Source organism: Aeromonas sp. QDB17, assembly GCF_027705305.1.
Classification (GTDB): Bacteria; Pseudomonadota; Gammaproteobacteria; order Enterobacterales; family Aeromonadaceae; genus Aeromonas; species Aeromonas caviae.
On record NZ_JAPDBP010000011.1, the window covers coordinates 1 to 114997 of the forward strand.

Sequence of the window (114997 nt, forward strand, 5' to 3'; positions counted from 1 at the left end):
CCGAGCGGCCAAAGGGATCAGACTGTAAATCTGACGGCTCTGCCTTCGAAGGTTCGAATCCTTCTCCCTCCACCATCCTTCAGACAACCCGGCCTCGCGCCGGGTTTTCGCTTTTCTGGATAGAATCCATATGGCGCTGTCAGATCTGACAATTGCCCTCCCCGCACTTTTTAGAAACAGTGGAGCCTCATGTCGCAAGGAGTGCACACAGATGTTTGAAATCTGGGATGAAACGGGTCGCGAGCACGGGCTGACACTGCCCGAGCTGCAACTGCGGCTGCGGGATTACCAGGGAGACGTGATGGTGCGCTACCTCAACCGCCTCGGCCTGCCGAGCACCCTCTTCCTGACCATCCGCCAGGGATGTGCCTATCAGCGCTTCAAGGCGGGTTCCCCCATGCTCGACTGGTCCTGGCTTGCCCAGGCCATGCACGCAGCCCCCCTGGCTGGCGCCGAACCTGCACAGGGCCATGCTCTTCCCTGACCCCCTCTCATCCTGCCCACACCCAAACAGGGCCCATTATCAGACTCTTCCTACAGCCTCCCTTTAGACCCTCCCTGTATGATGCGTAACCATGTTCCCGTCAGGTGAGAACCATGTTTGCGTTCAAAGAAGAGTATCCCGTGAGTGCCATGGTCAGCATGGCGGATATCGTCGTCCCCTTTTATCAGCCCATCATCGGCCAGGATCGTCAGGTCAAGGGGTATGAGGTGCTGGCCAGGCTTTGGGATGCCGGCAGCCAGGGCTATCAGGGCATCGATTTTGCCGCCCTCGGCGAAGATGACGCTCTGCACCTGGATATCGTCATGCTCAGGGCCATCATGCGCGATCTGCCCGTGCTCGCCCAAAAAGGCCCCTATGCACTCTCCATCAACCTCAATCCGGCGCTCTCCAGCCCCACCTACCGCAATCTGCTGTTGCTGGTGCTGCTCCAGGCCCGCAAGCTGGGGATCGACATCTGGTTCGAGGTGCTGGAGCACGTCAGGATCAAACACCAGCACAGGGAGATGATCGAGGTGTTGCGGGCCCATGGCGCCCACATCGCCTGTGACGACTTCGGCTCCCTGGCGTGCAATTTCCAGCGCCTGATGATGCTCCCCTACGAGATCGTGAAGCTGGATCGTTCCCTGCTGCTTCAGGCAGCGCGAAGTAGCCACGCCCTCAACATGCTGACGGGTCTGGTGAAATACCTGCAACGACTCGGCATGGCCGTGGTGTGCGAGGGGGTGGAGACCCAGGCCCATATCGAGGTGGCGAACCGGCTGGGCTGCGACTACCAGCAGGGCTACGCCTACGCCATTCCCTCCCCTCTCTCCCGCTGGGCCTGAGCCGGGCGCTTGCGTGTCACGGGGGAAACCCGGGCACCTTTCCCATGAAATTCGGCAGGGTGCTGCCATTTTCCTGCCAAAGATGGCAGGCTGTCCCGGCCACACTGACGCCGAGGCCCGCCATGGTTCGCTTTGCCACCTTCAATCTCGCCTTCGATCGCACTGCACCCGGCATGCTGGGGGAAGAGCTCGCCCTGACCCGCACCGAGCAGGATGCCCTGCTGGCCCGCCTCGCCGACGGCACCTTGAGCGGCGCCGAGAAGACCAAGGCCCTCGACGTGCAGCAGATCCGCAACATTGCCGAAATCATCCAGCGCACCCGGCCGGACGTGTTGCTGCTGAGCGAATTCGACAATGACGGCAAGGGCGCCGACACCACGGACCTCAAAGCCTTCAACGACAACTACCTGGCCCACGCCCAGCACGACGAGGTGACCGCCATCAGCTACCCGGTGCTGCAGAACTTCGCCACCAACACCGGCCTGATGAGCGGCCATGACCTCAACCTGGACGGCAAGATCAACAACGGGCCGGACGACGCCTGGGGCTTTGGCAACTACCACGGCCAGTACGCCTTCGCCGTGATGTCCCAGTACCCCATAGATACCAAGCAGATCCGCACCTTCCAAAAATTCAAGTGGAAGGAGATGCCGGGCGAAGCGAACCCCGTCATCGACGACTGCAACAATGCCAAGGCGCCGATCCCGGCCAGCCGCCAGTGTGGCGATGCCTGGTATGACGACGCCGCCTGGCAGGCCTTCCCGCTCTCGTCCAAGAACCACGCCGATGTGCCGGTGCGCATCAAGCACGGTAACAAGGAGGAGGTGGTCCACTTCCTCATCTCCCACCCGACTCCGCCCATTTTCGGCAACGCGGCGCGCCACAACGTCAAGCACAACCGGGCCGAAGTCGCCTTCTGGCAGGACTATGTAGAGACCGCCAGCTACATGGTGGATGACGCCGGCAAGGCCGGTGGCCTGCCCGCGGGTGCCAAGTTCGTCATCGCCGGCGATCTCAACGCCGATCCCCAGATTGGCGATGGGGATCTCACCGCCATTCAGGATCTGCACAACCATGTGCTGGTCAATCAGGCCGTCACCAACGGCGCCCTGATCCCGGTCAGCCAGGGCGGCCCCGAGTGCCTCGCCAGCCAGCCGGAACAGTGCAAACGCAACAACAACCGCCCCACCCCGGAGCGCATCACCAGCAGCAGCGGCCTGCAGCTTGACCACGTGCTGCCCTCCGCCAACCTGAACGCGGTCGCCTCCGGCGTGTTCTGGCCGGCCAGCTTCGAGCCGGGCTACCACCTGGTGTATGACGCCAAGCTCGGCATCGCCAAGGGAGTCAGCTCGGATCACCGCCTGGTGTGGGTCGACTTCAAACTGTGACAGTGACGCAGAGCAGATAAGCAACGGGGCCCGCAGGCCCCGTTTTCATTGGGTCGTCATACCAGCTTCTCCACCCGGGCCGGCAGCCCCTGGCGGGCCGAGGAGCCGATGGCCCAGTCCACCAGGGGGTAGCGGCCATGGCGGCTGGGATCCAGCACCGCCAGATCGTTGAGGTTGACCCCGGCTCCGCGCAGCGGATTGGCAACCACTTTCTGGCCGTCTATCCAGTGTTCCCGCGCCCCCAGCTCCTTGTGGCCGAAGCCGTGTTCGATGGCGATGGCATCGGCCTGCACCCCGGCCACGCACTCGGCCACCCCGATCACGCTGCCATCCGGGGTGCTGACCCGCACCCTGTCCCCGCTCTCGATGCCCAGCTGCGCCGCCGTCTGCACATTGAGCCGCACCCGGTTGCTGGGGTTCACCTGGCGCAGGCGATCCGAGCCGATGCTCATGGAGCTCATGGTGTGGGACTTGTAGCTGGTGAGCAGCAGCGGCCACTGGGCCGGCTTGAACGCCTCATTGAGCGGCGTGCCGTCCGCCAGCTGGGGACGGAAGAAGCGCGGGGTACCACTCAGGAACTGCCCGCTCTGGCTGTGGCGGCGGCTGCCCACCTCGGGGTTCCACACCATCAGCGGCTTGGGCCAGCGCTTGCTTGGCTGACCCGCTGCATCGCGCCCCTTGGCCGCCGGCTCGAAGCGCCCGCCACGGGCGAAGAGATAGGCGGCGCGGCCCGCCTCCTCCGCACTCAGGGTGGCATTCAGCACCGGCAGGATCCGCTCCACCCCGGACCAGGCGAGATCCTCAGGATCTATGGCAGGCACCGGCTCGCCGAGATAGGCGACGTTGGCCGCCCCGTAGAGGGAGAAGTCCGCCGCCTTATGCAGGGCATGCAACTTGCCGTCCGCCCCTTTGAGCGCCCCCTCGCCAAAACCCGGCAGCCCCAGCCGTTTGGCCACCGCGATAAAAAAGGACTCCATACAGACCGGATCTCCCTCGGCGGTCTTGGCGACACGGGGCTCCACGATAGGCCAGCGGCCGGTGGAGACCTTGGTCATCACCCCGTGCCAGGCGGTGGCCCAGCCCCAGGACTCATAGGTCAGGGTATCTGGCACCAGGTAGTCCGACAGCGCCGACGACTCGTTGATGAAGCTGTCGATGCTGACCACAAGGGGCAGCACGGCAGGGTCCTTGAGCTCTTCGCCTATGGCCTTGCTGAGCCCGGCCTGGCCGTAGAGGGGGTTGCCCATGTGGTTGATCCAGGCCTTGAGCCGGTAGGGGTAACCGTTCACCGCCGCAGTCAGGTGTTCGCCAAGCAAAGGGCCCGAGATCGGGAACCAGGGCTCTTGCGCTGGATAGGGGTTCTGGCCCGCCTCGCGCTTGCGCCGATATTCAGAGGTCTTCTCGTAGGGGAACTTGGAGCGCGACAGGAAGACCCCGGCGGGTTTGACCATGCCGGGGAAACTCGCCAGATCGTAGCGCGGCCCCGCCCCGAAGGGATCGAACTTGCCGCCGCTCGCCACGGCGCCGCCCCGGGCGTTCAAGTTCCCAATCATGACGTTGAGCATCATGATGGCCCAGGCCGAGTAGAAGCCGTTGGCGCTCATGGTGCCGCCGTGGGAGACCACTGCAGCCCGGGTGCCGTGGCTGGTGAACTCCCACGCCAGCGCCTCGATATCACTCACCGGCACGGCGCACTCGGCGCTGTATTGCGCGAGAGAGTGCTCGCGGCACGCCTCGGCCAGCAGCTGGAAGCTGCTCTTCACCATCAGTTCCCCCTTGGGGCCCTGAATACGGCGATCCACCCAGAGGTTGGCCCGCTCACACTGGCCGGCGGGTCTCGGCTCGCCGCTGCTCGCCTCCTCTACCAGCATGGCGTCCCCCTCTCCATAGGCTTCCCCCTCAAAAGGCAAACCAAGATCGCTGGCCCGCAGCATCTGGCCAAAGCGCGGATGCCCCTCGTTGCAGACAACCAGATGGCTGGCGTTGCAAAAACCGCGATAGCCGGCTCGCTCGGCGGCAGCGGCATGGGGTGCCGTCAGGAAGGGCTCGGCGTAGCGTTGGTTGTCGATGATCCAGCGCAGCATGGCCATGGCCAGGGCGGAATCAGTGGCAGGGCGGATGGGCAGCCAGCGGTTGGCGGGGGCGGAGGGCATGTTCACCGTGTTGGGCAGGCTGGGGGCCACCACCACGTAGGAGAACGGCTTGCCCGGTCGCGCCCGGTTTGCCGCCAGCTGGCGGGACTGACGCTTGAAGGGGTTGCCCGATTGCTGGGGCGAGGTGCCCATGAACAGCAGGAAGTCGCTCTCGTCCCAGTCCGGCTTGAGGTGGGCGTTCTTCTCCAGATCGTCCAGCAGGGCGCCCGCCCCGACCCGGAACGACAGGCCGCAATAAGCACCGTGGTTGGCGAAGTTGCGGGTGCCGAAGCTGTTGAAGGTGAAGCGCTTGATGAAGTGATCCCGCCCCTCGTCCGAGGCGTTGCTCACCAGCAGCTGGTTGGCCCTGGGGCCGTACTCCGGGTTGGCCGGGTCGAGCGGCTCGACGAGGTTGCGGATGGCCCGCAGCCCCTCAACCTGGCCCTCGCCAAACAGATTCCCCCCCTCCACCACCTCGGCCACCAGCTGCTCGAAGGGGATGCTCTGCCAGCGACCGCTGCCACGGGGCCCCACCCGCTTGAGACAACGGGTGACCCGCTGCGGGCTGTCGAGCTGATCCAGCATGGCATTGCCCCGGGCGCAGGCGGTGGAGCGCCCGTCCAGCCCCCCTTCCTGGTAGCCACTGGTGGCGAGCAGCGCCTGCTTGACCGGGGTCTTGAAGTCGATGTGATGGCGGGCGGAGAGGGGGTGATAGGGGTTGCCCAGGATCCGCACTATCTGGTCGCGCTCGTTGTCGATGCGGGCCCGCACTCCGCACAGGGTCCAGCAGCCGAGGCACATGGTGTTGGCAACCCGCTGGGCCGGGTTGGGATGCAGCTCCCCTCGCTCGTCAACCCGGTACTCCACGGCCAGCGAGTTGCCATGGATGGGATCCCGGGTCGGCTGGCCCGAGCTGCCGGTGGCGAGGCCGCTCGCCACCTGCTTGAGGGTGTCGCTGTAACCGGCGACGAACAATCCGGTGCCGCCGGCGATGGCGGCGCCCTTGAGAAACTTGCGTTTGCTGTGATCCATCAGAGTGCCTCGCGTGCAAAAGTTGTGGATGCCTTGATGGCAGAGGAAGCAGAGGGGTGCACCAGCTCCGAGAGGGCCACCAGCAGGGCCAGCAGCAGACCGAAGGTGCCGAGAATGCCGAGCACACCGGCCGGGCCCCAGGCGATTTCATAGAGGTAGACGCCGGCCCCGTATTTGGGTGCGAGCTGCCCCTGGATCAGCACCAGCCAGCGCAGGCCCCACACCAGGTGCAGCCCCAGCAGCGCCAGCCCCCAGAGTGCCAGGCGGGCAGAGAGCCTTGGCCGCAGCAGCATCAGCAGGCCGGCCAGCCCCAGGGTCAGCAACAGCCAGTGGGCTGCCAGCCGCCAGCTCGGGTCGAGCCGATAGAGGGCCGCGGCCTCTGCCGCCGAGGCACCGCCAAACAGGGCCCAGCCCAGCAGGGAGAGCGCCAGCAGGCTCAAGGTCCAGCCGCTCTGGCGCAGCAGGGTCGACTCGGTCTGGGCACGCCAGCCCGCCAGCAAGCGATTGAGCAGCAGCAGGGCACTCTGGGCCCCCAGCACGGCGCTCAGGGTCAACAGCCAGGGCAACCAGGGGGTATGCCAGAGCGGGCGCGCCGCCACCGCCATGGTCTCGAGCCCGGTGTAGAGGGCGATGCTGAGCCCGCTCACGGCTGCCAGCAGGGAGAGGGGCCGCAGCCAAACGTGCCCCGACCAGCTTCCCAGACAGAGCAGCCGAGCAAGGCGGGCTAGCTTGTCCCCTTCTGCACCGCGCCGGGCCAGGGCTGGCCTTAGCAGCAGCCAGCCGAGCAGCATGGAGAGCAGGCTGAACAGCGGCAGCAGATAGGCGCCATACCACATGACGGAGCCAAAGCGCGCCTGGGCGTAGAAATGCCAGGCCCGGGCCGGCTGGTGCAGATCCGCGGTCAGGGCGATGGGGGCCACCAGGCCGGCCGCCACCATCAGCACCGCCGCCAGGGTCTGCAGCCGCGGGTCCGGCGCTTTGCGCCACAGCTCAAAGGCGCCGAGCCAGAGGGCCCCGTAGGCGAGGCCGATGAGGAAGAAATATTGCACCGCCCAGGGCAGCCAGGTGATGGGCTGAGCCGGGGCCAGCAGTTCGTTAATGACCATGGGCTATCTCCTTGCCATCGTCGGTGAGCAGGGTGCGCAGGGCCGGGTTGCCGTCGACCTTGCTGACGAAGGCCTCGTCCATACCGAGATAAAAGACCCGCGGCTGGGTATTGGCCTCGGGCTTGAGCACCTTGAGCACCGGCTCGTGTTGGCGCAGCAAGCGGCTTATCCGGCTCTTGGGATCGTTCAAATCCCCTATGATGCGCGCCTCGCCGACACAGCTCTCGACGCAGGCGGGCAAGAGCCCCGCCTCCAGCCGATGGGCACAGAAGGTGCACTTGTCGGCGGTGTTGGTCTCGTGGTTGATGAAGCGGGCATCATAGGGGCAGGCCTGCACGCAGTAGCCGCAGCCGACGCACCAGTCGTTGTTGACCACGACGATGCCGTCGTCGCGCTGGAAGGTGGCGCCGGTGGGGCAGACATCGATGCAGGCGGGCTCGGCGCAGTGGTTGCACAGCCTCGGCAGCATCAAGAGGGAGGCGGGAGCCTCGAGGGCGGCCACGTCGCTCACCTCGTACTGGCTCACCGTGGTGCGAAACTGGCCGAGGGGGGGCTGGTTTTCGATGGTGCAGGCCACGGTGCAGGCCTGGCAGCCGACGCAGCGGCGCAGGTCGATCAGCATGCCGTAACGCTTGCGCCCGTCCCCCCGGCTGATGGCCGCCCGCCCGTTGCGGGGAGCGGGAACGGACTGCGCCTGAACCTGGGTGACGGGGATCAGGGCCGCCCCTGCGGTGAGGGCGGCGATCCCGGATAACAATCGGCGCTTGCTGGGCTCCATGGCGTCTTTCCTTCTGCTGAGCTGGCTTGAAAGGGGTTGGGCCGATTGTCCTCAACGCAGGAAGTCGCCTCTATTGTGGTTTTCCACATACCGGGAGCCGGGTTGATCCAGCGCAATAAAAAATGCCCCAGCCCTGCTGAACTGTGACCGGGGCGGCGTTTGCCGCTCCTCCCGGCCCCGTTCGCGTGCAAGCGCACGTCCCGGTGATAGACTGCCCCTTTGCACCGAGAGGAGAGCCCCCTGCACGCCCCAGTTCCCTTGCCCCTGCTCAGCCTGCTGCTCTGGCTCGCCCTGTCAGCCCTGCCGCTGCGGGTGCAGGCCGCCCCGACCCCCTCTTCGCCAGCGCCGGCCCGACAGGAATCCGCCCCATCCCAGGCCACGCCGGGGCAGACCATGGCCGAGCCGATACGCATCGGCGTGCTGGCCACCCGCGGCCCGGCCCTGGCCAGAGCCCAGTGGCAACCGCTGCTGCGCTGGCTGGCACAGCGCGTGCCCGACCATCGCTTCGTGCTGCATCCGCTGGGGCTCGATGAACTGGCCGAGGCCGTCGCCCGCGAGCACCTCGATTTCGTCATCACCAACCCGGGCCAGTCGGTGAGTCTGGCGCGCCAGTATCCGCTGGCCTGGCTCGCCACCCTCAAGAGTCCGGCCGGGGGGGACAACCTCGCCATCGGCGCCGCCCTGGTGGTGCCTGCCCAGACCCCCTACCGACACTGGCGTGACCTCGAGGGGCAAGCGGTCGCCGCCGTCTCGGAGAACGCCTTCGGCGGCTACCTCGCCTATCGCTTCGAGGCGGGCGAACAGGGGGTTCGGCTGGAGCACTTCTTCTCCACCGTGCAGTTCACCGGCTTTCCGCTGGACCGGCTCATCGAGCGGCTGGCGGCTGGCGAGGTGGCCGCCGCCATCGTGCCGGTGTGTCAGCTGGAGCGCATGGAACGGGAAGGCAAGGTCGCCAGGGGGGCGTTTCGGGTGCTGGACGATCAGGCGCCGGCCGACTTTGGTTGCCAGAGCTCGACCCGGCTCTACCCCAACTGGTCCTTCGCCAAGACAGAGCGGGCCTCCCCCGCGCTGGCGCTGGCGGTGACCCGCGCGCTGTACGATCTGCCCGCTGATAGCGAGGCGGCCATCGCCGCCGATTCGGCGGGCTGGACCGTGCCCACCAGCGAGCTTGCCATCGACCGCCTGCTCAAGGCGTTGGATCGCCACCCGCTGCAGGGCCCCTGGTGGCAAGCGGCCTGGCACTGGCTGCGCCAGCATCAGCAGTGGGGCTGGGGTGCTTTGGTGCTGGTACTGCTGCTGGGAGGCCACCACCTGCTGCTGCAATACCTGTTCAGCCGCAGCCAGCGCCGGCTGCTCAAAGCCCGCCACCAGCTCGAACAGAAGGGACGCCAGCTGGCACAGGCCAGACGGCTCGCCGAACTGGGCGAGCTGGGCGCCAACGTGGCCCACGAGATCAATCAGCCCCTCAGTGCCATCGCCAACTACAGCCAGGGAGCCTTGTTGCGACTGGACAAATTGGCACAGGATCCGGCCCAGTCTGCCGCCCAGGCCTCCCTGCGTCAGGCCCTGGAGCAGATAGGGCGCCAGGTCCAGCGCATCACCCAGACCGTCAACCGGCTCAGAGCCAGGCTGCAAAAGCGCCCTCCCCGCTTCGCGCCTTGCGACCTGCCCACCCTGGTGGCGGAGTTGCACCCCCTGCTGGAGCAGATGCTGGCGCCCCTCGACGTCGCCTTCACCCTGCACTGGCGAGGCCAGCCACGCCCGTTACCTCTGGACGGCACCGGGATGGAACAGCTGCTGGTCAACCTCATCAAGAATGGCGCCGAGAGTGCGGCGCAGAGTGTAGCGAAGAGTGCAGCGAAGAGTGCGGTGAAGAAGGCGCGCCCCGCTGTTCACTCCCCTGCTCACCCCACTACGCATACACCGGCACAGGCGCCTGCCCGGGTCGAGCTGCTGATCGCCTTCGAGGCGCAGACCCTGCTGCTGGAGATCCGCGACAACGGCGTCGGCCTGAGGGTCCCCGCCACCGAACTGCAGCAGGCGTTTTACAGCGACAAGCCGGACGGCATGGGGCTGGGGCTCGCCATCTGCCGGGAGGTGGTCGAGAGCCATCGCGGCCAGTTCAGCCTGGAGAGCCTAAGCCCCCACGGCTGCCTGGCCCGGGTCATCCTGCCCGTGCCGCCACCCGAGGATCACACCTCAGCCACCCCCACCCACCAGCCAACACCGAGGAGCTGAGATGACGTCCCCCTCCCGCCCCCCGCTCTATCTGGTCGACGACGACGAGGCCGTGCTCGACTCCCTGCGCTTCATGCTGGAGAGCTGCGACGAGCGGCAGCTGCTCAGCTTTGCCGATGGCGAGCGCTTTCTGGCCGAGGTCGACCTGCACCAGCCCGCCTGCCTCATTCTCGACTGCCGCATGCCGGGGCTCTCTGGCCCCGAGGTCCAGCAGCGGCTGAAGGCGGCCCAGAGCCCCATCGCCATCCTGTTTCTCACCGGCCACGGCGAGGTGCCCCTGGCGGTGGAATCCCTCAAGCTGGGGGCGGTGGATTTCTTGCAAAAGCCGGTGCAGCTGGCCCCCCTGCTCGCCGCCATCGAGCGGGCCGAGCAGGCGACGCTGAGTGCGGCCACCCGCCTCGCCCAGCTGGCCGCCTTTGAGCGCCTCACCCCGCGCGAACGCCAGTTGTTGCAGCTCATCGCCCGGGGCCACAAGAACCAGCAGATAGCGCAGGATCTCTGCATTTCGGTGCGCACCGTCGAGGTGTGCCGCGCCAGCCTGATGAAACGCCTGGCGGTGAACTCCCTCGCCGAGATGCTGCTGCGCTACGCGCAGGTGAACGAACCCCCCTGAGTGGCCTGCAACCGTACAAAACGGGCCGAGATCACACATTTGGCGCTTCGATGGCGGTAGAGTGCCCTCTTCTCTTCACCAGGATCGCCCGGGTCCTGCGCCTTGTTTCGAGGACACATCATGGAACTGCTTCTGCTCAGCAACGGTAAAACCACAGAACACCCCGGCCTGCTCGGCTGGGCCCGCGACCGGGTGCAAACCCTGCTCGCTCGCAACCAGGTCAAGCGCATCCTGCTCATCCCCTACGCGGTGATCCGCAGCGACTGGGATGCCCGCGCCCGGGAGCTCACCGAGAGTCTGGGGGTGGACGCCATCAGCATCCATCACTTCGACGATCCGGTGGATGCCATCAACCGGGCCGACGCCATCTTCATCAGCGGCGGCAATACCTGGCTCCTGAACCAGCGGCTGCACGAGTATGGTCTGGTGGTCCCCATCCAGCGTGCGGTGCGCGAGCGGGGCGTGCCCTATGTGGGCTGGAGCGCCGGCTGCAACGTGGCCACCCCCAGCATCCGCACCACCAACGACATGCCGGTGTGCAGCGCCGTCGTGCTGCCTGCGCTGGGGCTCTTCCCCGTGCAGATCAACCCCCACTATCTGGACGCCAGCATCAGCGGCCACATGGGGGAGACCCGGGACGAGCGTCTGGCCGAGTTCTGCGCCATCAACCCGAGCGAATCCGTGGTGGCCCTGCGCGAGGCGAGCCTGTTGCAGATCGGCGGCGATCACATCGAGTACTGGAGTGCCCGGGGCGAGACCTTCAAGATCTTCAAGCACGGCGAACCCATCCGGGAATACGGGGACGCTGCGCCTCTGGCAGCGCTCACCCCCTTCACGCCGGCACGCTGATCCTGCCAAACGACAGAGGGATGGCCTGCGCCATCCCTCTTTCTTTGTTGCTCGCCCCTTCGTAATTCACTCCAGAATGGCCATCTCCTCCCGAGAGCCGCTGCGCCCGGGAGCCCTCAGCAACACCACCAGCGGCACGGCGCACAGGCTGACCCACATCATCAGGCGAAAATCCTGCAGGTAGGCGAGCAGGCTGGCCTGCCGGGTCACCTCGCCGTTGATCATGGCCAGCCCCTTCGGCGTCATCAGCTCCGCCATGCCCCCGCCCTGATGCAGGTTGACATTGAACGGGGTGATGTAGGCGGCGAACGCCTCGTGGTTCATCTGGGATCGCTGGGCCAGATAGGTGATCACCACCGAGATGCCGATGCTGCTGCCGATGTTGCGCACCAGGCTGAACAGCGCCGTCCCCTCGTTGCGATAGCGCGGCGCCAGGGTCGCAAAGGTGATGGTGGAGAGTGGCACGAAGATGAAGCCGAGCCCCAGCCCCTGGATGATGCCGGTGCGCACTATGTCCCAGCTGCCGATGTCCGTGTTGAACAGGGTCATCTCCCACATGGAGAAGCTGGTGAGCAGCAGCCCTGACAGGATGAGGTAACGGGCGTCCACCCGGCCCGACAGCCTGCCCACCAGCATCATGGCAACCATGGTGCCCACCCCGCGCGGGGCGAGCAGGTAACCCACGTCGATCACCGGGTAACCCATCAGCCCCTGCATGAAGGGAGGCAGCAGCGTCATGGTCGCCAGCAAGATGATGCCGACGATGAAGATGAAGAGCAGACCGACGCTGAAGTTGCGATCCCGGAACAGGGCCGGTTCTATGTAGGGGTGCGGGTGGGTGAAGATATGCACCACGAAGAGGTAGAACGCCATCACCATCAGGGCGGTCTCGATGACGATCTCCCGGCTGGCGAACCAGTTCTGGGACTCTCCCCTGTCCAGCGCCATCTGCAACGCCCCGATGCCGAGACTCAGCAGGCCGAACCCCAGCAGATCGAAGCGGCGGCTGGCATCGATCTTCGTCTCCTCGATGAAGGCGGCAAGTCCGAACCAGGCCAGCAGGCCGAACGGCAGGTTGATGTAGAAGACCCAGCGCCAGTTGTAGTACTCGGTGAGCCAGCCCCCCAGCGACGGCCCCAGAATGGGGCCCACCATGACCCCTATCCCCCAGAGCGCCATGGCGGAGCCGTGCTTCTCTGGCGGATAGGTGTCCAGCAGCACCGCCTGTGAGAGGGGCACCAGGCTGGCCCCGAAGATCCCCTGAAGCAGGCGGAACAGCACTATCTGATCCAGGCTCTGGGCCGCGCCACACAGCATGGAGGCAACGGTAAAGCCCGCCACCGACCACATGAACAGCCTTTTGCGGCCAATTCTTGCCGAGATGAAACCGGTCAGCGGCATGAAGATGGCGGCCGCGACTATGTAGGAGGTCAGCACCCAGGAGATCTGATCCTGGGTGGCGCCCATGGCCCCCTGCATATGGGGCAGGGCGACGTTGGCGATGGTGGTGTCCAGCGCCTGCATGATGGTGGCCAACATCACCGACAGGGTGATGAAGCCACGTCGGGAGCTCTGATCCACCCCCTGATGGCTTTGCGTCGTCATATTAACCTCAGAATGACCAGCCCAGCAGGCTGCGTTTGTGGCCGGTGTCTATCTTGGTGATGGCGCTCAGGCCAGCGCGCAGAGTAGGCCCGGAGGCCATTTCGTCCAGCTTGATGCGCACCGCGACTCGCTGGGCGATCTTGACCCAGTTGCCGGTGGCATTCTGGGCCGGGATCACCGAAAACTCGGAGCCGGTGGCCGGGCTCAGGCTCTCCACCACCCCGTGCCAATGGGCATTCGGGTAGGTGTCCAGGCTGATCTCCACCTCCTGCCCCGGCTGAACATGGGTCAGCTCGGTTTCGGTGAAGTTCGCCTCTATCCAGGGGCTGTCGGTCTCTACCAGCATCATGGCGGTCATGCCGACGATGCTGTACTGGCCCGGCTTGGGCAGCTGGCTGGCGATGCCGTTGGCGGGGGCGTAGATCTTGGTGCGGGCGAGATCCAGCTTGGCCTTGGCGAGCTCGGCGGCGGCCTCCTGATAGGCGGGCTGCTGCTCCACCGGCAGGTTGACGTCGCCGTTCAGGGAGGCCTCTATCTTCTTGAGCCCCTCCTCCAGCGCCACCTGTTGCTGGGCGGTCTGTATGGTGAGCTGACGGGCATCGTCATAGTTGGCGGTGGAGGTGAAGTGTTTGGCCACCAGATCCGCCTGGCGATGCTCCTCCTTCAGGGCATAGGCATGGCGGGTGCGTGCCACGGCGATCTCCGCCTGCTGGCCGCGATAACTGGTCTGCAGCGCCACCAGATCGGTGCGCACCTTGGCGAGCTCCGCCTCGGCCTTGGTTACCGCCACCTGGAAGGTCTCGGGATCCAGCTCGAACATCAGCTGACCGGCCTTGACCTGCTCGTTCTCATTCACATAGACCTTGGCCACCCGGCCCAGCACCTCGGTACTGATGGGCACCTTGTCCGCCTTCACATAGGCGTTGTCGGTCTCGACATAACGGCCACCCAGCATGTAGATGGCACCTATGCCGAGCAGGGCCAGGGCCGGTACCACCACCAGCAGAAGCAGACGGGTCCGGCGGCGGTTCGTCACCGGCGTTTGGGGAGGGGAAGATTCGGCATTCATAGAAACACTCCACATTCAATGCTGATAAAGATGAGATCAATACTTCGATAGATTGTCGCGCAGGGTCTTGAGGGCGTCGCAGAGGGCGCGGGTGCCCGCCTCCCCCAGCTCACCGATGGCGTGCTGATGCACCACAGCGGAGGCCTGCTTGATCTTCTCGAGATAGGGTTCCGCCCCCTCGGTCAGGAACAGCTGATGGGCACGCCTGTCGTTGGGGTCGTTGCGCCGCTCCACCAGACCGTTGTCGGCCATCTGATCGAGCTGGCGCGCCAGCGTGATGGGCTGGATGTCCAGCCGCTCGGCGAGATCCACCTGGCGTATGCCCTCGCTGCGTGCAATGTGCACCAGAGCCCTGGCCTGGGCCAGGGTGAGGCAGCTTCCCTCCAGCTGCTGCTGGAACTGGCGGCGCATCAGGCGCTGGACGTCGCCGATGAGAAAGCCAAGGGTGTCCGGTTGTTTGTTCATGATATGCAACCCATATAGTAAGCTTTACTTATTATATGCAAAGCGTACCCATGTGCAAGCTGGCCCCGGCCGCCGTTTGGGTTCATGCTGGGTGCCACCACCTCAACGGCAGGAGACACGTCATGGATATCAGGATGGAGCGGGACAGCCTGGGGGAGATAGCCGTCCCGGCGGACAGGCTCTGGGGGGCCCAGACCCAGCGCTCCCTGCATCACTTCAACATCTCGGGGGAGCGCCAGCCCATGGAGATCATCCATGCCCTGGCCCGCATCAAGTCCGCCTGCGCCCGGGTCAACCACGCCCTGGGGCTGCTCCCCGCCCGCAAGGCCCAGGCCATCATGGCCGCTGCCGACGAGATCCTGCGCGGCCTGCACGACGCCGAGTTTCCCCTGATGGTGTGGCAGACCGGCTCCGGCACCCAGACCAACATGAACCTCAACGAGGTGCTGGCAAACCGGGCCAGCGAACTGCTCGGCGGCCCCCGGGGGGAAGCGCGGCTGGTGCATCCCAACGACGAGGTAAACAAGAGCCAGTCCAGCAACGATGTCTTCCCGAGCGCCATGAACCTGGCGGCGGTCACCGCCATCACGCAGCGGTCGCTGCCGGCCCTCGCTGCCCTGAAGCAGACCCTGGCAGGCAAGGCCGCCGCCTTCGACCACATCGTCAAGATTGGCCGCACCCATTTGCAGGATGCCACTCCCCTCACCCTGGGCCAGGAGATCTCCGGCTGGGTCGCCCAGCTCGAACAGGGGGAGCGCCATCTACGGGCCGCCCTGCCCCATCTGTGCGAGCTGGCGCTCGGCGGCACCGCCGTGGGCACCGGCCTCAACTGCCCTCCCGGCTTTGCCGAGGCGGTGGCCAGAACCCTGGCCGAGCAGACCGGCCTGCCGCTGGTGAGCGCCCCCAACAAGTTCGAGGCCCTGGCGGCGAGTGACGCCCAGGTTCACGCCCACGGTGCCCTCAAGACGCTGGCAGCCTCCCTCATGAAGATCGCCAACGACGTGCGCTGGCTGGCGAGCGGCCCCCGCAGCGGGCTGGGGGAGCTGCTCATCCCCGAGAACGAGCCTGGATCCTCCATCATGCCCGGCAAGGTCAACCCGACCCAGAGCGAGGCCCTCACCATGCTCTGCGCCCAGGTGATGGGCAACGATGTGGCCATCAACATCGGCGGTGCCAGCGGCAACTTCGAGCTCAACGTGTTCAGGCCGATGATCGCCTACAACGTCCTGCAGAGCGTGCGGCTGCTGGCGGAAGGCATGCAGAGCTTCCACGACCACTGCGCCGTCGGCATCACCCCGAACCAGGCCAGGATCGACGATCTGCTCTCTCGCTCCCTGATGCTGGTGACGGCCCTCAACCCCCATATCGGCTATGACAAGGCGGCCGAGATCGCCAAACGGGCGCACCATCAGGGGCTGAGTCTGCGGGAGGCGGCCATTGCCTCGGGCCACCTCAGCGCGGAGCAATTCGATGCCTGGGTGATCCCCGCTGACATGGTGGGTCGCACGCCATAAGGCAGCGCACGGTAATCCCATGGGGTATACCACCGCAGGTGGCAGGCGCAGCAAATAGGGACAGTGATGAACAAGAAAGATGAAAAGGGCGCCATGGCGCCCTTTTCATTGCGGATCTGCCGTCAGGTCTTGCTCTGGCAGTTGAACATCCAGTGGGTGCCGAACTTGTCCACCAGGGATCCGAAATAGTCACCCCAGAACATCTCCGCCAGCGGCATCTCCACCTTGCCTCCCTCGGCCAGGGCCGCGAACAGGCGATCGGTCTCGCCCCGGCTGTCCGGCTCCAGGTTGAGGTAGCTGTTGTTGCCCTGTACCAGGGTGAACCCCATGCTGGCCGGAGCATCCGTGCCCATCAGCACGTGGCCCCCAAGGATGGGCAGGGCCACATGCATCACCAGCTCCCCGTCTTCCTCCGACAAAGGGGGCTGGCCCGGGCAACCCGGGGACTCCTTGAACCTGTGGATGGGGCCGCTGAAGTCACCGCCGAACACTTCGCGATAGAAGAGGAAGGCAGCCTCCGTCTCCCGGGCAAAATTGAGATAGGTACTGACACGCGCCATGGGTTTCTCCTTGTCACCGATAGCTGGCCCCTGTGGCCAGCTAACAGCATAGAAGAGCACGGGGCACCGTCAGGTGGCGATCCGGTCCCCCTCCCCGCATGGGGAGCCGTGATCACCGCCCCGCCTCGGTCTAACCCCCAAAAGTGCAACCACATTTACAAGAGGTTGCACCTCACATCATTATTCATAAGATGCATTGCCAACCCATTAATAATGCTGTGAAAAGCGGACAAGCGGCGGGCTTGAAAAGATCCTGATGGAGACCGGATTCATTTAACAATTCAACAATGTAACCAATACATTAAAATTTCTTGCTTGAAGGTTGCACCTGGTTGCACCATCATCGGCGAAATTTAACCGTCCGGTAATATTGTTACCTTCTAGACACAGGAAGTCCCATGGCCACTACCACCCTCGGCGTCAAACTCGATGAAGCGACCCGCGACCGCCTCAAACAGGCTGCGCAGACCCTGGATCGCACTCCCCACTGGCTGATCAAGCAAGCCATCTTCACCTATCTGGAGCAACTGGATCGCGGTCTGACCCCGCCCGAGCACTCCGGGCTGGCTGCCGCCGCCGGGGAAGAGGCCGTCGAAACCCTGACCGAGCAGGGCATCCAGGTCTTCCTCGAGTTTGCCGAGAGCATTCTGCCCCAGTCCGTGCTGCGGGCCGCCATCACGGGGGCTTATCGCCGCCCCGAGACCGAAGCCGTCCCCATGCTGCTGGAGCAGGCCCGTCTGCCCAAGGAGAAGGCTGACGCGACCCAGAAGCTGGCCATGGGCATCGCCGAGAAGCTGCGCAACCAGAAGAGCGCCAGCGGCCGTCAGGGCCTGGTGCAGGGGCTGCTTCAGGAGTTCTCCCTCTCCTCCCAGGAAGGTGTGGCCCTGATGTGCCTGGCGGAGGCGCTGCTGCGCATCCCCGACAAGGCGACCCGGGATGCCCTCATCCGCGACAAGATAAGCGGCGGCAACTGGAGCCAGCACCTGGGCCAGAGCACCTCATTGTTCGTCAACGCGGCCTCCTGGGGTCTGCTCATCACCGGCAAGCTGGTGGCCACCCACAACGAGGCGGGCATGAACAGCTCCCTCAAGGGACTCATCGGCAAGGGGGGTGAGCCGCTCATCCGCAAGGGCGTCGACATGGCGATGCGCCTGATGGGTGAACAGTTCGTCACCGGCGAGACCATCGCCGAGGCGCTGGCGAACGCTGGCGGCATGGAGAGCAAAGGGTTCCGCTACTCCTACGACATGCTGGGGGAAGCGGCCCTGACCGAGGAGGACGCCAAACGCTATCTGGCCTCCTACGAGCAGGCCATCCACGCCATCGGCAAGGCCTCCCACGGTCGCGGCATCTACGAGGGGCCGGGTATCTCCATCAAGCTCTCCGCCCTGCATCCGCGCTACAGCCGCGCCCAGTACGATCGCGTCATGGAGGAGCTCTACCCCACCTTGCTGGGCCTGACCCAGCTCGCCAGGCAGTATGACATCGGCATCAACATCGACGCCGAGGAGGCCGATCGCCTGGAGATCTCCCTCGATCTGCTGGAGAAGCTCTGCTTCGATCCGTCCCTCGCCGACTGGAACGGCATCGGTTTCGTCATCCAGGCCTACCAGAAGCGCTGCCCCTATGTGATCGACTACGTCATCGATCTCGCCAAGCGCAGCCGTCACCGCCTGATGATCCGTCTGGTGAAGGGCGCCTACTGGGACAGCGAGATCAAGCGCGCCCAGCAGGAAGGGCTGGAAGGCTACCCGGTCTATACCCGCAAGCCCTACACGGACGTCTCCTACCTCGCCTGCGCCCGCAAGCTGCTGGCGGTGCCCGAGGCCATCTATCCCCAGTTCGCCACCCACAACGCCCACTCCCTGTCTGCCATCTATCAGCTGGCGGGTCAGAACTACTACCCGGGTCAGTACGAGTTCCAGTGCCTGCACGGCATGGGTGAACCGCTCTACGAACAGGTGGTCGGCAAGGTGGCCGACGGCAAGCTGGGTCGCCCCTGCCGCATCTATGCACCGGTAGGCAGCCACGAGACCCTGCTCGCCTACCTGGTGCGCCGCCTGCTGGAGAACGGGGCCAACACCTCATTCGTCAACCGCATCGCGGACAACAACATCTCCCTCTCGGATCTGGTGCAGGATCCGGTGCAGCAGATCGAGCAGATGGCCGCCCGTGAAGGGACCCTGGGTCTGCCCCATCCGCGCATCCCCCTGCCCCGGGATCTCTACGGCGAGGCGCGCCCGAACTCCGCAGGTCTGGATCTCGCGAACGAGCACCGCCTGGGGTCCCTCTCCGCCGCCCTGCTCGCCAGCACCAACACCGCCTATCAGGCCGTGCCCATGCTGGGTTGCGACACCGAGGCGCCGCCCCAGTTCCAGCCCGTGCTCAACCCGGCGGATCACCGCGATGTCGTCGGTCAGGTGAGCGAAGCCACGGTAGCGCTGGTGGACAAGGCGCTCGCCTGCTCCCTCACGAGCGGCCAGATCTGGCAGTCCACCCCGCCAGCCGAGCGGGCCGCCGTGCTGGACAGGGCCGCCGACCTGATGGAATCCGAACTGCAACCCCTGATGGGCCTGCTGGTTCGCGAATCCGGCAAGACCTTCGCCAACGCCATCGCCGAGGTGCGCGAAGCGGTGGACTTCCTGCGCTACTACGCCGCCCAGGCGCGCAACCACTTCGCCAACGACACCCACAGACCGCTCGGCCCCGTGGTCTGCATCAGCCCCTGGAACTTCCCGCTGGCCATCTTCAGCGGCCAGGTGTGCGCGGCCCTGGCCGCCGGCAATACGGTGCTGGCCAAGCCTGCCGAGCAGACCCCCCTCATCGCAGCACAAGCGGTGCGCATCCTGCTGGAAGCGGGGGTTCCCGCCGGTGCGGTGCAACTGCTGCCGGGCCGTGGTGAGACCGTGGGCGCGGCGCTCATCGCGGACGAACGGGTGCGCGGCGTCATGTTCACCGGCTCCACCGAGGTTGCGGGCATCATCTCCCGCAACCTGGCCGGTCGCCTCGACGCCCAGGGCCGCACCATTCCCCTCATCGCCGAGACCGGCGGCCAGAACGCCATGATCGTCGACTCTTCCGCCTTGACCGAACAGGTGGTGATGGATGTCATCTCCTCGGCGTTCGACAGCGCCGGTCAGCGCTGCTCCGCCCTGCGAGTGCTGTGCGTGCAGGATGACGTGGCGGATCGGGTGATCCGGATGCTCAAGGGCGCCATGGCCGAGTACAAGGTCGGCAGCCCCGAGCACCTCTCCACCGACATCGGCCCCGTCATCGACGCCGAGGCCAAGGCCAACATCGAGCGCCACATCAAGGCCATGGGCGACAAGGGGCGCAAGGTGCACCAGATCGCTCGCACCCAGGGGGATGCCTGCAGCCGCGGCACCTTCGTGCTGCCGACCCTGATCGAGCTCGACAGCCTGGACGAACTGGGACGCGAAGTGTTCGGCCCTGTGCTGCACCTGGTCCGCTACCCGCGCACCCGGCTCGGGGAGTTGCTCGAGCAGATCAACGGCAGCGGCTACGGCCTGACCCTGGGTGTTCATACCCGCATCGACGAGACCATCGCCCAGGTGGTGAACGTGGCCAAGGTGGGCAACCTCTACGTCAACCGCAACATCGTGGGCGCCGTGGTCGGGGTGCAACCCTTCGGTGGGGAAGGGCTTTCCGGCACCGGTCCCAAGGCCGGTGGCCCGCTCTACATGTATCGCCTGCTCGGCGCCCGTCCCCAGGAGGCGGTGGCCAACCAGCTGCACCAGGAGTCCGGTGCCCTGCATGCCGAGGCGAGAGCCCCCCTCGTGGCCCTGCGCGACTGGGCGAGCAAGCAGGATCCGGCCCTCGCCGCCCTGTGCGATCACTACGCCGCGCTCTCCCAGAGCGGCCGTACCCAGCTGCTGACCGGCCCCACCGGCGAGCGTAACAGCTACAGCCTGCTTCCCCGGGAACGGGTGCTCTGTCTTGCCCAGGAGAAGGCCGACCTGCTGGCCCAGCTGGCCGCCTGTCTGGCGGTCGGCAGCAAGGTGCTGCTGCCGGACGATGCCCAGACACGCTCCCTGCTCTCTTCCCTGCCGACCGAGGTGCAGGATCCCATCGCGCTGGTGGCGGACTGGGCCACGGGAGAGACGGACTTCGATGCCCTGCTGCACCACGGCGACTCGGATCAGTTGCGGGAGGTGAGCAAGCTCGCCGCCGCGCGCCAGGCAGCCCGTAACGGCGCCATCATCGGTGTGCACGGCCTGCATCGCGGCGAGACCGACATCCCGCTGGAGCGCCTGCTCATCGAGCACGCCCTCTCGGTCAACACCGCCGCCGCCGGTGGCAACGCCAGCCTGATGACCATAGGCTAAGCGCCACATAGTGACGGAGACTCAAGCCCCGCCGATGCGGGGCTTGTTCTTTCGTCTATGGGACACGCCCATGAAAAAGGCCGCCCTTGTCGGGGCGGCCTTTTTGTTCTCCCCTCTCCCCTCGCGGGAGAAGGGTTGGGGATGAGGGGCGACTCGCCTACACGTACTCCATAAAGACGCGGGAGGTGAGTTTGGTAATGAGCTCATAGGGAATGGTGCCGATCTGGTCGGCCACCCGCTCTACCGGCAGCCCCTCACCCCAGAGCACCGCCTCGTCGCCGGCCTTGTCGGTGGCGTCGGGGCCGAGATCCACCGTGGTCATGTCCATGGAGACGCGACCCACCAGGGGCACGATGCGGCCATTGACCAGCACTGGCGTACCGTTGGGGGCCATGCGCGGATAACCGTCGCCATAGCCGATGGCAATCACCCCGAGCCGGGTATCGCGATCCGACACCCAGTTGGCGCCATAACCCACCGGCTCGCCCGCCTTGTGATCCCGCACCGCGATCAGTTGTGTCTTGAGGGTCATCACCGGCTGCAGGTCGTAATCGGCCGCCACCGTATTAGGGAAGGGGGAGACGCCGTAGAGGATGACGCCGGGGCGGATCCAATCGCAGTGGGAATCCGGCCAGGCCAGGATGCCCGCCGAGTTGGCCATGGCCCGCTCGCCCTTGAGCGGCGTAGTCAGCTGGCTGAACAGGTCGATCTGCTCGCGGGTAGTGGGCTGTTCCAGCTCATCGGAGCGGCTGAAGTGGGTCATGACGTTGAACGGCTGCACCACGTTCTTGCACTTGCCGAGGCGCTCGATAAAGGCGGGCATCTCCTCGGCCCGTACCCCGAGGCGGTGCATGCCGGTATCGAGCTTGAGCCAGGCCACCACGGGAGAGGGCAAGTCCGCCTGCTCCAACGCTTCGAGCTGCTCCCAGGTGTGCACCGCGGTCTGCAGGTTGTTGGCCGCCAGCACCGGCAGGTCGGCGGCGCTGAAGAAGCCCTCCAGCAGCACGATGGGCTTGACCACGGCGCAGGAGCGCAGCATCAGCGCCTCTTCGATGCGGGCCACCGCGTAGGCGTCCGCATCCACCAGGGTGCGGGCGACCGGCAGCAGGCCGTGACCGTAGGCGTTGGCCTTGACCACGGCAATGATCTTGCATTGGGGGGCGTGGCGTTTGACCACAGCGAGGTTGTGGCGCAGGGCCGCTGTATTGATCTGGGCGATAGCCGCTTTCATCTGTTTTCCCTTACGAGGGCATGATAATCAGGCACCGGGTGGTGTCAGCCCTCAAATCTCATCGTCTAAGGCCGGACCGGCAGAATTGTCGAACCGGGAAAACTGTTTATGGATGCCGGGAGCAGGCTCCCGACTTAGTAGTCATCGTCAAACGCCGGGCCCGCGTAGTTGTCAAAACGCGAGAACTGACCCTGGAAGGTGAGCCGCACTCGTCCTATCGGGCCGTTACGCTGCTTGCCGATGATGATCTCGGCGATCCCCTTGTCGGGGCTGTCGTCGTGATAGACCTCGTCGCGGTAGATGAACATGATCAAGTCCGCATCCTGCTCGATGGAGCCGGATTCCCGCAGATCCGAGTTGACCGGGCGCTTGTCAGCCCGCTGTTCCAGGCTTCGGTTGAGCTGGGAGAGCGCCACCACGGGGCACTGCAACTCTTTCGCCAGCGCCTTGAGGGAGCGGGAGATTTCACCGATTTCCAGAGTACGGTTGTCAGACAGGGCCGGCACCCGCATCAGTTGCAGGTAGTCCACCATGATCATGCTGATGCCGCCGTTGTCCCGCGCCACCCGACGGGCGCGCGAGCGCACTTCGGTCGGGGTGAGGCCGGAGGAGTCGTCGATGTACATCTTCCCCTTCTCCAGCAACAGCCCCATGGTGGAGGAGAGCCGCGCCCAATCCTCGTCGTCGAGCTGGCCGGTCCGCACCTTGGTCTGGTCGATGCGCCCCACCGAGGCGAGCATACGCATGATGATCTGCTCGGAGGGCATCTCGAGGGAGAAGATCAGCACCGGCTTGTCGGCGGTGAGGGCCGCGTGCTCGCACAGGTTCATGGCAAAGGTGGTCTTGCCCATGGAAGGACGGGCGGCGACGATGACCAGATCCGAACGCTGCAGGCCGGCGGTCATCTTGTCCAGATCGTTGTAGCCGGACGATACGCCGGTCACCCCGTTGTGGGGGGTCTTGAACAGCTCTTCAATCTTGTCGACGGTCTGCTCGAGGATGAGCTTGAGCGGCTGGGGGCCCTCGTTGGCGCTGGTGCGCTGTTCGGCGATCTGGAATACCTTGCTCTCGGCCAAGTCCAGCAGATCGTTGGAGGTACGCCCCTGGGGCTCGTAGCCCGCTTCGACTATCTCGTTGGCGACCGAGATCATCTCCCGCACTACCGCCCGCTCACGCACGATCTCGGCGTAGGCACTGATGTTGGCGGCACTCGGGGTGTTCTTGGCGATCTCCACCAGATAGGCGAAGCCACCGGCCTCTTCCAGTTGCTCGGAGCGCTCGAGCTCCTCCTGCAGAGTGATGAGGTCGATGGGGTTGCCCGCGTTGGAGAGGCGGGTCATGGCCTGGAAGATCAGGCGGTGCGGGCGGCTGTAGAAATCCTTGTCGATCACCCGTTCGGCGACCCGATCCCAGGCCTCGTTGTCCAGCATCAGGCCGCCCAGTACGGACTGTTCGGCCTCAAAAGAGTGGGGAGGTACTTTCAGCTGTTGTGTCTTGGCGTCTTTTTTCGCCGTCACTTGCTCTGCCATACACATAAAAACCGCAGCGGGAAGGGGACGGGAATTTTACAAAAGAAACCCCGCCATCGCGAGTGCTAATACGTCCCGTCATCGCATCCGGCGACAAGACGGGACCCAGGCCTCGTCAGCGTCATCCACTTGTGCGCCGCAGACCTGCCTCACAGTACGAGAAAGGGCCAGACCAGGGTCTGATCCTTCGTTCTTGCTCTTTGTTTGTTGCGCAGCCTGCGCACCGAGCGACTCGGCCGTCTGTGTTTCATGGGCGCCTCCCCTGTCGGACGACTCAATCTGTTCATGAATAATTCATGCCATCCGTGATAATCATACCCGCAAGCTGCAACACAAAAAGGGACTGGCAGCCTGCCATGCGCCTCGCTGAGCTTGCACAAGCAGAGCATGCCCCCACCTACATGAGAGTGAAAGAGTCAAAATGAAAAAGATGCTGACCCTGTTTGCCCTGATCCTGGCCATTGGCCTTGGGGCACCCATCGCCGAGGCCAAGAAACTTGGTGGCGGCAAATCCTTTGGCAAGAGCTACAAGACGGCCCCGGCCCAACCTGCGGCCAAGCCGGTCGACACCAAGAACCCGACAGTGGGCGCCCAGGCACCCAAGAAAGGCGGCATGATGGGCGGCCTGCTGGGTGGTCTGCTGGCCGGCGGCCTGTTTGCCTACCTGCTGGGCAGCGGCGCCTTCGAAGGTCTGCAAGGGATGGACTTCCTGCTGATCGCCCTGCTGGCACTGGGCGGTGTCTTCCTGTTCCGAGCCCTGCGCAGGAACAAGGCGGCAGCGGCCCAGCCACAGACAGCCTATGCGGGCTATCAACCGCCCCAGAGCGCGGCCCCCCAGCAGTTCGAGCAGAGCCACAGCGCCCCGCAGGCCACCGGTTTTGCCGACAGCGACGTGCCCTTCCGTCTGCCCCCGGGCTTTGACATGAACGGCTTCCTGGCCGGTGCCCGCGATCACTACCGCACCCTGCAAGAGGCCTGGAACAAGAACGACCTGGAGAAGATCCGCGAGTACGTGAGCCCCGAGCTGTTCGAGCACCTCAAGGCCGAACGCGCCGAGCTCTCCGGTGAGCAGCACACCGAGGTGATGTACGTGGACACCCAGCTGGTCCGTGCCGACTACGGCAGCGACTGGGCCCAGGTGAGCGTGCGCTTCAGCGGCCGCTACATGGACCGTCAGGAGCAGGTCGAGGAGGATATCAAGGAGGTGTGGCACCTCGAGCGTGATCTCGCCAAGGACAATGCCCCCTGGCATATCGTCGGCATCGAGCAGCTCTAAGGTTCAACCGACCCATTTCATCAAGGCGACCTCAGGGTCGCCTTTTTATTGCCATCAGATCGTGTCATGCCCTATTTCGAGGCAGCTCCCGTGGCCGGATATATTTCCCGAGAGACACTGCTGATGACATTGAAAATAAAAAGAGAGGCAGCCATGGCTGCCTCTCTTTTTTATTGGCTCGGGGTGCAGGGATTATTTGCAACCCTCTACCGAGGTGGAGTTGATATAGCTGACCTCGCCTGCCGGCTGATAATCGGCGACCTGAATGGTCTTCTTCGCCGCGATATAATCCTTCAGCACACCGGCATCCACCAGACCGGCATTGATGGTGTCGATCTTCGGATAACCGTCACCACCGGCCGCGCTGAAGCTCGGGATGGAGAAGCTGTAGGTTGCCGCCGGATCGAAGGCCTTGCCGCCGATGGTGGCGATGTCCACGCTCTTGGCCTGGCAATCTACCGTCATCTTGATGCCGCCGAACTGGGCATAGCCACCGGTATTGGCGGTCTTGGTCGCGACCTGACCCAGGTAGGTCAGCAGTTCGTTGCCGCTCATGGTCGCCTTGTTGACGGTGTTGCCGAACGGATGCACGGTCAGCACGTCACGGTAGCTGATGTCCCCTGCCGCGATGGAGGCACGCACCCCGCCGGAGTTGACGATGCCAAAGTCGGTGCTCAGCTTCTCGGCGGTCGCGGTGGTGATGAGACGACCCAGGTTGGTCTGCTTGTTGCGGACGTTGGCGCGTTCACCGTCCAGTACGCCATCGGTGGCACCGATGACCACACCCAGCTCCTGCTGTCCCTTCTCCTGATAGGTGAGCAGGGTGTTGTAGAGCTCGGGATCCTTGACGATCTCTTCCTGAATGAAATCACCGTCCGCATTCTTCAGGTTGACCGGGATCAGATCGTACTGGGTCAGGGTCAGCTTGCCATTCTGATAGTCAAACTGGGCACGACCCACATACTTGCCCCATTCGTGAGCCTGCATGATCCAGGTGCCGTTCTGCTGATCCGGCTGGCAGTCGTCGCCCGGCTTGAAGTCGGCGTACTTGTCCGGGGTGCCCGGCTCCATGCAGACCGGGTTCTGGGAGTGACCACCGATGATGGCGTCCAGGGTGCCTGCCGGCAGCGCACGGGCCATCTCCACGTCACCCGGTGCGTTGCTGCCGTGCTGACCATTCTCGTAATGGCCCATGTGGGTGATGGCAAGAACCAGGTTCGCCTCTTTGTTGTCGCGGATCTGCTTGCCGAGATTGGCGGCTTCCGTGGTCGGATCGCGGAACTCCAGGGTCTGGACGTTGTTGGGATCCACCAGCTGGGCGGTGTCCTCTGTGGTCAGACCCAGCACGGCGACCTTGAGGCCGCTCTCCAGCTTGAACACCTTGTAGGGATCGAAGTAGCGCTTGCCGCTCGTCTTGTCATAGATGTTGGCGGAGATCATCGGGAACTGGGCCCACTGACGCTGTTTCTCGAGGATGGTCAGGGGGTTGTCGAACTCGTGGTTGCCCACCGCCATGGCATCGTAACGGATGCTGTTCATGGCCATGAAGTCCGGCTCTGCATCCTGCAGATCCGACTCTGGCACCCCGGTGTTGACGTCACCGCCGGAGAGCACCAGCACTTCGCTGCCCGCCGCTTTCGCCTCGGCACGCAGCCGCTCGACCAGGGTCTTCTGGGCCGCCATGCCATATTCGCCCTTGTCGTTGTGCCAGAAACGACCGTGGGTATCATTGGTATGCAAAATGGTCAGCTTGCAGACATTTTCGGTGCAGGGGGCGACGCTGTCGTTGCTTGAGGTATTGCAGCCGCTCAATGCGGCAAGCACTGCCAGTGCGATACTTCCTTTGACAAATTTATAATTCATTTCCATATCACCTTGTTATTTTGTTATTGGACGACCCTATCCAGGATCGGGCGGTAATATAACAAACAACATGTGACGGTTTTTCATCGGCGACTCACAAATTCCGCCAAATGTGATCATCCACGCAACCTGTTTCCCCTATTTGGAACAGAGGCCCCCCACTCACAGAGCAATTTCCCCCATGATGGCAGCCCGCCGGTAACGGTTATGGCATACTGCCCGCCAATCAATGCCAAGGAGTGCCTGGAATGGCCAAGTACGACAAAATTTCCCCCGAAACCCAGCAGGAGGCGATGAAGATCGCCCGTGCCAACCAGAAGCCGGGGCAGACCAAGGAGCAAACCCAGCTCATCGCCCAGGGGATCCAGAAGGGCATAGACGAATACAAGAAACAGATGAAAGCGAAGGCCCGCGAAGCCAGCCGCCAGAAGAAACTGCAAGCCAAAGCCAGGCACTCTTCCCAAGAGACACGGGAAGAGGAGAGCGAAGCCGAGGTCATCGAGCTCACCCGCCAGCACCCGCTGCCCTGGATCCTGCTGGTGCTGAGCTGGCTGGTATTTGCCGTGCTCTGGTTCTGGTTCCGCTGATCCTGCCCAGGCAAACCTTTGCCCTGCGATCCGCTTCACAGCCCGGGCGCGGGGGACTGGTCATTCCCCACCCGGACTGCCTACACTCTGCCCCCCTTGTCAGGAGACACTCATCATGAATCCGGCCCCGCTCTATCTGCTGGCTCCCCTCGCCCTCTTCCTCGTGACCCTGGTGCTCTATCGCATCTCGCCACTGCGGGCGGTTGCCGCCGGCCATGCCCGCTGGTTTATCCTGCCCGCCTTCACTCTCTTTATCCTGCTCATCGTCATCAATGGCGCTGCGGATCCCGCCCTGCGAAGCCCTGCTTTCCACTGGCTGATGCCGGGGTTCGGCTTTGCCCTGAGCCTGTTCCCTGCCCTGCCCAAGGCATTGGTACCGCGCCTGGCTATCAAGGAGGGAGCCTTTGCTGCCCTGGGTCTGATGCTGATGAGCCTTGCCATGGTCTACTGATCGGCAAGCGCTGGCGTCACGATGGCACCAGCCCCCCCTTCTTGTACAAAGAATGGCCTTCAGGCATCTTGGTGGGCGGATAACCGGCATGGAGGCCAGATGAACAATCCGCCCGATTTCATGGCACTGTGGGATTATCAGGATCCCGTTGCCAGCGCCCAGCGTTTTCAAGCACTGCTGCCCGAGGCGCGTGCCACCAACCTGCAATGGGAGCTGGAGCTCCTCACCCAGATAGCCCGCACCCATTCACTGCAACGCAAGTTTGCACAGGCGCACCAGCTGCTCGACGAGATAGAACCCCGCCTCACCGAGGCGACTCCACGGGCCCGCCTGCGCGCCTTGCTGGAGCGTGGCCGCACCTTCAACTCCGCCGGTGACATGGCCAGCGCCAGAGCCCTGTTTGAACAGGCCTGGCAACTGGGAGAGCAGTACGAAGAGCACTATCTGGCCATCGATGCGGCCCACATGGTGGCCATCGCCGCCCCCCTGGAGGAGCAAAGCCACTGGCACCAGCTGGCGATGACCCTGGCCGAGCGCAGTCACGACAAGCGGACGCGAGGCTGGCTCGCCACCCTCTACAACAATCAGGGCTGGACCCTGTTCGAGCTGGGTCGCCTCGACGAGGCCATCGCCTGTCAGCAAAAGTGCCTGGCCTGGCACGAGCAGCACAACAACCAGGGCAAAGCCTTTATCGCCCGCTGGAGTCTGGCGCGCCTGAGCCGGGCCCAGGATCGCCATGAACAGGCCATGGCCGAACTGGCGCAGTTGCGCGACGACATGGCCGCCGCAGGCACCCCCGAGGATGGCTATGTGTTCGAGGAGCTGGGAGAGAATGCACTCGTGCTCAATGATCCCGCGGCGACCGAGTACTTTGCCCGCGCCTGGTTTCTGCTGTCACAGGATGGCTGGTTCACCGCCAACGAGGCAGAACGACTGGCCAGGCTCAAGCTGCTCGCCAAACTCTGATAAGCGTGCGGGGCGGCCAATTGGCCGCCCCGCACATCAGCATGTCTGCCCGGGAGCAGAGGTGACGGCTCAGGCCGGACTCGCCTCTTCCCAGCCCTGCTTCTTGCGATAAATCGTGGAGGGGCTTATTTCCAGCAGGGCCGCCGCCTTGGGGATGTTGCCGTCACAACTGGCGATGGCCTGTTCGATGGCCTCCTTTTCCACCTGCCAGAGCGGACGGACCTGCCTGCGAACGACCACGGATTCTGACTGGGGATCCGCGATCCCGACCGCAGGCTCCGGGGCCAGGGTACGCCCCCCGTTGAGGGGAGGTGGCAGGATATCCGGGCTCACCAGCTCGCCATCGTTGAGCACCACTATGTTGCGCACCACGTTTTGCAGCTCGCGCACGTTGCCGGGCCAGGGGTAGTCGAGCAGCACCTGCACTGCGTCCGCATCAAAATCCCTGAACCGCTTGTTCTCCTCACCGGCATAACGCAGCAGCAACTCCCGGGCCAGCAGCAGGATGTCCTCTCCCCGCTCCCTCAGGGGGGGCAGCGCCAGCGGGATCACGTGCAGGCGGTAGTAAAGGTCTTCACGAAACCGTCCGGCCTTGACCTCCACCAGGGGATCCCGGTTGGTGGCGCAAACAAAGCGCACATCCACCGTCTCCAGCTTGCCGCTGCCGACCCGCTGCAAGGTGCCGGTCTGGATGAAACGCAGCAGCTTGCTCTGCAGGTCGAGATCCATCTCGCAGATCTCGTCGAGGAAGAGGGTGCCGCCGTCCGCCAGACTGGCCGCCCCCTTGCGATCCCCCTGGGCACCGGTAAACGACCCCTTCACGTGGCCGAAGATCTCGCTCTCCATCAGGTCATGGGGAATGGCGGCGCAGTTGAGGGCGATGAAGGGCTGATCCCGACGCGGGCTGCACTGGTGGATGGCCTCTGCGCACACCTCCTTGCCGGTGCCGCTCTCGCCGGTGATGAAGACGGTTGCCTTGCTCGGCGCCGCGCTCTCGATGATGCGATAGACCGCCTGCATCGCCATGGAGGCGCCAATGAAACCGGCAAAGGAGCTGCGCTCGAAGTTTTCCCGATACTGGGCCACCAGCGAGCTGAGCTGCTGGTGCTTCAGGGCATTGCGCGCCGTGGCGCACAGGCGCTTGCCATCGAACGGCTTGGTGAGAAAATCGAAGGCCCCGAACCGCATCGCCTCCACCGCCACATCCACCGAGCCGTGAGCGGTGATCACCACCACGGAGCAGGGCAGCTGCCGCTCAGTGATCTGCTGCAAGATGTCCATGCCGGACATGTCGGGCAACTCCAGGTCGAGCAGCACCACGGGGGGCGGGCTTGCCAGCAATTGTGCCAAAGCCTGCTGGCCACAATCTGCCAGCTGCACCTCGTAGCCATCCTGGGCCAGATACTGCTCATAGACGACCGCCAGACTGCGGGTATCTTCCACCAACAGGACACGGGGTTTGCTTTCAGCCACGAGATCCATCCTTGCGCTTGATTTTGTTGTCTATTCTGGGGGCTAGCCGCCACACACTCAAGACGGCCTCATCGCTTTATCCGGGGGATTGCGACAATACACAAGCAAAAACGGCTCCCTGGGGAGCCGTTTTTATGGTGCTTTGAGCTTATTTCTTGGCGTTGTCGCCATCGGCAGCCGGTTTTTCGATGGCCAGCAGCTCTACGTCAAATACCAGCACGGCGTTGGCCGGGATGGAACCTGCACCGTGCTCGCCATAGGCCAGCTTGGACGGCAGGAAGAACTTGAACTTGGAGCCGACCGGCATCAGTTGCACCCCTTCGGTCCAGCCCGGGATCACCTGGTTGAGCGGGAAGGTAGCCGGCTCGCCGCGATCGACGGAGCTGTCAAACTTGGTGCCATCAGTCAGGGTACCGGTGTAGTGTACCTTGACGATGTCGGTGGCCTTCGGCTTGGCGCCGTCACCCATCTTCTCGACCTGATATTGCAGGCCGGACTCGGTGCTCTTCACGCCCTCTTTCTTGGCGTTGGCAGCCAGGAACTCTTCACCCTTCTTCAGGTTTTCCACGGCATCCTTGTCGGCCTTCGCCTTGGTCAGCTCGTTGATCTTGGCGTCGTATTCCTGCAGAACCTTCTGGATCTCCTCGTCGGTCATCTTGGCTTCTTTGCCCAGACCGTCGGTGACACCCTTCAGGATCACGGTGTTGTCCAGCTTGATGCCGAGCTCCTGCTGGCGCTCCAGGGTATTGGCGATATAACGACCCATGGAGAGGCCGATCGCATAGCCGGATTGCTCTTCAAAGCTCTTGGCCTCAGCCTTGGGGGCCTCTGCCGGCTTGCTGGCTTCTGCCTTGACCTCTGCGGTGTTGGTCGCAGCAGGTTTCTCATCTTTTTGGCAAGCAGTCAGACCGACGGCAACCGCCGCAGCCAACAGGGACACCTTCAGAAAATTGTTCATCAGTTTCTCCAAAACTCTAAATACCGCTCTCGGTTCCTTCGTGAAATGAGAGGTTTATCGTGATAAGCGCCTTATACTAACGCCGTGATCGCAGGTAACGAAAGCATGAGACAGGAAAAATGATCAAAAGTGCCATTTATCTCATCGGTATTTGCCTGATGCTGACGGGGTGCGAACAACGCTCACTTCCCAGCCAGCAGATCCGCCTCACCAACCAGGGTCTGCTGAGCGCGGATCTCGCCAGTTCCGGCAAGCTCGCGCTCGTCTCCAGCCTGAGTCAGGGCACTGTGGTGTGGGATCTGGAACAGGGCAAGGAGCGCTGGCGCTGGCGCCAGAGCGACGACCAGGAAGAGTTCGTCACCCTGACCCGCTTCTCCCCCGATGACAGCCATGCCATCACCGCCACCCAGCACACCTTCGCCATCTGGCGCTTGCAGGATGGCCGCTCTCAGGGCTACTACTCCCTGCCAGAATCCCCCCTGCGCGATGCGGCGATCTCGGCGGATGGCCGCCAGGTGCTCATCGGCCGTGAAGACGGCAAGGCGGAAGTGGTCGACACCCAGACCGGACGCCGGCTGCAATTCCTCGGCCACACCGAACAGGTCAACACGGTGGATCTCTCCCCCAATGGTCGCTATGCCCTCACCGGCGGCAACGATTACAGCGCCTATCTGTGGGACACCCGCACGGGCCAGGTGGTGTGGCGCTTCAACCACGCCGGGCGAGTGGTGATGGCGAGACTGGATCCGTCCGGACGCTTCGCCTTCACCGCAGACAGTCGCCAGGCCAGCATCTGGGATCTCAAAACCGGCAAGGAGCACAGCCGGTTGCAATACGATCACCGCTTTGAGGTCTACACCAGCGCCCGCTTCGCCAACGGCGGCAACTGGCTCATCACCGGCGCCCCCTCCCGCCAGCTCACTCTGTGGCAGGTGAGTGACGGCCAGCCGTTGCAGAGCTGGCGCGTCTCGCCCCATCCCAAGGTGAAACCGCCGAGCGCTGTGGTCTATGGCGTGGCTTTGCGCGACAATGACCACCTCGTCAGTGCCAGCTCCAGTGGCCTGGCTGAAATCTGGACTATCAAGTAAGGACCAAAAGGCCCATGAGTCAGCAACTAAACGAACGCCTCGAAACCCTGGAAAGCCGCCTCGCCTTTGCCGAATACACGGTGGAGCAGCTCAACGACGAGGTCACCACCCAGGGTCGCGAGCTGGACCGGCTCAAACACCAGATCCATCTACTGGTGGATAAATTGCAGAGCGTACAGCCGAGCCAGATCGCCAGCATGGCCGAAGAGACGCCGCCACCGCACTACTGATGAGTGCCAGCCATAAAAAAACCCGCGCCATGCGCGGGTTTTTTTATCATCGGCCAGGCCGTGATCAGTGCTGATGGCCCTTGCCACCACAACCGCCACCACCGCAGCAACCATCGTGACCGTGATCGTCGCCGTGATCGTGTGCATGGCTGTGACCATGGCCGCCACAGCAGCCACCGTGGTCATGATCGTGATCATGGCCGTGATCATGGTCATGACCATGATCGTGACCGCAGCCACCGGCGCCGTGCACATGGCCATGGGCCAGCTCTTCGGCGGTCGCGGCACGTACGTCCTTGATCTCGACCTTGAAGCCCAGGGTCACGCCAGCCAGGGGATGATTGCCGTCCACCTTGATGAACTCCTCGGACACCTCGATGACGGTCACCGGGCGGTGGCCGTCGTCGGTCTCGGCCACAAAAGTATCCCCTTCAGACACTTCCATACCGTCGAACAGCTCGCCGGGCACTTCCTGCACCAGATTCTCGTCGTACTCGCCATAGGCCTGGTTCGGCGTCAGGGTGACGTCGAACGCCTCGCCCACGCTGCGACCTTCCAGCTCGGCTTCGAGGCCGGAGACCAGGTAACGGGTACCGTGCAGATACACCAGCGGCTCTTTACCGACAGTGGTGTCGATGACTTCACCGTGTTCGTCGGTGACCGTGTATTCCAGCGTAACCACGCTCAGGGGAGCTACTTTCATGTCAGGGATCCTGCGGATAGAAAAAAACGGGCTCAGAATACCTCAAAAAGGCAGACAAGCATATGGTCGGCCCGGCTTCAGTGTGATGAAAAAGTCATCAACAGCGACCAGCCTGACCGGCGTACCATCACCTTGAGGCATGGCACTCACTCGGGACGAAACACCCCTATCACCTGCTCCGCCTCGCGCGTCGCCTTGTCCACCTGCTCCTGGGTCTGCACCTGGGTATCCCCGCACTCGACACAGGTCACCTTCTCGACTCCATGCTCCATATACAGCATCATGGTGTCCATCTTGCCGCACGCCGGGCAAACTGCCCCGGCAATGAAGCGTTTTTTACGTCTGGTTTCCATTTTTGTTACCTCCAGGCAGCATCATATCAGGGTTTTTACATGCATCACGCCATCGAATATCAGCATTTTTCCACTTCCACCCTTCAGGTCGGCCCCCGCAAGCGCTCCCCCATGGGCCAATTGCTGCGCGTCACCCAGGGGGTGGCGCTGCTGAAATTGGGTGCCCATGAGCTGCTGCTGACACCTGGCAGCCACTTCTGGCTCTGTGCCGATGCCCTCGCCGCCTTCACCCCTCTGGCTGGCTGCCAGCATGATCTGCTGGCCTGCTCCGTGCGGGTGCCCCAGCCCGCCCAGGCTGGCTGGTTGCAGGCAAGCCCGTTGATGGACGCACTGCTGGACAGCCTGGCGGCCTGGTCACGCCCCCGCGACTGGCAAGGCCCCTATGGGCAGCGGCTGCAGGTGGTGGGGGATGAGTTGCACGGCTGCACCATCGCGTCCCTGGGGGATCAGGCACTGCAAGACGCCTGGCAAGCCCTGGCCAGAGCACAGCCGGATAGCGTGGCAGCCTGGCAGACCCTGCTGGGCACTCGCGGTCTCGAGGGTCCGGACGCCCGGGCACTGCAGGATCAGTGGCAACTGTTGCAGGGGATTCGCCTGCTGCGAAGCGGCAGTACGCCGTCACAGGTGGTGAGCAGGCTGGGTTATCGGGATGAAAGCGCGCTGGCCGAGGCTCATCTGCAATGGCTCGGGGCGCCCCTCTCCCCTCAGCCGTCCGCGACCCGATAAGAGAGGCATAAAAGGATGGCAAAAGAAATCCAGTTTTGCGGCTCACCGCCGCTAACAACAAAGGAGCCATTCATGTCACCATCCTTTATGCTGAACACCCGATTGACCGTCACCGACTAGATCAACAGGACATCCGCCATGACGAGCAAGGCCAACCAATCCCAGGGCATGTTGCTGTTCCACCTCTCTGCCAGACAATCCTTCGCCATCGGTACCCTCAAGGTGAAGGAGATCGTGCCCTACACCCAGCTCACCGCCCTGCCACAATCCCATCCCACCGTGCTCGGGGCCGCCAGCATGCGCGGCACCACCATCCCGGTGATCGACATGGCCATGGCCGTGGGCTACCGCCCCATCACCCGGGAGGAGATGCCCCACTGCTTCATCATCATCACCGATTGCCGCCGCACCCTGGTGGGCTTTCTGGTGCGGGGCATCGACAAGATCACCGAGTGCAACTGGCGTGACATCGAGCCGCCCCCTCCCTCCTTGGGACAGAACGTCTTCGTCACCGGCGTGACCCGGGTGGGAGATCAGCTGATCCAGTTGCTGGATGTGGAGCTCATCCTGTCACGGGTCTATCCGGACGATCCCAGCCATCTCTACCCCGTGCTGACCGACGTGCAGCGCGAGCGGCTCAAGCCGATGCGGATCCTGCTGGTGGACGACTCCTCCGTTGCCCGTCGCCAGCTCATGGCGGCGCTCGATTACATCAACATCCCCTACGAGGTCTGCACCAACGGACGCGACGCCCTCACCCTGATGCAGAGCCGGGTCTCCCAGGGCACGCGGATAGACATCCTGGTGAGCGATATCGAGATGCCGGGGCTGGATGGTTACGAGCTGGCCTTCGAGGTGCAGAGCGATGCCAAGCTGGCGGGAGCCTACATCATCCTGCACACCTCCCTCTCCAGCGAGATCAGCGTGGAGCGGGCACATCAGGTCGGCGCCCACGAGGCGCTCACCAAGTTTGAAGCCAACGAACTGATCCAGGCCATGCTGCGCGGCGCCGAGCACCACGATCGTCTGCTGGCCTGATGTCGCGGCGAGCCAAGGGCTCGCCGCCCCTTTTCCTCCCTGCTCTTCCGAGTCGTTGCATGTTGACAGAAAGCCACTTCCACGCCCCCTGGTGGGCCCGCAACCCCCATCTGCAAACCATTTTGCCCAAGTGGCTGCGCCGCTCGCCTGCCCGCTTCATCCAGGAGCGCTTCGAACTCCCGGACGGCGATTTCGTCGATCTGGCCTGGAGCGGCGAACCCGGCCAGGATGAACAACCCCTGGTGGTGGTATTCCACGGACTGGAGGGGAGCATTCACTCCCACTATGCCAAGGGGCTCTTTGCCCACCTGCAGCGGCAAGGGAACGAGGCGGTGCTGATGCACTTTCGGGGGTGCAGTGGCGAGCCGAACCGGCTGCTGCAGGCCTATCACTCCGGCGCCATCGAGGACGCCCAGGCGGTGATTGCCGAGCTGGGGCGACGTTTTCCTGGCCGCCCCCTGGTCGCCATCGGCTATTCCCTGGGGGGCAACATGCTGGTCAATCTGCTGGCGCGGGCCTGCCCGGCACCATTGAAGGCGGCGGTGGTAGTGTCGGCCCCGCTGCAACTGGCAAGCTGTGCCGATCGGGTCAATCAGGGCTTCTCACGGGTCTATCAGAACTACCTGCTGCGCACCATGCGAACCAACCTGCAAAGCAAGATCCGGCGCCAGAGCGCAGCACGGGCGCGCTGGCAGCCGGCCCAGATCACCCGCATCGCCACACTGAGGGAGTTCGACGAGCTGGTGACGGCACCGCTCCATGGTTTCGAAAGCGCCGATCACTACTACCAGACCTGCTCCGGCCTGGGCCTGCTGGCCCGCATTCCCATCCCGACCCTCATCATTCACGCCGCCGACGATCCCTTCATGACCGATGCCGTCATTCCGGCGGCAGAGCAGCTCTCCCCTCTGGTGCGCTACGAGCTGAGCCGCCAGGGCGGCCACGTGGGCTTCCTGCACGGCTCTCCCTGGCGCCCCCGCTTCTGGCTGGATGAGCGCATCAGCCAGTGGTTGCGGGAGCAGACTCAGGGTGCGAGCCGATAACCGTTGCGCCCCTCCTCCTTGGCCTGATAGAGGGCGCCATCAACCCGCTCGAGCAACATGACGAGGCTCTCCCCGGTTCGCCACTGGGCTATCCCCTGGCTCAGGGTGAGGTGGGGGGAAACGTCGGAATCCTCATGGGGCAGAGCCCTGGCCGCCAGAGTGGCGCGAATGCGCTCCGCCACCTCCTGGCCACCGGCCAGCGTCGTCTCCTGCAGCAACACCACGAACTCCTCTCCCCCGTAGCGCGCCACCAGATCGCCGGGCTCCCGCACACTCTCCTCCAGGCACTCGGCCACTAGGATCAGGCACTCATCCCCCGCCTGATGACCATAGCGATCGTTGTAGCGCTTGAAGAAATCCACATCGAGCAGGATCACGGTGAGCGGTACATCCTGGGTGGTGCCTTGCGCAATGGCACGCTTGCACGCCTGATCGAAGTGGCGACGGTTGGCTATGCCGGTCAGGGGATCCCGGTTGGCCATGGCATTCATCTTGTTTGCCAGCATCAGGTTGTCGTGTTCCCTTGACACCGCAAGCTCGAACCAGCCGTTGAGCATGCGCCGCCCCGTCTCCAGCACCACCAGCAAGACCCCGACCACGATGGTGTTGACCAGAACAAAGGGCTCAGGACTCCAGGAGGCTCTCACCAACAAGAACAGCAGGGGGACAGAAACCAGTGCGTAAAACAGCCGCACATCGCAATACGCGGCGACGAGACCGGTCAGCAGCAACAGACTGACCATGTTGAAAATGAAACTGAAGCCCCCCTTCAAGTCGACGATCGAGATGGTGTAACCCACCATGGCCCAGGCCAGCCCCCAGGCCAGGGCACAGACGCACAGGGACACCAGCCAGATGGCATGGGATTGACGGGAGAGCCAGCCCCACCCGAGCGGCAGCAGCAGGCCAACACCTATCATGGCAAAGAGCTGCCATTTGTATGACCAGGGCAGGTTGCCGACCAGTACCAGGTGTGCATCCCGATAGATGTAGAAGCGGGTCAGCAGAAATACGAGGGCGATGAGATTGATGACCCAGTACCAGCGCAAACCGGCGCTCAGGGCGCGACGGCGGGCATCGAACAGGTGCTGTTCGAATTGACTGGAGGGTCGGCGTGCGTCAATGGATTGCATGGCAACCCTCGTGCAAAACGAGACAAATCCCTTGCGCTTGCCGACCAGACACCGACAATATCCGCAACCCACTGAGTGAAGATGAAATCATGATTATCCCCTGGCAAGAACTGGAGCCGGACACCCTCACCAACCTGCTCGAACACTTTGTGCTGCAAGAAGGCACCGAATACGGTGAACAGGATGTCAGCCTGACCGACAAGGTCGAAGCAGTCAGGCAACAATTGCTACAAGGTAGCGCCGTGCTTGTCTACAGCGAGCTGCACGAAAGTGTCAATGTCGTCCCAAAGACTCATTTAAGCAAGTCACCCACTGACGACTTCCCCCAAGCGTAACGCGGTCACGGCTTATCGGGCGGCTCACCCCGCCCTCCCCCTATCCAACTCGCATCATCAGGCCGCATGACCAGTTCGCCACCCAGCAGCACCTATTCCAACGTACCCAGAGCACAGGGCAGCCCTTGTTCACCGCTATTGCCGGGAAGCGTGGGGGCAGCGGGAGGATGACGGCGCACTTGACCGCACTTTGGGCCACCCCTTATAACGGAACTCCCAAGGAAGAGAGAATTCTATGTCCGCCAAGCATCCCATCATCGCGGTCACCGGTTCGTCCGGTGCCGGTACTTCCACCTCCACCAACGCCTTTCGCTCCATGTTCCACCAGCTTGGATACAAGGCGGCCGTGGTCGAGGGGGACAGTTTTCACCGCTACACCAGGCCCGAGATGGACGTGGCTATCCGCAAGGCCCGGGAGCAGGGGCGGCATATCAGCTACTTCGGCCCGGAGGCCAACGATTTCGGTCTGCTGGAGTCTTTTTTCCAGGAGTATGGCCAGAGCGGCACAGGCCAGTACCGGCGCTATCTGCACAGCTTCGACGAGGCAGTGCCTTTCAACCAGATGCCTGGCACCTTCACCCCCTGGCAGGATCTGCCCGGCGAGACGGATCTGCTGTTCTACGAAGGACTGCATGGCGGCGTGGTCACGGGGGTGCACAACGTGGCGCGGCACGTGGACTTTCTCATCGGCGTGGTGCCCATCGTCAATCTGGAGTGGATCCAGAAGCTCATTCGCGACACCTCGGAACGCGGCCACTCCCGCGAGGCGGTGACCGACTCCATCGTGCGTTCCATGGACGACTACATCAACTTCATCACGCCGCAGTTCTCCCGCACCCACATCAACTTCCAGCGGGTGCCGACCGTCGATACTTCCAACCCCTTCAGCGCCAAGGTGATACCCAGCCTGGACGAGAGTATGCTGGTGATCAGGTTTCGGGGCATCAAGCAGGTGGACTTCCCCTACCTGCTGTCGATGATAGACGGCGCCTTCATGTCCAGGATGAACACCATCGTCGTGCCGGGTGGCAAGATGGGCTTCGCAATGGAACTGATCCTGCGCCCCCTGATCCAGCAACTGATCGAAACGGGCAAGATCACCTGAGCCAAGGAGCTTAACGATGCGCGCTGCACTTCTCTCATTCATGCTGGCAACCCTGCTGGGGGGTTGCAGCTCCGGCCCCGCCGCACCCACGGTCGAAACGGGCACCATGGTGGTTCGCCCGGCGGAGCATTGGACCTACGGGGCGACACCACGCTATGCGCTGGCCGAACAATTCCAGTATGCGGGCAACAGCGCCGCCCCCTGGCTCGAGCCGATACAGCAGGCCGTCATCCGGCAACTGGACGGCAAAGGCTGGCGCAGCGTTCCCCTGGATGAGGCCGACGTCTGGGTCGCCATCGGGGTAGCTGGCAGCCAGGACATGAGCGATGGCGAGATCTTCTCCCGCCTCGGCATGACACCGGGCCTGAACACCGCCGCCAATGCCCGCAAGGGGACCCTGGCCGTCGTGCTGCTCGACGGGCATAGCCAGAAAGCGGTGTGGAGCAGCGCCATCCAGCTCGCCAGCGACGTACCCGTCGCAGAGGAGGCTCGTGGCCAGCTTAGCCAGCAACTGGCCGTCCAGTTGCTGGGCTCGCTACCGTCAGAGTGATGTCTCTTTCAACAAAAACGGCCTGCTTCACGCAGGCCGTTTTCCATGCACGCCGTGACGGCATCAGGGTCACTTCAACTCGCAGGTCAGCTGGGTCACACCGCTCTTGACCAGGGTGGCCTGCTTGTCCTGACGGGAGAAGGTAGTCACCCCATCGGAATAGCTGGCAGTCTCTTTGGGCGACTCGATGCGCCCCAGCTTGTGATAGACACCGGCATAAGGGAACTGCACCATGTCGGCCTGGGCATCATAGGTGATGGCCAGCAACTCTTCCCCGCACTGATACTGGCTGTATTGATACTGGGTCGGCTGCGGCATGCTGCAGGCGGCCAGACCGAACAGGGGAAGCAACATCATCATTTTTTTCATCGCACTTTCCTTATGTCATGGCGTTATCGACGGGACAAACTATAGCGGTCAACCCTCAAGAATTTGATAACTATGGGTAATTTCTACCGCTTTTTCCAACATCAGGGAAACTGAACAATATTTTTCCATGGACAGATCCACCGCACGGGCGACCTGCTTCTCCGCCAGACTCTTGCCGGTCACCACGAACTTGAGGTGGATCTGCTCAAATACCCGGGGAACGGTATCGGCGCGGGTCCCTTCCAGTTCGACATGGCAGGCGGTCACGGATTGACGGGCCTTCTCCAGGATGGAGACCACATCGATGGAGCTGCAACCGCCGACAGCCAGCAGGATCATCTCCATCGGGCTGGCACCTTCACCCGGGTTGGCGCCATCCAGGGTCACCTGATGACCGGACTCGCTCTCTCCCACAAACTTCATGCCTTCCACCCAGCTGACCTTGGCTTTCATCTCTCACTTTCCTCTCAATGACGACGGTTCTAACGCCCATAGCATACCTCAAGCCGGGGTCGAGTGGCACATGCGCCAGGATCTTGCCCGTTCCCGACGATAAAGCCCCGTTTTGCGGCGACAAGCCTCTCCTGCGAAACGGACGACGACCCAAAGGGAAATAGATCGAAATCAACATCCGACCTCCTCTTCTTGCCTAGAATGCCCCGGACGACGCAGCAGATGGCGGCTCACCGGTGGACGGCAAAACCCCAAAGCCTTGTCAGCACAGGCAAAGGCTCTTATTCTACTGCGACCAAAGAGTAAGGAATGGCAAGCTTGGCAACTTGCCTGGACGCACAGTCCATAAAAATGACACTACAGAGGAAGTCTCATGATCATTGGCAAACCGCAAAGCGATCCCACCCTTGAGTGGTTCTTGTCGCATTGCCACATTCATAAGTATCCCGCCAAGAGCACCCTGATCCACGCCGGTGAAAAAGCGGAAACCCTCTACTACATCGTCAAGGGCACCGTCGCCGTCCTGATCAAGGATGACGAAGGCAAGGAGATGATCCTCTCCTACCTGAATCAGGGGGATTTCCTGGGCGAGATGGGGATGTTCGAAGAGAACGAGAATCCGGAGCGTTCCGCCTGGGTACGTGCCAAAGGCGCCTGCGAAGTCGCCGAGATCTCCTACAAGAAGTTCCGCCAGCTGATCCAGGTCAACCCGGACATCCTGATGCGTCTATCCGGTCAAATGGCCAAACGCCTGCAGCACACCAGCCAGAAGGTCGGCAACCTCGCCTTCCTGGACGTGACCGGCCGCATTGCCCAGACCCTGCTCAACCTGGCCAAACAGCCGGATGCCATGACCCATCCGGATGGCATGCAGATCAAGATCACCCGCCAGGAGATCGGCCAGATCGTCGGCTGCTCCCGTGAAACCGTCGGCCGCATCCTCAAGATGCTGGAAGAGCAGGAGCTCATCTCCGCCCACGGCAAGACCATAGTGGTGTTTGGTACCCGATGACCGGGTTCCGCCGACGGCGCCCGCACAGCGCCGTTGGATAAAAAGGCTGCCCATGGCAGCCTTTTCCGATCCTCTCCCCTATAATCCCGAACGCCCCGCCGTCATGGCCTTCGCCAAGAGAACTCCTATGCACCTTCAATGCCCCCTTTGCCGCAGCCCCCTGCACCTTCATGCCGCCTCCCGCGGGGTCTATTGCGACAACAAGCACCACTTCGATCCCGCACCGGAAGGCTATCTGGACCTCATCCCCGGCAAGAAGAACCCCAAGGACAGCGACAGCCGGGCCCTGCTGCGCGCCAAGCGCCGCTTCCTGGAACAAGGCCACCAACTGCCTCTGGTGGACGCCATGGCGAACCTGCTCGCTCCTCTTGGCGAGCGCGAGCTTGTCCACCTCGGCTGTGGCGAGGGGTACTACTGCCGTGCCCTGGCTGAGCGGCTGCCCGGCTGGCAGGTCGGCGGTTTCGATCTGGCCAAGAATGCCATCTTCGCCGCCAACAAGGCGCAACCGGAAGGCCAGTTCGTCATCGGCGACCCGGCGCGCGCCCCGCTGCTGCCTGGCACGGCCCAGGTGCTGCTGGTCAACGACCTCAAGGTCAAGACGGAACTCCTGGTCAGCTGGCTGGCGCCGGGCGGCTATCTGCTGCACGTGCAACCCGGCCCTCGCCATCAGTGGCAATTGCGCGTCAGCCTCAATCCGGTGAGCATGGAACATCCTCTGAGCTGGCCCGCCTTCACCGGGCTCGTCAGTGTTGCCCAGCAACGCGCCCAGTTCAGTACGGCGCTGGATCAGGGCCTTCGCGAGCACATTCTGGAGACCAGTCGCCTCGGCTGGCGTGCTAGCGGCGAGCAGCGCCACGCCTTCACCCATCAGGGGCCGGACGCCCTCGAGCAGGATCTGCTGCTCAGCCTGTGGCAAAAGCCGCTGTGAACCGGTGAGATACCATGAAAAAAGGCCCTGACGGGCCTTTTTGACAAAGCGAGTGCGCCTTTCCCCTGACAGGGAAGAGGCACCCGACCACGCAGCAAGACAAAAATGGGGCCCTCGGCCCCATTTTTCATCACGGCAGATCAGTTGCAGCTCGCCGCGCCCTGATCGACCCAGACGGCGGCCTTGCCGGGCTCATCGCCCTTGGTCCAGTACTGGGCCTTCCACTTGCGGCCGTTGTGGCTGGTGACATCACCGCCGTTGTAGACCACTCCGGCATCCCAACCCAGTTGCACCTGGCTCACCAGTTTCCACTGATCGGCGGTGCGGCTCGGCTCGTTGCCCTGGGTCCAATACTTGGCCTGCCACACCAGTTGCTTGTGGCTCACCTTGTTATCGGTGTTGTAGACGGTGCCTGCACTCCAGGCTGGCCAGTTGACCGCATCCGGATCTGTAGTCTCGCAGCCGCCCCCCCCGCTGGTCGGCTTGACGGTCAGGCGGGTAGCGGCCGTGGCATCCAGCGCCCCGTCGGTGACCACCAGGGTCAGATCGTATGCCGTGTCACTGGTCACGCTCGGGCCTGTGACCACCAGGGTCGCGCTGTCCAGACCGGTGGCGCTGAGCCCGGCTGGCACTGTCCACTGATAGCTCAGTACATCGCCATTGGGATCGGAGGCGGTGGCTTTGATGCTCACCTGCTTGCCGGCCTCGACGGTCGCACTGGCCGGTACGCTGACCACGGGGGGCAGGTTCGGCTGCGGCGCCTTGTTGGTGACCACCACCTGATCCTTGGCAGAGAGCCCCTGATCGTCGGTCACGGTCAGCTCGAACACCAGATTGATGTCGCTGCTGACGGCATCCAGTACCACGCGAGCCTTGGCCTGGGTAGCATCCAGCAGACTGGCCTGAGGCCCGGAGACCTGTTTCCAGCTGTAAGTCAGCGCCCCGTTTTCAGGATCGTGGGAGGCGCTGCCGTTGAGGATCACCTCGGCCGGGCCGGTGGCGCTCAGATCGCTGCCGGCATTGGCAACCGGCGGCTTGTTGACCGGCGGCAGCGTACCCTCGCCGTGGCCCAGCCCCTCGTGCATGGCGTTGAGGATGTCGCCGTTGTCCGCATCAATTTCCCAGGCGAACAGACCACCGAGCTGGTTCGCCAACACATACTGCCCCTTGGCCTTGACCGAGCGGTCGTTGTCGAAGGTAATGAGGTCACCACTGCTGGCCTTGAAGACATAGGGGGCCTCGGCCGACTCGTCATAGCCCTGCTCCCAGCCTGCGCCCATGCGGTTGTTGACGATGTCGCGGTAATCCACCACGCCATTTTCCCAGGTACCGCTCACCGGTCCGGTGGCGGTGCCGGTGAAGGGGTTGCCGGCTTGGTAGTTCTTCACTCCGGTCCAACCACGGCCATACATGGCCGCCCCCACCACAATCTTGCCCGGTGTCACCCCCTGATCCAGCAGCGCCTTGACGCCCTTGTCGGTGGTGTACTTGGTGGCGGGGTCCCAACTCGCCGCATAGAGGTTAGTCTGATGCCCTAAGTTCTGTAGATCGAAGGCCCCCTTGAAGTCGTAGCTCATCAGGAAGATGTGATCCATATACTGCTGGGCTGCCTGATAATCCACATCTTCGATCTTGTCACCCCCTGCACCTATCGCAGAGGTGAGCTCATACTGGCGGCCGGTCTCGGCTTCCAGTTCATCGAGCATGGCCCGCAGCTCCTTCATCAGCACCACATAGGTAGCGCCATCATTCGGGCCACCCAGGTTGGGGTTGGCACCCTGTCCGCCCGGGTATTCCCAGTCGATGTCCACGCCATCGAAGAATTTCCAGGTCTGCAGGAACTCTTTGACCGAGGCGACGAAGGTATCGCGCTTGGTCTTGTCACCCAGGAAATAGAAGGGATCGGAGAGGGTCCATCCACCGACAGAGGGCAGGATCTTGAGGTCAGGATGGGCCTGCTTGAGAGCCATCAGGTTGCCGAAGTTGCCCTTGTAGGGCTCATCCCAGGCGCTGAGGTTGCCCTGAGGCGATTGGACCGCCGCCCAGGGATCATGGATGGAGACCTTGAAGTCTTCGCGGCCGGCACAGGATCGCTGCAACGCCTCAAAGCTGCCGGCGATCTCTTTCAGGCTGTCGTTGATACCGTCGCCACCGCAGATGGGGGTAAAGCCGTAAAGGATATGGGTCAGGTTCTGGGCCGGGATCTTGTCCACGGTAAATTTGCGGCCATAGACACCCCACTCCACGTAGTAGGCCCCCACCACCTTGCCGGATTTGTTGGCGTAGGGCTTGTTGTTCTCCTGGAGAGGTGCATTGAGCGGTGCCAGGTGGCTGCCATCGGTATCGGCGACCATCAGCTCCTTCTTGTCGGAAAGGGTACAACCGTCGGCGTTGCACAGGGCCACCTGCATCTGGTACCGCCCCCCCTTGGAGACCTTGAAGTTGGCGGTACCCGCGGCGGAAGCCGGACCTGACCACACCTCCTTGCCGTCGAGCAGTACCTTGGCCGTCTGGCCAGCATTCCCATTATCAAGACGCCAAGTCACACTGACAGGAGCGCCATCCTTGTGGACGGTCACCAGCTTGTTGTAGGCCGTGGATTGATGATCCACTTCAACAATGGCGAACTTGGTAGGTCCCGATTCTATAGAAGGTTTACCCGGGGCTGCAGCAAAGGCGGAGGTAGTGCATAGCCCTCCGACCATAAGCGCCAGCAGGGAAAGTTTTGGACTTATCATAAATGGACTTCCTTATTTCGTTATTGGAATTAACAACGAAAAAGGCAACGCAACCTGTCAGGTAACGCAGACAACATCGCAACCATGGCTTGGCCCATGGACGATACAACCTGTGGTGGCCCCGCTATCCTAGGTACGCAGACCCTTAGACCGGAAGCTTTGCGTCCCGGACTTTCATCCGGTTTGCCTTTTTGCACAACTTGATTTGCGACAAAAATAATCGCCGAATGACTATAGAGGAGAGTCGCCCGGGTGCCACCTGCCAAAAGTGACACCCAACAAGACTCAATTATCACCAACCTCGGCAAATGGCAACGAAATAGGCGCCATCATCGGCGATCATGGCGCCTGGATGGCATCAAAAAAATGTTCAGCCAATGCTGGATTCTGTGAGACCAGTCACTGAACCGGCATCAGCAGGCTGTTCATCAGGGCGCGCAGCTTGAGAGGTTTGACCGGTTTGCTCACGTAGCCAAAGCCGTGCTCACGGATCTGTGCCTGCAACTCGCTCTTGCGATCCGCACTGATGATGATGCCGCCGATACCGTTGCCGTGGGCCAGCCTGATCATGTGCAGCGCCTGCAACCCGGTCTTGCCGTCATCCAGGTGATAGTCCGACAGCACCAGCGCAGGCAGGAAGCCGCCGCCGATGATCTCCTCCGCCTGCTCCAGGCTCTGGGCACAGCGCACCTCGCAGCCCCAGCGTCTCAGCAGCGAGGCCATGGCGATGAGGATATCCTCCTCGTTGTCGATGCAGAGGATCCTGACCCCTTCCAGCTGACTGTCTCGCAGGGCCGGGGTCGTCACCTGGCTGGGGATGACGGGCCGGGTCGCGAGGTTCAGGGTGATGGCAAAGACGGACCCCGCTCCGGGCCAGCTGCGCAGGGAGAGCTGATGACCCAGCACCAGCGAGATGCCGCGGGCGATGGCGAGCCCGAGGCCAAGCCCCTGCTCCCTGGCGGTGCGGGAGTGATCGAGGCGGGAAAACTCGTCGAAGATCGCCTCCTGCTTGCCCTCCGGGATGCCGGGGCCGTTGTCCCACACCTCGATGCGCACCTTATCCCCCATGCGGCGACAGCCGAGCAGCACCCGACCGCAGGGGTTGTAGCGAAATGCGTTGGTGAGGAAGTTCTGCAACACCCGCCGCAGCAAGCGCACATCGCTGTAGACTGCAAGGCGGCTCTCCACCACGGAGAACTGGATCCCACCGGCCTGGGCCAGCACGCCGAATTCCGCCTTGAGATTGTCCAGCACATCGCTCAGGGCGAAATCGAGCTTCTTCGCCTTGAACTTGCCCGCCTCGAGGCGCGAGATGTCCAGCAGATCCGTGATGAGATCCTCGGTCGCCCCCAGGGCGTCGTCGATGTGGCGAGCGATACGGGCCGGTTCGTCCTCCGGGGGCAGCATCTCCAGCAAGGAGGAGGTAAAGAGCTTGGCCGCGTTCAGCGGCTGGGTCAGGTCGTGGCTCACCGCCGCAAGGAACCGGCTCTTGGACTGGTTGGCCCGCTCCACCTGCTGGTTTACCAGCAGCAGTTGGCGGTTGAGTTCGGAGAGCTCGTGGGTGCGCTCGGCCACCCGCGCCTCCAGGTGCTCGTTCGCTTCCCGCAGCACCCGCTCCGCCGCCCTGAACGGGGTGATATCGGTGAAGGTCATGACAAAGCCCCCCGCAGGCATGGGGTTGCCCTGCATCTCGATGACCCGGCCATCGGGACGCTCCCGCGCCGAGACATGGGGGCTGCCACGCTTCATGAAGGCAACCCGCCGCGCTACCTGGGCCTCGATGTCTCCCTGGCCGCACAACCCCTGTCCGGCGTTGTAGCGGATGATCTCCTCGATGGAACGGCCCACCTGAATGAGACCGGGGGGATAGGAGAACAGCTCGATGTAGCGTCGGTTCCAGGCCACCAGCCTGAGCTCCCTGTCCACCACGGAGATCCCCTGCCCCATGTGTTCGATTGCCCCCTGCAACAGGCCGCGGTTGAAGCGGAACATGTCGGAGGCCTCGTCCACTATGGTGGCGATCTCCTCGAGCTGCATGTTGCGTCCCTGCAGGGCAGAGGCCAGCACCAGGCGGGCGGACGAGGTACCGAATACCCCCGCCAGCAGTCGCTCCGTATGGGCGATGAGCTCGGCGGAGGCCTGCATCTGGGGCGCCAGGGTGCCTCCCCGCTCGCCGGCGAAGCGACCGAAGGCCCGCTTGACGCGGCTGGAACCGACGAAGCGGGCCGCCAGCATCTCCAGCTCCTTCACCGAGACCCGCGCATGATAAAGCGCCGAGGTGTCCCGGCTCGTCTTGCCGACGAAGTTGGCTGCCTGCAGCCGCTCGCTCACCGCCGCCCGTGACAGCAGGGAGCCCGCCACATAGCCGGCGAGGTTGAGCAGAAGACTCAGGAAGAGGCACCAGGCCCCCAGACTCAGATCCCGCACCGCCGGCCAGTCTGGGGGCGCCAGCAGGGCTTCGAGGGGGGAGCCTGCCAGCAGTCCGCTCTCCGCCAGCAGGGTCACGAACCAGAGGCTGACCCCGAGGGCGAGCCCGAGATAGACGCCCTTGCGATTGCCATGACGCCAGTACAGGCCGAGCAGCAGGGCCGGTGCGAACTGGGCCACGGCCCCAAACGAAAGATAACCGATGCGCGACAGACTGGTGAGATCCCCGAGCCAGAGATAGAGCGCCCAGGCCGCCAGCAAAATCAGCAAGATGGCGCCCCGACGCACCTGCAGCAGCAACCGCATCAGGCGCTCGTCCCGCCCCTGTTGCCAGACCCGGCGCAGCAGGACCGGCAACACCAGATCGTTGCTCACCATGATGGCCAGGGCGATGGTGCAGACGATCACCATGCCGGTGGCCGCCGAGGTACCGCCGAGAAATGCCAGCATCGCCATGCCGTCGAATCCGAGGGACATGGGGAGGCTTATCACATAGGTGTCCGAGGCCATGTCTGCCCCGACCCACTGCTTGCCTGCCAGCGCCAGCGGCCAGATGAAGAGCCCCATCAGGAAGAGATAGAGGGGGAAGATCCAGCGGGCCCAGTGCAGATCCTGCCCTTGGTTGTTCTCCACCACGGTCACGTGAAACTGGCGCGGCAGGCAGATGACGGCACACATGGCGATCAGGGTGTAGATGGCGAGCTCCAGCAGACTGCCCGGCGTCACCGCCACCACCGCATCGAGGAAGTCGCCCGCCACCACGGTACGCGCCTCGCTCGGTCTGGCGATGATGAGCCAGAGCGCAAAGCCCCCCACCGCCATGAAGGCGAGCAGCTTGACCACGGACTCGAAGGCGATGGCCACCACCATGCCCCTGTGGTGCTCGGTGGCATCCAGGTTGCGGGTGCCGAATAGAATGCTGAACAGGGCCAGCAGCAGGGTGACCCCCAGCGCCAGCTCCGCCATGTTGCTGGTGGGACTGACCCCCGTGCTGTTGGCCATCAGCAGATCGAGCCCGGTGACGATCGCCTTGAGCTGTAGCACCAGATAGGGAAGTATCCCCATGACGGCGATGAGGCTGATCACCATGGCCAGGCGCTGGGACTTGCCATAACGGGCGGCAATGAAATCGGCGATGGAGGTGATGTGCTCGCGCTTGGCCACCAGGATGAGGCGGGCCAGCAGGCGCCAGCCAAACAGAAACACCAGCATGGGGCCCAGGTAGATGGGCACCGGCGACCAGGGGGATTCGCTGGCCTGGCCCACGGTGCCGAAGAAGGTCCAGGAGGTGCAATAGACCGCCAGCGACAGGCTGTAGAGCAGAGGCTGCCCCTTGGGGCGACGGCGCTTGTTCTTGTCCGCCACATAGGCGATGAGGAACAGCAAGCCCAGATAGGCGAGCGACAACCCGATCAGCAGCCATCCTTGGTGCATCTCTCTACTTCCCTTGTCCAGATAAGTCGGAGGCCTGCCGCGCCAGAGACCGGCAGACCTGTGTCATCGGCCCTGTTCAGGGCTCTCTTCACGCAGCCGCAACACGAAGACCGGCAGCACTACCAGCACCATGATAAAGAAGATGCCGCCTCCCAGCGGCTCGAACAGCACGCCGCAGATCGCCATCAGGGCCGCCACCGTCATGCCAAGGCCCATGGCCGCATAGAGCGCCTGGGTGGGGATCTGCTGCTCCGCGGGCAACTGGCGGGTCATGAAGCGGATGGCGCCGAGGTGACTGACGCAGAAGGTGACCCCGTGCAGCAGCTGGCCGAGCACCAGCACCGCCAGGTCGGTAGAACTGCCGAGCAGCACCCAGCGCACCACGCAGCCAAGGGCCCCTACCAGAAACAGGGTCTGGGCGCCGAAGCGCTGGAGGAAGCGCTTGTCCGCGGCGAACATGGCGATCTCCGCCACCACTCCCAGAGCCCAGAGATACCCGATCAGGGTGCCGCTGTAGCCGGCGCTCTTCCAGTAGATGGCGCTGAAACCGTAGTAGGCCGCGTGGCTCCCCTGCAGCAGGGCGGTGATGAGCAGGAAGCGGCGCACCGGGGCCGACCTGAGCGTGACGAGCAGCGAGGCCTTGGCCCGCTCCCCTTGTAGCTCCTGGGGGGCGGGTCGCAGCGGCAGCAGGCTGAGCCCCAGCATGATCAGCAACCCGGCCACCATGGTGTGCAGCACCCAGTCGCTGCCAAAGTTGCCCACCAGGGCCCCCACCAGGGTGGAGGCGACGATAAAGGCAAAGGAGCCGCACAGCCGCACCTTGCCGTAGTCGAGGTGGGTCTGAACCACCATGCGGGTGGCAAGCGCCTCTCCCATGGGCATCAGGGTCGGGTAGATGAAGTTGGCCGCGAGGGTCAGCACCACCAGCCACCAGAGGCTGTGGCCCAGATAGAAACCGAGGAAGGCCAGCAGACTCAGCAGACAGAGCAGCCGGGTGACGGGCAGCAACTGGCCGGCCCCCTTGACTCGCCCCATCACCATCAGGTTGCCGGCAAAGCGGATGGCCATGCCCACCCCCAGCAACAGCCCTATCTGTTCAGTACTCACCCCGATGCCTTCCAGCCAGAGCGACCAGAACGGCAGGTAGGCGCCATAAACGAAGTAGAAGGCGCCAAAAAACAGGGCTAACCAGGAGAACGCGGGCATAGAGGCTCGGGCTGCATGACAAGGGGCACAAATGATAACCGATTTCGGGACGGGGATCCCCAGGCGGCATGACAGATAAAAACCATAAATATCAATAAAGTTGAACCTTTGTCACATCCCCCTGTCTATTGGGTAACACCGCTTCCTGATGAGTGTTGCAATCCTTCCACCCGCCCCTGGCGGGTTTCTTTTTTGCAGACGCCGACCTTCATGACAAAAGGGGCCCGAGGGCCCCTTTTCCTTCATGCTGGTCGACGACCATCAGAACACGTACTTGACCCGTGCACTGAGGTTGCGGCCAGGCTCGGTCTGCTTGCTGGTATCCGCGGTGGCGGCAAGGCCGGTGATGCTTTCGTAGCTCACGTACTCCTTGTCAAACAGGTTGAACACCCCCACGTTGAGCTGCAGGTCCTGCACCGGCTTGAACTGGGCATAGAGATCCACCACGCCCCAGCCTGCGCTCTTGATGTTGTCGTTGCCTCGCGCATCCTTGCCCACCTTGTCCATGTCGTCGGCAAAGCGCAATGCGGTGTTGATGTTCCAGTTCGGCTGCTCCAGACGCACCCCGACGCTGCCGTTCAGGGGGCTCAGGCTGTTGATGTAGTTGCCCTCGCCATCCTTGCCCTCGATGTAGGCCAGGTTGCCCCAGACGTTGACCAGCTCGTTCAACCAGTAGTCCGCCTTGGCCTCGGCCCCCTTGGTGGTCGCCTTGTCCAGGTTCTGGTACTGATAGAGGGCGGTACGGCCTTCGGTGCCCACGGCCGTCAGCTCGATGAAGTCGTCGAACTTGTTGTAGAAGGTGGCCACTTCATAGCTGAACCCGCCACGGCTGCCGCGCACCCCCAGATCGATGCCGTCGCTGCTCTCTGGCTTGAGGTTCGGGTTGGGCTCGATGCGATAGCCATACGCCTGGTGGTTCAGGGTGGAGAAGGCGTTGTCATACATGGGCGCCTTGAAGCCGTGGCTGTACTGGGCGAACAGGTTCGCCGCCTCGTGCGCCTTGAATACCAGCCCCAGCTTGGGAGAGAACTCCCCTTCGGAGATCTTCTTCATGTTCTCGCCGGTGTAGGCGGGATCCTCGTCCGGGGTCATCTTGTAGTAGTCGTAACGCACGCCCGGGGTCAGCACCCAACGCTCGCCGAACTTGATCTCGTCAAAGGCCCAGAGCGCACTGCGCTCGCTGGTGGTGGAGGGGAAGCTCAGCTCGTTGTAGCCGACGAAGTCACCCGGAACGGTCGGCCCCTTGAAGCGGGTGCGCTCGTTGTCGGTATGCTCGTATTCCAGGCCCCAGGCCAGACGCTGGCTGGCGAGCGCCTTGTTGAACTTCACCTGGGCGCCCAGGCTCTCCTGCTCGAAACCGTTGTGATCCAGGGAGTTCTTGGTCACATAGGGGTTGCCCGGCATGACCGGATACTTGGACGAAGCGTACTGATCCAGGGTCTGCTTGGCGCGGCTGTAGTAGATCTTGCTGTCCACGCGATCCGCCCAGGGGGCGTTCAGGGCGAGGCCATGATCCAGTACCAGGGAGAGGTTGTCGGTCTCCTTGTCGGTAATGGGCTGGTTGAAGACGGAGCCCGCCTTGGTCAGATCGATGGCATCCGGATCCTGCCCCTCGGTGAAGTAATCCACCGTCAGTTTCAGGAACTGATCATCGGAGAGATTCCACTTGCTCTTGAACAGCACGGCCTGGCTGACGATGTCGAACTCGTTCTTGTCGCCGTCATAATTCTGGGTGACACCGCCATCGCGCCAGGTGTAGCGCAGCAGGTTCTCGACTTCCCCGGTGCGCAGCGCCCCCGTAATGCCGGCCATTCTCTGGTGGCTGCTGGAGGCATAACCCGTGGTCGCATCCAGATAGCTGTCGCGGCCCTTGAGGAAGTCGCCAGCATCCTTGGTGGTGATGGCAATGACGCCTCCCAGAGCATCGGAACCGTAAGCAGCGGAGGCCGGCCCTTTGGCCACTTCCACCTGCTTGATCATGTCGGTGTCGAAGTAGGTCTGACCCACGCCGCCATTCTTGTAGGCATCGTTCTGGCGCACACCGTCCTGCACCACCTTGACCCGGTTTTCGCTCATGCCGCGAATGGTGAAGGTCTGGGCATCTCCTGCGCCTCCCTGCACGCTCACCCCGGGCTCATAGCGGAACAGATCGGCGACGTTGCTGACGACCTGCTCTTCAATCTGCTCCGAGGTAATGACAGCGATGGGACCGGAAACATCTTCCAGCTTCTGTTCCATCCGTGAGCCGCTGACGACCATGACTTCATCGGCTTTCTTGTCTGCGGCGAAAGCGGGGGAGATCAGCCCGGCCGCCACGGCGAGGGCTATCAGGGAGGGGGTGTTGTTGTGCGCCACTGCAAAGTCCTTATTGAGAATTATTATCAAGCGGAAGGCATATTACCCCGCCAGAGACAAAGATCAATAATAAAGTGAATCATTCTCATTTCACTTTATCGTCATTCCCCCTTACACTGGCGCCACTTTTTCGCTCGCCATGCCGCCATCCCATGGTGCAGCCTTTTCCCATCCCCTGTTTCGTGAGTGAGTAACCATGATCCGACGACTCCCCCTGCTCGCCCTGCCCCTGCTGCTGGTCGCCTGTGCCACCACGCCGCAGAACACCCCACCCGAGACCCTCTATGACGCACGGCTCGATACGGCCCAGGGGCAGGCGTTGACCTTCGAGCAGGCGGTGGCCCGGGTGGCGGATGCCGACATCGTGCTGGTGGGGGAGCTTCACACTCACCCGGCCATCCATCTGTTGCAGGCACGTCTGCTGGCAGGGCTTGACGAGATATCACAAGCCGATGGCCGGGCCCTGGTGCTCTCCATGGAGCAGTTCAGCCGCGCCGAACAGCCGGTGCTGGATGCCTACCTGGCCGGACGCATCGGCGAATCGGCCCTCATTCGAGATGGCCATGCCTGGCCCAACTACCAGAGTGATTACCGCCCCCTGGTGGAGTTCGCCAAGGCGCAACACCTGCCAGTGATCGCCGCCAATGCCCCCAAACCCCTGGTGAGCTGCGTCGGTCAGGAGGGACCGGCCTGGCTCGACAAACTGCCAGCCAATCGCCGCAGCCAGCTTGCCCGCGAGCTGACTCTGGGGGATGACGGCTACCGCCAGAAGTTCATGGCTTCCATGCACCATGGGGATGCGGACGGCAACGCCCGTCGCTTCGCCGCCCAGACCAGCTGGGACGACACCATGGCCGAAAGCATGGTGGATTATCTGGGCAAGCATCCCGGCAGGCGCATCATGCATATCGCAGGCAACTTTCACGTGGAGGGGGGGCTCGGGATCGCCAGTCGCATCGCCAGCCGCAATCCGGCACTCAAGGTGGCACTCATCGTGCCGCAAACCGGTGACGAGACAGCTCCCGGGAGAGACGCAGACGTCAGGGTCCACATCGCTCCCCTGCCGGAACGCTGGCTAAATGCAAAGGAAATGAAGCAAGATATGGGCGCACTGCATCAATCCCGAAGCCGTGACTGCAGCCAATGGTTGCAACCCTCAAAATAGCCCAAGGATTTCATATGGATGTGTTACTCGTCATCGACATGCAACAGGGGTTGTTCGATAACCCCCGCCATCAGGATGCCCAGGTCATCGCCAACATCAATCGTCTGGCCGATCGCGTGCGGGGCCAACACGGACGGGTCATCTATGTGCAACACGACGAACCGGGTTCCGAGCTGGAACCTGGCAGTGCGGGCTGGCAACTGCACGCCGATCTGGCCCCGTCTCCCCACGACAGCCGGGTGCGCAAGACCGCCTGTGACAGCTTCCTCGACACCGAGCTCGGCTTCCTGCTGGCAGAGCAGTCGGTAGACAGACTGCTCATCTGCGGCTGTGCCACCGACTTTTGCGTCGATACCACGTTGCGCAGCGCCGCCGCCAGGGGCTTTGACGCCTTTGCGGTGACCGACGCCCATACCACGGCGGACAGGCCGCACCTGAGTGCGGAGCAGATCATCCAGCACCACCACTTCATGTGGCGGCATCTGAGCCTGCCTCAAGGCAGAAGCGTGACCCTGCTCACGACGGATGAGCTGCTGGCCACCATTCAACCCGAGCGGGCGTGTTAAGCTGCCCGTCCTGATGTGAACACCCGATTGGAGTCTTGTGTGCGTCTACTCTCTGCCGTTGCCCTCACGCTGCTGTTACCGGCGCTCACCGCCTGCTCCGGCTTGCCGGGGGCAGCACCCGATGGCCCGGCCCCCCTGTTCCACACCCATATCAGCGACGACGGGAGCAAGCGCTTCACCTTCGAGGCCGCCCCTCTCGACGTCCTGCCCACCCGGTTGCAGGAGGGAGATGACAACCGGCTGAGCCGCCGCGACAAGAGCCTGCTGGAACGCCGGGAAGCCCTGCAGGACGAGCAGCTCACCCAGATGCTGGCCACGCGCAAGTATTGCCGAAGCGGCTATATCGTCCTCAGCCAGACCTCCTGGAAGATCCGCGGAGAATGCAACGAGAGCGCCAGCCAGGCCGATCGCGATGCCTTCCCCAACCAGGCAGGCTGGCAGGAGTAACCCGGGACATAACAACAAAACGGGCAGCCCAGGCTGCCCGTTTTCTCATCTCGCTAACTGTCCCCTCAAACGGGTTCATCCGCCGGGCTGGTCAGCTCGGCGCCATTGTCGATGCGTTTGTGCCCTTCCACCAGGTGAACGAAGTCCACCAGCTCGTCGCCGGAGACACGGAACGCCTGACCGAATCCCTTGACGAACAGTCCCTGCTCGGGCTTGAGCCGAAACAGCACGAAGTCCTTGAGGTTGGAGAGCCCTTTGACGATCTCGCCGAAGCGCCCTTCCAGCGCCGCAACGGCCTTCTCCCAGCGTGCGTCGTCGCGCGCCACCACCTCGGCGACCGCATCGAAGGTCAGACGCTTGCGGGCAAACAGCTCGCGGGCACCGGTTTCGTCCTCGATCAGCATCAGCGATACCTTGGGCACCTGTTGCAGGTTGCGGGCGTGGCGAGCTATCTCGGAGATGAGCACATAGTATCCATCTTCCTGCAGCACGAAGGGGGCATAGCTGGCATTGGGGTTGCCTTCGCCATCCACAGTGGCGAGCTGCAGGGTACGGCAACCGTCGCGGAACTCGCGGATCTCCGGTTGCAGGCGGTTTTGCAGGCGCTCCTGACGTTCACTCATGCTTTCACTTCCTCTTGATACTGACGGCGCAGGGCCATGAAACGCTCCACCTGCTCAGGCAGCAGTTGACGCTGCTCGTCCCGGCCCAGGTAGATCTTGAAAATGCAGCGGCCACTGTGGCCGAAGAACTGGAAGGAGTGCCCCTCCTTGCCCATGAAGAGCTTGCTGACCAGGGCGATGCCTGCCACGTTGTCGAGCTTGAGGTGGCCGTGCAGCTCCCCGTCCCGCCCCATCAGGTTGTAGTAGCCGCGCGCGTTCTTGCCCTTGGGGAAGGGAGCCTTCACCTCGAAGATAGAGCCATCGGATTCGACGATGGTGGTCACCTGACCCCAGCTGGCCAGGTCCGCCAGCAGGGCTTCGGCCTCCCCGGCCGGCACTTGCGTCATCAGGGCGGCAGGCAGATGGCGTACCACCTCCCATTCGCTGACGGCCAGCTCGGTGGCGAGGGTGGACGGGTGGGCGCTCGGGTCTTGCTCCAGCAGCGCGTGAATGCGTTGTGCAATGCTCATCGGTTCTCCCTGGATGATCTGGCGATGGTGCTCGGTGTCGCGGCGGATACTGTAATAAAGCGCCCCAAGTAACGCAATTGATAATCGCTTTCATTCTCAGTGCATTTTGATGGACGACTTGATATTCTCGGCGGCAACCCTATTTCATTCACCCTTCGGAGGTTCGCATGGGCCGTCGTTTTGCCCTCGCATTCAGCCTGCTCGGCTGTGCCCTTTCCCTCTCTTCCCCATCCGTCATGGCGGGGGAGCGTATCGTCAGCATAGGCCCGGCCACCACGGAACTCATCCTGGCGCTGGGGGGCGAGCAGAGCCTGGTCGCTACCGATGTCAGCAGTCCGGAGCCCAGAGGCGTGCCCAAGGTCGGCTATCACCGTGCCCTCGCCGCCGAAGGGATCCTGAGCCTCTCTCCGACCCTGGTGGTCGGCAGCGACGAGATGGGCCCGAACAGCACGCTTGATCAGTTGCGCCGTGCCAACGTCAAGGTCGAGGTCATGGCCACAGCCCCTACGCTGGCCAACCTCAACGAGCGCATCGATACCCTGGCCCATCTCCTGGGTGACCAGGCGGCAGGGAGCAAGCTCAAGGAGGAAATTGCCGCCCAAAGCGACACCCTGGCGGCGCAGGCGAAGCAGAACAAGCCCCTCAAGGTCGCCTTCCTGCTGCTGCACAAGGGTCAGCCCACCAGCATCGCTGGCGGCAACACCACCGCCAGCGCCCTCGTCACCCTGGCGGGCGGCGTCAATCCGGTGGCTGGGCTCCACGACTACAAGCCCGTTTCCACCGAATCCCTCATCGAGCTGCAACCTGATCTGGTGCTGGTGAGCGGCCGCGACTGGCAGCAGTATCAGGATCCCGACGCCGTCCTGAGCCAGGTGCCCGCCCTGTCAGCCACCCCGGCAGGCAAGAACAAGGCCATCCACGCCATCGACGGGCATGCCCTGCAAGGGGGGCTCAGCCTTCGTTCCCTGCAACAGGCGAACCAGATCGCCCAGTGGATCAAGCAGGGTTCCTGATGCGCCTGCCACTGCCCTGGCTGCTCGCCCTGACCGGCTGCGCGCTGGCGTTGCTGCTGGTCGGGTCCCTCGCGACCGGCCCCATGTCCCTCTCCCTTGGCGAGAGCCTGCGCGCCCTGTTTGCCGGACCACAGAGCGGGATTGAGGCTCACAAATTATTGATCGTGCAGGAGATCCGTCTGCCACGAACCCTGCTCTGCATCGCCGTGGGGGGCATTCTCGGCCTCTGCGGCGCCGTGATGCAGGGACTGTTTCGCAACCCCCTGGCAGACCCCGGCATCATAGGGGTGTCGGGGGGGGCGGCACTCGGCGCGGCCCTGGCCATCGTGTTGCTCGCCCCGTTGGGCTCGCACCTGCAGAGCCTGCTCGGCCTGGGGTTGCTGCCCCTGCTCGCCTTTCTCGGCGGAGCCCTCACCACCACCCTCGTCTATCTGCTGGGTACCCGGGAAGGGGGCACCTCGGTCACCGTGATGCTGCTGGCCGGGGTGGCCATCACGGCGCTCTCCGGCGCCGTCATCGGACTGCTCACCTATCTCGCGGACGATCAGATGCTGCGCAACCTGAGCCTGTGGCAGATGGGCTCCCTGGCGGCAGGCAAGCCGGTCGATGTGACGCTGGCGCTGCTGACCCTGGCCGCCCTGCTGCTGTTGTTCATGCGCGATGCCAATCCCCTCAACGCCCTGCTGCTGGGAGAGGGAGAGGCCCGGCATCTGGGGGTGAACGTGCAGACGCTGAAGCGTCGCCTCATCCTGCTCACCGCTGCCGGTGTCGGCGTGGCGGTGGCGGTGGCCGGCATGATCGGCTTTGTCGGCCTGGTGGTTCCCCATCTGGTACGGCTGCTGGCCGGACCCAACCATGTCCGCCTGTTGCCGCTGTCTGCCCTGCTGGGGGCTGGCCTGCTGCTGGGGGCCGACATGCTGGCGCGTACCCTGCTCGCACCGGCCGAGCTGCCGGTCGGCATCATCACCGCCCTGCTGGGGGCCCCCTTCTTCATCTGGCTCTTGGTCAAGAGCCGCCGAACCCTGTAACAGGAGATCGCCACCTTGCCCGGATCCCCCTCCCCCCTGCTCAGTTGCCGGGGCCTTCGCCTCAGTCGTGGCAACCGACTTATCCTGGACAGCCTGGATCTCGACCTGCATGCCGGCAGCCTGACCGCCCTGCTCGGCCCCAACGGGGCGGGCAAAAGCTCACTGCTCAAGTGCCTGACCGGCGAGCTGGAACATGAAGGGGAGATCCACCTGTTCGGCCAGACCCGCAGGGGGTGGGCCGACAACGCTCTGGCCCACCGGGTCGGTGTGCTGCCGCAAAGCTCCTCCTTGAGCTTCCCCTTCCTGTGCGAAGAGGTGGTGGCCATGGGCCGGCTGCCCCACAGCGAGCCTGCCAGCCGGCGCGACGAGATAGTCCGCGCCGCCATGACCCACGCCGGGGTCGACCATCTGGCGAACCGCCTCTATCCCGGCCTCTCCGGCGGGGAGCGTCAACGGGTGCAGTTCGCCCGGGTGCTGGCCCAGATCTGGCAGGCCCCGGAGGAACCGCAGCAAGCGCGGCTGCTGCTGCTGGACGAGCCCACCTCGGCGCTGGATCTCAAATACCAGCACCAGTTGCTCGCCATGGCCCGGGCGCTGGCCGGTCGCAACACCGCCGTGCTGGTGGTGTTGCACGACCTCAATCTGGCCGCCCGCTACGCCGATAGGCTGGTGATGCTGGAGCAGGGCAGGCTGATGGCTGACGGCAGCGCAGGCGAGGTGCTGACCCCGGCGCTCATCGCGCGCCTCTACGACTACCCCGCACAGGTGATCCACCACCCCGAGAGCGGCGTCCCCATGGTGGTGTGACACCCGGGGGCAGATAACAACAGAGCGCCATCAGGCGCTCTGTCTTTTTTCGGTGTTCAGCCTTGGGCTGACCTGCAGGGCAACTTCCCTGGGCACATCAGGCTATCTGGTAGCGCCCCGGCTTGTGATTGAGTGTCAACACCAGATTACAGATGATGGCTGCCACCACGGAAAGCACCAGCAGCCAGGGGGAGACCACGAAGAAAGAGGCGACCACGATGGCGCAATCCAGCCCCATTTGCAGCTTGCCTGCCCGCACACCCCATCTGTCCTGAATGAAGAGCGCCAGAATGTTGAAGCCCCCCAGGCTCGCCTTGTGGCGGAACATGATGAGCAGCCCCATGCCGATCAGGGTGCCGCCGATCAGCGCCGCATAGACGGGTTCGATCTTGCCGATTTGCAGCACGGCGTTGAGGTGATCCGTCATGAAGGAGACGGTGGCCACGGCGGCAAAGGTATTGAGGGTGAAGCGCGGCCCCATTCTGAGCCAGGCCAGGGCATAGAAAGGCAGGTTCATGGCGAAGAACAGCAGGCCGAAGCTGATGCCGGTCACCTGTTGCAGCAGCAGCGCCAGGCCGGCGGTGCCACCGGTGAGCAGGCCGACCTGATGGAACAGGAAGATGCCGAGGGAAACGAAGCCTGCTGCGGTCAGCAAGGCGAGCACATCCTCATAGAGCGGGTGCGCAGAGCGTGAAGTGTTGTCCATAACCAGGTATCCAGTCGCGAAGCAAGAGAGTGTTGGCCGCCCGTCGGGCGGAGCGAGCCCCGTTAACCGGGGCTTCGTTATGCCGACAGTCTCCAATTTGAGTGAGATGGATCACAAGTCCCGCCCTTCACGCGCCAAAATGGTGCGCGTCATCCAGGCGTTACAATCCTTGCACCAAAATGTCCCACACTCACCGCCGGCCTGATGCTGAAAAACCTGAAACGGGCCGCTGCCCCCGCGCCCGAATCGTTCTAGAATGAGTCGCTTGTCACTGCCAGCGGAACAACAGCGGATGAGAGTCACCGTATTCGGAATAGGTTATGTCGGGTTGGTTCAGGCCGCCGTACTGGCCGAGATGGGTCACAAGGTGGCCTGCGTGGATGTGGATGCCGACAAGGTCGCGGGCCTGAAAGAGGGGCGCATTCCCCTCTTCGAGCCCGGCCTCGCCCCTCTGGTGCAGCGCAACCATCAGGCCGGTCGCCTGATCTTCACCACAGACCCGGCCCGGGCGGTGGAGTTTGCCGAGCTTATCTTCATCGCGGTCGGAACGCCGCCGGACGAGGACGGGTCCGCCGACCTCCATCAGGTGATGACGGTGGCGGACACCATAGGCCGCCTGATGCAAGGGGGCAAGGTGGTGGTCAACAAGAGCACTGTGCCTGTCGGCACCGCCAGCCGGGTACGGCGACACATTGCGGAGCGCCTCGCCGACCGTGGTCTCGACCTTCCGCTCGACGTGGTCTCCAACCCCGAATTTCTCAAGGAGGGCGCCGCCGTCGCCGACTGCCTGCGGCCGGATCGCATCATCATCGGCACCGACTCCGATCACGCCTTCTCCCTGCTGGAGGAGCTCTACGCCCCCTTCAACCGCAAGCGAGACCGCATCCTGCGGATGGATGCACGCAGCGCCGAACTGACCAAGTACGCCGCCAACGCCATGCTGGCGACCCGCATCTCCTTCATGAACGAGATGGCCACCCTGGCCGAAGCCCTGGGCGCCGATATCGAGGAGGTGCGCAAGGGTATCGGTGCCGATCCGCGCATCGGCCACCACTTCATCTACCCGGGCTGCGGTTATGGCGGCTCCTGCTTCCCCAAGGATGTCAGGGCGCTGATCCACACCGCGAAGGAGGCGGGGTGCGAGACCCCCCTGCTGCGCTCGGTGGAGCGGGTCAACGAGGCGCAGAAGCACAGGCTCATGACCCGGCTGCACCACCATTTTGGCCCCAGTCTGTCGGGGCGCACCTTCGCGTTATGGGGACTCGCCTTCAAGCCCAATACCGACGACATGCGCGAAGCCCCGAGCAGGGTGCTGATGGAGGCGATCTGGGCGGCAGGAGGCCAGGTGCAGGCGTTCGACCCCGAGGCCATGACCGAGGCCGCCCGCCTCTATGGCCAGCGGGCAGATTTGATCCTGTGCGACACCCAGGAAGCCGCCCTTCAGGGGGCCGATGCCCTGCTCGTCTGCACCGAGTGGCAACAGTTCCGCGCACCGGATTTCGACCTGCTTCGCCAGACCCTGAAGCAGGCCATCATCTTCGACGGCCGCAACCTCTATGATCCGGCCCGTCTGCGCCAGCGCGGTTTCACCTACTATGCCATCGGCCGTGGCGACAGCCTGGCTCATCAGGAGGAGCGATGAAGTACCTCGTCACCGGCGCCGCCGGGTTTATCGGATTTCATGTGGCGTGCAGGCTCTGTGGCGACGGCCATCAGGTGGTGGGGATAGACAACCTCAACGACTACTACGCGGTGAGTCTCAAGGAGGCGCGCCTCGCCCTGCTCACGCCCCTGCCCGGCTTTCGCTTCGAGCGCACCGATCTCGCGGACCGCGCGGCCATGGCTTCGCTCTTTGCCCGCGAGCAGTTTGACCGGGTGATCCATCTGGGGGCCCAGGCCGGGGTGCGCTACTCCCTGGACAACCCCTTCGCCTATGCCGACAGCAACCTCACCGGCCACCTCACCGTGCTGGAGGGATGTCGCCAGACCCGGGTGCAGCATCTGGTCTATGCCTCCTCCAGCTCGGTCTACGGGCTGAACGAACAGATGCCGTTCAAACCGTCCGATGGGGCGGATCATCCCGTCTCCCTCTATGCGGCGAGCAAGAGGGCGGGGGAGCTGATGGCCCACTCCTACTCCCATCTCTACGGCCTGCCCACCACCGGGCTGCGCTTTTTCACCGTCTACGGCCCCTGGGGTCGGCCCGACATGGCCCTGTTCAAGTTCGTGCACGCCATCCTGAACGGCGACCCCATCGACCTCTACAACCAGGGCCAGCTCAGCCGGGATTTCACCCATGTCGACGACATCGTCGAGGGGATAGTGCGCATCTCAGACAGCCCCCCCGCGGGCGATGCCCACTGGCAGGGGGCCCCGGATGCCAGCCCGGCCCCCTATCGCCTCTTCAACATCGGCAACGGCAGCCCGGTCAGGCTGCTGGACTTCGTGAATGCCATCGAGTCGGCCCTCGGCAAACGGGCCATCCGCAACATGCTGCCCATGCAGCCCGGCGACGTGCTCGCCACCTGGGCCGACACCCGCTCGCTGTTCGACGCCACGGGCTATCGCCCCCGTATCGGGCTCAAGGAAGGGGTAGACAGCTTTGTCCGCTGGTATCGGGACTACTACCGGGTCTGAGCCAGGCGAGGTGGCAGGGTCCCCTGGCTCGCGACCCTGCGCTCAGGATGAAGGGGTATAGCTGAAGGGCACCATGGTGGGGGAGAGCCCACGACAGGCGGGTTTGAGGGCCTGCGGGCCTGCCAGCAGCCAGTCGGTGCGGTGACGGTTGCCGAGGTTTTCCATCTTCGCGGGGTCAAAACACCTCACCATCAGGTCGGCGCTCCCCAGTACCCAGCGCCCGGGGGCAGCCCCTATCCAGGCGGCAGCTTCCCGGGCCTGCTCCCCGTCTCCCATCAGATAAGGGTAATGTTTCACTGGTTGCAGGCTAAACAGCAGATGCTGCTCCTTGAAGCCCGCCAGCAGCAGTTCATCCCCCACAGGCACCTTCTGCGCCGCCAATGCCATGACTGCCTGAGGGGTGCGCACCTCGTTGAGGCGCACGCTGATCCAGCAGGAGTAGATCAGCCACCCCACTGCCAGGGAGCTGAGAATGGCGGTCAGTGGCGCCCGGCGAAGCCAGGCATTGATCAGCAGCAAGGATCCCCCCAGCACCAGCAGGGGAAGCCAGGGATCCGGCCCCAGTTCACCCAGACGGCTGGCCACTCTGTCGCTAAATGCCAGCACCAGAGCCCCCACCAGCCCTGCCCCCCCCAGCAGCCAGCCGAGCCCGGCCAGCAGTCGCCCCGGCCAGACCCGGACCAGCAGGGTGCCGATGAAGGGTGCGGTAAGGAGCGCCAGGGCGGGCGTACCGGGTGTGATGTAGACGCCCCGCTTGCCCGGCGAGCAGGAGAAAAACAGCACCACCAGCACCAGATAACCCAGCAGCAGCAGGATACGCCTGTCCTGCGCCCGGATGGCGCGCCGCCAGGCCACCACAAGCCAGGGCAGCAGCAGGGAGAGCGGCAGCCAGAACGGCGGGATCACCGAGGTGATGTAGTACCAGAAGGGTTTGACGTGGTGCCAGGCGCTGGTATAGCGAGTCACCGTCTGGCGCAGCAGTATGTTGTCTCTGTAGGTCAGCAGGAGGGGATCTCCGCTTCGGGTCACGGCCTCCAGCATGGGGACCAGCCAGAGGCCCATCGCCAGGGCCATGGCCAGCGGTCCGAGCAGGGCCTTCAGCCAGGCTGACAACGGCGCGGCGCGGATTTGTACCCTGTGGGTCCAGAGCGCGGGAAGCAGCACCAGCAGGGCCAGTACTCCCACCCCCTTGGTGATGACGCCAAGCCCAGCGGCAAACCAGCCGAGCCAGTACCAGCGCCACCCGCCACCGCAGAGGAGGAAGCGCAGAAAACCATAGAGACCGAGGGTGATGAAGAAGGTGACCAGGCCGTCGATCTGCGCCGTCTTGGCCTGCAGGGTGAACTGGACGGTAAAGAGCAGCAGCAAGCCCGCCAGAAATCCCGTCGCCGGATCCCACAGGCGGCGCCCCAGATCCCACACCAGCAAGATGGTCAGCAAGCCAGACAGCAGGGAGGGCAGCAGAAAGGCCACCTTGATGGAGCCAGTCAACACATAACCGATCGCGATCCCCCACATAAACAGCGGCGGCTTGTCCGGATAGAGCTCCCCGCCACGCATGGGGAAGAGCCACTGGCCGCTCTCCACCATCTCCCGGGCGATCAGGGCGAAGCGCGGCTCGTCCGCTGGCCAGGGATCCCGCAGACCCAGCCCGGCCCCCAGCACCACCAGCGCGATCAGCAGCAACCAGCCAAGGGACGTCTGATTGAGCAGGGTGCGATCACTCACCATGACGGGCCTCCCCGGTCACTGCCTTGTCCCGCCGCCAGCCCCGATGCTGGATATCGAGATAGAGGCTGTAGAGCGCGGTGAAGGTGGGGAAGAGGTTTTGCAGCACGCCGACGGAGTCCTGCTTGGGAGAGAAGGTGAAGTAACTGAGCGTCATCAGGCTGCCGAGCACGCTCATGTACCAGAACAGGCGCGGGATGACGGGTCGTCCCGCCCGCCTGGACGCCAGAAACTGCACCAGCCAGCGTCCGCCGAACATCAGCGCCCCCGTGTAGCCAATCAGCTTCCAGCCGGTGACATGCACCCCGGTCCAGTCCAGCCAGTCGATGGGGGCAGACAGCCAGGCGTCCATCACTCCAGCATCTCCCGGATTTCAACCACCTTGGATCGGCGCTGCAACCACCAGACCCCGACCACGTCCACCAGCCCGACCCAGAGCCGGTTCCAGACCCCGTATTTGGAGATGCCCGCCTGGCGTGGCCTGTGGTTGACCGGCCAGGGCGCCATGCGCCCCCCTTGTGCCTGGATCAGCGCGGGGATGTAGCGGTGCATGTGATTGAAGGCGGGCAGTTTCAGATACCAGTCACGACGCACTACCTTGAGCCCGCAGCCGGTATCCGGAATGCCGTCGCGCAGCAGCAGGTCGCGAAAGCCGTTGGCCAGCTTTGAAGAGAGGCGCTTGACCCAGTCGTCACGGCGGTTGACCCGGTGGCCGATGAGGCCCACCTGGTATGGATCGCTCTGGTAGCGGCGCATCGCCTCCTCCAGCATGGCGGGGATGTCGGCGGGATCGTTCTGACCATCGCCGTCAAGTACCACCAGCCAGTCGCCACGCCCGTGGCGCACTCCGCTCAGCACCGCCATGCTCTGGCCCACGGCATGGACATGGCGTAGCACCTTCAGCCTGGGGAAACGCGTCTGCAAATCGCGCAGTACCACATGGCTGTCGTCCACACTGCCATCGTCCACATAGATCAGTTCGTACTCGAACCTGCCCCCAAGGGCGGCATCTATTTCGCCGACAAGCGGGGCCAGATTATCCCGCTCATCCTTGGCAGGCACCACGACAGAGATATCGACCGATTCGACCATATGCACATCCTGCCCTCATCAGAGGCGCTATCGATTCACCCGGCAGACCCGACGACATTGCATTGATGGCCTGGCTGACATCATGCAAATACAAGGCGTTAGAAAACAACTGTGTCAGCATATTGAACTTCAATTAACAAATCTATCAAAGCAGTCACTATTCCAGGAGCCTGCCGCTCCTCCCCTGCACCAAAAGTTCCATACCGTTTTCATCTCTGCCGCTCACCCACATAACCAGATGTTCCATCTGCTGGCTGGCGTCCCTCCCCGGATCGGGCCTATATGTTGCGGATACCAACGACGAGGTTTCCATGAAAAAACGACTCTGGGGCTGGGGACTCCTGATACTGCTCGCCACCACTTCCCACGCAGATCCCTTTCGTCAGGCCCCCAAGGCCATGAGCGCGCTGCGTCAGGGTGCCGCCATGGAACAGGGAAACCCGCGGCAGGCCATCGCCCACTACTGCACCGCCGCCAACCTTGGCAACCCGGAAGCCTATTACCGCATCGGCCGCCTGCTGGCCCGCGGTCCCCAGGGGATCCGCAATGCCCGCAGCGCCAACGCCTACCTGGCCATGGCCATGCGCCTTGGCAACCAGCAGGCCGCCCGTTACTACAACGAGCGGGTCGGCAATGCCCCCCTGGGTACTTGCGGCATCGGAGGCGGTGGCGGTGGTGCTCCCTGGGTACGCCCCAGCACCCCCTTCGATCAGGAGCGCTACCTGGCCAGACAGTCACAGGCCAAGCAAAAGCTGGCCGTCATGATCCGCCAGGCCGCCCAGCGTCACAAAGTGGACCCCCAGCTCGCCCTGGCCATCGCCATCGCCGAATCCAATCTGAACAGTACCGCCGTCTCCCCCAAGCAGGCGCAGGGCGTCATGCAGCTCATTCCCGAAACCCAGGCCCGCTTCGGCGTGACCCGGCCGTTCGATGCCCAGCAGAACATCCGTGGCGCCATGATCTACCTGAAGTGGCTGGAGAAGCAGTTCGGTCCGGACTGGGTGAGGATCAGCGCCGCCTACAACGCCGGGGAGCAGGCCGTGCTGCGCCACGGCGGTGTGCCGCCCTATCAGGAAACCCAGGAGTATGTGCAGCGGGTGCTCTACTACTCGGGGCAGGATCCTGACAAACCGGCCCGCCGCAGCTCACCGCGCTGAGCTTGCCCGGTTGCCCCTCTTCCCTCGCGCCTGTCGGCCGTCCCGGCCTGCGGCGCCCGGCTTTGCCGCCCCTCTCCCATTGGTTTACAATCGACGGGTTTTTTGGAACCGGGTTGACGGCCCGTCGACCCGGCCCCACCACGACATCAGTTTGTTAATGCCAAGACATTAAACTGCTGAAAGGAAGAGAATTAGCCAATGGCTCAATTTATTTACACCATGAACAGGGTTGGCAAGGTCGTGCCACCCAAGCGTCATATTCTCAAGAACATCTCCCTCTCCTTCTTCCCGGGGGCCAAAATAGGCGTGCTGGGTCTGAACGGCGCCGGGAAATCGACCCTGCTGCGCATCATGGCGGGCATCGACACCGAGATCGAAGGGGAAGCCCGTCCGCAGCCCGGCATCAAGATCGGCTACCTGCCCCAGGAACCGAAGCTGGATCCGGAGCAGACCGTACGCGAAGCGGTCGAAGAGGCAGTCGGCGACGTCAAACGCGCCATGGCTCGCCTCGACGAGGTCTATGCAGCCTACGCCGACCCGGATGCGGATTTTGACAAGCTGGCCCGCGAACAGGGCGAGCTGGAAGCCATCATCGCCGCCCAGGGCGGCCACAACATGGAAAACCAGTTGGAGCGCGCGGCCGATGCCCTGCGCCTGCCGGCCTGGGATGCCCAGATCAAGCACCTCTCCGGTGGTGAGCGCCGCCGCGTGGCCCTGTGCCGTCTGCTGCTGGAAAAGCCGGACATGCTGCTGCTGGACGAACCGACCAACCACCTGGATGCGGAATCCGTGGCCTGGCTGGAGCGCTTCCTGCACGACTACGAAGGCACCGTCGTGGCCATCACCCACGACCGCTACTTCCTCGACAACGTGGCGGGCTGGATCCTGGAGCTGGACCGCGGCGAAGGCATCCCCTGGGAGGGCAACTACTCCTCCTGGCTGGAGCAAAAAGATGCCCGTCTGGCCCAGGAAGCGAGTTCCGAGGCCGCCCGTCGCAAGTCCATCGAGAAGGAACTGGAGTGGGTTCGTCAGAACCCGAAAGGCCGTCAGGCCAAATCCAAGGCTCGTATGGCTCGCTTCGAAGAGCTCAACACCAACGACTACCAGAAGCGCAACGAGACCAACGAGCTGTTCATTCCGCCCGGACCGCGCCTCGGCGACAAGGTGGTGGAGGTGGCCAACCTCTGCAAGTCCTATGGCGACCGCCAGTTGATCGACGATCTCTCCTTCTCCATTCCGAAGGGTGCCATCGTCGGCATCATCGGTCCGAACGGTGCCGGTAAATCGACCCTGTTCCGCATGATGTCGGGTCAGGAGCAGCCGGATTCCGGTTCCATCACCCTGGGTGACACCGTGGTGCTGGCCTCCGTGGATCAGTTCCGCGACAGCATGAACGACAAGAAGACGGTGTTCGAGGAAGTCGCCGACGGCCAGGACATCCTGCGCATCGGCAACTACGAGTTCCCGAGCCGCGCCTACATCGGCCGCTTCAACTTCAAGGGTTCCGACCAGCAGAAGCGGGTCGGCGAGCTCTCCGGTGGTGAACGTGGCCGTCTGCACCTGGCCAAGCTGCTGCAGACCGGCGGCAACGTGCTGCTGCTGGATGAACCGACCAACGATCTGGACATCGAAACCCTGCGCGCCCTCGAGAACGCCCTGCTGGAGTTCCCGGGTTGCGCCATGGTCATCTCCCACGACCGCTGGTTCCTCGACCGCATCGCCACCCACATCCTCGACTACCAGGACGAGGGCAAGATCGAATTCTTTGAAGGCAACTTCACCGAATACGAAGAGTGGAAGAAGAAGACTTACGGTGCCGAGGCTATCCAGCCGCGCCGCGCCAAGTACAAGCGCATTGCCAAGTAAGGCGAGGCAACAGCCGCGCCGCCAGGCATGACGTCACAAGGGGAGCCGGGGCTCCCCTTTTTTGCCTCTTCTGACTTACAATCTCCACCTCTACCCCAGCGATAGCGACCCATGACCCAAGCCTCCACCACCAGACTCACCATCCAGATCCGGCTCGAACCCGGCTGCCTGGGGCCGGATGGCAAGCAGCACATCGATACCTTCTGCGCGGCCGCCAACCGGATCCTCGCCGCCATCGAACCCCGACGAGTGCACTGGGTGCTGCTGCCCCGCCATGACAAGCAACTGGCCGAGCAGGCCTACTTCCTCGATGGCCGTCCCTTGAGCGAAACCCAGGCCACCCTGCTGCTACAACGCATGGGGTTGGCCCTCGATCCCTTGCTGGAGCAGAGCGATGCCGTGCTGAGCCAGCTTATCGAACGCTACCAGAAAAACCGTTGATCCCGATGTGGAAACGGGGCTCTATTGGTCCCCTTTTTCCTGCCTCCGGGGGAAAACGTTTGAATTTTTACTCTATTCATTGATCCGCCTCGCACATCCGGGGTTTGTAAACCTGGCCGCCTGTGTGAAAATGTGCGCGCTGTCACGGTATCAGGACGAGTCTGGTCACTTCACCGCCAGAATCAGGGTCCGTCGCCCCGCATGGATGGGCCGGGCCCCCTGCTGCCTATTTCACGTCACCCATTGGAATCCAACATGAATCAACCACATCACGCTACCGGGCAGACCGCCAGCCCGGCTGCCGGGCAGGGATTGCTCGAGCGCCTGTTTGCCCTGCGCGGTCATGGCACCACGGCCCGCACCGAGGTGATCGCCGGCATCACCACCTTCCTGACCATGGTCTACATCGTCTTCGTCAACCCGCAGATCCTCTCTGCGGCAGGCATGGACACCCAGGCCGTGTTCGTTACCACCTGCCTCATCGCCGGTGTCGGCAGCATCCTGATGGGTCTGCTGGCGAACCTGCCCATCGCCCTGGCTCCCGCCATGGGCCTCAACGCCTTCTTCGCCTTCGTGGTGGTGGCTGGCATGGGCTACTCCTGGCAAGTGGGCATGGGCACCATCTTCTGGGGTGCGCTGGGCCTGCTGATCCTGACCCTGCTGCGGGTACGCTACTGGCTCATCGCCAACATTCCCCTGACACTTCGGGTCGGCATCACCGCCGGCATCGGTCTGCTCATCGCCCTGCTCGGCCTGCACAATGCCGGCATCGTGGTCGCGAGCCCCGCCACCATGGTGACCGTGGGCAACCTCACCTCCCTGCCCTGCCTGCTGGGGCTGCTCGGCTTCTTCCTCATCTGCATCTTCTCCGCCCGCGGCGTCCACTCAGCCGTGCTCATCGCCATCGTGGTGACCACCACCCTGGGCTGGCTGTTCGGCGACGTCACCTTCAAGGGCTTCGTCTCCGTGCCGCCGAGCATTGCCCCGGTGTTCGGCCAGCTGGACCTGATGGGATCGCTGGACATCAGCCTCGCCGGGATCATCTTCTCCTTCATGCTGGTCAACCTGTTCGACTCTTCCGGCACCCTGATCGGCGTGACCAACCGCGCCAAGCTGGCCGATGACAAGGGGCACTTCCCGCGCATGAAGCAGGCCCTGGTGGTGGACAGCGTCAGCTCCGTCGGCGGCGCCTTTATGGGCACCTCCTCGGTCACTGCGTATATCGAGAGCAGCTCCGGCGTCGCCGTCGGCGGTCGCACCGGCCTGACCGCCATCGTGGTGGGCATCCTGTTCCTGCTGGCCATCTTCTTCTCTCCGGTCGCCGCCATGGTGCCGGCGTATGCCGCAGCGGGGGCCCTCATCTACGTGGGCGTGCTGATGTGCTCCGAGCTGACCCGGGTGAAGTGGGAAGACCTGACCGAAGCGGTGCCGGCCTTCATGACCGCGGTGATGATGCCGTTCAGCTTCTCCATCACCGAGGGGATCGCCGTCGGCTTCATCTCCTACTGCGTGATGAAGGCGGGCACCGGCCGCTGGCGCGAGATCAACCCCTGCGTGCTGGTGGTGGCCCTGCTCTTCGTCCTCAAGTTTGTCTGGGTCGATGCCCACTGATTTTTCTTCCATGAAAAGAAAAACCAGACTCAGAAAACAAAAATGCCCGTCATCGACGGGCATTTTTTATGGCGGGCTCAGGGCTCAGCGAATGCCGCGGGCCTCGCGGATCCACTCCCAGGCCTGCTGGATCTCCTGGGTCTTTTCCTTGGCCATCTCCATCATCTCGGGGGGCAATCCCTTGGCGGCCAGCTTGTCAGGGTGATGCTTGCTCATCTCCTTGCGATAGGCGCGCTTGATCTCCTGATCGCTGTCGCTCTCGTTCACCCCAAGCAACTGATAGGCATCCTTGAGGCGATCCCGGGAGGGGGGCTCCTGACGGTATTGCTGCCCCTGGCCACCGCCCTGCTGTTGCTGACGGTGGAAGAAGTTCATCTGGGCCTCGGCCATGGCCAGAATGCGGGCCAGCTCGATGCGACTGAACCCCAGCTCGTCGGCGATGGTTTGCAGGATGGCCTGCTCGTTCGCCTCCACCTGACCGTCGGCGAAGGCGGCCTGCAGCTGGACCTCGAGGAAGAAGCGCAGGATGTCGCGCTGCCCCAGGCTCGCCTGGCGAAACTCCGCCAGGGTCTCGCGCAGGGGGAAGTCCGCCTCCTTGCCAAGGCGGAACGACTCCTGGGCCCGTACCCGCTGCTCTCCGGCCAGCCGCATCCTGTCCATCAGGTTGGACGCGACCCGTATTTCGTGCTCGGTGACCTGGCCGCTCGCCTTGGCGATGTGGCCCATGACGGCGAAGGTGGCATGGAAAAAGACGGCCTGCTGCTGCTGGCTGGGCGCCCGCTGGAAGGCCCCGCGGATCCCCATGCCCCGATCGAAGCGATGGCCGATCCACAGGCCCAGCAGGGCACCGAAGATGTTGCCGAGCAAAAAACCGAAGAAGGTGCCAAGCACCTTGCCCCAAATACGCATGGTTCAAGACCTCGTGATGTTAATGGGTGCCGGCGAGCAGTTGCTCGTCCAGTTCGCGCAGCCGATCCACTGTGCCGATGTCGCGCCACTCGCCTGCCAGCAGGCTGCCACCCACCCGTCCCAGCGCCATCCAGTCGCGCAGCAGGGGGGCCAGCTTGCGCGCCCCGCAGGGCAAGTCGGCAAAGGCGGCGGGCTGATAGAGGCCGACGCCGCTGAAGGTGAGGGCCGGGGTGTCCAGCACCCGACCCGCTTGCAGGGAGAAGTCCCCTTGCGGATGCTGGGGAGGGTTGGGCACCAGCCAGAGGTGGGCGAGATCGTCCCCAAGCGGCTGGTTCACCAGAGCACGATAATCCAGGTCGAGCCAGGTATCGCCGTTGATCACCAGAAAGGGTTCGCAGCCCAGCAGGGGCAGCGCCTGCACGATGCCGCCAGCGGTCTCGAGCGCGCGCTCTTCGGCCGACCAGTGGATGGAGACCCCGAGTGCACTGCCATCGCCGAGGGCCGCCACCAGCTTGTGTCCGAGCCAGGCGTGGTTGATGACAAGTGTGGTCACGCCGGCTGCCTTGAGTTTTTCGATATGGTGCACGATGAGCGGCTTGCCCCCCGCCGCCAGCAGCGGCTTGGGCAGCAGATCGGTGAGCGGACGCATCCGCTCGCCGCGCCCGGCGGCCAGGATCATCGCCTTCATGGTGTCACCCCGGTGCGCGCCAATCCGGGCAGCACCACCTGCTCCAGCCACTGGCCGAAGCGGGCCAGCACCGGATAGGCGGCGCCATGGCTGCGACAAACATCGACCACATAGCCGAGGGTACGGGGAATGTCCTTGAGGTAGCCGGCCTTGCCATCGCGGTGATAGAGGCGGGTGAAGAGACCCGCCGCCTTGAGATGGCGCTGCATGCCGGTGAGATCGGCTGCGCGACGAAACGCGGCATAGTCCAGATTGCCGAGCAGGCCGGCCCCTTGCAGGGTGTCGAAGCCAAGTCGCATGCCCTGCTCGATCACCGCGTCCGGCCAGCGCACGTAGCAGTCTTTCAGCAGGGAAACCAGGTCATAGCTCAGCGGCCCGATGACCATGTCCTGGAAGTCGATAAGGGCGAGGTCGCTCTCCTTCGGGTTCATCCCGCCGCACACCATCAGGTTGCGGCTGTGGAAGTCCCGGTGCATCACTCCTTGTGGCTGGGCCTGGTTGCTCGCCGTGAGGCAGGCGAAGGTCTCCGCCAGCAACTGCAGCTCTTCATCGCTCAGGGTCAGTTGCAGGTGATGTCCCAGCAACCACTCGGGGAAGATGGCATTTTCGCGGGCCATGAAGGCCTCATCGAAGGGCTCGAGCTCGAGCGCCACAGTGCCGAGCCTTGGCAGCAGGGCGATAGCCTTGCCATACCAGGCCAGTACGCTCGCTTCGTTCAGGCAGCCGATAAGCTGGGTATCCCCCAGGTCCGTCACCGCCAGCAATCCCTGCTCGTAGTCGACCCCCTTTACCTCGGGGGCCAGCAGCCCCGCATCGTGCAGGGCGGTGGCATTGCGAACGAATTCATGATTTTTTTCGGTTTTCGGATTAGCATCCACCCACACCAGACCGCCGCCCCGGAAGTAGCGGCGGAAACTGGCGTCACCGGAAATAAGCGTCAACGAGAGGTTGGCGTCACCGGAAATCCGGCGAGCCCATTGCAAAAGCAGGGAAGCGCGATCGTGCATGAGTCGGGAACCAAATTGGAAAGCAGCACTTGGCTGTTAGCCCTGGCCGCAATAATGCTTTATCATTGCCGGCTAACATAAAGCAATGACATGCAATGTCAACTCGATGGATCCTGACATAAAATGCATGCCCTGAATCCACCGTTTTTACTACGGATTGCGCGAGCCTTTCACATGACAAAATGGACACTGGGATACTCCTGTCCCATCGCCCTGACCATCAGCCTTGTTCCTGCCCTGAGCCCGCTCATGGCCCAGGCAGCGCCACTCAATGCGCCACCCGCTACCGGGATCCTCGACAGCCTCTGCTATGACTATGTCCCCAAGATAGAGAAGCCCAGTGCGGGCCAGGACGCCAATGCCCAGCCCGTCGAGGTGGATGCCGATCGCCTGGAGGCCAAGCAGGGCGGTACCGCCGTCTACGAGGGTGACGTCAAGGTGCGTCAGGGCGTGCGCAAGTTCGACTCCGACTATGCCCAGCTCGACCAGAAGAGCCGGGATGTCATCGCCATCGGCAACATCTATTACAACGATGGCCAGATCACGGTCACCAGCGACAAGACCCTGAAATCCAACCTGGACACCAAGAACTCCGAGCTGGAAGAGGGCAAGTATCAGGTCCATGGCTCACCGGTGCGCGGCTTCGCCGAAAAGGTGACCATGACCAACAACAACCAGAACATCACTCTGGAAGGGGCCCAGTACACCACCTGCCCACCGGGCCAGGAGGCCTGGACCCTGAAGGCCGGCAGCATCGACATCGATCAGTCCGAGGTATTCGGGGAAGCCTGGAACGCCAGCCTCTGGCTCTATGACTATCCGGTCTTCTACTTCCCCTATATCAACTTCCCCATCAAGGATGAGCGCAAGACCGGTCTGCTCTACCCGGGCTATACCCAAAGCTCCAAGAACGGTATGGACATCACCCAGCCGTTCTACTGGAACATAGCCCCCAACTACGATGCCACCATCACCTCCCGCTTCATGGACAGACGGGGCCTGATGGAACAGGTCGAGTTCCGCTACATGCCGGACCCGGCCCACGTGGGGAGCCTCTACTTCGAGAACCTGGCAGACGACAAGCAGTACGACGAGACGGCCAGCCTCAATCAGCATCTCTCTGATGGTCACCGTTACCTGCTCAGTGCCCGCCACACCTCCATGTTCATGGACAACGCCATGCGGGTGTCAGTGGACTACACCAAGGTACGGGACCAGGACTACAACTACTTCAACGACTTCACCCCCAAGGTGGGGACCCAGGTCGACAACCAGTTGCAGCAATCCCTGAAGGCGGGTTACTACCAGCAGAACTGGAACCTCGATGCCGAGGTACGGACCTACCAGATCCTGCTGGCCAGCGCCCAGCAGCCCCACGAGCTGATGCCGCGCATCAACCACAACTACTACCAGCAGGGCAGCTGGTACGATCTGGCCTGGAATACCGAGCTGACCAACTTCGGCTACAACAACGATCAGGCCATCGAGCAGAACAAGGGTGAAGCCTACACCGGCACCCGGGTCTACACGGCCCCCACCCTGACCATCCCCCTCGTTGACGAGGCGGGTTACTTCCTCGACAGCCAGTACAAGCTGATGTACACCCGTTACGACCAGACGGTGCCTGACAATATGAGCCAAGCATTCCGTGACAAATTTGACCCTAATTCAAAAGGTCTTAACACAGGAACAGGCAAACAAGAAAACGTCACGTTAGAAGAGGGTTCCATCACCCGGGTACTGCCCTCGTTCCGTCTCAAGGGCGGCATGACCTTCGAGCGGGATCAGCAGTGGTTTGGCGAGGGTGCCAACCAGACCCTGGAGCCTGAATTCCAGTACCTCTATGTGCCCTACAAGGATCAGGACAACATCGGTGTCTATGACTCCACCACCATGCGCCAGGACTACTACAGCCTCTTCAGCGATCGCCGCTTCGCCGGTCTGGACCGCATCAGCGACTCCAACCGGCTCTCCTTGGGGGTCACCACCCGCATTTATGATCCGGCCGGGGATGAACGAATCCGGTTGGCCGTTGCCCAAGCCTTCGACTTCGTGGCGCCCAGGGTCAAGCTTTACAGCAGCGATGAGCTGAGTACCAATACCCGCTCCCCGCTGTCGTTCGAGGGTGACGCCAAGATCAACGAGCAGTGGTATGCCCATGCGGGGGCACAATATGATATGGAACAGCGCCAGATAAGCTCTGCCAACAGCGCCCTGGAATACCGTCACGAGAAGTTGATCAGCCAGTTGAACCACCGCTTCGTGCGAGATGCCAACTACGACCTCGACCACAAGGGCCAGGTGACGGATCTCAACCAGATCGGCCTGCTGCTGACCACCCCGCTGGACGATCGCTGGCACCTTTATGGCGGCTACTATCAGGAGCTCAACCAGAACGTCAAAGTGGACCGCAAGGTGGGTCTGAAATACGACTCCTGCTGCTGGAGCATCAACTTCAACCTGGAATGGGTCAACACGCCAGACAACGTGAACCTGACCCCGACGTCCGAGCGCAGCCTCGGCATTCAATTTGAAATGAAAGGATTGGGTAGCGTGGGTACCGGCTCCAAGGGCACTTCCCTGGACACCGAAGCACTGCCTTACATTCGTCCGTTTAACCTGCGAGACCAGTAATCGGTCTGGCAAACGCCTTGAGAGATGGATATGAAGAAGACGTTGATTTCCCTGCTGACCGCAGGCCTGTTCGGAGTCATGAGCCAGGGTGCCCTCGCCGCCCCCGAGCTGATGGACAAGGTGCTGGCCGTGGTCAACAAGGATGTGGTGCTGGCCAGTCAGCAGGAGGCCCTGGTGCAAAAGGTCAAGGCCTCCGCCCAGGAGAGCGGCCAGTCCCTGCCCGATGACGTCACCCTGCGCAAGCAGGCGCTGGATCGCCTGATCCAGGAGAGCCTGCAACTGCAACTGGCGGAGCGCCAGGGGCTCAAGATCAGTGACACCCAGCTGGAACAGGCCATTCAGAGCATCGCCGCCGACAACAAGATGAACCTGGAGCAACTGCGCGCCCAACTGGAGCGGGAAGGCCTGACCTACGCCCAGTACCGTGAGGAGGTGCGCCGCGAGATCCTGATGAACGAGGTGCGCCGCAGCCAGGTCCGCCGTCGCATCAACATCTCCGATCAGGAGGTCAAACAGGTGGTCGAGGCCCTGAGCAAACAGGGCCAGCAGCAGACGTCATATCATATCGGCCATATCCAGGTCGCGCTGCCGGACAACCCGAATGCCGAGCAGCTCAACGCTGCCAAGGCCAAGATCGAGCGCATTCTGGCGTCCCTGAAAGAGGGGGCCGACTTCCGCAAGCTGGCTATTGCCGAGAGTAACGGTCCCAAGGCTCTGGAAGGGGGTGACTGGGGCTGGTTGAGCCCGCAGGAAATGCCCACCCTGATGGCGGAAGCCGTGCAAGGGGCAGGCAAGGGTGACATCGTCGGCCCGCTGCGCTCCGGCGCCGGTCTGCACATCATCAAGATCTTCGACACCAAGGGTCAGCAACAGGTCATGCAGACCGAGGTCAAGGCGCGCCACATCCTGATCAAGCCCTCCATCATCCTGAGCGAGGAGAAGGCCAAGGGCACCCTGGACGGCATCCTGCACGACATCAAGAGCGGCAAGGCCAGCTTTGCCAGCATGGCAGAGAAATACTCCGAGGATCCGGGCTCTGCGGTGCAGGGTGGCGAGCTGGGCTGGTCTGATCCCAACGTCTATGTGCCGGAATTCCGCGACATGCTGGGTCGCCTGCAACCGGGCCAGATCAGCGAACCCTTCCGCACCAGCCACGGCTGGCACATCGTGCAGCTCGAGGATCGCCGCAGCCAGGACGCCACCGGCAAGGCCCAGGAGCAACGCGCCTACCAGCTCATCTTCAACCGCCGCTTCGCCGAAGAGTCCCAGGCCTGGCTGGATGAGCTGCGCGACGAAGCCTACATCCAGATCGAACCCAATTGATGGGCGACAAGCAGATGAACAAGGCGCATCCAGGGCACGCCGAGGCACAGCTGAGCTGCCACCGGCTTGCCATCACCCCGGGTGAACCGGCTGGCATAGGCCCGGATCTGGTACTGCAGATTGCCCAGCGGGCCTGGCCCCATCAGCTGGTGGTGATCGCCGATCCCGCCCTGTTGCGCGAACGGGCCGCCCTGCTGGGGCTGTCCGTCGAGCTTGAACCCTATGACGAAAGCGCCCCCACCCGTCCGCAGCGGGCGGGGACTCTGACCGTCTGCCCCGTGCCGCTCGGCGCCCCCGTGGTGCCAGGCAAGCTGGATGAGGGCAACGGCGCCTATGTGCTGGCTACCTTGCAGCGCGCCTGCGACGGCAACCTGAGCGGCGAATTTGCCGCCGTGGTGACCGGGCCGGTGCACAAGGGGATCATCAACCAGGCGGGGGTCTCGTTCAGCGGTCACACCGAGTTCTTCGCCCAGCAGTCCGACACCGCCGATGTGGTGATGCTGCTGGCCACCGAAGGGCTGAGAGTGGCCCTCGCGACCACCCATATTCCCCTTGCCTATGTGGCCAAGGCCATCACCGAGGATCGCCTTGGCAAGGTGATCCGCATCCTGGATGCGGATCTCAAGCGCAAATTCGGCATCGAACAGCCCCGGATCTATGTCTGCGGCCTCAATCCCCATGCCGGGGAAGGGGGTCATCTGGGCCGTGAAGAGATCGATGTCATCGAACCCGCCCTGGTCGCCCTGCGCCAGGAAGGGATCGATCTGGTCGGCCCGCTGCCGGCCGATACCCTGTTCCAGGACAAATACCTCAAGGATGCGGATGCGGTACTCGCCATGTACCACGATCAGGGGCTGCCCGTGCTCAAGTACAAGGGCTTTGGCAACTCGGTCAACATCACCCTCGGACTTCCCTTCATCCGTACCTCGGTGGACCACGGCACCGCGCTGGATCTGGCAGGCAAGAACCTGGCAGACCCCGGCAGCCTCACCACCGCGATCAACCACGCCATCCAGATGGTAGAGAAAAAAAGATATGAGCAGTAAGGTGCACATGGGCCACACGGCCCGTAAGCGTTTCGGTCAGAACTTCTTGCACGACCGGTATGTGATCGACCAGATAGTGGCCGCCATCAACCCGCAACCGGGTCAGAATCTGGTGGAGATTGGCCCGGGTCTGGCCGCGCTCACCGAGCCGGTCGCCGCCCAGATGGACAAGATGACCGTGGTCGAGCTGGACCGGGATCTGGCGGCACGTCTGCGCGAACACCCCACCCTGAAAGAGAAGCTGACCGTCATCGAAGCCGATGCCATGCGCTTTGACTTCAGCACCCTGATGGGGGAAGGCAAGGGGCCGCTGCGTATCTTCGGCAACCTGCCCTACAACATCTCCACCCCGCTCATCTTCCACCTGTGCGAATTTGCCGACCGGGTGGAGGACATGCACTTCATGCTGCAAAAGGAAGTGGTACTGCGTCTGGCCGCCGGCCCGGGCAGCAAGGCCTATGGCCGTCTGAGCGTGATGACCCAGTACTACTGTCAGGTAGTGCCGGTGCTGGAAGTGGGTCCGGGCGCCTTCAAGCCGGCGCCGAAGGTGGATTCCGCCGTGGTGCGTCTGATCCCGCACAAGAACCCGACTATCGTCGCGAAAGACATTCGTTGCTTGAACCGGGTCTGCACCGAGGGCTTCGGCCAGCGTCGCAAGACCATTCGCAACAGCTTCTCCAACTTCATCACCGACGCCCAGCTGACCGAGCTTGGCATCGATGGCAACCTGCGCCCGGAGAATCTCTCCCTCGAGCAGTTCGTCACGATCGCCAACTGGCTGGCCGACCAGCAACAGGCCTGATCCCATGACCCAAGCCCGGATAGTGGTCCGCCCCCACCCCAGCTATGTGGCGGGAACCGCAGATCCCTACCATTTTCTCTATCGCATCGAGATTGAGAACCTGGGTCCGAGCACGGTGCAACTGCTGCATCGACGCTGGCTCATTACGGATGCCAATGGCAAGATGCTGGAAGTGGAAGGTCCCGGCGTGGTCGGTGAACAACCCCTGATCGCCCCCGGCGAGACCTTTTCCTACCAGAGTGGCGTTCCCCTCGCCACACCGCTTGGCGTGATGGAAGGCAGCTACATCCTGCAGGATGAATCGGGGCAACAATTCGAAGCCCCCATCGCCCCCTTCACGCTGGCCGTCCCCAACATAATCAACTGAGGTTTCATGGCGAACTGTTTCGTCGGTGATATCCAGGGCTGCTACGACGATTTGCGCCGTCTGCTGGATCTTGCCGAGTTCGACTTCGATAACGACACGCTCTGGCTGTGCGGCGATCTCGTCGCCCGGGGGCCGGACTCCCTCAACACCCTGCGTTTCGTCAAATCACTGGGACAGCAGGCCGTCACCGTGCTCGGCAACCACGACCTGCACCTGCTGGCGGTGGCCCACGGGGTCGCCCCGCTCAAGAAGAAAGACAAGCTGCAGGCGCTGATGGAGGCGCCGGATCGGGACGAGCTGCTGGAGTGGCTGCGTCACCGTCCCCTGCTGGCAGAACACCCCGACCTGCCCATCATGATGGTGCATGCGGGCCTCTCCCCCGCCTGGGACGCCCACACCGCCCGCAGTTGTGCCCGGGAGGTGGAGAGCCTGCTGCGCGGGGATCAGTACAGCTGGCTGCTGCACAACATGTATGGCGATCAGCCCGACAGCTGGAGCGACAACCTGCTGGGCATAGAGCGTTACCGCTACATCATCAACAGCTTCACCCGGATGCGCTTTTGCTACTTCGACGGGCGCCTCGACTTCAAATGCAAGAAGGGCCCCACCGAATCGACCCCGGGCCTGCGCCCCTGGTTCGAGCAGCGCGAGCACCATGTGGATGACCCCATCCTGGTCTTCGGCCACTGGGCGGCCCTGATGGGCAACACCGGCAAATCCGATATCAAGGGACTCGACACCGGGTGCGTCTGGGGCAACAGCCTCACCCTGTGGCGCTACGAGGACGACGCCCTGATCGCCACCCCCTGCCCGGCCTATGCCAAGTAGATCGGCTCTCTGCGGAACAAGGGAATGATCCGCCGTTGAGAGGAGCGCAATGCCCTCTCCTGCGAAATGGAGCTGAAAACAGAACGGGCCCGGCAATGCCGGGCCCGTTTTTTCATGATGAGCGGATCAGAGCCTGCGCCCCAGCCGTTTCTCGACCTGGCGCCGCTCCCATTCCGGGCCAAACAGCTTGAAGGGCTGGAACAGGTTGATGGCGTGAGAAGCCAGCCCCAACCCCCATCCCAGCATGGGCCACCAGGCCCAGATATAGTCCGGGTTGCTCAGGTAGTTGATGACAAACAGCCCCCCTATCACCAGCACATAGCTCATGAGGTGGCCGTAGAAGCCCCTGAGCCCCTCCACGAACTTCATCGCCTCCCGCTCATCCCGCGCCACCTGCACGCGTCCCCGATCTTCGCCCTCATTCCCTTTCATCTCGCTCTCCTGCAGTTGGGTCACATCGAGCTCGAAGACGGCGGCCAGGGCCTTGAGGGATTCCAGTCCGGGTTGTTGTCCCTGCTCTATTCGCTGAATGGTGCGAACGCTCAGGCCAGTGAGGGTCGCCAGCTGTTCCTGGGACCATCCCCGTTGCAATCTCAACTTCCTGACGATCATCTTGCGCTCCTTGTGGTGATTGACAGGGCCAGCATAGGGAAAGGGGATGAGAGGCGACACGACAGATGGCCGACACTCACCTGACTTCCTTTAAAAATCATAAAGTTACTACCACGCAATCGTGGCTTTTGCTCCCCGAGCAACCAGGCTTGGCGTGCCGCTGGCGGCCAGGCGTCGCGGGGGTTACAACCCCTGCATCAGCTCGGCACCAATCTCGAAGGAGCGCAGGCGCGCCTGATGATCGACGATGGGGCCGTTGAACATCAGCTCGTCCGCTCCGGTCTCTGCCAGCAGAGCCTTGAGGCCGTGGCGTACCCGATCCGGCTCCCCCACCAGGGAGCGAGCCAGGGTCTGCTCCATCGCCATCAATTCGCGGGGAGACCACTCATCCCCCAGCGTCTGCACCGGCAGTGGCAGCTTGCCGGCATCCCCCCGGTAGAGACGCAGGAACTGCTGCTGCAGGGTGGTGAACAGGAAGCGGGCCTCACGATCGGTGTCGGCGGCGATCAGATTGACGCACACCACCGCATGGGGTTTGGGCCAGCGGGCAGAGGGACGGTATTGGGTACGGTAGATCTCCAGCGCCTGCAGCAACATGGCGGGAGCGAAGTGGGAAGCAAAGCCGAACGGCAACCCCATGGCCGCTGCCAGTTGGGCACTGTAGAGGCTGGATCCCAGCAGCCAGATGGGCACATGGAGTCCCTGACCCGGCACCGCCTGCACGGCGCCGACCTCGTCGCCAAAATAACTCATCAGTTCGCGCACATCCGCCGGGAAGTCATCCACCTCGCCGCTGCGCTGGCGGCGCAGCGCCTGCATGGTGCGCTGATCGCTGCCAGGGGCGCGGCCCAGACCGAGATCGATGCGATCCGGATAGAGGGAACTCAGCGTGCCGAACTGCTCCGCAATGACCAGGGGGGAGTGGTTCGGCAACATGATGCCGCCAGCCCCGAGCCGCAACGTCGTGGTGCCCCCTGCCAGGTGGCCAATCAGCACCGCTGTGGCGGCGCTGGCAATGCCCGGCATGTTGTGGTGCTCCGCCAGCCAGTAGCGGTGGTAACCCCAGCGCTCCGCATGGCGAGCCAGATCCAGCGAGTGGCGAAACGACTCGGCCGGTAGACCACCTTCGGGAACGGGCACCAGATCCAGCACGGAATAGGGGACGACAGACATGGGACACTCCATTGGTTCACAGGGCGTTTATCAGGGGAGCAATGTAGCACGAGATATCTGGACGAATCATCTCACCACAGGGCAAGGGCGCAGCCCGAAGGCCGGCTGTTGATTTGGGGCTGAAGAGCGCAAGATCGAGTCCTAGGCTTTTTGTCATCCAGCAAGCACACTGTTAGGTGACCAATACGGCGATCGCCAGGGGACAAGGATCCGTCCATGACAAACGCAAGTCTCAGTCGCAGACCCTTTTACGTACACATTGCCACCCTTTTCATCCTGCTCTTCTCCTTGCTGGGGGGCGCACTCATCGTGCTGCAGTTCCAGCAGGGCATGCAGCAGGGGCTGGAGCACGAACGTCAGAGCTTCCAGCAATACCGGGAGCAGCTTGCCCTCGCCATCAAGCTGAACCAGCGACCAGCCCGCATGTCCCTGAATCTGCTGCGCAGCGGCCAGCTGTCCGCCATGACAGACCTCGAGACGCGGCTAGCCTTCCTGCCCCAGCTGGCGGAAGTGCTGGCCAACAGTACCAGTTACGGTGCCATCTATGCCGGTTACGAGGACGGCGATTTCTTTCTGGTACGCAAGCTGACCGAACGGGCGAGAGGGGTGCTGGAGGCGCCTCCGCCCGAGAGCCGCCTGCTGGTCCAGAGCCTGCATCAGGGACAGGGAGAGTTCCTCTATTTCGACCAGCGGCTGCGGCTGCTGGAGCGGCGCCCCATGCCGGACTACCGCTTCGATCCGCGAGATCGGGGCTGGTACAAGGAGGCGCGCTGGAGCACGGGCATCATAGTGACCCACCCCTACCTCTTCTTCACTACCCGGGAGCCAGGCATGACACTGGCGGTGGAGAGCGACGATCGCCGGGCGGTGATCGGGCTCGATGCGGGCGTGGAGGGGCTCTCTTCCCTCATCGGCGAGTTGCCCCTGCCCGGTCACAGCCAGCTGGTGCTGTTTGACGAGGTCGGGACCCTGCTGGCCACGGATCCCGAGCGCCTCCCAAGCTTCGAGCAACTGAGCCGCCTGCCCATGCTGTCGGCCCTCAATCACCCCATTCTCACCAGGCTGCAACAGGAGATGGCCGCGCGGCCTGCCCTGCTGCATCACCCCGCCGAGCTGACCCTGGCAACGGTTCAGGGTCAGGAGTGGCTGGTCAATCTCTCCTCCCTCGGGGAAGAGTCCCCGTTTTATCTCGCCCTCCTGGTGCCCACCGAGGTGCTCACCGCCCCGGCGCGCCAGGATGCGCTGCACAATCTCGCCTGGGCCCTTGCCGGTCTGCTGCTCCTGCTGCCCGTCATCTGGCTGGCTGCCCGGCGCACTGCCGCCCCCTTGCTGGTATTGACCGGGGAGGCTGAGCGGATCCAGCACTTCGACTTTGGCGAAAGCCCGGGGCCGGATTCGGCGATCCGCGAGATTGACGACCTCGCCCGCGCCATGTCCAGCATGCGCCTGACCCTCGGCAATTTCATGAACATGGGCCGGGCACTGGCGGCAGAGCATCGCTTCGATTCATTGCTCAGCCGCATCCTGCACGAGACGGTGGCGGCTGCCCAGGCCGAGGGCGGCTGCCTCTTCCTGGCCCAGGAGAGCGAGATGCAGGCCGTTCACGCCATCTGGCAGGGGCAGCCGCTGGCGTGCGAACAGGTACAGTGGCAGGCGGCGCTGCTCGGCGGTCTCTACCACACGGAGCGCCTCTGCCTGCCCCTCGACGAGGCACAGTGGGCCCGCTACCTCAGCGACTGGGGCCCCTTCCCCGGCGCCTGCCAACTGCTGGTCGAACCCCTTCACAACCACCGTCAGGAGCTGATCGGCTGCCTGCTGCTGATCCTGCCAGACTGCTCGGCCCGCGAACTGGCCTCGCGCATCAGCCTCATCGAGGCGCTGGCGGGCACCTCCTCCTCCGCCATCGAAAACCAGCGCCTGCTGGAGGAGCAGAAGCAACTGCTGGAAGCCTTCATCGAACTCATCGCCGGTGCCATCGATGCCAAGAGCCCCTACACCGGCGGCCACTGCCAGCGGGTGCCGGAACTGGCCAGGATGCTGACCCAGGCTGCCTGCGCACAGCAGGCGGGGCCCTTTGCCGATTTCCGGCTCAACGAAGAGGAGTGGGAGGCCATCCATATCGCGAGCTGGCTGCACGACTGCGGCAAGGTCACCACCCCGGAGTTCGTGGTGGACAAGGCGACCAAGCTCGAGACCATCTACGACAGGATCCACGAGATCCGCACCCGCTTCGAGGTGCTCAAGCGGGATGCCCACATCGAGGCGCTCTGCGCCCTGCTGCCTCCATCCGGGCAGCAGGGCGCCCTCGAGGCCGTGATCCCCCTCTGGCACACCCTGGATCAGGAGTTTGCCTTCGTGGCCGAGTGCAATCTGGGGGGCGAGTGGATGGCGCCGGAGAAGCTCGCCAGGCTGGATGCCATTGCCAGCCGCACCTGGTTGCGCACTCTGGACGATCGGCTCGGCATCAGTCAGGAGGAGCGCAAGCGCCACCAGGAGGCCCCCTCTCCCCTCCCCTGCCGAGAGTCGCTGCTCGCCGACAAGGTGGTCCATCTCGTCCCTCGCCCCGAGCACGACAATCTCGCCCGACACAACCCATGGGGCTTCAAGGTGCGGGTGCCCACCCACCTCTACAACCGGGGGGAACGCTACAACCTCGCCATCGGCCGTGGCACCCTCACAGAAGAGGAGCGCTACAAGATCAACGATCACATCATCCAGACCATACGCATGCTGGAGAAGCTCCCCTTCCCCCGCCATTTGCGCAAGGTGCCGGAGATTGCGGGGGGCCATCACGAGCGGATGGACGGCACGGGCTATCCGCGCCAGTTGCAAGGGGGGCAGATGAGCATTCCAGCCCGCATCATGGCCATTGCAGACATCTTCGAGGCGCTGACGGCGAGCGATCGCCCCTACAAGTCTGGCAAAACGGTCTCCCAGTCCCTGGCCATCATGGTGAAGATGGTGCAGGACCAGCACATAGACCCGGCCCTGTTTGCCCTCTTCATCGAGAGCGGCATCTGGCGGGACTACGCCAGACGCTTCCTCGCCCCCGAGCAGCTGGACGAGGTCGAATGCCAGGCCCTGCTGGCAGGATCACACTGACCTTCCGCTGACACTCGCCCATAAAAAAACGGTCAACCCGGGTTGACCGTTTTTCGTTCCACTTCGCCCCTTAGAACAGCAGGTGCGCCACACCGGCAATCACCGGCAGGGTGACCAGGGTGCGCAGCAGGAAGATGACGAACAGCTCCCACAACTTGACCGGGATCTTGCTGCCCAGCAACAGAGCGCCCACTTCCGACATGTAGATGAGCTGGGTGACCGACATGGCGGCGATCACGAAGCGGGTGATGTCGCTCTCGATAGTGGAGGCCAGCACCGCCGGGATGAACATGTCGGCGAAGCCCACCATGATGGTCTTGGAAGCGGCTTCCGCCTCCGGCAGTTGCAGCAGCTCGAGCAAAGGCACGAAGGGCGCCCCCAGCCAGTTGAACACCGGGGTGTGCTCCGCCAGCATCAGGGCACAGGTCCCGACGGCCATCACCACCGGCAGCACGCCAAATACCATGTCCAGGGCGTTTTTCACCCCTTCACGCGCCACGGCGCCGAGATCCGTCATGCTGTCGGCCTTGGTCAGGGCACGATGATAGCCGTAGCTCAGCACGCTGTGCTGATGGGGGATGGCCTCCTGCTTGCGGCACAGGGGAGTACCGTCGCTGTAGACATCCTTCTTCCAGGAGAGCGGCGGCAGGCGCGGTACCACGATGGCGGCCACCACACCGGCCAGGCAGACGGTCAGGTAGAAGGGGACGAACATGTGCTCCAGCTTCACCTGGGAGATCACCACCAGACAGAAGGTGATGGAGACGGCGGAGAAGGTGGTACCGATGACGGCCGCTTCCCGCTGGGTGTAGAACTTGCCTTCATACTGCTTGCTGGTCAGCAGGATCCCGACGCTGCCATCACCGAGCCAGGAGGCGAAGCAGTCCACCGCAGAACGACCCGGCAGACGGAACACCGGACGCATGATGCGGGTCATCATGGTACCGACAAACTCCAGCAGACCAAAATCCAGCAGCAAGGGCAGCAGCAGGCCCGCAAAGATGAAGACGGAGAACAGTACCGGCAGCAGATCGTGCAGCACCAGGCCGCCGGTCGCCCCTGAGCGCAGCACCTCGGGACCGGCTTCAAAGAAGGTCAACAGCACGAAGACCCCGCCCAGCACCCGCACGCACGCCCAGAAGGGGGAGACGTTGAACAGGCTGTTGAGGAAGGGGCGTTTTACCAGGATCGCCGGTTTGAACAGCCAGGCGATCAGGGTCATCAGCATGGTGGTGGTGATGATGGCGCTGACCATGGCCACCAGATGATCGGCAAACACCGTTTGAACCAGCTTCGCCAACACGGCGACGGGAATGGTGACATTGCCGTCATAGATGACCGGGGTCATGAACAGCAGGATCCCGATCAGTGACGGGATCAAAAACATCAGCACGTTGCGGCGAGTACGGATTGCCGGTGCTTCCAGGGTCTTTTCCAACATATAAACAGCCTTAAATGTGACTTTTCCTTCAGCCGGGCCGCCTGCATACTCATGCCCTCGCCCGGAAAACGGGCGCAAGAATAACCCAAAAAACTGCACAAACAAGCCGTTAATTGATCATTTCAAGCATAAATATTTTATCAGGTGAACCATCCATAAGAACAAACCAAAACAGTCATGCATATCGATTCAATTTGAATGGTTAGCATAATGTTTCACACAGGTTACATTCAGGTGCGCAGTATAATCCGCAGCCACTGTCAGGCAATAAGAGACATGAAAAATATATCTATAGGGTGACCCCGTCGATCCTCCCATAAAAAAACCGGAGCCTGTCTGGCTCCGGTCTTGTCACGAACATGATGCTCAATCGCGAACGTAAATGACTTCGACGCCGTCGTCGTCCTCATCGTCCCAGTCGTCATCGTCCAGGCCATCATCGAAGGCCTTGGACGCCGCCAGGGCATCGGCTTCCGCCTTGGCAAGCTGGTTCTTGTGGTAGTCGTCCCACTTGAACTCCACCTTCTCGATGGCGTCTCTGGCATCTTCCGCCAGCTGACGGGGCATGGTGTCCAGCAGATCCAGGATGTCGTAGCACACCTTCTTGGTGCCTTCCTTGCTGATGGCGGTAATGGCGTAGACCGGACCTTCGTGGTTGAGGGCTGCCTTGACTCTGTCCATCACTTCCTGAGCCTCTTCTTCCAGGATCAGGTCCATCTTGTTGAACACCAGCCAGCGCGGCTTGCCCGCCAGCTCGGGACTGTATTTCTCCAGTTCCCGGACGATGGTCACGGCGTTCTCGGCAGGATCGGAGCCATCCACCGGGCAGATATCCACCAGGTGGATCAGGACGCGGCAACGCTCCAGGTGCTTGAGGAAGCGGATCCCCAGGCCTGCACCCTCGGCAGCCCCTTCGATGAGGCCGGGAATGTCGGCAATGACGAAGGAGCGGGAGTTCTCACCACGCACCACGCCCAGGTTCGGCACCAGGGTGGTGAAGGGGTAATCGGCCACTTTCGGGCGGGCCGCAGAAACGGCGCGAATGAAGGTGGACTTGCCTGCGTTGGGCAGACCGAGCATGCCGACATCCGCCAGCAGCAGCAGCTCCAGCCTCAGGGTACGCACTTCACCCGGGGTACCGTTGCTCTTCTGGCGCGGCGCCCGGTTGACCGAGCTCTTGAAGCGGGTGTTGCCAAGGCCGTGGAAGCCGCCCTTGGCAACCAGCAGCTTCTGATCGTGACTGGTCAAATCCCCCAGCAGTTCGCCGGTGTCTTCATCGGTGGCACGGGTTCCCACCGGCACGCGCAGGATCTTGTCCTTGCCGCGACGACCGGTACAGTTGGCACTCTGGCCGTTCTCGCCACGCTCGGCGGCGTGGAAGCGCTCGAAACGGTAGTCGATCAGGGTGTTCAGGTTTTCATCGGCCACCAGATACACGTCGCCACCATCACCGCCGTCACCGCCGTCCGGGCCGCCGTTCGGGATGTACTTCTCGCGGCGGAAGCTCACACAACCGTTACCACCGTCACCGGCATCGACTCGAATCTGGACTTCATCAACAAACTTCATAGGTAACCGTCACCTTAATTCGAAAAACCGATACGCAATTATAGTGATACGGGCCCCTTCGGGCGAGGCGCATCTGGCCGATGAGGGCTGTCAGCGCCGGCTCATCCGCGTGCCGTTTTTTCGTCAAACTCATCAGAAAAACAAAAGCCCCGCCAGGTTGGCGGGGCTTCGGATCCTTACGGTCCGTAATTACTCAGCAACGATGCTGACGTACTTACGATTCTGCGGACCTTTAACTTCGAACTGCACTTTACCGTTCGCGGTAGCGAACAGAGTGTGGTCCTTGCCCAGACCAACGTTCTCACCAGCGTGGAACTTGGTGCCGCGCTGACGAACGATGATGCTGCCAGCCAGAACTGTTTCGCCGCCGAAACGCTTCACGCCCAGGCGTTTAGCTTCAGAATCGCGACCGTTGCGGGATGAACCGCCAGCTTTTTTGTGTGCCATCTATCGGACTCCTCTAATTAAGCGCTGATGCCAGTGATTTTGACTTCAGTGAACCACTGACGGTGGCCCGCTTGCTTACGGTGGTGCTTACGACGACGGAACTTGACGATAGTCACTTTCTCGCCACGGCCGTGAGCCACAACTTCAGCCACAACCTTGCCACCTTCAACGAAAGGAGCACCTACTTTGAAAGTGTCGCCTGCAGCAACCATCAGCACTTCGTTGAAGTCGATGGTAGCGCCAGTCTCAACGTTCAGCTTTTCCAGACGAACGATTTGACCTTCGGCCACACGGTGTTGTTTTCCGCCGCTTTGGAATACCGCGTACATTTGATTAACTCCGTAAAGGCGTGTCTTTTGCTCAAGGCCAGACACGCACAAAAACCTATAACAATGGGCGGGCATTCTACGCAGAACGATTTGCCGAGGCAAGGCCAATTTAGCAAAAAGTTTATTTTGTGCGCATATCTGCCCCCGTGAATAAACGCCTAACTGTAACCCATTGTGAAATCGTGTAGAATCCCCGCCATTGCTAAAAACGCAGTAAATGCTGCCGTCACGTTACGAGACTTATGGACCAACAGACTATCCGTGCGCTCTGTGCCGCCGACATGACGGCGGTCAATGAACTGATCCTGGCGAGACTCCAGTCCGATGTCAGCCTGATCAACCAGCTGGGTTTCTATATTGTCAGTGCGGGCGGAAAACGGATGCGCCCCATGCTGACCGTGATGGCCGCACGCGCACTGGGCTATGAGGGTGAAGATCACCTGAAACTGGCCGCCATCATCGAATTCATTCACACCTCCACCCTGCTGCACGACGACGTGGTCGACGAATCCGACCTGCGCCGCGGCCGGGAAACCGCCAACGCCCTGTTTGGCAACGCCGCCAGCGTTCTGGTGGGTGACTACCTCTACAGCCGCTCCTTCCAGATGATGAGCGAACTCTCCAACCTGAAGGTGATGGAGATCCTCTCCGATGCCACCAATACCATCGCCGAAGGAGAAGTGCTGCAGCTGATGAACTGCAACGATCCGGATACCACGGAAGAGAGCTACATGACGGTCATCTACTGCAAGACCGCCAAGCTGTTTGAAGCCGCGACCCGACTCGCCGCCGTGCTGACCCATCAGCCCGAGCCCGTCGAGCAGGCCATGACCGACTACGGCAAGTACCTGGGTACCGCGTTCCAGATCATCGACGACGTGATGGACTACTGCTCCCAGAGCGAGGAGATGGGCAAGAACGTGGGTGACGATCTGGCCGAAGGCAAGCCGACCCTGCCGCTGTTGCGCGCCATGGAAGTGGGTACCCCGGAAGAGCGTCAACTGGTGCGCGATGCCATCGAGCACCGCAACGGTATGGATCACCTGGAGCGTATTCTGGGCATCCTGGATCGCACCGGAGCTCTCGAATACTCCCGCCAGCGGGCTCGGGAAGAGGCTGACAAGGCCATCGCCGCCCTAGCCATCCTGCCGGACTCCCGGCACAAGCAAGCGCTGGAGACCCTGGCCCACATGGCGGTGCAGCGCAGCGCCTGATGCCAGCCGGCGGACAATAAAAAAGAGGCCAGAGGGCCTCTTTTTTATTGTCCGAATTCGCCGTGCCACTGTCGTATCAACACAGGCTCTAACGGGCCAACGCCCACAAGATGACACCACCTGCCACCACCAGACAGCCGCCGATGCGGCGCAGCTGTTCCGGCGGCAACTCCCCGAGCAGGCGCAGCATCTGCTGCCATGCCCTGGGAGCGAGCAAGGGCCCCAATCCTTCGAAGAGCAGCAGCAACCCCAGCCCCATCAACATGGATGTCAGCATCACCTCTCCCTATCCCTGTTCCCCTGCCGGTCTGTGGCCAGCAAACAAAAGGGCCTGAATCATCAGGCCCTTGGGTCATATCAACACATGTTTACTGCTTGTTGCCGTGCGGCGACTTGAGGTAGCGGAAGAACTCGCTGTCCGGTTTCAGGACCATGAGGTCGTTGCCACCGGCGAAGCTCTTGCGATAGGCCTCCATGCTGCGCACGAAACTGAAGAACTCCGGGTCCTTCTTGTAGCTGTCGGCATAGATCCTGGCGGCTTCGGCATCCCCTTCACCACGCAGTTGACGGGCATTACTCTCGGCGTCGGCGATCATCACGGTCACCTTGCGGTCGATGTCGGCACGCAGGATCTCGGCCTGCTCGCGGCCCTGTGAACGGTGTTCACGGGCAACCGCGGTCCGCTCGGCACGCATCCGCTGATAGATGGAACTGGAAACTTCCACCGGCAGGTTGATCTGCTTGATGCGCACATCCACCACCTTGATGCCGAGCTCGGAGGAGCGCGCCATCTTCATCAGGGCATCTTCCATCACGGTACTGCGCTCGCCGGAGACGATGTCCTTGATGGTGCGGTTACCGATCTCGGAACGCAGGCCGTTGTTGATCTTGCGCTTGAGCAGGTCTTCAGCCTGGATCTTGTTGCCACCACCGGTCGCCAGGTAGTACTTGGAGAAGTCCTCGATCTTCCACTTCACGTAGGAGTCGATGATGAGGTCCTTCTTCTCGGACGTAACGAAGCGATCCGCCTGGCCTTCCAGAGTCTGGATGCGGGCATCCATCTTGCGTACCTGGTCGATGAGCGGCACCTTGAAGTGCAGACCCGGCTCGTACAGGCGCGGTTCACCGGAGTCGACCCGTTTCACCTTGCCAAACTGCACCACGATCCCCTTCTGTCCTTCATCGACGATGAAGATGGAAGAGAAGCAGACCATGGCGGCCACAGCGATGACACCAATAGCTAGCTTTTTCATCTATCAGTTTCTCCCTGTGCTGAAACGATCACCGCCACGCAGCGGGGTCGGAGTGGAGTTGGCCCCTTCGTTGGACGGCTGGGCCGCCTCGACTGCCGGGGTGCCCGCAGGACGTGCCGGTTGCACGGCATTCGCCTTGCCAGAGAGCTTGTCGAGCGGCAGGTAGATCATGCTGTTGTTGCCAGCCGGCATGTCGACCACCACCTTGTTGGCCTGCTGATAGAGCTCTTCCATGGTTTCCAGGTAGATACGATCACGGGTCAGCTCGGGCGCGGCCTGATACTGCGGCAGCAGCTCGTTGAAGCGAGCGACTTCACCCTTGGCCTTCAACACGATCTGGGACTTGTAGGCTTCGGCCTCCTGCTCCAGACGTTTGACCTGGCCACGAGCCTTGGGCTCCACTTCACGGGCATAGGCTTCCGCTTCACGGATGAAACGCTGCTCATCTTCCTGGGCGGAGATGGCGTCATCAAACGCATCCTTCACCTCTTCCGGCGGACGCGCCGGCAGGAAGTTGACGTCCACGATCTGCAGACCCATCTGATAGGGCTCGATGATGCTGTCGATCACCTGCCAGGTTTCCTGACGCACCTTCTCACGACCCGTGGTCAGCACATCATCCATCCGGGTGTGACCCACCACGTAGCGCAGGGCGCTGTCGGTGGCCTGGCTCAGACTCTCGTCTGCATTGGTCACGCTGAACAGGTACTGCTCGGGATCGACCACGCGATACTGCACGTCCATCTCGACCCGTACCACGTTCTCATCCTGGGTCAGCATGAAACCGGACGCCGGCAGGGAACGGACAGACTCCACGTCCACCGGGATCACCCGGTCGATGAAGGTCGGTTTCCAGCGCAGGCCGGGATCCACGTTGTGGGAGTATTCGCCAAAGCGCAGCACCACGCCTCGCTCGGCTTCGCGAATGGTGTAGAAGCCGCTGACGACCCACACCACCACGGCCACCACCAAGGCGATGGAGAGGCCGAACTTGCCGACGTCACCACCACCGGATTTGCCACCACCGAGCAGACCGCCAAAACGACGGCTCACCTTGCGAAGCATCTCGTCCAGATCAGGGGGGCCCTGATTCTTGCCGTTGTTCCCCCAGGGGTCACGGTCTTTGCCATTGTTACCAGGCTCATTCCAAGCCATCAGCGTCTCCATTAATACATGCGGATGGATATCATCTCTATCGGGCCACAGAGGAGCGATGAAATCAGCAAACCATTTATGTTCATCGACTCATCAATGCCTGATAAAGCGTTGTAAACTCTCACCTTCTTGTTTCATGAGGCGGTTCCAGTCAGCCAGTTGCAGGCGAACTTCCAGCACAAAGTCCCCCTCCTCGCTGAAACCTTCCTGCTCGATACCTTTCAGCCGATAGAGCGCACTGCGCAGTCTGGCGGCGGAAGGGGGCAGTTGCAGGGTGTGATGCACCATGGAGCCGGCCAGCAGTTCGGTCAGTGCCTGGAACAGGTATTCACTGCCCTCGCCAGTCTGGGCCGACAACCAGACTCGCACCGGTCGTCCAGCCTCATCCCGTTCAAGACCAGCCGGACGATCCCCCAGCTTGTCGATCTTGTTGCAGATCATCAGTTGGGGACGGTCATCCGCCTCGATCTCGGCCAGCACACGCTGGACCGACTCGATATTCTCTTGCATCTGTTCATCGGCGCAGTCCACCACGTGCAGCAGCAGGTCCGCTTCGCGAGTCTCCTGCAGGGTCGCCTTGAAGGCCGCGACCAGATCATGGGGCAAGTGCCGAATAAATCCAACTGTATCCGCCAGGATCACATCACCCACATCCTGGATCACCAATTTGCGCAGGGTGGGGTCCAGGGTTGCGAACAATTGGTCGGCAGCATACACGCTGGCATCTGTAAGTTGGTTGAACAAAGTGGATTTTCCGGCGTTGGTATACCCCACCAGAGAAACGGTCGGCACTTCGTTGCGGTTGCGGGCACGGCGCCCCTGCTCCCGCTGCTTGGCCACCTTGTCGAGGCGGCGCAAAATGGCCTTGATGCGCTCACGCAGCAGGCGTCGGTCGGTTTCAAGCTGGGTTTCACCCGGGCCGCGCAGACCGATCCCCCCCTTTTGTCGCTCAAGGTGGGTCCAGCCTCGCACCAGACGAGTGGAAAGATGGCGCAACTGGGCCAGTTCGACCTGCAACTTGCCTTCGTGAGTGCGGGCGCGCTGGGCGAAGATATCGAGGATAAGGCCTGTTCTGTCCACGACCCGGCACTGGAACAGACGCTCCAGGTTGCGCTCCTGGGCGGGGGTCAGGGCATGGTTGAAGATGACCACGTCGGCGTCCAGCATCTGGACCTGGGACGCGATCTCTTCCGCCTTGCCGCTGCCGACAAAAAATTTGGCGCTGGGTGCGCTGCGACTGGTGGTGATCACCCCCAGTGCATTGACCCCGGCCGAGCTCACCAGCATCTTGAGCTCGTCCAGATCCTCCCGCTCGCCCTCATCGCTGAAGTTGACATGTACCAGAACGGCCTGTTCACCAGCTTCGTAACGGTCAAACAAGCGCTTGCTCCTTGACAGGTATCATGATGGATCTGAGTTGGCGAGTGAACTCGCCGCAGGATATCACGCCTCGGCTTCACCCTGCTCTTCACCGGCGGCGCCCGGGGCGTGCTGGTGATGGTTGACGGCACGGGCCGGCACCACGGTGGAAATGGCGTGCTTGTAGACCATCTGGCTCACGGTGTTCTTCAGCAGAATGACAAACTGGTCAAACGATTCGATCTGACCCTGCAGTTTGATGCCGTTCACCAAATAGATAGAAACAGGAATACGCTCACGGCGCAGCGCATTCAAAAACGGGTCTTGGAGAGATTGCCCCTTAGCCATCTTTCTTTTCCTTATAGTTTGTTGTTTTTAAACACCGGATATTCAATATAACAACCTGATTATACAGGAGTGTCAAGCCGGACCAGCTTGGGCGACGACCCTGGCCAGATTGCCAGACTCACCAGATTCCAACCAGGTCACATCAGGCCAACCGCGCAACCAGGTCATCTGACGCTTAGCCAACTGGCGGGTGGCAACAATGCCGCGATAACGCATCTCATCATACTCCACTTCCCCCGCCAGGTAGTCCCACATTTGGCGGTATCCCACGCAGCGAATGGAGGGAAGATCCGGGGTGAGATCCCCCCGCTCGTAAAGCGCCCTGACCTCCTGCTCGAAGCCGCTGCCCAGCATCTTGTCAAACCGCTGTTCGATGCGCTGGTGCAGCACGGCCCGATCCCTCGGCGCGATGGCAAACTGCAGCGCCCGGTAGGGCAGCCCCTCTCCCTGTACCTGGGTCAGCTCGGTGAGGGTCTTGCCGCTGATGCGGTAAACCTCGAGCGCCCGGCACAGGCGCTGGGGATCGTTGGGGTGGATGCGGGCACCGGCCACCGGGTCGATGCGCACCAGTTCGTCATGGAGCGCCTGCCAACCGAGGCGGGCAGCCTCTTCCTCGATGCCGGCCCGAATGGCGGGATCGGCGGAAGGCAGCGGAGAAAGCCCCTCCAGCAGCGCCTTGAAATAGAGCATGGTGCCACCTACCAGCAGCGGAATGCGACCACGGTCGGCGATCTCTTTCATCTCCCGCAGGGCATCCTTGCAAAAATCCGCCGCCGAATAGCTCATGGCGGGATCCAGGATGTCGATGAGCCGGTGCGGGGCCTGCGCCAGCTCGGCTGGCGTCGGCTTGGCGGTGCCTATGTCCATGCCGCGATAGATGAGCGCGGAGTCCACGCTGATGATGTCGCAGGGCAGGGCCTGGCACAGTTCAATGGCGAGATCCGTCTTGCCGGAGGCCGTCGGCCCCATCAGAAAAATTGCAGTCGGCAAGTCAGCCACGTTAAACACTCCCTTCGGCCGCCCCTTCACGGGCGAACCGGCATAAAACTGGTCATATGGATGCAACAGACGACGAGACGCCGTCAGTTGCCATCGGCAAACTCGGCCAGCACGTTCGCCAGCGGCAACGGGCGCACCATGCGAACGTCTGCCAGTTGGTCACTGAAATCGGCAACAAGTTCCGTCAACAACCGGGTGGCAGTGGCAAAATCGTATATTTTTTCGGCACTTATGCCTTGTTCCACCAACCACTGGCATAGTACCCCAGCCTGCGCGTCGGCATCACTGTCAGATCCGCTCTCGACCAGCTGCAACAATTCGGGTAAGAGGCGGGCCAGATCGGTCTGGCGCAGCAGGGCAGGCACCCGAGTCAGGATCATGGTGTCGCGTCCCCCGCTTTTCAACTCCATCCCCATGCGTTTGAGCAGACGTTCCCGCTCCTCCACCAGGGCGACCAGGTTTTTCGGCAGCTTGAAGGAGACCGGCAGCAACAGAGGCTGGGCCGCCAGCCCCTGGCCCCAGGCATCCAGCAGCCAGTGGCGCAACAACAGACGCTCGGCGCGCACCAGGGAGAGCAGCGCCAGCTGCCCCTGACGCTCCATCAGCAGATAGGCCTGCTCGACCAGGCTCAGGGCGCGCCACTCCCCCGTTCGGGCTGGCGTCTCGACGGCACCGCTCTCGGCTCCGGGCCGGGATGCCGGCGTCGCCACCTCGGGCAGGGTGGTGAGCAAGGCGCCCATGCCTCGCATCGCGGCCCGGCTCGGGGGTTCGGGAGGCTGGTAGTGTCCTCCCCTGCCACCACCGCCTTCCCGCACGCCGTCGCCATCTCGTGCAGGGGCAGGAGCCCGATAGCCGTGTTCGGCACCGTACCACTCGGTGCGCGGCGCCTGACCCGGATAGGTGATCTCCGGGCTGCCCGGCAGCTCGACCTGGGTCTCGGCCAGGGGTTCATCGGTGGCGCTCCCTGCTCCGTCCTGGCGCAGGGCGGTAAACAGCGCCTGGAAGATGAAATCGTGGATGAGACGCGCCTGATGGAAACGCACTTCGTGCTTGGCCGGATGGACGTTGACGTCCACCTGGCGGGGATCCAGCTCGATATAAAGCACATAGGCCGCGAAGCGATCGGCGGGCAGCAGCTCGTCATAGGCCTGGCGGATGGCGTGATTGATGAGCTTGTCCCGCATCATGCGGCCATTGACATAGGTGTATTGAAGGTCGTTCTGCGGCCTGGCCCCTGCCGGAGTGGCCAGCCAGCCCCACAACCGCACGTCGCTGTGTTCGCTCGATACCGCCAGGGCATGGTGCATGAAGGGGGAGCCGCAGACGGCGGCGAGGCGACGCTCCTGCTCCGCCACCGTGTTGGCCGCCTTGTACTGGCGCACCACCTTGCCGTTGTGGCGCAGGATCAGGGTGGCGTCGAAGCGGGAGAGCGCGATGCGGCGCACCAGTTCGTCGATGTGGGCAAATTCGGTCTTTTCGCTGCGCATGAACTTGCGCCGCGCCGGGGTGTTGAAGAAGAGATCCACCACCTCCACCGTGGTGCCCACCGGGTGGGCCGCCGGCTTGACGGTGACGCTCATCTCACGCCCTTCCGCCTGGGCCTGCCAGGCCTCGCTCTGCTCTGCCGTACGGGAGGTGAAGGTGAGGCGGGAGACGGAGCTGATGGAGGCGAGCGCCTCCCCGCGAAAGCCCAGGCTGTTGATCCCTTCCAGATCGTCCAGGGTCGCCACCTTGGAGGTGGCGTGGCGCGACAGCGCCAGCACCAGCTCATCCCTGGCGACACCGCAGCCGTTGTCACGAATGCGGATAAGCTTGGCGCCTCCCTTGTCGATGTCGATCTCGACCCGGTCAGCCCCCGCATCCAGGCTGTTTTCCACCAGTTCCTTCACCACGGAGGAGGGCCGCTCCACGACCTCACCGGCAGCAATCTGGTTGGCCAGAATCGGCGGCAATATACGGATTGGCATCGCTTGCTCCTGCAGATGAAAAAGGGGAAGAGGTGGACCTGGCGCCATCAACGCTCACCGCCCCTCCCTGCCATCGGCAGAGAAGGGCGGCGTTCTTCAGCCCGCGCTATTTTCGCGGAATATAGAGCACCTGCCCTATCTGGATGTCCCGTGACTTGAGCTTGTTGATCTCCACCAGTCGGGCCTGACTCACCCCATGTTTCTCGGCGAGACGGGAGAGGCTCTGGCCACGGGTGACCACGTGGCGGATCATGTTGGACTTGTCGTTGCTCTGCACGCTGGCAACCGGCGCACTCGGCTCCTGGGCTGCGACCTTGTAAGGTTTGATCACGCCGGCACCGGAGGCGCTGCCGACACTGCTGACCGGGGCGCCGCCATCACCGACGCGATAGGGCTCGCTCGCCGGCATCCGGTTGGTTACGACCTGCTGCGTTGGCTGGGCAGCCGGCTTGCTGACGGCGACCGGCTTGCTGGCAGGCGCCTGACGCGGCGGGGCAGCAACCTGGCCCTTGCCGGTGAGCATGGGCCCCTTGGTCGGATGACTGCGGTAATAGTTGCGGATCCCCTCGAAGATGGCCCGGGCCAGCTGATCCTGATAGCTGGCGGTGGCCAGCAGCTTCTCCTCGGCGTGGTTCGAGATAAAGCCCGTCTCCACCAGTACCGAGGGGATGTCCGGCGCCTTCAGCACCGCCAGACTCGCATGTTCCGGCGCCTTCTTGTGCAATCTGGCCACCCGGCCGAGCGAGCGCAGGATCTGGCGGCTGACGTCATAGCCTTCGGCCCTGGACTTGTCCATGGAGAGATCCAGGAAGGTCTGCGCCAGATAGGGGTTGGGATCAGACTCGGCCAATACCTTGCCAACGCCTCCCAGCAGCTCCCCCTGTTTCTCCTGCTTCTCGAGCCAGCTCCCCATCTCGCGGTTGGCGCGGTTGGTCGACAGCACCCAGACGGAGGCGCCGCGAGGAGTCGAGTTGTGGAAGCTGTCGGCATGCACCGACACCAGCAGGTCTGCCTTGGCCTTGCGGGCAATCTCGGAGCGTTTGTTGAGATCGACGAAGTAGTCGCCACGGCGGGTCAGCACGGCGCGCATGCCGGGCTCCCGGTCGATGAGGGTCGCCAGCTTCTGGGAGACCGCCAGGGTCACCCGCTTCTCGTAGGTGCGGCGCGGGCCGATGGAGCCCGGATCTTCCCCGCCGTGACCAGGATCGATGGCGATGACGATGGCCTTGCCGTGCCCCCCGACGGGAGCGGGCTGCGCCGCAGCGCTCCCCTTCTCTTCATAGGGAAGATCGATCACAAGACGGTGGCCATAGGGGCCTGCCGGCGCCAGCGGGAAGACCACCGGCTTGATGGCAGAGCCGAGATCCAGCACCAGTCGCAGGCCGCCCTTCTCCAGCGGCGTGCTCTCGCGGATCTTGCGCACCAGCTCGCTCTTGTTCTCGATGCGGGCCAGGTTGGTGGCGTTGCTCGCCCCTTTCAGGTCGATGACCAGACGGTTCGGACCGGTCAAGGTGAAGTAGTTGAAATTGGGGGCGCTGCTCATGTCGAGCACCACCCGGGTGTTGTCCGGTGATGGCCACACCCGCACACTCTTGAGCTGATTGGCCCAGGTGGGCAATGCCATCAGGGAGAGAACAAAAACAAGGATCACGCGCACTGAGATGACAACCGTTCCAGAATGGCTTCGCCGATAGCAGTGCGGGCATCAATCTGCACCTCGCGCTGCTCGTTTGCATAACTCAGGGTGATCTCGAGATCCGGGGCTGGCAGCCAGCCGTCGCCCTTCTCTGGCCACTCCACCAGGCAGAGGGTATCGGCGGCGAAATAGTCGCGAATGCCCATGAACTCCAGCTCTTCCGGGTCCGCCAGTCGATAGAGATCGAAGTGATAGACCTGCCACTGGGCAAGCTCATAGGGCTCCACCAGGGTATAGGTCGGACTCTTGACCTTGCCCTCATGACCCAGTCCCTGCACCCAGCCTCGGGTCAGGGTGGTTTTGCCGGCCCCGAGGGCACCGTGCAGAAATACCGTGGTGGCCTGCTGGCACGCCTTTGCCAGACGGCCACCCAGCGCCACTGTTGCTGCCTCGTCCGGCAGTGTCATCATCAAGGTTTTTGCCATGTTCTTCTTGTTACTTGTTACTGTGTCGGATTAACCAGACGACGGATCCAGGGCAGCAGATCCGATGCCAGCATGCCCCTCTCACCCTCGGCAGCGGCCAGATCGGCGGCCTCTGCGTGGATCACGGCCCCGAGTCGGGTGGCCATGCCCGCAGACCAGCCCTGAGCCAGAAGGGCGGCGATTATACCAGACAAGAGGTCACCCATGCCGCCACTGGCCATGCCGGGGTTGCCCTCGTCGCACAGGGAAATGCGCCTGCCGTCGCAGATGAGCGACCCCGCCCCCTTGAGCAACACCACACCACCGTAGCGCTGTTGCAGTCGCGAGACGGCCGTAAACCTGTCCCCCTCGACCTCGGCGATGGAGCAACCCAGCAGGCGAGCCGCCTCCCCGGGGTGGGGTGTGAGCACCCAATTATCCTGATGACGGGGGGCCTGCGCCAGCCAATTCAATCCATCGGCGTCCAATACCAGTGGCACGGCGGCTCCGATGCCCTGTTCGAACCGGGCCCGGCCCCACCCATCCTGACCGAGCCCGGGGCCCAGTACCTGCACCGATGCCCACCCTTCATCCATGTCCGCCGGGCATCCCATCAGCTCGGGTTGAACCAGGCTGGCCGCCGGGCAATCCGGGTGCTGGCGCAGGCGTACCAATCCCGCCCCCGCCCGCAGACAGGCCTGACCCGCCAGCAGGATGGCCCCCTGCATGCCGAGGTTCCCCCCCGTCAGCAGTACCTTGCCGCTGTGTCCCTTGTGAGCCGAGCGCCTGCGCGGGGTCAGCAACCCCTTGAGGCTGGGATAATCGATCCGCTCGGCAGCGGGAACCCGTTCCTCCCCCGGCGTCACTCCCAGGGGATCCCGGTCGAGGTGGCCGACTCCGTCCACCCCGTCGGCGGTGAGCATGCCCTGCTTGATGCCGATGAAAGTGAGGGTGCGGGTGGCACGCACCAGTGCGCCCATGGCGCGGCCGGTGTCGGCATTGAGACCGGAGGGGAGATCCACCGCCAGCACGGGTGCGTTCAAGCCATTGATTGTTGCGACGATCTTTGTCATTGACGAGGAGAGGGGAAGCTGGACGCCGGTACCGAGCAGTGCGTCTATGACCAGATCCGGCGGCGGCAGCGTGGCGGGCAGCAGATCCTCGGCCATGGTCACGCTTCCCCCCGACGCGAGCCACTCTTCGGCAGCCCGCCTGGCATCTCCCCTCAGCAGGCCGGGAGCCCGGGCGGCAATCACCAAAGGTTCGAGGCCGATGCGCCGGGCAAGGCGGGCCAGCACGTAGCCATCCCCACCGTTGTTGCCAGGGCCGACGAAGATCCACCACTGACGGCTGTCGGGCCAGTGGTGACAGGCATAGTTGCACAGCGCAGTCCCGGCCCGCTCCATCAGTACATAGAGGGGCAACCCCTCCTGCTCGGCCCAGCGCCGTTCCATGCTGCGGATCTGCTCGGCCCGCCACAGGGGTTGTGCTAGACTCTCCCACTCATTTTTGCGGATAGCGCCCCCGAACACCTCTACCATGACGGCCCCCACGTTTCATCATCCCATGACCCGGCAACTGGCACGCCATATTGCCGCCCTGCGCCTGCCACACTCCTGCAGGCAGAGGGGGGATGCTGCATGACGGCTGCCGAACTTGCGCAACTGGCCCACGATATCAAGCTCTGGGCAAGGGAGCTAGGATTTGACCAGGTCGGCATCGCCGACACCGATCTCACCCTGGAAGAGCCGAGGTTGCAGGCCTGGCTGGATGCCGGTTATCACGGCACCATGGACTACATGGCGCGCCACGGCATGATGAGGGCCCGCCCCCACGAGCTGTTGCCGGGCACCTTGCGGGTCATCTCGGTGCGAATGAACTATCTGCCGTTCGAGGCGGGCTTTGCCGCCACCCTGCGCGATCCCACCCTCGGCTACATCAGCCGCTATGCCCTCGGCCGCGACTACCACAAGGTGCTGCGCAACCGGCTCAAACAGTTGGGGGAGCGCATCGAGCTGCGGTGCGACACCCTGTTGCGGGCAGCGGGACAAACCCTGGGCGAGTGGCGCCCCTTCGTCGACTCGGCCCCTATTCTGGAAAGGCCGCTGGCGGCCAAGGCCGGCCTTGGCTGGGTGGGAAAGCACTCGCTGCTGATCAACGAGTCCGCCGGCTCTTTCTTCTTTCTGGGAGAATTGCTCATCGCCCTGCCGCTGCCCGTGGATGCCCCGGTGGAGAAGGAGCTGTGTGGCAAGTGCGTGGCCTGCATCAATATCTGCCCCACCGGTGCCATCATCGCCCCCTATGTGGTAGACGGACGGCGCTGCATCTCCTATCTCACCATCGAGAATGACGGCCCCATTCCCGAGGAGTTCAGGCCGCTCATGGGCAATCGCATCTATGGCTGTGACGACTGCCAGCTCATCTGCCCCTGGAACCGCTATGCCGATGCCAGCCCGGAGCCCGACTTCAGTCCGCGCCCCAATCTGCACCGCCCGCCCCTCTTGACCTTGTGGGGCTGGAGCGAGGCCGAATTTCTCAAACACACGGAAGGCAGCCCCATCCGCCGCATCGGCTATCAGCGCTGGCGCCGCAACCTGGCGGTGGCCCTTGGCAACGGACCGGCCAGCAGCGAGGTCCTGGCCGCCCTGCAACAGGCGCTGCCTGAGGCGGCGCCCATGGTGGCCGAGCATATCGAGTGGGCGCTGGCGACCCTGGCCAGGCGTCAGCAGGAAGAGAATAAAAAGACGCGATTGCTGATCCGCTGCATCGAAAAAGGTCTGCCGGATCACGCATAAGTGATCTGGCACTTGCCGGATCGCAGCCATTTTTTCATGCTCTGCCGACCATTGAACATCGGCACAATAAAAGGAAGATTCTGATGCAGATGCTGGGAGTAGATATTGGGGGGTCCGGGATCAAGGGCTGCCTGGTCGACACCGAAACCGGGGAGCTGATTGGCGAACGCCACCGCATCGCCACACCGCAACCGGCAACCCCGGCCGCCGTGGCACACACCCTCAAGGCGCTGGTCGAGCACTTCCAATGGAAGGGGCCCGTGGGGTGCGGTTTTCCCGCCACCATCCACAACGGCATCGCCAAGAATGCCTCCAACATCGACAAGAGCTGGATTGAGACCGATGCCGCCCACCTGTTTGCCGATGTGACCGGCCTGCCCTGCCATGTCCTGAACGACGCCGATGCGGCCGGTCTGGCGGAGATGCGCTTTGGCACTGGGCAGGATCGCCAGGGCGTCATCATCCTCATCACCGTCGGCACCGGCATCGGTACCGCCGTCTTCGTCAATGGCCAGTTGCTGCCCAATACCGAACTGGGTCACCTGATGCTGGAAGGCATGGTGGCCGAACACTATTGCTCCGATGCGGTGCGCAAGCGCGAGGATCTTTCCTGGGGCCGCTGGGGCAAACGTTTCAACAAATACCTGGCTCGCCTGGAGTTTCTGTTCTCCCCCGACCTCTTCATCCTGGGGGGCGGCAGCGCCGCCAAGCTCGACAAGTTCATCGACAAGATTGAGACCCGGGCTCCCCTGGTGGCGGCCGCGAACCTCAACCAGGCCGGCATCATAGGCGCCGCCCTCTATGGCGCGGCCCGGCAAGGGGGCTGACCGCCAGCAACATCAAAAGACCCGGCCCGTGCCGGGTCTCTCTCATCCGGGCTCAGAGATCGTCGAGGCGATGAGCACCGTGTACCAGACGGGTCAGGCGGGATTGGGCCATGGAGGCCAGGGCTTTCAGCAGCGCCGCCGTGTCGGGCGTGAGGCACTCCCGGGCCAGACGTTCCAGCTCGCCGATGAGCCTCTCCTCCTGGCGTGACACCAGGGCCACTATCTCCGCGGGCTGGGTTGTGGCGGGCAGCGCCAGACGATCCCCCTCGGCCAGCAGATCCTCGCCAAATCCCTGATCCAGCCAGGTCTCCTTCACCGCGCTGCCCATCTGCTCGCGATAATCGTGCAGATGAGCCGCCGCGGCATCCTCCCGCCCTTGCAGATAGGCCAGCAACATTCTGCTGCGCTCAGCATCCACCCGGGGGATCTGGCGCCCGTAAATGCGCCCTTGCCGATGATGAAGCTCCTCGAGATAGAGCATCAGGTCCTTGATCTGTTGGAATCGCATCTCGCCTCCCTCCTGGCATCTACCTGCAGCCAGTATAGGGAGCTGGCATGTCGACACGGCCACGAACTGGTCATTTATTGTTCTGCATCAAGGAGATGGAAAAGAAAGCAGAAAAAGAGACAGCAAGAGGAAGGGGAAACCGGCAGCGAGGCTGCCCGGACGACCGGGCACCTTGTCCGAAGGGGAGACATCAAATCGACGACATAAGAGATATTTACCATCTTATATTCGGACTAGAGTCATCAAATCGGAATCTAATATTGATGCTGGTGGTGATACCTCCACACCATAGTCAAATGGCGGGAATCCTTATCCATTTTTTAGACGTCTAGACGTAAAAACATGCGTTGACACAGCCATCCGGACATCTTAGCATCATCCTCCATGATGACAGAGATACCCAGTGAAACCTCTGCCCAATTTACCCGCCTGTAGCGCCCTGTGCTTTAAGGCTGTTAGCACGGAAGAATCCATGATTAAGTTGATCGGTCTCAACAAAGTCTACGGTAAAGGCAGTGATGCCGTGCACGCCCTGCGTGACGTGAGCCTGCATGTGCCCCAAGGCAAGATCTTCGGGGTGATCGGCGCCTCCGGTGCCGGCAAGAGTACCCTCATCCGCTGCGTCAACCTGCTGGAGCGCCCCACCGAGGGGCAGGTCATCGTCGATGGCCAGGACCTGGTCGCCCTGAGCGAGCGGGATCTGACTCAAGCTCGCCGCCAGATCGGCATGATCTTCCAGCACTTCAACCTGCTGGCCTCTCGCACCGTCTCCGCCAACATCGCCTTCCCGCTGGAGCTGGCGGGCTGGAGCAAGGACAAGATCCAGAGCCGGGTCAGCGAACTGCTGGCCCTGGTCGGGCTGGAAGCCCGTGCCCACGCCTATCCGTCCGAGCTCTCCGGCGGGCAGAAGCAGCGCGTCGCCATCGCCCGAGCCCTGGCACCGGCTCCCAAGGTCCTGCTGTGCGACGAGGCCACCTCGGCCCTCGACCCCCAGACCACCCGCTCGATCCTGACCCTGCTCAAGGAGATCAACGTCAAGCTGGGGCTCACCATACTGCTCATCACCCACGAAATGGACGTGGTGAAGGGGATCTGCGACGAAGTGGCCATCATCAGCGACGGCCGTCTCATCGAGCAGGGGGAAGTGGCCTGGTTCTTCAGCAATGCCAAGACCCAGCTGGCCCGGGATTTCATCCACTCCACCATCCACCTGGAAGTGCCCCAGGAGTATCAGGATCGGATGAGTAGCGACCGGGTGCCCGGCAGCTATCCCCTGGTGAAGCTCGGCTTTACCGGGACCACGGTGGATTCGCCGCTGATTTCCGAGGCGAGCCGCCGTTTCAACATCGACATCAGCATCCTGAGCGCAGACATCGAATACGCCGGTGGCGTCAAGTTCGGCTTCCTGCTGGCGGAACTGTTCGGGGACGAGGCCCAGTGCGAGGCCACCCAACAGTTCCTCATCGACAACCACATTCAGCTGGAGGTAATGGGTTATGTCCGAAGCAATGATTAATCTGCTGATTTCGGCTCTGGGCGACACCCTCATCATGGTGTTTGCCTCCGCCCTGTTCGGCTGCCTGCTCGGCCTGCCGCTCGGCGTGGCGCTGCACGTGACCAAGGCGGGCCAGATCCTGGCCAATCCGCTGCTCAACAAGGTCCTGGGCGTCATCGTCAACGTCGGTCGATCGGTGCCCTTCATCATTCTGCTGGTCGCCATCATTCCGTTGACCCGCTTCATCGTCGGCACCAGCATCGGCACCATCGCCGCCATCGTGCCGCTGACCGTGGGCTGCATTCCCTTCATCGCCCGCCTGGTGGAAGGGGCCCTGATGGAGGTGCCTGACGGCCTGCTGGAAGCGGCCAAGGCCATGGGGGCCAAGCCCCTGCAAATCATCGCCAAGGTGCTGCTGCCCGAGGCCCTGCCGGGGATCCTCAACAGCGTCATCATCACCCTCGTCACCCTGGTGAACTACTCCGCCATGGCTGGTGCCATCGGAGGCGGTGGTCTCGGTGATGTGGGTATTCGCTACGGCTACCAGCGTTTCGATCCCACCGTCATGCTGGTCACCGTGGTCATTCTGGTGGTGCTGGTTCAACTCATCCAGAGCGCGGGTGAGCGCCTGGTCAAACAATGTGATCATCGTTAATCGTCGATTTCTGACAGGAGGTTTTTATGAAATTGGGCATCAAATCCGCAGCAGCTGCGCTGCTGGCAACCCTGGTACTGGTCGGCTGCGGCCAGAAGGCAGAGAACAAGACCCTGAAGGTGGGCGCCATCGCCGGTCCCGAGACCGAGCTGGTTGAGACCGCGGCCAAGGTGGCCAAGGAAAAATACGGCCTGACCGTCGAAGTAGTCACCTTCTCCGACTACGTCACCCCGAACGTGGCCCTGAACGACGGCAGCGTCGACGTCAACGCCTTCCAGCACAAGCCCTACCTGGATGCCCAGATCCGTGATCGCGGCTTCAAGCTGGTGCCGGTCGGCAACACCTTCGTCTACCCGATCGCCGGTTACTCCAAGAAGGTCAAGGCCCTGTCCGAGCTGAAAGACGGTGCCCAGATCGCGGTGCCGAACGATCCGACCAACCTGGGTCGTTCCCTGATCCTGCTGGAAAAGCAGGGCCTGCTGAAGCTGAAAGAGGGTGCCGGTCTGGAAGCGACCGTACTGGACATCGCCAGCAACCCGCGCAACTTCAAGATCGTCGAGCTGGAAGCCGCACAACTGCCGCGCTCCCTGGAAGACGTGGATCTGGCCATCATCAACAACACCTTCGCCGGTCAGATTGGTCTGACCCCGACCGAGAACGGCCTGTTTGTCGAAGACAAGGAGTCCCCCTACGTCAACCTGATCGTTGCTCGCGAGAACAACAAGGACGACGAGAAGGTCAAGGAGTTCGTCCAGTCCTTCCAGACCGACGAGGTCTTCAAGAAGGGAACCGAACTGTTCAAGGGCGGTCTGGTGAAAGGTTGGTAATCACTCACTCTGGAAAAAAGGCCACGTCAAGCGTGGCCTTTTTTTTACCCCCGTTATCATAGCCAGAAGCACGGCAACACGAAAAACAGAACAACAATGAAGAAATGGTATCTGGCCTACTGCAAACCCAAGGAAGAGGCCCGCGCCCGCGCCCATCTGGCAGCCCAGGGCGTTGAATCCTATTACCCCATGGTCGAGATTGAAAAACTGCGGCGAGGCAAGCGCGTGCCCCAGCGCGAGCCCATGTTCCCCAACTACCTCTTCATCTACGTGGATCTGGAAGAGGTCACCCCAGTCACCCTGAAATCGACCCGGGGCATCAGTCGCATCATCCACTTCGGCAAGGAGTGGACCCCCGTCAGCAGCCAGCTGATCTACCGGCTCATGAGCCGGGACGACAGCGACGAGGCGCGCGCCAGCTATGCCCGTCTGCCGACCCAGGGAGACAAGGTACTTATCGAATCCGGTCCCCTCGCCGGGTTTGAAGCCATCTATCTGGAGCCGGATGGCGAAAAGCGGGCCATCCTGCTGGTCAACCTGCTCAACCAGGAGACCTGCAGCAGCTTCGAAAACCAGGCCTTCCGCCGCCTGGAGTGACCCGTCCTGTCGGCAGAAAGAGCCACAGGGCAGTACACAAGACACCATCCCCCTGCTCCCGAACGGTCAGGACCGCACCTGCGTCGTGCATTCTTCCACCACCAGGTTGTCGGGCCGAAAAAAACGGGGCAGACCCAGAGGTCTGCCCCGTTTTTCTCTCCCTTGCGTCAGGCATCCAGTTCGAATCGGCTGATGGCCGATGTCAGTCTCCCCGTCTCCCGGGTCAGGCGGGCGGCGATCTGCTCCCCCTGCTGGCCATGCTCGCTGGACTGATGGCTGAGCCCGGCAATCTCCTCCACCGTCCCCGCCACCTCCTGCGCCGCCCTTGACTGCTGCTCGGTGGCGGTGGCGATGGCGGCAAGCTGGCCGCTGAGATCCTGCACCAGCGTCGCCATCGACTCCAGGGTCTCGGTCACCGAGGCCACGGCGCCGCGCCCCTGCTCCACCAGCAGGGTACCGCTGCCCACGGTATCCGCGGTCTCCCGGGTTTGCTGCTGGATGCTGGCAATGGTCTGGTTGATCTCCATGGTCGATGCGCTGGTGCGGCTGGCCAACTGCCTCACTTCATCGGCCACCACGGCAAATCCCCGTCCCTGCTCACCGGCTCGCGCCGCCTCGATGGCCGCATTGAGTGCCAGCAGATTGGTCTGCTCGGCGATGGTGGCGATCACTTCGGTGACCCTCCCCACCTGCTCGCTCTGGCTGCTGAGCTGCGTCATCGCCTGGTTTGCCTGGGCAATCATGGCACCAATCTGCGCCATGGTGGTCCCCATGCGGGCGAGGGCCTGTTCTCCCTCCCTTGCCTGTTGCTCGGTCTGGCGAGCCGCTCCCGCCGCGTCCGCAATGTTGCCCGCCACATCCCGGGTACTGACCGACATCTGCTCGATGGCGGCTGCCACCGCATCGAGCCGCTGATTCTGGCTCGCCAGATCATCCACGATGGCATTGGTGGTCTGGCCCACCTCGCGGCCAGCCCCTTCCACCTGACCGACCGCCCCCTGGATCTCCCCCACCAGCTCGCGCAACTGTGCCGACATCCGGTTGATGGAGCCCGTGAGCCCTCCCAGCTCATCCTGACGAAGCACGGGCAAGGGGGTGACGGGGAGGCGGCCATCGGCCACCAGGCCCGCCCGTTTCACCAGGCTGGCGATGTCCCGGGTCAGGCGCCGGCTGAACAGCAGGGCCACCAGGGTGCCCAGCAGGATGACGCTGGTGGTGGCCAGCAGCAGGGTGCGGTGAATAGCCTGACTGGCGGCCGCCATCTCCCCCGCCATCTTGTCCACCTCGGCACGGGTATGGGTCACCTGAGTCGCCAGCTGACCCGCCAGCCGGGTCAGGGCGGGCTCTATCTCGGTGGCCATCAGGTGGTTGGCCCTGTCCCAGTCCGGGGCCTGGCGCTTCTCGATCACCTGGCCGACCAGCTCGGCAAAGGGGGCTGACATCTCTTCAAAGAGCGTCCAGAGCCCCTTTTGTGCCTCGGTGAAGTTGGCCTCCTGCTGTTTCAGCTCGGCCACCCGCTGCTGGTGAAACTGGTAGTAGTCCCGGTACTTGTCCAGGTACTCCTTCTCCCCCGAGATGAGGAAATCCCGCAGGGCGGAGAGCGCATTGCCCAGGCTGTTGTAGGCATCCCCCACCTGCTTGAGCAGCAGGCGCCTGTCACCGGGCAACGTCGCCTGGGGCGTCGCCACCTCTTCATTGGCAAAAGACTGCAACTGATCGAGGGCCGATTCCGCCAGGGGGCCGGCCTCCAGCAGCATCAGGGTGTGGGCGGGCAGGTTCTCTTCGGTGTGAGCCAGGGCCCACACCTGTGACTGTGCCCCCTTGAAATCCTTGAGTGACCGGGTCAGGTCGGGGGTGAAACGCTGGCGATCGATGGCGTGCCAGGCCTCTTCCCACTCCTGCTTGATGCGGGCCCCCTGTGCCGGATCCTTGCCGAGGATGAGATAGGCCCGCAGGGAGGATACGGTGGCAATCAGGGCTTTCTGGCTCGCCTCGTCCCGCTGCAGGGCGGGCAGGGCCTGGGCCAGCAAGGCATCTTGCGAGCCTTCGATCCGGCCGAGCTGATGATAGACAAGGGCGGAGGAGAGAATGATGAGCAGGTTGATAAAACAGAAGCTCAACAACAACTTGCTTGATATTTTCATGGCCATCCTTGGAATTCGTCGGGCATCCTGCCCGGGATTAGCGTCTGATGAGCGCGGGCAAACGAGCCTGCCAACCCTGATGCCATCCCATCAGCTCCTCGCGGGGCATGGGACGGGCGGAGAAGAAGCCCTGGCATTGATCGCACCCCAGCTTCGCCAGCAATTGCCAGGTCGCCTCATCTTCGACCCCCTCGGCCACCGATTTCAAGCCCAACTTGCGAGCCAGCTCGATGCTGGACTCGATGATGGCTAGGCGAGAGGGATCTTCATAGCAGCGATCCACGAAGGATCTGTCCAGTTTCAACTCGGTAAAGGGGAGCAGGGCGAGCTGCTGCATGGAGGAGTAGCCGGTCCCGAAATCATCGATGGAGAGACCAAAACCGTGCATCCGCAAGCGGGTCAGCACCTCTAGCGACTTGCCGAGATCCTTGACGAAGGCGCTCTCGGTCACTTCGAGGGTGATGAGCTCGGGGTTGATGCTCCAGCGCTGGCAGTGGCTGAGCAGGGTGTTGCACAGATCCCCCTCGATGAGGGAGGTGGTGGAGAGGTTCATCGACAGGTTCAGGGAGAGCCCGGTCTTCTCCCACAGGTGGCCGTCCCGCAGCGCCTTGCCGATGATCACCTCGGTGAGCGGGTCGATGAGCCCGTTGTGCTCCGCCAGCGGGATGAAACGGGCTGGCGAGATGAGGCCATATTCGGGGTGCTGCCAGCGGGCAAGCGCCTCCATGCCGAGCCACTCCCCGTTGTGAAATCCCACCTTGGGTTGATACCAGGGCAGCAACTGGTCCTGATCCAGCGCCCGGCGCAGCTCATCCAGGGTCAGGTGATAACCATCCTCTTCCTGGCTGCGCACCTGCTGGGGCCGCCAGGCACCGATGAGCTGCGCGATCTGCTGGGGAGACGCGGGTTTCTCGATGCGCCCCAGCACCTGCAGGCCATAGGCCCGGCTCATGCGCAGCACGGCATCGACCACGTCATCCTCCAGGGCGCTGCATAGCACAATGCCGCCGCGGAACCCGCCAAGGGAGAGGCGGCGCAGCAGCGCCATGCCATCCATGCCCGGCATGCGCAGATCGCAGAACAGGATGTCGACCCTGTGGTGCTGGCACTGTGCCAGCGCCTCCTCCCCGTCCTGCGCCTCCAGCAGGTTGCCGTAGCCCAGTCCGCGGATCTGGTGCATCAGGGCCTTGCGCTGGAAGTTGTGATCCTCCACCACCATGATCGCCAACTCATGCCGTGCGCTATTCATCGAGCCATAACCCCGTTTCACCTCTGATAGAGTCCATCAATGCCTGTACCGCCCTGGCCAGGTCATCGAGCTTGTCCAGTTGTTTCAATCTGGCCGCCGCCTCCAGCCGGGCCGCCTCCTCTGCCAATGCCTGCTGTCCTACCATGCGCGCGGCCCCCTTGATGCGATGTGCCGTCTCCACCAGCGCCTGGGTATCCTGGCTGGCCAGCGCCAGCCTCATGTCCTCGCCATCCTGCTCGTTGGCTTCCAGGTATTCGCTGGCCATGCTGCGAGCCACCGCCTCATCCCCGAACAGGGTCAACCAGCTTATGCCAGGTAGCTGAACCCTGGCTTGCCGGGGCGCCTCCGAGGCGAGCTGTTCTTCCTGAGTCGGCAACCAGCGTCCCAGGGTCTGGCTCAGGGCATCCAGGCTGTAGGGCTTGAACAGCATGTCGTTCATGCCGGCATCACGCATCTGCTGGCTCGCCTCCTCAGAGGTATCGGCCGTCACCCCGATAATGGGAGCACTGTCCCCGGCATCCCGCAAGGCTCGCGTGAGGGCATAGCCATCCATCACCGGCATGTGGCAGTCGGTCAGCAGCAGGGCGAAGTCCTGCCCCTGCCAGGCGCGCAGCGCCTCCTCGCCATCTTCCACCACCTCGGACTCGAGCCCCAGGATAGCGAGCTGCCTCGTCAGCAATGCCCGGTTGACGGGGTGATCATCCGCCACCAGCACCCGCCCCCTGAGCTTATCCCCCTCCATCCCCATCGACTGGCTCGCCTGCTGGTTGAACAGTGACTGGCAGGTTTCCAGCAACAGATCGGGGTAGAGAGGCGATTGTCCCAGTCGCCACCAAGCGTCGCCCCCCATTCGCCCCCGCAGGGCCTCATGGGGAGAGAGTACTATGCCCTTGAGGTTCGAACGCTGCAAACAGGCCAGCCAGTCACTGCCAAGGGCCTGCTCCAGGTGATTCTCCTGCGCCAACAGATGCCCCTCGAGGGGCTGCTGCCAATGGTGTGCCTCCATGCGTACCAGTCTGGCGCCCAGCCTGGCCATCACCGATTCCAGCCCCTCATCCTCCCCAAACCACCACCATACCTGACCGGTCAGGGGCGGCGCTTCCCACTGGCACTCGGCCAGGGGCAGCGTGAAAGTCACGCAGGTGCCCATTCCGGGGGTACTCTCCAGGGTCAGGCTCCCCCCCATTTTCTGGGTGAGTTGATGACAGATGGCAAGCCCAAGCCCGGTGCCGCCAAACCGGCGGTTGGTGTCGGACTCCACCTGCTTGAACGGGATGAAGAGGGTGCGTTGCTGCTCCAGGGCGATGCCGATCCCGGTATCCCGGACCCGGAAGGCCAGCCGGTCGTCTTCATAATCCACCTGGATGGCGATCGCCCCTGCCTCGGTGAACTTCACCGCGTTGTTCAACAGATTGGAGATCACCTGCCCCACCCTTATCCCGTCAATGCAGGCCAGATCCGGCACCGTCTTCCCCCACCGCAGGGTCACGTTGAGCCCCTTGCCATAGGCCAGGGCCGCATGTCCCCGGATGACATCGCAAATCACCGAGGTCAGGCGGCAGTGATGGGGGTGCAGTTGCAACTGCCCGGCTTCCATCTTGGAGAAGTCCAGGATGTCGTTCACCAGATAGAGCAGATGGTTGGTGGAGGTCGAGATATTGCGCAACATGTAGCGCTGATCGTCATCCAGCGCGCTCATTTGCAGCAGCTCCAGCATGCCGTGCATGCCGGAGATGGGAGTGCGAAGCTCATGACTCATGGTGGCGAGGAAGCGGCTGCGCACCTGGGTCGCCTCCTCCGCCACCCGCCTGGCCTGGCGCAGCTCCAGCTCCTGGCGCTTGAGCTTGGTGATGTCCTGCACCACGCCGTTCAATATTACCCCTTCAAGCCCCTCCTGGTGAACGAAATGACCACGGATCTGCAAATAGCCCGCCTCCCCCTGGCGCCGGATCTCCACCTCGAGATCCAGCGGCTGCATGCTCAGGGCATGACGATCCACCGTGGCCACGAAGTCCTGGTGCGCCTTGCCTGTCAGCCCCAGGATGGAGGCACCGGTGACCGCCATGCCGGCCTGCTCCTCTTCGACCCCCACCATCTCCCTGACCCCTTGCGAGGTGTAGAGAAAGTGCCCCTTGCCCGGCCCAAGCCAGTGATACTGATAGACCAGACCCGGCATGCTGTCGGTGATCTGGGTCAGCCGGGTCTGCGCCTCCTGGGCCGCAAACCGTGCCTGCTCCAGTTCGGTCACGTCGGTCAGCACGGTCAGGATCCCGAGCCGCTTGTCATCGGGCCCCGCAAAGAGCCGCTTGGTGTAGATCATCTGGTGCAGGCGATCGTCATCAAACCGGATCTCGCCCCGGCCATGGAGCTCCTCTCCGCTCTCCCAGACGCTGGCATCCTCCTCCATCACCCTGGCACGGATCGACTCGGGCAATCGATCCTGGAGCAACCGCTCATAGGAGCCCGTCAGGTTCTCCCCGCCGAGAAACATCTGCCGGTACGCCCGGTTCGTCATTGCCACTTCATAGCGCTCGTTGGTCAGCACCACCTGGTTGGGCAGGGCATCCAGCATCATCTGGACAAACACCAGCTGCTCCTCGAGCCGCCGCTCGGCCTCCCGCCGCTGGCTGATCTGGCGGCGCAGCGTCCGGTTCCAGCCCATGAACAGCAAGAGGCAGAGCAGGAAGATGCCGCCGCCAAGGGAGGACCAGAGCAGCACCGTCTTCGGATCCAGTCCCGTCTGTATGGTCAGGGAGAGCCACTTTTTCTCCAGGGCGGAGAGCTCGTCGGAGGGAATGGCGATCAGCACCTTGGTGAGGATCTGCTGCAGCATGGGGTCCTGCAACTGGGTCGCCATGGCGATGGGTACCCGCAGGTCGCTGCCGGAGAAGACCACCTGGTAGCGGTCGCTGAATCCCTTTTGCAGCGACTGCTCCAGGGTGGTGGTGCTCATCAGCACATAGTCGACCTTCTGCTGGTCCAGCAGGGGCAGCAATTCGGCATCGCTGGCCACCGGCACCGCGATGGCCCCCACCTCGTTCAGCAAGACCTGCTCCACCGAGCCCCCCACCATGCCCACCCTGTGCCCTTTCAGTACCCTGGCGGCGGTGAGCTCGGCCATCCCCTGCCTCGCCACGACCACCCGGTTGATCGACGCGTAGTTGGGGGTAAACCGGGCAAACTGCTGACGCTCCGCGGTGGGAGTCATGGCCGGGATGAGATCCAGCTTGCGATCCTGGAAGAGCGCCATGCTCTGGGCCCAGCTCCGGGTCGGCACCAGGGTGAACTGGAGCCCGGCACGCTGGCTCATCAGTGTCAGCAGATCGGCAATGAGCCCTTTGAGCCGCCCCCTGTCGTCCACCTCGCTCATCCCGGGCCAATCCGGGGCAACCCCGTAGCGGATGACCGGATGTGCTTGCAACCACGCCTGCTCCTGCGGATTGAAGACGATCTCCCTGCTCCTTTTCACCAGGGCATAGTCGAGGATGTCCCCCGCCTCCAGAATGGCGCGACGCTCGAGGGGAGAGATATCCTCGAGGGCCCGCTCCAGCAGTCCCTGCAAGACATCATTCCTGGGCGCCACGGCCATGGCGAGGGAGGTATCCCTCATCCAGTCGATCCTGGCAAGCGCCATGCCCGCCATGGCTTGCAGCCTGTTCAGCATGGGCAGCTCGGCCAGGTAGGCATCCGCCTTGCCCTCCTTGAGCATGAAGATCGCCTCGTCCCGGCTGTCGGCCGTGATCAGGTTCGAGATCCCAAGGCGCAGCAACTCATCGCAGGCGCTGACACCGAAGACGCAGACCCAGCGCACCCCATAGGCCTCCTCCAGGGAGAGGCTCTCCCGCCCCCCCGTCAGCAGCACGGCGCGGGGCAGTGCCATCAGCTCGGAGGTAAATTGCATCTGCAGGGTGCGGGTCGGGCTCGGAGCCACCCCGATCAACATGTCGACCTTGCCATCCAGCAAGGCCTGCTGGACCGCCGCATTGTTGACGTAGGCACGGTAGCGAAGGCTCACCCCCAGCCTGGCTGCAATCTGGGAGGCGAACTCATCCAGGGGGCCGGTGAAGTTGCCGCGCCCATCGGTATAGACATAGGGTGGCCAGGCCGCCGAAGGCATGCCGACCACCAGTTCATCATGGGTGGCAAGCCAGTGCAGTTCGTCCAGGGTGAAGTTGCTCTGGTCCAGTTGCGCCGGCGCAGCCGCAACCATCAGGCTCCAGAAAGCCAGACCACATAGCAGGATGAGACGACAGCAGCGGCGGAACATTATCAACTCCCATACGAAACGGAGGGGGATCATAGAGTGTTTGGCGCAATGTGCGACAACTAAATTGAGACAATGCTCATCAGGAAAGAAAAATGGCAGGCCCAGGCCTGCCATCCACCAGGTCGGGGGCCGGGCCCCTTCCCATCAGGTTATTCGGTTCCCGAGCCGGAAACCGGTTTGAAACTCCCGCTCACGGATATGGGCGATCTGCACTTCCTTGCCTTCCAGCCCGATGTCTTTGAGCAGGGCAGGTGAAAGATGCAGGTAGCTGACGCGACGCTCCAGCCGGGTGATCCTTTTTTGAACCAGGGTCTCTACGTGGCGCAGCAGGGCGAGTTCGATAGACATAATATTCTCCAGTTGAACGTGCGGTTCCCCCGGAGAGAGGTGATCACCCTGCGGGACAACCGCGGGTGATGAAAAAAGCAGGTGTTACCTGTCCCCTCCACGCGGCAAATAAAGAGCACGAGTCTTCGCGCTGCCAGAGCAGCGATCGAACGCAACGTTGAACATGAAATGTTGCATGGTCGTCTCCTTACCGTGTGAAAGTTGAACAAGTTGCCGCAGTGTAAAAAAACACCGAATTTTACGCAATATCTCTCCCACCCATATGGGTGGAATGCGGCCAAAAAGAGGTTCAGTCAAATCCCTGACAACAGCCGGAACTCCTCCAGCGCATAGGTATCCGTCATGCCGCTCACATAATCGAGCAGCAGCCGCACCCGGTAGTACCACTCCTGCTCGCTCTCCTTTTCGAAACGGGGATCCCGGCTCGCCACCGCCAGCCGGTACGCCTTGAGGTGGCGGGCAGAGAGGCGGTGGAACAGCCGCCGGGCAAAGAAGAGCTCGCTCCCGCCGTTGCCTGCAAGCAGCCGCTCGAACTGGCTGGCGGGCAGGGCCAGCAGGAAGGCGTAGGTGGAGAGCACCCCGCGCAGGGCGGCATAGCCTTCCAGCTCCAGCGCCTCCACCTCCGGGCGCATG

99 protein-coding genes, 1 pseudogene and 1 riboswitch (1 of these 101 cut by a window edge) are annotated in these 114997 nt (G+C 63.0%); of the genes and pseudogenes, 48 read left to right on the plus strand and 52 right to left on the minus strand.

Annotation, left to right across the window (positions count from 1 at the left end):
- The first annotated feature begins 211 nt into the window (after nt 1-211).
- The 3 genes and pseudogenes from OKC41_RS10760 to OKC41_RS10770 all read left to right on the plus strand — a co-directional run bounded on the left by OKC41_RS10760 (nt 212) and on the right by OKC41_RS10770 (nt 2717).
- Complete coding sequence (locus OKC41_RS10760) at nt 212-484, plus strand: hypothetical protein (RefSeq protein ID WP_042017737.1); 273 nt, start codon at nt 212-214, stop codon at nt 482-484.
- Nucleotides 485-597: 113 nt separating this feature from the next.
- The gene (locus OKC41_RS10765; protein ID WP_201894513.1) at nt 598-1329 is read left to right on the plus strand and encodes an EAL domain-containing protein; all 732 of its coding nucleotides are present in this window, start codon (nt 598-600) and stop codon (nt 1327-1329) included.
- A gap of 82 nt (nt 1330-1411) precedes the next feature.
- Nucleotides 1412-2717, plus strand: a pseudogene (locus OKC41_RS10770) (endonuclease/exonuclease/phosphatase family protein).
- Between the two features lie 56 nt (nt 2718-2773).
- Here the strand turns inward: OKC41_RS10770 and OKC41_RS10775 are convergent.
- Genes OKC41_RS10775 through dsrO form a run of 3 tightly spaced genes read right to left on the minus strand, consistent with a single transcriptional unit; the run spans nt 2774 to nt 7765 of the window.
- Entirely contained in the window at nt 2774-5881 is a 3108-nt protein-coding gene (locus tag OKC41_RS10775; RefSeq protein ID WP_201894515.1) for a tetrathionate reductase subunit A, read from the minus strand.
- Nucleotides 5881-6987 carry an NrfD/PsrC family molybdoenzyme membrane anchor subunit gene (nrfD, locus tag OKC41_RS10780; protein ID WP_270672018.1) on the minus strand — a complete coding sequence of 369 codons (1107 nt, stop codon included), beginning with the start codon at nt 6985-6987 and terminating at the stop codon, nt 5881-5883. The genes OKC41_RS10775 and nrfD overlap by 1 nt, the downstream gene beginning before the upstream one ends.
- Complete coding sequence (gene dsrO / locus OKC41_RS10785; RefSeq protein ID WP_201894517.1) at nt 6977-7765, minus strand: sulfate reduction electron transfer complex DsrMKJOP subunit DsrO; 789 nt, start codon at nt 7763-7765, stop codon at nt 6977-6979. Before dsrO ends, nrfD begins: the two co-directional genes overlap by 11 nt.
- A gap of 258 nt (nt 7766-8023) precedes the next feature.
- On the opposite strand from dsrO, the gene OKC41_RS10790 reads away from it, so the two are divergent.
- The 3 genes from OKC41_RS10790 to pepE all read left to right on the plus strand — a co-directional run bounded on the left by OKC41_RS10790 (nt 8024) and on the right by pepE (nt 11465).
- Nucleotides 8024-10003: a sensor histidine kinase gene (locus tag OKC41_RS10790; protein WP_201894560.1), complete on the plus strand. Its 1980-nt coding sequence runs from the start codon at nt 8024-8026 to the stop codon at nt 10001-10003.
- A gap of 1 nt (nt 10004) precedes the next feature.
- Nucleotides 10005-10616 carry a response regulator transcription factor gene (locus OKC41_RS10795; RefSeq protein WP_201894518.1) on the plus strand — a complete coding sequence of 204 codons (612 nt, stop codon included), beginning with the start codon at nt 10005-10007 and terminating at the stop codon, nt 10614-10616.
- Nucleotides 10617-10736: 120 nt separating this feature from the next.
- The gene (gene pepE, locus OKC41_RS10800; protein WP_048208247.1) at nt 10737-11465 is read left to right on the plus strand and encodes a dipeptidase PepE; all 729 of its coding nucleotides are present in this window, start codon (nt 10737-10739) and stop codon (nt 11463-11465) included.
- Nucleotides 11466-11531: 66 nt separating this feature from the next.
- Here the strand turns inward: pepE and OKC41_RS10805 are convergent, their stop codons facing one another.
- From OKC41_RS10805 to OKC41_RS10815, 3 genes are read right to left on the minus strand one after another with little or no spacing between them, the layout of a single operon-like run.
- Nucleotides 11532-13070 carry a DHA2 family efflux MFS transporter permease subunit gene (locus OKC41_RS10805; protein WP_201894519.1) on the minus strand — a complete coding sequence of 513 codons (1539 nt, stop codon included), beginning with the start codon at nt 13068-13070 and terminating at the stop codon, nt 11532-11534.
- A gap of 7 nt (nt 13071-13077) precedes the next feature.
- Nucleotides 13078-14139 (minus strand): HlyD family secretion protein, encoded by a 1062-nt coding sequence (locus OKC41_RS10810; RefSeq protein ID WP_041214625.1) that lies wholly within the window; start codon nt 14137-14139, stop codon nt 13078-13080.
- A 36-nt stretch (nt 14140-14175) separates the two neighbouring features.
- Entirely contained in the window at nt 14176-14604 is a 429-nt protein-coding gene (locus OKC41_RS10815) for a MarR family winged helix-turn-helix transcriptional regulator (protein ID WP_039040059.1), read from the minus strand.
- A gap of 122 nt (nt 14605-14726) precedes the next feature.
- Here OKC41_RS10815 and fumC point away from each other — a divergent pair, with 122 nt between their 5' ends.
- Entirely contained in the window at nt 14727-16118 is a 1392-nt protein-coding gene (fumC, locus tag OKC41_RS10820) for a class II fumarate hydratase (protein WP_201894520.1), read from the plus strand.
- Between the two features lie 122 nt (nt 16119-16240).
- Here the strand turns inward: fumC and OKC41_RS10825 are convergent, their stop codons facing one another.
- On the minus strand, nt 16241-16678 hold the full coding sequence (locus tag OKC41_RS10825) for a VOC family protein (protein WP_041211205.1): 438 nt from the start codon (nt 16676-16678) through the stop codon (nt 16241-16243).
- Nucleotides 16679-17076: 398 nt separating this feature from the next.
- Here OKC41_RS10825 and putA point away from each other — a divergent pair, with 398 nt between their 5' ends.
- Entirely contained in the window at nt 17077-21024 is a 3948-nt protein-coding gene (gene putA / locus OKC41_RS10830) for a trifunctional transcriptional regulator/proline dehydrogenase/L-glutamate gamma-semialdehyde dehydrogenase (protein WP_201894521.1), read from the plus strand.
- A gap of 157 nt (nt 21025-21181) precedes the next feature.
- Here the strand turns inward: putA and alr are convergent, their stop codons facing one another.
- Both alr and dnaB read right to left on the minus strand, forming a co-directional pair.
- On the minus strand, nt 21182-22255 hold the full coding sequence (gene alr, locus OKC41_RS10835) for an alanine racemase (protein ID WP_201894522.1): 1074 nt from the start codon (nt 22253-22255) through the stop codon (nt 21182-21184).
- 134 nt (nt 22256-22389) lie between these two features.
- Nucleotides 22390-23784, minus strand: coding sequence for a replicative DNA helicase (dnaB, locus tag OKC41_RS10840; RefSeq protein WP_039040054.1), 1395 nt, complete (start codon nt 23782-23784; stop codon nt 22390-22392).
- Between the two features lie 421 nt (nt 23785-24205).
- On the opposite strand from dnaB, the gene OKC41_RS10845 reads away from it, so the two are divergent.
- Complete coding sequence (locus tag OKC41_RS10845; protein ID WP_010673257.1) at nt 24206-25060, plus strand: Tim44 domain-containing protein; 855 nt, start codon at nt 24206-24208, stop codon at nt 25058-25060.
- Nucleotides 25061-25252: 192 nt separating this feature from the next.
- On the opposite strand, the gene ushA is transcribed toward OKC41_RS10845, so the two are convergent.
- Complete coding sequence (ushA, locus tag OKC41_RS10850) at nt 25253-26923, minus strand: bifunctional UDP-sugar hydrolase/5'-nucleotidase UshA (RefSeq protein ID WP_041211202.1); 1671 nt, start codon at nt 26921-26923, stop codon at nt 25253-25255.
- Nucleotides 26924-27171: 248 nt separating this feature from the next.
- On the opposite strand from ushA, the gene OKC41_RS10855 reads away from it, so the two are divergent.
- The 3 genes from OKC41_RS10855 to OKC41_RS10865 all read left to right on the plus strand — a co-directional run bounded on the left by OKC41_RS10855 (nt 27172) and on the right by OKC41_RS10865 (nt 28927).
- Nucleotides 27172-27510, plus strand: coding sequence for a DUF2956 domain-containing protein (locus OKC41_RS10855; RefSeq protein ID WP_041211201.1), 339 nt, complete (start codon nt 27172-27174; stop codon nt 27508-27510).
- Between the two features lie 115 nt (nt 27511-27625).
- Nucleotides 27626-27961: a hypothetical protein gene (locus tag OKC41_RS10860; protein WP_010673254.1), complete on the plus strand. Its 336-nt coding sequence runs from the start codon at nt 27626-27628 to the stop codon at nt 27959-27961.
- Nucleotides 27962-28060: 99 nt separating this feature from the next.
- Entirely contained in the window at nt 28061-28927 is an 867-nt protein-coding gene (locus OKC41_RS10865; protein ID WP_201894523.1) for a tetratricopeptide repeat protein, read from the plus strand.
- Between the two features lie 69 nt (nt 28928-28996).
- On the opposite strand, the gene OKC41_RS10870 is transcribed toward OKC41_RS10865, so the two are convergent.
- Both OKC41_RS10870 and fkpA read right to left on the minus strand, forming a co-directional pair.
- Nucleotides 28997-30400, minus strand: coding sequence for a sigma-54 dependent transcriptional regulator (locus OKC41_RS10870; protein WP_039040075.1), 1404 nt, complete (start codon nt 30398-30400; stop codon nt 28997-28999).
- 148 nt (nt 30401-30548) lie between these two features.
- Nucleotides 30549-31358 carry an FKBP-type peptidyl-prolyl cis-trans isomerase gene (gene fkpA / locus OKC41_RS10875; protein ID WP_029313875.1) on the minus strand — a complete coding sequence of 270 codons (810 nt, stop codon included), beginning with the start codon at nt 31356-31358 and terminating at the stop codon, nt 30549-30551.
- Nucleotides 31359-31477: 119 nt separating this feature from the next.
- Between fkpA and OKC41_RS10880 the strand changes: the two genes are divergently transcribed.
- Entirely contained in the window at nt 31478-32446 is a 969-nt protein-coding gene (locus tag OKC41_RS10880; RefSeq protein ID WP_201894524.1) for a WD40 repeat domain-containing protein, read from the plus strand.
- A 14-nt stretch (nt 32447-32460) separates the two neighbouring features.
- Nucleotides 32461-32676: a SlyX family protein gene (locus OKC41_RS10885; protein ID WP_010673249.1), complete on the plus strand. Its 216-nt coding sequence runs from the start codon at nt 32461-32463 to the stop codon at nt 32674-32676.
- Nucleotides 32677-32740: 64 nt separating this feature from the next.
- On the opposite strand, the gene OKC41_RS10890 is transcribed toward OKC41_RS10885, so the two are convergent.
- A complete protein-coding gene (locus OKC41_RS10890) occupies nt 32741-33379 on the minus strand; it encodes a peptidylprolyl isomerase (RefSeq protein WP_201894525.1) in 639 nt (212 codons plus the stop codon).
- Between the two features lie 146 nt (nt 33380-33525).
- Nucleotides 33526-33732: a YheV family putative zinc ribbon protein gene (locus OKC41_RS10895; protein ID WP_010673247.1), complete on the minus strand. Its 207-nt coding sequence runs from the start codon at nt 33730-33732 to the stop codon at nt 33526-33528.
- A gap of 39 nt (nt 33733-33771) precedes the next feature.
- On the opposite strand from OKC41_RS10895, the gene OKC41_RS10900 reads away from it, so the two are divergent.
- The 3 genes from OKC41_RS10900 to OKC41_RS10910 all read left to right on the plus strand — a co-directional run bounded on the left by OKC41_RS10900 (nt 33772) and on the right by OKC41_RS10910 (nt 36539).
- Nucleotides 33772-34458: a hypothetical protein gene (locus OKC41_RS10900; protein ID WP_201894526.1), complete on the plus strand. Its 687-nt coding sequence runs from the start codon at nt 33772-33774 to the stop codon at nt 34456-34458.
- A 138-nt stretch (nt 34459-34596) separates the two neighbouring features.
- Entirely contained in the window at nt 34597-35496 is a 900-nt protein-coding gene (locus OKC41_RS10905) for a chemotaxis protein (protein ID WP_201894527.1), read from the plus strand.
- A gap of 59 nt (nt 35497-35555) precedes the next feature.
- Nucleotides 35556-36539, plus strand: a complete 984-nt coding sequence (locus OKC41_RS10910) for a hydrolase (RefSeq protein WP_201894528.1) — start codon at nt 35556-35558, stop codon at nt 36537-36539.
- On the opposite strand, the gene OKC41_RS10915 is transcribed toward OKC41_RS10910, so the two are convergent.
- Nucleotides 36521-37672 carry a GGDEF domain-containing protein gene (locus tag OKC41_RS10915; protein WP_167825243.1) on the minus strand — a complete coding sequence of 384 codons (1152 nt, stop codon included), beginning with the start codon at nt 37670-37672 and terminating at the stop codon, nt 36521-36523. The genes OKC41_RS10910 and OKC41_RS10915 overlap by 19 nt on opposite strands.
- A gap of 89 nt (nt 37673-37761) precedes the next feature.
- Here OKC41_RS10915 and OKC41_RS10920 point away from each other — a divergent pair, with 89 nt between their 5' ends.
- The 3 genes from OKC41_RS10920 (at nt 37762) to OKC41_RS10930 (ending at nt 39662) form a co-directional block, all read left to right on the plus strand.
- Nucleotides 37762-38007, plus strand: a complete 246-nt coding sequence (locus OKC41_RS10920; RefSeq protein ID WP_010673242.1) for a YheU family protein — start codon at nt 37762-37764, stop codon at nt 38005-38007.
- Nucleotides 38008-38242: 235 nt separating this feature from the next.
- A complete protein-coding gene (locus OKC41_RS10925; protein ID WP_201894529.1) occupies nt 38243-39112 on the plus strand; it encodes a phosphoribulokinase in 870 nt (289 codons plus the stop codon).
- A 16-nt stretch (nt 39113-39128) separates the two neighbouring features.
- On the plus strand, nt 39129-39662 hold the full coding sequence (locus OKC41_RS10930) for a hypothetical protein (protein ID WP_201894530.1): 534 nt from the start codon (nt 39129-39131) through the stop codon (nt 39660-39662).
- A gap of 69 nt (nt 39663-39731) precedes the next feature.
- Here the strand turns inward: OKC41_RS10930 and OKC41_RS10935 are convergent, their stop codons facing one another.
- Nucleotides 39732-40031, minus strand: coding sequence for a hypothetical protein (locus tag OKC41_RS10935; protein WP_010673239.1), 300 nt, complete (start codon nt 40029-40031; stop codon nt 39732-39734).
- Between the two features lie 48 nt (nt 40032-40079).
- Nucleotides 40080-40484 (minus strand): OsmC family protein, encoded by a 405-nt coding sequence (locus OKC41_RS10940; RefSeq protein WP_041211191.1) that lies wholly within the window; start codon nt 40482-40484, stop codon nt 40080-40082.
- A gap of 373 nt (nt 40485-40857) precedes the next feature.
- On the opposite strand from OKC41_RS10940, the gene crp reads away from it, so the two are divergent.
- Both crp and OKC41_RS10950 read left to right on the plus strand, forming a co-directional pair.
- Nucleotides 40858-41496 carry a cAMP-activated global transcriptional regulator CRP gene (gene crp, locus OKC41_RS10945; protein WP_010673237.1) on the plus strand — a complete coding sequence of 213 codons (639 nt, stop codon included), beginning with the start codon at nt 40858-40860 and terminating at the stop codon, nt 41494-41496.
- Nucleotides 41497-41623: 127 nt separating this feature from the next.
- Entirely contained in the window at nt 41624-42424 is an 801-nt protein-coding gene (locus OKC41_RS10950) for a putative RNA methyltransferase (protein WP_270672019.1), read from the plus strand.
- A gap of 140 nt (nt 42425-42564) precedes the next feature.
- Here the strand turns inward: OKC41_RS10950 and OKC41_RS10955 are convergent, their stop codons facing one another.
- The 4 genes from OKC41_RS10955 to OKC41_RS10970 all read right to left on the minus strand — a co-directional run bounded on the left by OKC41_RS10955 (nt 42565) and on the right by OKC41_RS10970 (nt 52584).
- A complete protein-coding gene (locus tag OKC41_RS10955) occupies nt 42565-45162 on the minus strand; it encodes a glycosyl hydrolase family 18 protein (RefSeq protein WP_270672020.1) in 2598 nt (865 codons plus the stop codon).
- Nucleotides 45163-45273: 111 nt separating this feature from the next.
- Nucleotides 45274-45360: riboswitch (cyclic di-GMP riboswitch) on the minus strand.
- Nucleotides 45361-45561: 201 nt separating this feature from the next.
- Nucleotides 45562-49023: a PAS domain-containing hybrid sensor histidine kinase/response regulator gene (locus tag OKC41_RS10960; RefSeq protein ID WP_270672021.1), complete on the minus strand. Its 3462-nt coding sequence runs from the start codon at nt 49021-49023 to the stop codon at nt 45562-45564.
- A gap of 63 nt (nt 49024-49086) precedes the next feature.
- A complete protein-coding gene (locus OKC41_RS10965) occupies nt 49087-50229 on the minus strand; it encodes a 3-phenylpropionate MFS transporter (protein ID WP_201894532.1) in 1143 nt (380 codons plus the stop codon).
- A 261-nt stretch (nt 50230-50490) separates the two neighbouring features.
- Nucleotides 50491-52584: a TonB-dependent hemoglobin/transferrin/lactoferrin family receptor gene (locus OKC41_RS10970; protein ID WP_042881282.1), complete on the minus strand. Its 2094-nt coding sequence runs from the start codon at nt 52582-52584 to the stop codon at nt 50491-50493.
- Nucleotides 52585-52780: 196 nt separating this feature from the next.
- Here OKC41_RS10970 and OKC41_RS10975 point away from each other — a divergent pair, with 196 nt between their 5' ends.
- The 3 genes from OKC41_RS10975 to OKC41_RS10985 are packed head-to-tail and all read left to right on the plus strand — an operon-like array spanning nt 52781 to nt 54762.
- Nucleotides 52781-53749 (plus strand): ChaN family lipoprotein, encoded by a 969-nt coding sequence (locus OKC41_RS10975; protein WP_201894533.1) that lies wholly within the window; start codon nt 52781-52783, stop codon nt 53747-53749.
- Between the two features lie 14 nt (nt 53750-53763).
- Nucleotides 53764-54315: a cysteine hydrolase family protein gene (locus OKC41_RS10980; RefSeq protein WP_039040040.1), complete on the plus strand. Its 552-nt coding sequence runs from the start codon at nt 53764-53766 to the stop codon at nt 54313-54315.
- A gap of 39 nt (nt 54316-54354) precedes the next feature.
- Complete coding sequence (locus tag OKC41_RS10985; RefSeq protein ID WP_010673229.1) at nt 54355-54762, plus strand: hypothetical protein; 408 nt, start codon at nt 54355-54357, stop codon at nt 54760-54762.
- Nucleotides 54763-54827: 65 nt separating this feature from the next.
- Here the strand turns inward: OKC41_RS10985 and hutZ are convergent, their stop codons facing one another.
- Nucleotides 54828-55385 (minus strand): heme utilization protein HutZ, encoded by a 558-nt coding sequence (hutZ, locus tag OKC41_RS10990; RefSeq protein WP_010673228.1) that lies wholly within the window; start codon nt 55383-55385, stop codon nt 54828-54830.
- Nucleotides 55382-55894, minus strand: coding sequence for a heme utilization cystosolic carrier protein HutX (hutX, locus tag OKC41_RS10995; RefSeq protein ID WP_041214612.1), 513 nt, complete (start codon nt 55892-55894; stop codon nt 55382-55384). The genes hutZ and hutX overlap by 4 nt, the downstream gene beginning before the upstream one ends.
- Nucleotides 55895-56061: 167 nt before the next feature.
- Between hutX and OKC41_RS11000 the strand changes: the two genes are divergently transcribed.
- The 3 genes from OKC41_RS11000 to OKC41_RS11010 are packed head-to-tail and all read left to right on the plus strand — an operon-like array spanning nt 56062 to nt 58742.
- Nucleotides 56062-56907 carry a hemin ABC transporter substrate-binding protein gene (locus OKC41_RS11000; RefSeq protein ID WP_103260746.1) on the plus strand — a complete coding sequence of 282 codons (846 nt, stop codon included), beginning with the start codon at nt 56062-56064 and terminating at the stop codon, nt 56905-56907.
- Nucleotides 56904-57935, plus strand: a complete 1032-nt coding sequence (locus tag OKC41_RS11005; protein WP_039040072.1) for an iron ABC transporter permease — start codon at nt 56904-56906, stop codon at nt 57933-57935. The genes OKC41_RS11000 and OKC41_RS11005 overlap by 4 nt, the downstream gene beginning before the upstream one ends.
- A gap of 15 nt (nt 57936-57950) precedes the next feature.
- On the plus strand, nt 57951-58742 hold the full coding sequence (locus tag OKC41_RS11010) for a heme ABC transporter ATP-binding protein (RefSeq protein WP_042016790.1): 792 nt from the start codon (nt 57951-57953) through the stop codon (nt 58740-58742).
- A 97-nt stretch (nt 58743-58839) separates the two neighbouring features.
- On the opposite strand, the gene OKC41_RS11015 is transcribed toward OKC41_RS11010, so the two are convergent.
- Nucleotides 58840-59448, minus strand: coding sequence for a YitT family protein (locus OKC41_RS11015; protein WP_010673223.1), 609 nt, complete (start codon nt 59446-59448; stop codon nt 58840-58842).
- A gap of 292 nt (nt 59449-59740) precedes the next feature.
- On the opposite strand from OKC41_RS11015, the gene OKC41_RS11020 reads away from it, so the two are divergent.
- Together OKC41_RS11020 and OKC41_RS11025 are read left to right on the plus strand one after the other, a co-directional pair.
- Nucleotides 59741-61090, plus strand: coding sequence for a UDP-glucose/GDP-mannose dehydrogenase family protein (locus OKC41_RS11020; protein WP_201894534.1), 1350 nt, complete (start codon nt 59741-59743; stop codon nt 61088-61090).
- Nucleotides 61087-62085 carry an NAD-dependent epimerase gene (locus OKC41_RS11025; protein WP_201894535.1) on the plus strand — a complete coding sequence of 333 codons (999 nt, stop codon included), beginning with the start codon at nt 61087-61089 and terminating at the stop codon, nt 62083-62085. The genes OKC41_RS11020 and OKC41_RS11025 overlap by 4 nt, the downstream gene beginning before the upstream one ends.
- Before the next feature lie 42 nt (nt 62086-62127).
- On the opposite strand, the gene OKC41_RS11030 is transcribed toward OKC41_RS11025, so the two are convergent.
- The 3 genes from OKC41_RS11030 to OKC41_RS11040 are packed head-to-tail and all read right to left on the minus strand — an operon-like array spanning nt 62128 to nt 64905.
- Nucleotides 62128-63816, minus strand: a complete 1689-nt coding sequence (locus tag OKC41_RS11030; RefSeq protein ID WP_201894536.1) for a glycosyltransferase family 39 protein — start codon at nt 63814-63816, stop codon at nt 62128-62130.
- Nucleotides 63806-64165, minus strand: a complete 360-nt coding sequence (locus tag OKC41_RS11035) for a lipid-A-disaccharide synthase N-terminal domain-containing protein (protein ID WP_010673219.1) — start codon at nt 64163-64165, stop codon at nt 63806-63808. Before OKC41_RS11035 ends, OKC41_RS11030 begins: the two co-directional genes overlap by 11 nt.
- Complete coding sequence (locus tag OKC41_RS11040; RefSeq protein WP_124813446.1) at nt 64165-64905, minus strand: glycosyltransferase family 2 protein; 741 nt, start codon at nt 64903-64905, stop codon at nt 64165-64167. Before OKC41_RS11040 ends, OKC41_RS11035 begins: the two co-directional genes overlap by 1 nt.
- A 311-nt stretch (nt 64906-65216) precedes the next feature.
- Between OKC41_RS11040 and OKC41_RS11045 the strand changes: the two genes are divergently transcribed.
- From OKC41_RS11045 to OKC41_RS11060, 4 genes are all read left to right on the plus strand, one after another.
- Nucleotides 65217-66062 (plus strand): lytic transglycosylase domain-containing protein, encoded by an 846-nt coding sequence (locus OKC41_RS11045; RefSeq protein ID WP_042864350.1) that lies wholly within the window; start codon nt 65217-65219, stop codon nt 66060-66062.
- Between the two features lie 198 nt (nt 66063-66260).
- The gene (gene ettA / locus OKC41_RS11050; RefSeq protein WP_010673216.1) at nt 66261-67928 is read left to right on the plus strand and encodes an energy-dependent translational throttle protein EttA; all 1668 of its coding nucleotides are present in this window, start codon (nt 66261-66263) and stop codon (nt 67926-67928) included.
- Nucleotides 67929-68039: 111 nt separating this feature from the next.
- On the plus strand, nt 68040-68369 hold the full coding sequence (locus OKC41_RS11055) for a hypothetical protein (RefSeq protein WP_039040029.1): 330 nt from the start codon (nt 68040-68042) through the stop codon (nt 68367-68369).
- A 255-nt stretch (nt 68370-68624) separates the two neighbouring features.
- The gene (locus OKC41_RS11060) at nt 68625-69980 is read left to right on the plus strand and encodes an NCS2 family permease (protein WP_010673214.1); all 1356 of its coding nucleotides are present in this window, start codon (nt 68625-68627) and stop codon (nt 69978-69980) included.
- Nucleotides 69981-70064: 84 nt separating this feature from the next.
- On the opposite strand, the gene djlA is transcribed toward OKC41_RS11060, so the two are convergent.
- The 3 genes from djlA to OKC41_RS11075 are packed head-to-tail and all read right to left on the minus strand — an operon-like array spanning nt 70065 to nt 72584.
- Nucleotides 70065-70889 (minus strand): co-chaperone DjlA, encoded by an 825-nt coding sequence (gene djlA / locus OKC41_RS11065; protein WP_201894537.1) that lies wholly within the window; start codon nt 70887-70889, stop codon nt 70065-70067.
- A gap of 19 nt (nt 70890-70908) precedes the next feature.
- Nucleotides 70909-71577 (minus strand): N-acetylmuramate alpha-1-phosphate uridylyltransferase MurU, encoded by a 669-nt coding sequence (gene murU / locus OKC41_RS11070; protein WP_201894538.1) that lies wholly within the window; start codon nt 71575-71577, stop codon nt 70909-70911.
- Nucleotides 71574-72584 (minus strand): aminoglycoside phosphotransferase family protein, encoded by a 1011-nt coding sequence (locus OKC41_RS11075; protein ID WP_052816415.1) that lies wholly within the window; start codon nt 72582-72584, stop codon nt 71574-71576. Before OKC41_RS11075 ends, murU begins: the two co-directional genes overlap by 4 nt.
- Before the next feature lie 174 nt (nt 72585-72758).
- On the opposite strand from OKC41_RS11075, the gene lptD reads away from it, so the two are divergent.
- From lptD to OKC41_RS11105, 6 genes are read left to right on the plus strand one after another with little or no spacing between them, the layout of a single operon-like run.
- Complete coding sequence (gene lptD / locus OKC41_RS11080) at nt 72759-75218, plus strand: LPS assembly protein LptD (RefSeq protein ID WP_010673210.1); 2460 nt, start codon at nt 72759-72761, stop codon at nt 75216-75218.
- Nucleotides 75219-75248: 30 nt separating this feature from the next.
- Nucleotides 75249-76541: a peptidylprolyl isomerase SurA gene (gene surA, locus OKC41_RS11085; RefSeq protein ID WP_010673209.1), complete on the plus strand. Its 1293-nt coding sequence runs from the start codon at nt 75249-75251 to the stop codon at nt 76539-76541.
- 50 nt (nt 76542-76591) lie between these two features.
- On the plus strand, nt 76592-77587 hold the full coding sequence (gene pdxA, locus OKC41_RS11090) for a 4-hydroxythreonine-4-phosphate dehydrogenase PdxA (RefSeq protein ID WP_042881321.1): 996 nt from the start codon (nt 76592-76594) through the stop codon (nt 77585-77587).
- A complete protein-coding gene (gene rsmA / locus OKC41_RS11095; RefSeq protein ID WP_010673207.1) occupies nt 77577-78389 on the plus strand; it encodes a 16S rRNA (adenine(1518)-N(6)/adenine(1519)-N(6))-dimethyltransferase RsmA in 813 nt (270 codons plus the stop codon). Before pdxA ends, rsmA begins: the two co-directional genes overlap by 11 nt.
- Before the next feature lie 4 nt (nt 78390-78393).
- The gene (gene apaG, locus OKC41_RS11100) at nt 78394-78756 is read left to right on the plus strand and encodes a Co2+/Mg2+ efflux protein ApaG (protein WP_201894539.1); all 363 of its coding nucleotides are present in this window, start codon (nt 78394-78396) and stop codon (nt 78754-78756) included.
- A gap of 6 nt (nt 78757-78762) precedes the next feature.
- Nucleotides 78763-79584 carry a symmetrical bis(5'-nucleosyl)-tetraphosphatase gene (locus tag OKC41_RS11105; protein WP_201894540.1) on the plus strand — a complete coding sequence of 274 codons (822 nt, stop codon included), beginning with the start codon at nt 78763-78765 and terminating at the stop codon, nt 79582-79584.
- Between the two features lie 126 nt (nt 79585-79710).
- Here the strand turns inward: OKC41_RS11105 and OKC41_RS11110 are convergent, their stop codons facing one another.
- Together OKC41_RS11110 and OKC41_RS11115 are read right to left on the minus strand one after the other, a co-directional pair.
- On the minus strand, nt 79711-80196 hold the full coding sequence (locus OKC41_RS11110; protein WP_041211140.1) for a 2TM domain-containing protein: 486 nt from the start codon (nt 80194-80196) through the stop codon (nt 79711-79713).
- Nucleotides 80197-80379: 183 nt separating this feature from the next.
- Nucleotides 80380-81369, minus strand: a complete 990-nt coding sequence (locus OKC41_RS11115; RefSeq protein WP_010673203.1) for a luciferase-like monooxygenase — start codon at nt 81367-81369, stop codon at nt 80380-80382.
- Between the two features lie 216 nt (nt 81370-81585).
- Here OKC41_RS11115 and OKC41_RS11120 point away from each other — a divergent pair, with 216 nt between their 5' ends.
- The gene (locus tag OKC41_RS11120) at nt 81586-84471 is read left to right on the plus strand and encodes an HD domain-containing phosphohydrolase (RefSeq protein ID WP_270672024.1); all 2886 of its coding nucleotides are present in this window, start codon (nt 81586-81588) and stop codon (nt 84469-84471) included.
- 70 nt (nt 84472-84541) lie between these two features.
- Here the strand turns inward: OKC41_RS11120 and OKC41_RS11125 are convergent, their stop codons facing one another.
- The 4 genes from OKC41_RS11125 to rplU form a co-directional block, all read right to left on the minus strand.
- Nucleotides 84542-85912, minus strand: a complete 1371-nt coding sequence (locus tag OKC41_RS11125; protein ID WP_010673201.1) for a YjiH family protein — start codon at nt 85910-85912, stop codon at nt 84542-84544.
- A 366-nt stretch (nt 85913-86278) separates the two neighbouring features.
- Nucleotides 86279-87481 (minus strand): Obg family GTPase CgtA, encoded by a 1203-nt coding sequence (gene cgtA / locus OKC41_RS11130; RefSeq protein ID WP_010673200.1) that lies wholly within the window; start codon nt 87479-87481, stop codon nt 86279-86281.
- Nucleotides 87482-87670: 189 nt separating this feature from the next.
- Nucleotides 87671-87928, minus strand: a complete 258-nt coding sequence (rpmA, locus tag OKC41_RS11135) for a 50S ribosomal protein L27 (RefSeq protein WP_010673199.1) — start codon at nt 87926-87928, stop codon at nt 87671-87673.
- A 17-nt stretch (nt 87929-87945) separates the two neighbouring features.
- Nucleotides 87946-88257 carry a 50S ribosomal protein L21 gene (gene rplU / locus OKC41_RS11140; RefSeq protein WP_005304210.1) on the minus strand — a complete coding sequence of 104 codons (312 nt, stop codon included), beginning with the start codon at nt 88255-88257 and terminating at the stop codon, nt 87946-87948.
- Nucleotides 88258-88499: 242 nt separating this feature from the next.
- Here rplU and ispB point away from each other — a divergent pair, with 242 nt between their 5' ends.
- Complete coding sequence (gene ispB / locus OKC41_RS11145) at nt 88500-89471, plus strand: octaprenyl diphosphate synthase (RefSeq protein WP_010673198.1); 972 nt, start codon at nt 88500-88502, stop codon at nt 89469-89471.
- A gap of 88 nt (nt 89472-89559) precedes the next feature.
- Here ispB and OKC41_RS11150 read toward each other — a convergent pair whose 3' ends face one another.
- The 10 genes from OKC41_RS11150 to OKC41_RS11195 all read right to left on the minus strand — a co-directional run bounded on the left by OKC41_RS11150 (nt 89560) and on the right by OKC41_RS11195 (nt 100193).
- Nucleotides 89560-89748 carry a DUF2065 family protein gene (locus OKC41_RS11150; protein WP_010673197.1) on the minus strand — a complete coding sequence of 63 codons (189 nt, stop codon included), beginning with the start codon at nt 89746-89748 and terminating at the stop codon, nt 89560-89562.
- A 91-nt stretch (nt 89749-89839) separates the two neighbouring features.
- Nucleotides 89840-90724, minus strand: a complete 885-nt coding sequence (hflC, locus tag OKC41_RS11155) for a protease modulator HflC (RefSeq protein ID WP_010673196.1) — start codon at nt 90722-90724, stop codon at nt 89840-89842.
- Between the two features lie 3 nt (nt 90725-90727).
- Entirely contained in the window at nt 90728-91879 is a 1152-nt protein-coding gene (hflK, locus tag OKC41_RS11160) for an FtsH protease activity modulator HflK (protein ID WP_010673195.1), read from the minus strand.
- Nucleotides 91880-91972: 93 nt separating this feature from the next.
- Nucleotides 91973-93259 (minus strand): ribosome rescue GTPase HflX, encoded by a 1287-nt coding sequence (gene hflX / locus OKC41_RS11165; protein WP_010673194.1) that lies wholly within the window; start codon nt 93257-93259, stop codon nt 91973-91975.
- Between the two features lie 63 nt (nt 93260-93322).
- Nucleotides 93323-93586, minus strand: a complete 264-nt coding sequence (gene hfq / locus OKC41_RS11170) for an RNA chaperone Hfq (protein WP_011704864.1) — start codon at nt 93584-93586, stop codon at nt 93323-93325.
- 72 nt (nt 93587-93658) lie between these two features.
- On the minus strand, nt 93659-94576 hold the full coding sequence (miaA, locus tag OKC41_RS11175) for a tRNA (adenosine(37)-N6)-dimethylallyltransferase MiaA (protein ID WP_080770083.1): 918 nt from the start codon (nt 94574-94576) through the stop codon (nt 93659-93661).
- Nucleotides 94577-94668: 92 nt separating this feature from the next.
- Complete coding sequence (gene mutL, locus OKC41_RS11180; RefSeq protein ID WP_201894542.1) at nt 94669-96552, minus strand: DNA mismatch repair endonuclease MutL; 1884 nt, start codon at nt 96550-96552, stop codon at nt 94669-94671.
- A 106-nt stretch (nt 96553-96658) separates the two neighbouring features.
- Nucleotides 96659-98209, minus strand: coding sequence for an N-acetylmuramoyl-L-alanine amidase (locus tag OKC41_RS11185; protein WP_052815925.1), 1551 nt, complete (start codon nt 98207-98209; stop codon nt 96659-96661).
- A complete protein-coding gene (gene tsaE / locus OKC41_RS11190; protein ID WP_029313846.1) occupies nt 98200-98673 on the minus strand; it encodes a tRNA (adenosine(37)-N6)-threonylcarbamoyltransferase complex ATPase subunit type 1 TsaE in 474 nt (157 codons plus the stop codon). Before tsaE ends, OKC41_RS11185 begins: the two co-directional genes overlap by 10 nt.
- Before the next feature lie 17 nt (nt 98674-98690).
- Nucleotides 98691-100193 carry an NAD(P)H-hydrate dehydratase gene (locus OKC41_RS11195; RefSeq protein WP_270672026.1) on the minus strand — a complete coding sequence of 501 codons (1503 nt, stop codon included), beginning with the start codon at nt 100191-100193 and terminating at the stop codon, nt 98691-98693.
- Between the two features lie 99 nt (nt 100194-100292).
- On the opposite strand from OKC41_RS11195, the gene queG reads away from it, so the two are divergent.
- Nucleotides 100293-101447, plus strand: coding sequence for a tRNA epoxyqueuosine(34) reductase QueG (gene queG, locus OKC41_RS11200; RefSeq protein WP_270672027.1), 1155 nt, complete (start codon nt 100293-100295; stop codon nt 101445-101447).
- An 83-nt stretch (nt 101448-101530) separates the two neighbouring features.
- Nucleotides 101531-102274: a polyphosphate--glucose phosphotransferase gene (ppgK, locus tag OKC41_RS11205; RefSeq protein WP_010673187.1), complete on the plus strand. Its 744-nt coding sequence runs from the start codon at nt 101531-101533 to the stop codon at nt 102272-102274.
- 52 nt (nt 102275-102326) lie between these two features.
- Here ppgK and OKC41_RS11210 read toward each other — a convergent pair whose 3' ends face one another.
- A complete protein-coding gene (locus tag OKC41_RS11210; RefSeq protein WP_270672028.1) occupies nt 102327-102782 on the minus strand; it encodes a hypothetical protein in 456 nt (151 codons plus the stop codon).
- A gap of 472 nt (nt 102783-103254) precedes the next feature.
- Here OKC41_RS11210 and metN point away from each other — a divergent pair, with 472 nt between their 5' ends.
- The 4 genes from metN to rfaH all read left to right on the plus strand — a co-directional run bounded on the left by metN (nt 103255) and on the right by rfaH (nt 106356).
- On the plus strand, nt 103255-104298 hold the full coding sequence (metN, locus tag OKC41_RS11215; protein WP_039040957.1) for a methionine ABC transporter ATP-binding protein MetN: 1044 nt from the start codon (nt 103255-103257) through the stop codon (nt 104296-104298).
- Nucleotides 104279-104932, plus strand: coding sequence for a methionine ABC transporter permease (locus tag OKC41_RS11220; RefSeq protein ID WP_029313844.1), 654 nt, complete (start codon nt 104279-104281; stop codon nt 104930-104932). The genes metN and OKC41_RS11220 overlap by 20 nt, the downstream gene beginning before the upstream one ends.
- 26 nt (nt 104933-104958) lie before the next feature.
- On the plus strand, nt 104959-105759 hold the full coding sequence (gene metQ / locus OKC41_RS11225) for a methionine ABC transporter substrate-binding lipoprotein MetQ (RefSeq protein ID WP_270672029.1): 801 nt from the start codon (nt 104959-104961) through the stop codon (nt 105757-105759).
- Nucleotides 105760-105855: 96 nt separating this feature from the next.
- Nucleotides 105856-106356 (plus strand): transcription/translation regulatory transformer protein RfaH, encoded by a 501-nt coding sequence (rfaH, locus tag OKC41_RS11230; RefSeq protein WP_010673182.1) that lies wholly within the window; start codon nt 105856-105858, stop codon nt 106354-106356.
- A 167-nt stretch (nt 106357-106523) separates the two neighbouring features.
- On the opposite strand, the gene OKC41_RS11235 is transcribed toward rfaH, so the two are convergent.
- From OKC41_RS11235 to dgt, 5 genes are all read right to left on the minus strand, one after another.
- Complete coding sequence (locus OKC41_RS11235; protein WP_270672030.1) at nt 106524-108500, minus strand: methyl-accepting chemotaxis protein; 1977 nt, start codon at nt 108498-108500, stop codon at nt 106524-106526.
- 37 nt (nt 108501-108537) lie between these two features.
- Nucleotides 108538-109749, minus strand: coding sequence for an EAL domain-containing protein (locus OKC41_RS11240; protein WP_041214588.1), 1212 nt, complete (start codon nt 109747-109749; stop codon nt 108538-108540).
- Nucleotides 109742-114016 (minus strand): transporter substrate-binding domain-containing protein, encoded by a 4275-nt coding sequence (locus tag OKC41_RS11245; RefSeq protein WP_270672031.1) that lies wholly within the window; start codon nt 114014-114016, stop codon nt 109742-109744. Before OKC41_RS11245 ends, OKC41_RS11240 begins: the two co-directional genes overlap by 8 nt.
- Nucleotides 114017-114160: 144 nt before the next feature.
- Nucleotides 114161-114364 carry a hypothetical protein gene (locus tag OKC41_RS11250; RefSeq protein ID WP_041211124.1) on the minus strand — a complete coding sequence of 68 codons (204 nt, stop codon included), beginning with the start codon at nt 114362-114364 and terminating at the stop codon, nt 114161-114163.
- 293 nt (nt 114365-114657) lie between these two features.
- Nucleotides 114658-114997: the end of a dGTPase gene (gene dgt, locus OKC41_RS11255; RefSeq protein ID WP_270672033.1), read on the minus strand. It continues 1037 nt past the right edge of the window; the window shows 340 of its 1377 coding nt (coding positions 1038-1377); the start codon falls outside the window, past its right edge; the stop codon is at nt 114658-114660.

Bases quoted from the DNA above. Each gene is read 5' to 3' on its own strand.
- OKC41_RS10760 (WP_042017737.1), top strand. From the start codon at position 212: ATGTTTGAAATCTGGGATGAAACGGGTCGCGAGCACGGGCTGACACTG.
- OKC41_RS10905 (WP_201894527.1), top strand. From the start codon at position 34,597: ATGACGAGCAAGGCCAACCAATCCCAGGGCATGTTGCTGTTCCACCTC.
- OKC41_RS11115 (WP_010673203.1), bottom strand. From the start codon at position 81,369: ATGTCTGTCGTCCCCTATTCCGTGCTGGATCTGGTGCCCGTTCCCGAA.
- djlA (WP_201894537.1), bottom strand. From the start codon at position 70,889: ATGCGTATTTGGGGCAAGGTGCTTGGCACCTTCTTCGGTTTTTTGCTC.
- OKC41_RS11030 (WP_201894536.1), bottom strand. From the start codon at position 63,816: ATGGTGAGTGATCGCACCCTGCTCAATCAGACGTCCCTTGGCTGGTTG.
- OKC41_RS11150 (WP_010673197.1), bottom strand. From the start codon at position 89,748: ATGCTGACATCCATGTTGATGGGGCTGGGGTTGCTGCTGCTCTTCGAA.
- OKC41_RS11120 (WP_270672024.1), top strand. From the start codon at position 81,586: ATGACAAACGCAAGTCTCAGTCGCAGACCCTTTTACGTACACATTGCC.
- OKC41_RS11000 (WP_103260746.1), top strand. From the start codon at position 56,062: ATGGGCCGTCGTTTTGCCCTCGCATTCAGCCTGCTCGGCTGTGCCCTT.
- OKC41_RS11060 (WP_010673214.1), top strand. From the start codon at position 68,625: ATGAATCAACCACATCACGCTACCGGGCAGACCGCCAGCCCGGCTGCC.
- fkpA (WP_029313875.1), bottom strand. From the start codon at position 31,358: ATGAACAATTTTCTGAAGGTGTCCCTGTTGGCTGCGGCGGTTGCCGTC.
- fumC (WP_201894520.1), top strand. From the start codon at position 14,727: ATGGATATCAGGATGGAGCGGGACAGCCTGGGGGAGATAGCCGTCCCG.
- OKC41_RS11235 (WP_270672030.1), bottom strand. From the start codon at position 108,500: ATGAAAATATCAAGCAAGTTGTTGTTGAGCTTCTGTTTTATCAACCTG.
- OKC41_RS11195 (WP_270672026.1), bottom strand. From the start codon at position 100,193: ATGGTAGAGGTGTTCGGGGGCGCTATCCGCAAAAATGAGTGGGAGAGT.
- OKC41_RS10955 (WP_270672020.1), bottom strand. From the start codon at position 45,162: ATGATAAGTCCAAAACTTTCCCTGCTGGCGCTTATGGTCGGAGGGCTA.
- OKC41_RS10810 (WP_041214625.1), bottom strand. From the start codon at position 14,139: ATGAATGCCGAATCTTCCCCTCCCCAAACGCCGGTGACGAACCGCCGC.
- OKC41_RS10885 (WP_010673249.1), top strand. From the start codon at position 32,461: ATGAGTCAGCAACTAAACGAACGCCTCGAAACCCTGGAAAGCCGCCTC.
- OKC41_RS11110 (WP_041211140.1), bottom strand. From the start codon at position 80,196: ATGATCGTCAGGAAGTTGAGATTGCAACGGGGATGGTCCCAGGAACAG.
- OKC41_RS11075 (WP_052816415.1), bottom strand. From the start codon at position 72,584: ATGCACGATCGCGCTTCCCTGCTTTTGCAATGGGCTCGCCGGATTTCC.
- crp (WP_010673237.1), top strand. From the start codon at position 40,858: ATGATCATTGGCAAACCGCAAAGCGATCCCACCCTTGAGTGGTTCTTG.
- OKC41_RS10865 (WP_201894523.1), top strand. From the start codon at position 28,061: ATGAACAATCCGCCCGATTTCATGGCACTGTGGGATTATCAGGATCCC.
- OKC41_RS11240 (WP_041214588.1), bottom strand. From the start codon at position 109,749: ATGAATAGCGCACGGCATGAGTTGGCGATCATGGTGGTGGAGGATCAC.
- OKC41_RS10880 (WP_201894524.1), top strand. From the start codon at position 31,478: ATGATCAAAAGTGCCATTTATCTCATCGGTATTTGCCTGATGCTGACG.
- alr (WP_201894522.1), bottom strand. From the start codon at position 22,255: ATGAAAGCGGCTATCGCCCAGATCAATACAGCGGCCCTGCGCCACAAC.
- OKC41_RS10915 (WP_167825243.1), bottom strand. From the start codon at position 37,672: ATGCAATCCATTGACGCACGCCGACCCTCCAGTCAATTCGAACAGCAC.
- rpmA (WP_010673199.1), bottom strand. From the start codon at position 87,928: ATGGCACACAAAAAAGCTGGCGGTTCATCCCGCAACGGTCGCGATTCT.
- dsrO (WP_201894517.1), bottom strand. From the start codon at position 7,765: ATGGAGCCCAGCAAGCGCCGATTGTTATCCGGGATCGCCGCCCTCACC.
- OKC41_RS10805 (WP_201894519.1), bottom strand. From the start codon at position 13,070: ATGACGACGCAAAGCCATCAGGGGGTGGATCAGAGCTCCCGACGTGGC.
- rfaH (WP_010673182.1), top strand. From the start codon at position 105,856: ATGAAGAAATGGTATCTGGCCTACTGCAAACCCAAGGAAGAGGCCCGC.
- OKC41_RS10910 (WP_201894528.1), top strand. From the start codon at position 35,556: ATGTTGACAGAAAGCCACTTCCACGCCCCCTGGTGGGCCCGCAACCCC.
- OKC41_RS11035 (WP_010673219.1), bottom strand. From the start codon at position 64,165: ATGGACGCCTGGCTGTCTGCCCCCATCGACTGGCTGGACTGGACCGGG.
- ispB (WP_010673198.1), top strand. From the start codon at position 88,500: ATGGACCAACAGACTATCCGTGCGCTCTGTGCCGCCGACATGACGGCG.
- OKC41_RS10795 (WP_201894518.1), top strand. From the start codon at position 10,005: ATGACGTCCCCCTCCCGCCCCCCGCTCTATCTGGTCGACGACGACGAG.
- OKC41_RS11025 (WP_201894535.1), top strand. From the start codon at position 61,087: ATGAAGTACCTCGTCACCGGCGCCGCCGGGTTTATCGGATTTCATGTG.
- tsaE (WP_029313846.1), bottom strand. From the start codon at position 98,673: ATGGCAAAAACCTTGATGATGACACTGCCGGACGAGGCAGCAACAGTG.
- OKC41_RS10895 (WP_010673247.1), bottom strand. From the start codon at position 33,732: ATGGAAACCAGACGTAAAAAACGCTTCATTGCCGGGGCAGTTTGCCCG.
- OKC41_RS11210 (WP_270672028.1), bottom strand. From the start codon at position 102,782: ATGCGATTCCAACAGATCAAGGACCTGATGCTCTATCTCGAGGAGCTT.
- putA (WP_201894521.1), top strand. From the start codon at position 17,077: ATGGCCACTACCACCCTCGGCGTCAAACTCGATGAAGCGACCCGCGAC.
- nrfD (WP_270672018.1), bottom strand. From the start codon at position 6,987: ATGGTCATTAACGAACTGCTGGCCCCGGCTCAGCCCATCACCTGGCTG.
- OKC41_RS11250 (WP_041211124.1), bottom strand. From the start codon at position 114,364: ATGTCTATCGAACTCGCCCTGCTGCGCCACGTAGAGACCCTGGTTCAA.
- apaG (WP_201894539.1), top strand. From the start codon at position 78,394: ATGACCCAAGCCCGGATAGTGGTCCGCCCCCACCCCAGCTATGTGGCG.
- queG (WP_270672027.1), top strand. From the start codon at position 100,293: ATGACGGCTGCCGAACTTGCGCAACTGGCCCACGATATCAAGCTCTGG.
- OKC41_RS11220 (WP_029313844.1), top strand. From the start codon at position 104,279: ATGTCCGAAGCAATGATTAATCTGCTGATTTCGGCTCTGGGCGACACC.
- OKC41_RS10775 (WP_201894515.1), bottom strand. From the start codon at position 5,881: ATGGATCACAGCAAACGCAAGTTTCTCAAGGGCGCCGCCATCGCCGGC.
- OKC41_RS10860 (WP_010673254.1), top strand. From the start codon at position 27,626: ATGAATCCGGCCCCGCTCTATCTGCTGGCTCCCCTCGCCCTCTTCCTC.
- hutZ (WP_010673228.1), bottom strand. From the start codon at position 55,385: ATGAGTGAACGTCAGGAGCGCCTGCAAAACCGCCTGCAACCGGAGATC.
- OKC41_RS10855 (WP_041211201.1), top strand. From the start codon at position 27,172: ATGGCCAAGTACGACAAAATTTCCCCCGAAACCCAGCAGGAGGCGATG.
- OKC41_RS11040 (WP_124813446.1), bottom strand. From the start codon at position 64,905: ATGGTCGAATCGGTCGATATCTCTGTCGTGGTGCCTGCCAAGGATGAG.
- OKC41_RS10940 (WP_041211191.1), bottom strand. From the start codon at position 40,484: ATGAAAGCCAAGGTCAGCTGGGTGGAAGGCATGAAGTTTGTGGGAGAG.
- OKC41_RS10890 (WP_201894525.1), bottom strand. From the start codon at position 33,379: ATGAAAGTAGCTCCCCTGAGCGTGGTTACGCTGGAATACACGGTCACC.
- OKC41_RS10815 (WP_039040059.1), bottom strand. From the start codon at position 14,604: ATGAACAAACAACCGGACACCCTTGGCTTTCTCATCGGCGACGTCCAG.
- mutL (WP_201894542.1), bottom strand. From the start codon at position 96,552: ATGCCAATCCGTATATTGCCGCCGATTCTGGCCAACCAGATTGCTGCC.
- OKC41_RS10845 (WP_010673257.1), top strand. From the start codon at position 24,206: ATGAAAAAGATGCTGACCCTGTTTGCCCTGATCCTGGCCATTGGCCTT.
- OKC41_RS10950 (WP_270672019.1), top strand. From the start codon at position 41,624: ATGCACCTTCAATGCCCCCTTTGCCGCAGCCCCCTGCACCTTCATGCC.
- ettA (WP_010673216.1), top strand. From the start codon at position 66,261: ATGGCTCAATTTATTTACACCATGAACAGGGTTGGCAAGGTCGTGCCA.
- ushA (WP_041211202.1), bottom strand. From the start codon at position 26,923: ATGAATTATAAATTTGTCAAAGGAAGTATCGCACTGGCAGTGCTTGCC.
- rplU (WP_005304210.1), bottom strand. From the start codon at position 88,257: ATGTACGCGGTATTCCAAAGCGGCGGAAAACAACACCGTGTGGCCGAA.
- OKC41_RS11125 (WP_010673201.1), bottom strand. From the start codon at position 85,912: ATGTTGGAAAAGACCCTGGAAGCACCGGCAATCCGTACTCGCCGCAAC.
- OKC41_RS11245 (WP_270672031.1), bottom strand. From the start codon at position 114,016: ATGTTCCGCCGCTGCTGTCGTCTCATCCTGCTATGTGGTCTGGCTTTC.
- dnaB (WP_039040054.1), bottom strand. From the start codon at position 23,784: ATGGCAGAGCAAGTGACGGCGAAAAAAGACGCCAAGACACAACAGCTG.
- lptD (WP_010673210.1), top strand. From the start codon at position 72,759: ATGACAAAATGGACACTGGGATACTCCTGTCCCATCGCCCTGACCATC.
- murU (WP_201894538.1), bottom strand. From the start codon at position 71,577: ATGAAGGCGATGATCCTGGCCGCCGGGCGCGGCGAGCGGATGCGTCCG.
- rsmA (WP_010673207.1), top strand. From the start codon at position 77,577: ATGAGCAGTAAGGTGCACATGGGCCACACGGCCCGTAAGCGTTTCGGT.
- hfq (WP_011704864.1), bottom strand. From the start codon at position 93,586: ATGGCTAAGGGGCAATCTCTCCAAGACCCGTTTTTGAATGCGCTGCGC.
- OKC41_RS10825 (WP_041211205.1), bottom strand. From the start codon at position 16,678: ATGGCGCGTGTCAGTACCTATCTCAATTTTGCCCGGGAGACGGAGGCT.
- OKC41_RS11055 (WP_039040029.1), top strand. From the start codon at position 68,040: ATGACCCAAGCCTCCACCACCAGACTCACCATCCAGATCCGGCTCGAA.
- OKC41_RS11020 (WP_201894534.1), top strand. From the start codon at position 59,741: ATGAGAGTCACCGTATTCGGAATAGGTTATGTCGGGTTGGTTCAGGCC.
- OKC41_RS10765 (WP_201894513.1), top strand. From the start codon at position 598: ATGTTTGCGTTCAAAGAAGAGTATCCCGTGAGTGCCATGGTCAGCATG.
- OKC41_RS10900 (WP_201894526.1), top strand. From the start codon at position 33,772: ATGCATCACGCCATCGAATATCAGCATTTTTCCACTTCCACCCTTCAG.
- cgtA (WP_010673200.1), bottom strand. From the start codon at position 87,481: ATGAAGTTTGTTGATGAAGTCCAGATTCGAGTCGATGCCGGTGACGGT.
- OKC41_RS10960 (WP_270672021.1), bottom strand. From the start codon at position 49,023: ATGCACCAAGGATGGCTGCTGATCGGGTTGTCGCTCGCCTATCTGGGC.
- OKC41_RS11105 (WP_201894540.1), top strand. From the start codon at position 78,763: ATGGCGAACTGTTTCGTCGGTGATATCCAGGGCTGCTACGACGATTTG.
- hflC (WP_010673196.1), bottom strand. From the start codon at position 90,724: ATGAAAAAGCTAGCTATTGGTGTCATCGCTGTGGCCGCCATGGTCTGC.
- OKC41_RS10920 (WP_010673242.1), top strand. From the start codon at position 37,762: ATGATTATCCCCTGGCAAGAACTGGAGCCGGACACCCTCACCAACCTG.
- OKC41_RS10925 (WP_201894529.1), top strand. From the start codon at position 38,243: ATGTCCGCCAAGCATCCCATCATCGCGGTCACCGGTTCGTCCGGTGCC.
- metN (WP_039040957.1), top strand. From the start codon at position 103,255: ATGATTAAGTTGATCGGTCTCAACAAAGTCTACGGTAAAGGCAGTGAT.
- OKC41_RS11045 (WP_042864350.1), top strand. From the start codon at position 65,217: ATGAAAAAACGACTCTGGGGCTGGGGACTCCTGATACTGCTCGCCACC.
- OKC41_RS10935 (WP_010673239.1), bottom strand. From the start codon at position 40,031: ATGAAAAAAATGATGATGTTGCTTCCCCTGTTCGGTCTGGCCGCCTGC.
- OKC41_RS10975 (WP_201894533.1), top strand. From the start codon at position 52,781: ATGATCCGACGACTCCCCCTGCTCGCCCTGCCCCTGCTGCTGGTCGCC.
- hutX (WP_041214612.1), bottom strand. From the start codon at position 55,894: ATGAGCATTGCACAACGCATTCACGCGCTGCTGGAGCAAGACCCGAGC.
- ppgK (WP_010673187.1), top strand. From the start codon at position 101,531: ATGCAGATGCTGGGAGTAGATATTGGGGGGTCCGGGATCAAGGGCTGC.
- OKC41_RS10980 (WP_039040040.1), top strand. From the start codon at position 53,764: ATGGATGTGTTACTCGTCATCGACATGCAACAGGGGTTGTTCGATAAC.
- surA (WP_010673209.1), top strand. From the start codon at position 75,249: ATGAAGAAGACGTTGATTTCCCTGCTGACCGCAGGCCTGTTCGGAGTC.
- hflK (WP_010673195.1), bottom strand. From the start codon at position 91,879: ATGGCTTGGAATGAGCCTGGTAACAATGGCAAAGACCGTGACCCCTGG.
- OKC41_RS10965 (WP_201894532.1), bottom strand. From the start codon at position 50,229: ATGCCCGCGTTCTCCTGGTTAGCCCTGTTTTTTGGCGCCTTCTACTTC.
- OKC41_RS11015 (WP_010673223.1), bottom strand. From the start codon at position 59,448: ATGGACAACACTTCACGCTCTGCGCACCCGCTCTATGAGGATGTGCTC.
- metQ (WP_270672029.1), top strand. From the start codon at position 104,959: ATGAAATTGGGCATCAAATCCGCAGCAGCTGCGCTGCTGGCAACCCTG.
- pepE (WP_048208247.1), top strand. From the start codon at position 10,737: ATGGAACTGCTTCTGCTCAGCAACGGTAAAACCACAGAACACCCCGGC.
- OKC41_RS10930 (WP_201894530.1), top strand. From the start codon at position 39,129: ATGCGCGCTGCACTTCTCTCATTCATGCTGGCAACCCTGCTGGGGGGT.